96 protein-coding genes and 3 pseudogenes (2 of these 99 cut by a window edge) are annotated in these 115,343 nt (G+C 73.6%); 44 read left to right on the forward strand and 55 right to left on the reverse strand.

Translation table 11 applies throughout. The features are described from left to right. Positions 1-38, forward strand: partial view of a DUF3159 domain-containing protein gene (locus BM242_RS07500; protein WP_093837914.1) — the 3' portion only. The gene continues 751 nt to the left of window position 1, outside the view; only the last 38 of its 789 coding nucleotides appear in the window; the start codon falls outside the window, past its left edge; the stop codon is at positions 36-38. On the opposite strand, the gene BM242_RS07505 is transcribed toward BM242_RS07500, so the two are convergent. Beyond that, positions 35-715: a potassium channel family protein gene (locus tag BM242_RS07505; RefSeq protein ID WP_093837915.1), complete on the reverse strand. Its 681-nt coding sequence runs from the start codon at positions 713-715 to the stop codon at positions 35-37. The two genes, BM242_RS07500 and BM242_RS07505, sit on opposite strands and share 4 nt — an antisense overlap. After that, the gene (locus tag BM242_RS07510; protein ID WP_093837916.1) at positions 712-1,383 is read right to left on the reverse strand and encodes a potassium channel family protein; all 672 of its coding nucleotides are present in this window, start codon (positions 1,381-1,383) and stop codon (positions 712-714) included. Before BM242_RS07510 ends, BM242_RS07505 begins: the two co-directional genes overlap by 4 nt. Positions 1,384-1,670: 287 nt before the next feature. Between BM242_RS07510 and BM242_RS07515 the strand changes: the two genes are divergently transcribed. The 5 genes from BM242_RS07515 (at position 1,671) to mmuM (ending at position 9,168) form a co-directional block, all read left to right on the forward strand. Then, a complete protein-coding gene (locus BM242_RS07515) occupies positions 1,671-3,047 on the forward strand; it encodes a class I SAM-dependent RNA methyltransferase (protein WP_093837917.1) in 1,377 nt (458 codons plus the stop codon). A 404-nt stretch (positions 3,048-3,451) separates the two neighbouring features. Then, positions 3,452-5,641 (forward strand): AfsR/SARP family transcriptional regulator, encoded by a 2,190-nt coding sequence (locus BM242_RS07520; RefSeq protein WP_139238287.1) that lies wholly within the window; start codon positions 3,452-3,454, stop codon positions 5,639-5,641. A 107-nt stretch (positions 5,642-5,748) separates the two neighbouring features. Beyond that, positions 5,749-6,801: an AraC-like ligand-binding domain-containing protein gene (locus BM242_RS29260; RefSeq protein WP_107365096.1), complete on the forward strand. Its 1,053-nt coding sequence runs from the start codon at positions 5,749-5,751 to the stop codon at positions 6,799-6,801. Between the two features lie 376 nt (positions 6,802-7,177). After that, positions 7,178-8,101 carry an LLM class F420-dependent oxidoreductase gene (locus BM242_RS07535; RefSeq protein ID WP_093837919.1) on the forward strand — a complete coding sequence of 308 codons (924 nt, stop codon included), beginning with the start codon at positions 7,178-7,180 and terminating at the stop codon, positions 8,099-8,101. A gap of 122 nt (positions 8,102-8,223) precedes the next feature. Continuing rightward, entirely contained in the window at positions 8,224-9,168 is a 945-nt protein-coding gene (gene mmuM, locus BM242_RS07540) for a homocysteine S-methyltransferase (RefSeq protein ID WP_093837920.1), read from the forward strand. A 513-nt stretch (positions 9,169-9,681) separates the two neighbouring features. Here the strand turns inward: mmuM and chrA are convergent. The 14 genes from chrA to BM242_RS07605 form a co-directional block, all read right to left on the reverse strand. Next, a complete protein-coding gene (chrA, locus tag BM242_RS07545) occupies positions 9,682-10,932 on the reverse strand; it encodes a chromate efflux transporter (protein WP_245833897.1) in 1,251 nt (416 codons plus the stop codon). A 143-nt stretch (positions 10,933-11,075) separates the two neighbouring features. Further along, the gene (argF, locus tag BM242_RS07550) at positions 11,076-12,092 is read right to left on the reverse strand and encodes an ornithine carbamoyltransferase (RefSeq protein WP_093837921.1); all 1,017 of its coding nucleotides are present in this window, start codon (positions 12,090-12,092) and stop codon (positions 11,076-11,078) included. Positions 12,093-12,192: 100 nt separating this feature from the next. After that, a complete protein-coding gene (locus tag BM242_RS07555) occupies positions 12,193-13,428 on the reverse strand; it encodes an arginine deiminase (protein WP_093837922.1) in 1,236 nt (411 codons plus the stop codon). A 91-nt stretch (positions 13,429-13,519) separates the two neighbouring features. Further along, positions 13,520-16,177, reverse strand: coding sequence for a polynucleotide kinase-phosphatase (locus tag BM242_RS07560; protein WP_093837923.1), 2,658 nt, complete (start codon positions 16,175-16,177; stop codon positions 13,520-13,522). Beyond that, the gene (locus BM242_RS07565) at positions 16,174-17,808 is read right to left on the reverse strand and encodes a 3' terminal RNA ribose 2'-O-methyltransferase Hen1 (protein ID WP_093837924.1); all 1,635 of its coding nucleotides are present in this window, start codon (positions 17,806-17,808) and stop codon (positions 16,174-16,176) included. The genes BM242_RS07560 and BM242_RS07565 overlap by 4 nt, the downstream gene beginning before the upstream one ends. 247 nt (positions 17,809-18,055) lie before the next feature. Beyond that, on the reverse strand, positions 18,056-20,506 hold the full coding sequence (locus BM242_RS07570) for a phosphoketolase family protein (RefSeq protein ID WP_093837925.1): 2,451 nt from the start codon (positions 20,504-20,506) through the stop codon (positions 18,056-18,058). 219 nt (positions 20,507-20,725) lie between these two features. After that, complete coding sequence (locus BM242_RS07575) at positions 20,726-21,337, reverse strand: hemerythrin domain-containing protein (RefSeq protein ID WP_093837926.1); 612 nt, start codon at positions 21,335-21,337, stop codon at positions 20,726-20,728. A gap of 53 nt (positions 21,338-21,390) precedes the next feature. Beyond that, a complete protein-coding gene (locus BM242_RS07580; RefSeq protein ID WP_093837927.1) occupies positions 21,391-22,593 on the reverse strand; it encodes a hypothetical protein in 1,203 nt (400 codons plus the stop codon). A gap of 697 nt (positions 22,594-23,290) precedes the next feature. Then, entirely contained in the window at positions 23,291-23,824 is a 534-nt protein-coding gene (locus BM242_RS30075; RefSeq protein ID WP_245833898.1) for a hypothetical protein, read from the reverse strand. Beyond that, positions 23,821-24,501 (reverse strand): hypothetical protein, encoded by a 681-nt coding sequence (locus BM242_RS30080; protein ID WP_245833899.1) that lies wholly within the window; start codon positions 24,499-24,501, stop codon positions 23,821-23,823. The genes BM242_RS30075 and BM242_RS30080 overlap by 4 nt, the downstream gene beginning before the upstream one ends. Before the next feature lie 79 nt (positions 24,502-24,580). Beyond that, complete coding sequence (locus BM242_RS07595; RefSeq protein WP_093837928.1) at positions 24,581-24,841, reverse strand: hypothetical protein; 261 nt, start codon at positions 24,839-24,841, stop codon at positions 24,581-24,583. Continuing rightward, the gene (locus BM242_RS30085) at positions 24,838-25,560 is read right to left on the reverse strand and encodes a formylglycine-generating enzyme family protein (protein WP_245833900.1); all 723 of its coding nucleotides are present in this window, start codon (positions 25,558-25,560) and stop codon (positions 24,838-24,840) included. The genes BM242_RS07595 and BM242_RS30085 overlap by 4 nt, the downstream gene beginning before the upstream one ends. After that, positions 25,548-27,461, reverse strand: coding sequence for an NACHT domain-containing protein (locus BM242_RS07600; RefSeq protein ID WP_245833901.1), 1,914 nt, complete (start codon positions 27,459-27,461; stop codon positions 25,548-25,550). The genes BM242_RS30085 and BM242_RS07600 overlap by 13 nt, the downstream gene beginning before the upstream one ends. Further along, positions 27,458-28,252: a class I SAM-dependent methyltransferase gene (locus BM242_RS07605; RefSeq protein WP_093837929.1), complete on the reverse strand. Its 795-nt coding sequence runs from the start codon at positions 28,250-28,252 to the stop codon at positions 27,458-27,460. The genes BM242_RS07600 and BM242_RS07605 overlap by 4 nt, the downstream gene beginning before the upstream one ends. Positions 28,253-28,733: 481 nt before the next feature. On the opposite strand from BM242_RS07605, the pseudogene BM242_RS30090 reads away from it, so the two are divergent. The 7 genes and pseudogenes from BM242_RS30090 to BM242_RS07640 all read left to right on the forward strand — a co-directional run. Further along, positions 28,734-28,838 (forward strand): annotated as a pseudogene (locus BM242_RS30090) (RICIN domain-containing protein); the annotation flags it as partial. Position 28,839: 1 nt separating this feature from the next. Further along, the gene (locus tag BM242_RS07610; RefSeq protein ID WP_175541306.1) at positions 28,840-29,211 is read left to right on the forward strand and encodes an alpha/beta hydrolase; all 372 of its coding nucleotides are present in this window, start codon (positions 28,840-28,842) and stop codon (positions 29,209-29,211) included. Positions 29,212-29,950: 739 nt separating this feature from the next. Continuing rightward, positions 29,951-31,117: a glycosyltransferase gene (locus BM242_RS07615; RefSeq protein ID WP_093837930.1), complete on the forward strand. Its 1,167-nt coding sequence runs from the start codon at positions 29,951-29,953 to the stop codon at positions 31,115-31,117. Further along, the gene (locus BM242_RS07620; protein WP_217652399.1) at positions 31,114-32,460 is read left to right on the forward strand and encodes an aromatic ring-hydroxylating oxygenase subunit alpha; all 1,347 of its coding nucleotides are present in this window, start codon (positions 31,114-31,116) and stop codon (positions 32,458-32,460) included. The genes BM242_RS07615 and BM242_RS07620 overlap by 4 nt, the downstream gene beginning before the upstream one ends. Then, entirely contained in the window at positions 32,457-32,969 is a 513-nt protein-coding gene (locus BM242_RS07625) for an aromatic-ring-hydroxylating dioxygenase subunit beta (protein WP_093837932.1), read from the forward strand. Before BM242_RS07620 ends, BM242_RS07625 begins: the two co-directional genes overlap by 4 nt. 479 nt (positions 32,970-33,448) lie before the next feature. After that, the gene (locus BM242_RS07635; RefSeq protein ID WP_093837934.1) at positions 33,449-33,844 is read left to right on the forward strand and encodes a carboxymuconolactone decarboxylase family protein; all 396 of its coding nucleotides are present in this window, start codon (positions 33,449-33,451) and stop codon (positions 33,842-33,844) included. After that, positions 33,834-34,370: a hypothetical protein gene (locus BM242_RS07640; protein ID WP_093837935.1), complete on the forward strand. Its 537-nt coding sequence runs from the start codon at positions 33,834-33,836 to the stop codon at positions 34,368-34,370. Before BM242_RS07635 ends, BM242_RS07640 begins: the two co-directional genes overlap by 11 nt. On the opposite strand, the gene BM242_RS07645 is transcribed toward BM242_RS07640, so the two are convergent. Next, entirely contained in the window at positions 34,313-34,969 is a 657-nt protein-coding gene (locus BM242_RS07645; RefSeq protein WP_093837936.1) for a flavodoxin family protein, read from the reverse strand. The two genes, BM242_RS07640 and BM242_RS07645, sit on opposite strands and share 58 nt — an antisense overlap. A gap of 283 nt (positions 34,970-35,252) precedes the next feature. Between BM242_RS07645 and BM242_RS07650 the strand changes: the two genes are divergently transcribed. Continuing rightward, the gene (locus tag BM242_RS07650) at positions 35,253-36,578 is read left to right on the forward strand and encodes a PP2C family protein-serine/threonine phosphatase (RefSeq protein ID WP_093837937.1); all 1,326 of its coding nucleotides are present in this window, start codon (positions 35,253-35,255) and stop codon (positions 36,576-36,578) included. A 47-nt stretch (positions 36,579-36,625) separates the two neighbouring features. On the opposite strand, the gene BM242_RS07655 is transcribed toward BM242_RS07650, so the two are convergent. After that, positions 36,626-37,666, reverse strand: coding sequence for a baeRF2 domain-containing protein (locus tag BM242_RS07655; RefSeq protein ID WP_245833902.1), 1,041 nt, complete (start codon positions 37,664-37,666; stop codon positions 36,626-36,628). A gap of 390 nt (positions 37,667-38,056) precedes the next feature. Between BM242_RS07655 and BM242_RS29265 the strand changes: the two genes are divergently transcribed. Continuing rightward, positions 38,057-38,209, forward strand: coding sequence for a hypothetical protein (locus tag BM242_RS29265; protein WP_175541307.1), 153 nt, complete (start codon positions 38,057-38,059; stop codon positions 38,207-38,209). Between the two features lie 16 nt (positions 38,210-38,225). Here BM242_RS29265 and BM242_RS07660 read toward each other — a convergent pair. Both BM242_RS07660 and BM242_RS07665 read right to left on the reverse strand, forming a co-directional pair. Next, positions 38,226-38,408, reverse strand: a pseudogene (locus BM242_RS07660) (IS256 family transposase); the annotation flags it as partial. Between the two features lie 122 nt (positions 38,409-38,530). Further along, entirely contained in the window at positions 38,531-40,060 is a 1,530-nt protein-coding gene (locus tag BM242_RS07665; protein WP_093837939.1) for a UDP-N-acetylglucosamine 1-carboxyvinyltransferase, read from the reverse strand. Positions 40,061-40,244: 184 nt separating this feature from the next. Between BM242_RS07665 and BM242_RS07670 the strand changes: the two genes are divergently transcribed. The 11 genes from BM242_RS07670 to dxs all read left to right on the forward strand — a co-directional run bounded on the left by BM242_RS07670 (position 40,245) and on the right by dxs (position 55,970). Further along, entirely contained in the window at positions 40,245-41,288 is a 1,044-nt protein-coding gene (locus BM242_RS07670; RefSeq protein WP_093837940.1) for a DUF1648 domain-containing protein, read from the forward strand. Beyond that, entirely contained in the window at positions 41,288-41,686 is a 399-nt protein-coding gene (locus tag BM242_RS07675; RefSeq protein ID WP_093837941.1) for a GntR family transcriptional regulator, read from the forward strand. Before BM242_RS07670 ends, BM242_RS07675 begins: the two co-directional genes overlap by 1 nt. Positions 41,687-41,906: 220 nt before the next feature. Further along, on the forward strand, positions 41,907-44,642 hold the full coding sequence (gene acnA / locus BM242_RS07680; protein ID WP_093837942.1) for an aconitate hydratase AcnA: 2,736 nt from the start codon (positions 41,907-41,909) through the stop codon (positions 44,640-44,642). Between the two features lie 369 nt (positions 44,643-45,011). After that, positions 45,012-46,442, forward strand: a complete 1,431-nt coding sequence (gene ngcE / locus BM242_RS07685) for an N-acetylglucosamine/diacetylchitobiose ABC transporter substrate-binding protein (RefSeq protein WP_093837943.1) — start codon at positions 45,012-45,014, stop codon at positions 46,440-46,442. A gap of 162 nt (positions 46,443-46,604) precedes the next feature. Continuing rightward, positions 46,605-47,666, forward strand: a complete 1,062-nt coding sequence (locus BM242_RS07690) for a carbohydrate ABC transporter permease (protein ID WP_093837944.1) — start codon at positions 46,605-46,607, stop codon at positions 47,664-47,666. A gap of 45 nt (positions 47,667-47,711) precedes the next feature. Next, entirely contained in the window at positions 47,712-48,641 is a 930-nt protein-coding gene (locus BM242_RS07695) for a carbohydrate ABC transporter permease (protein ID WP_093837945.1), read from the forward strand. 194 nt (positions 48,642-48,835) lie between these two features. Next, the gene (locus BM242_RS07700) at positions 48,836-50,026 is read left to right on the forward strand and encodes an ROK family transcriptional regulator (protein ID WP_093838245.1); all 1,191 of its coding nucleotides are present in this window, start codon (positions 48,836-48,838) and stop codon (positions 50,024-50,026) included. A gap of 359 nt (positions 50,027-50,385) precedes the next feature. Next, positions 50,386-51,504, forward strand: a complete 1,119-nt coding sequence (locus tag BM242_RS07705; RefSeq protein ID WP_245833903.1) for an ABC transporter substrate-binding protein — start codon at positions 50,386-50,388, stop codon at positions 51,502-51,504. A gap of 158 nt (positions 51,505-51,662) precedes the next feature. Continuing rightward, the gene (locus BM242_RS07710) at positions 51,663-52,487 is read left to right on the forward strand and encodes an ATP-binding cassette domain-containing protein (RefSeq protein WP_093837946.1); all 825 of its coding nucleotides are present in this window, start codon (positions 51,663-51,665) and stop codon (positions 52,485-52,487) included. Next, positions 52,484-53,791, forward strand: a complete 1,308-nt coding sequence (locus BM242_RS07715) for a sugar ABC transporter permease (RefSeq protein ID WP_093837947.1) — start codon at positions 52,484-52,486, stop codon at positions 53,789-53,791. The genes BM242_RS07710 and BM242_RS07715 overlap by 4 nt, the downstream gene beginning before the upstream one ends. Before the next feature lie 271 nt (positions 53,792-54,062). Further along, positions 54,063-55,970 (forward strand): 1-deoxy-D-xylulose-5-phosphate synthase, encoded by a 1,908-nt coding sequence (gene dxs, locus BM242_RS07720; protein WP_093837948.1) that lies wholly within the window; start codon positions 54,063-54,065, stop codon positions 55,968-55,970. A 45-nt stretch (positions 55,971-56,015) separates the two neighbouring features. On the opposite strand, the gene BM242_RS07725 is transcribed toward dxs, so the two are convergent. The 10 genes from BM242_RS07725 to BM242_RS07770 form a co-directional block, all read right to left on the reverse strand. Further along, positions 56,016-57,017 carry a serine hydrolase domain-containing protein gene (locus tag BM242_RS07725; protein ID WP_093837949.1) on the reverse strand — a complete coding sequence of 334 codons (1,002 nt, stop codon included), beginning with the start codon at positions 57,015-57,017 and terminating at the stop codon, positions 56,016-56,018. Then, complete coding sequence (locus BM242_RS07730) at positions 57,014-57,943, reverse strand: DUF6895 family protein (protein ID WP_093837950.1); 930 nt, start codon at positions 57,941-57,943, stop codon at positions 57,014-57,016. The genes BM242_RS07725 and BM242_RS07730 overlap by 4 nt, the downstream gene beginning before the upstream one ends. Then, the gene (locus BM242_RS07735) at positions 57,940-58,623 is read right to left on the reverse strand and encodes a hypothetical protein (RefSeq protein WP_245833904.1); all 684 of its coding nucleotides are present in this window, start codon (positions 58,621-58,623) and stop codon (positions 57,940-57,942) included. Before BM242_RS07735 ends, BM242_RS07730 begins: the two co-directional genes overlap by 4 nt. Before the next feature lie 143 nt (positions 58,624-58,766). After that, entirely contained in the window at positions 58,767-58,952 is a 186-nt protein-coding gene (locus BM242_RS07740) for a hypothetical protein (protein WP_093837951.1), read from the reverse strand. A 100-nt stretch (positions 58,953-59,052) separates the two neighbouring features. Further along, the gene (locus BM242_RS07745; protein ID WP_093837952.1) at positions 59,053-59,973 is read right to left on the reverse strand and encodes an LCP family protein; all 921 of its coding nucleotides are present in this window, start codon (positions 59,971-59,973) and stop codon (positions 59,053-59,055) included. A gap of 263 nt (positions 59,974-60,236) precedes the next feature. After that, positions 60,237-62,369 carry a 3-hydroxyacyl-CoA dehydrogenase NAD-binding domain-containing protein gene (locus tag BM242_RS07750; RefSeq protein ID WP_093837953.1) on the reverse strand — a complete coding sequence of 711 codons (2,133 nt, stop codon included), beginning with the start codon at positions 62,367-62,369 and terminating at the stop codon, positions 60,237-60,239. Beyond that, complete coding sequence (locus BM242_RS07755) at positions 62,366-63,580, reverse strand: thiolase family protein (RefSeq protein ID WP_093837954.1); 1,215 nt, start codon at positions 63,578-63,580, stop codon at positions 62,366-62,368. Before BM242_RS07755 ends, BM242_RS07750 begins: the two co-directional genes overlap by 4 nt. Before the next feature lie 285 nt (positions 63,581-63,865). Beyond that, on the reverse strand, positions 63,866-65,128 hold the full coding sequence (locus BM242_RS07760; RefSeq protein ID WP_245833905.1) for a ribonuclease D: 1,263 nt from the start codon (positions 65,126-65,128) through the stop codon (positions 63,866-63,868). A 209-nt stretch (positions 65,129-65,337) separates the two neighbouring features. Further along, entirely contained in the window at positions 65,338-65,997 is a 660-nt protein-coding gene (locus BM242_RS07765) for a response regulator transcription factor (protein WP_093837955.1), read from the reverse strand. A gap of 305 nt (positions 65,998-66,302) precedes the next feature. Continuing rightward, positions 66,303-66,932 carry a DUF3000 domain-containing protein gene (locus BM242_RS07770; RefSeq protein ID WP_093837956.1) on the reverse strand — a complete coding sequence of 210 codons (630 nt, stop codon included), beginning with the start codon at positions 66,930-66,932 and terminating at the stop codon, positions 66,303-66,305. A 152-nt stretch (positions 66,933-67,084) separates the two neighbouring features. Here BM242_RS07770 and hemE point away from each other — a divergent pair, with 152 nt between their 5' ends. Further along, positions 67,085-68,146, forward strand: a complete 1,062-nt coding sequence (hemE, locus tag BM242_RS07775; protein WP_093837957.1) for a uroporphyrinogen decarboxylase — start codon at positions 67,085-67,087, stop codon at positions 68,144-68,146. Positions 68,147-68,224: 78 nt separating this feature from the next. On the opposite strand, the gene BM242_RS07780 is transcribed toward hemE, so the two are convergent. Then, the gene (locus BM242_RS07780; RefSeq protein WP_093837958.1) at positions 68,225-69,349 is read right to left on the reverse strand and encodes a DUF4349 domain-containing protein; all 1,125 of its coding nucleotides are present in this window, start codon (positions 69,347-69,349) and stop codon (positions 68,225-68,227) included. A 281-nt stretch (positions 69,350-69,630) separates the two neighbouring features. Between BM242_RS07780 and BM242_RS07785 the strand changes: the two genes are divergently transcribed. The 3 genes from BM242_RS07785 to hemQ are packed head-to-tail and all read left to right on the forward strand — an operon-like array spanning position 69,631 to position 72,725. Next, positions 69,631-70,485 (forward strand): MHYT domain-containing protein, encoded by an 855-nt coding sequence (locus BM242_RS07785; protein WP_093837959.1) that lies wholly within the window; start codon positions 69,631-69,633, stop codon positions 70,483-70,485. Positions 70,486-70,545: 60 nt separating this feature from the next. Continuing rightward, the gene (gene hemG, locus BM242_RS07790; protein ID WP_093837960.1) at positions 70,546-72,012 is read left to right on the forward strand and encodes a protoporphyrinogen oxidase; all 1,467 of its coding nucleotides are present in this window, start codon (positions 70,546-70,548) and stop codon (positions 72,010-72,012) included. Further along, positions 72,009-72,725: a hydrogen peroxide-dependent heme synthase gene (hemQ, locus tag BM242_RS07795; protein ID WP_093838249.1), complete on the forward strand. Its 717-nt coding sequence runs from the start codon at positions 72,009-72,011 to the stop codon at positions 72,723-72,725. Before hemG ends, hemQ begins: the two co-directional genes overlap by 4 nt. 21 nt (positions 72,726-72,746) lie before the next feature. Here hemQ and BM242_RS07800 read toward each other — a convergent pair whose 3' ends face one another. The 4 genes and pseudogenes from BM242_RS07800 to zapE form a co-directional block, all read right to left on the reverse strand. Beyond that, positions 72,747-74,390 (reverse strand): alpha/beta hydrolase, encoded by a 1,644-nt coding sequence (locus BM242_RS07800; protein ID WP_093838250.1) that lies wholly within the window; start codon positions 74,388-74,390, stop codon positions 72,747-72,749. 291 nt (positions 74,391-74,681) lie between these two features. Continuing rightward, entirely contained in the window at positions 74,682-75,557 is an 876-nt protein-coding gene (locus BM242_RS07805) for a TIGR04222 domain-containing membrane protein (RefSeq protein ID WP_093837961.1), read from the reverse strand. Positions 75,558-75,560: 3 nt separating this feature from the next. Further along, positions 75,561-76,969 (reverse strand): annotated as a pseudogene (locus BM242_RS07810) (MbnB/TglH/ChrH family RiPP precursor modification enzyme). A gap of 153 nt (positions 76,970-77,122) precedes the next feature. Next, entirely contained in the window at positions 77,123-78,232 is a 1,110-nt protein-coding gene (zapE, locus tag BM242_RS07815) for a cell division protein ZapE (RefSeq protein ID WP_093837962.1), read from the reverse strand. Positions 78,233-78,385: 153 nt separating this feature from the next. On the opposite strand from zapE, the gene BM242_RS07820 reads away from it, so the two are divergent. From BM242_RS07820 to msrB, 4 genes are all read left to right on the forward strand, one after another. Then, a complete protein-coding gene (locus BM242_RS07820) occupies positions 78,386-79,168 on the forward strand; it encodes a pyrimidine reductase family protein (RefSeq protein WP_093837963.1) in 783 nt (260 codons plus the stop codon). A gap of 135 nt (positions 79,169-79,303) precedes the next feature. Next, positions 79,304-79,774: an indole-3-glycerol phosphate synthase gene (locus BM242_RS07825; protein WP_093837964.1), complete on the forward strand. Its 471-nt coding sequence runs from the start codon at positions 79,304-79,306 to the stop codon at positions 79,772-79,774. Between the two features lie 67 nt (positions 79,775-79,841). Next, a complete protein-coding gene (gene murC / locus BM242_RS07830) occupies positions 79,842-81,290 on the forward strand; it encodes a UDP-N-acetylmuramate--L-alanine ligase (protein ID WP_093837965.1) in 1,449 nt (482 codons plus the stop codon). Positions 81,291-81,297: 7 nt separating this feature from the next. Beyond that, positions 81,298-81,705: a peptide-methionine (R)-S-oxide reductase MsrB gene (gene msrB, locus BM242_RS07835; RefSeq protein WP_093837966.1), complete on the forward strand. Its 408-nt coding sequence runs from the start codon at positions 81,298-81,300 to the stop codon at positions 81,703-81,705. Positions 81,706-81,734: 29 nt separating this feature from the next. Here the strand turns inward: msrB and treZ are convergent, their stop codons facing one another. After that, a complete protein-coding gene (gene treZ, locus BM242_RS07840; protein ID WP_093838251.1) occupies positions 81,735-83,501 on the reverse strand; it encodes a malto-oligosyltrehalose trehalohydrolase in 1,767 nt (588 codons plus the stop codon). A 236-nt stretch (positions 83,502-83,737) separates the two neighbouring features. Between treZ and BM242_RS07845 the strand changes: the two genes are divergently transcribed. Further along, on the forward strand, positions 83,738-84,280 hold the full coding sequence (locus BM242_RS07845; RefSeq protein WP_093837967.1) for an FHA domain-containing protein: 543 nt from the start codon (positions 83,738-83,740) through the stop codon (positions 84,278-84,280). A 209-nt stretch (positions 84,281-84,489) separates the two neighbouring features. Here BM242_RS07845 and BM242_RS07850 read toward each other — a convergent pair whose 3' ends face one another. Further along, positions 84,490-85,701: a lytic polysaccharide monooxygenase gene (locus BM242_RS07850; RefSeq protein ID WP_093837968.1), complete on the reverse strand. Its 1,212-nt coding sequence runs from the start codon at positions 85,699-85,701 to the stop codon at positions 84,490-84,492. 217 nt (positions 85,702-85,918) lie between these two features. Continuing rightward, the gene (gene treY / locus BM242_RS07855; protein WP_139238288.1) at positions 85,919-88,573 is read right to left on the reverse strand and encodes a malto-oligosyltrehalose synthase; all 2,655 of its coding nucleotides are present in this window, start codon (positions 88,571-88,573) and stop codon (positions 85,919-85,921) included. A 134-nt stretch (positions 88,574-88,707) separates the two neighbouring features. Here treY and BM242_RS07860 point away from each other — a divergent pair, with 134 nt between their 5' ends. The 3 genes from BM242_RS07860 to BM242_RS07870 all read left to right on the forward strand — a co-directional run bounded on the left by BM242_RS07860 (position 88,708) and on the right by BM242_RS07870 (position 91,865). Beyond that, a complete protein-coding gene (locus BM242_RS07860; RefSeq protein WP_175541308.1) occupies positions 88,708-89,946 on the forward strand; it encodes an SAV2148 family HEPN domain-containing protein in 1,239 nt (412 codons plus the stop codon). Between the two features lie 199 nt (positions 89,947-90,145). Continuing rightward, a complete protein-coding gene (locus BM242_RS07865) occupies positions 90,146-91,225 on the forward strand; it encodes a CDP-alcohol phosphatidyltransferase family protein (protein ID WP_093837969.1) in 1,080 nt (359 codons plus the stop codon). A 43-nt stretch (positions 91,226-91,268) separates the two neighbouring features. Next, positions 91,269-91,865, forward strand: a complete 597-nt coding sequence (locus BM242_RS07870; protein WP_093837970.1) for a DUF1697 domain-containing protein — start codon at positions 91,269-91,271, stop codon at positions 91,863-91,865. A 62-nt stretch (positions 91,866-91,927) separates the two neighbouring features. Here the strand turns inward: BM242_RS07870 and BM242_RS07875 are convergent, their stop codons facing one another. The 15 genes from BM242_RS07875 to BM242_RS07940 form a co-directional block, all read right to left on the reverse strand. Further along, the gene (locus tag BM242_RS07875; protein WP_093837971.1) at positions 91,928-92,605 is read right to left on the reverse strand and encodes a response regulator; all 678 of its coding nucleotides are present in this window, start codon (positions 92,603-92,605) and stop codon (positions 91,928-91,930) included. Next, a complete protein-coding gene (locus BM242_RS07880) occupies positions 92,602-93,813 on the reverse strand; it encodes a sensor histidine kinase (RefSeq protein ID WP_093838254.1) in 1,212 nt (403 codons plus the stop codon). The genes BM242_RS07875 and BM242_RS07880 overlap by 4 nt, the downstream gene beginning before the upstream one ends. A gap of 107 nt (positions 93,814-93,920) precedes the next feature. Beyond that, complete coding sequence (locus BM242_RS07885; RefSeq protein ID WP_093837972.1) at positions 93,921-94,421, reverse strand: hypothetical protein; 501 nt, start codon at positions 94,419-94,421, stop codon at positions 93,921-93,923. 69 nt (positions 94,422-94,490) lie between these two features. Next, positions 94,491-95,288 (reverse strand): sirohydrochlorin chelatase, encoded by a 798-nt coding sequence (locus tag BM242_RS07890; protein WP_093837973.1) that lies wholly within the window; start codon positions 95,286-95,288, stop codon positions 94,491-94,493. Then, a complete protein-coding gene (locus BM242_RS07895; protein ID WP_093837974.1) occupies positions 95,285-96,232 on the reverse strand; it encodes an ABC transporter permease in 948 nt (315 codons plus the stop codon). The genes BM242_RS07890 and BM242_RS07895 overlap by 4 nt, the downstream gene beginning before the upstream one ends. Beyond that, positions 96,219-97,046: an ABC transporter ATP-binding protein gene (locus tag BM242_RS07900; protein WP_093837975.1), complete on the reverse strand. Its 828-nt coding sequence runs from the start codon at positions 97,044-97,046 to the stop codon at positions 96,219-96,221. Before BM242_RS07900 ends, BM242_RS07895 begins: the two co-directional genes overlap by 14 nt. Before the next feature lies 1 nt (position 97,047). Then, positions 97,048-98,436: a sulfate adenylyltransferase subunit 1 gene (locus BM242_RS07905; protein WP_093837976.1), complete on the reverse strand. Its 1,389-nt coding sequence runs from the start codon at positions 98,434-98,436 to the stop codon at positions 97,048-97,050. Then, positions 98,436-99,425, reverse strand: a complete 990-nt coding sequence (gene cysD / locus BM242_RS07910) for a sulfate adenylyltransferase subunit CysD (RefSeq protein ID WP_093837977.1) — start codon at positions 99,423-99,425, stop codon at positions 98,436-98,438. Before cysD ends, BM242_RS07905 begins: the two co-directional genes overlap by 1 nt. 64 nt (positions 99,426-99,489) lie before the next feature. Beyond that, positions 99,490-100,203, reverse strand: a complete 714-nt coding sequence (locus tag BM242_RS07915; RefSeq protein WP_093837978.1) for a phosphoadenylyl-sulfate reductase — start codon at positions 100,201-100,203, stop codon at positions 99,490-99,492. Next, the gene (locus BM242_RS07920; RefSeq protein ID WP_093837979.1) at positions 100,200-100,406 is read right to left on the reverse strand and encodes a hypothetical protein; all 207 of its coding nucleotides are present in this window, start codon (positions 100,404-100,406) and stop codon (positions 100,200-100,202) included. Before BM242_RS07920 ends, BM242_RS07915 begins: the two co-directional genes overlap by 4 nt. Beyond that, a complete protein-coding gene (locus BM242_RS07925; protein WP_093837980.1) occupies positions 100,403-102,097 on the reverse strand; it encodes a nitrite/sulfite reductase in 1,695 nt (564 codons plus the stop codon). Before BM242_RS07925 ends, BM242_RS07920 begins: the two co-directional genes overlap by 4 nt. A gap of 143 nt (positions 102,098-102,240) precedes the next feature. Beyond that, on the reverse strand, positions 102,241-102,324 hold the full coding sequence (locus BM242_RS31120; protein WP_425443826.1) for a putative leader peptide: 84 nt from the start codon (positions 102,322-102,324) through the stop codon (positions 102,241-102,243). 92 nt (positions 102,325-102,416) lie between these two features. Beyond that, complete coding sequence (locus BM242_RS07930) at positions 102,417-102,983, reverse strand: GNAT family N-acetyltransferase (protein WP_093838255.1); 567 nt, start codon at positions 102,981-102,983, stop codon at positions 102,417-102,419. Positions 102,984-103,155: 172 nt separating this feature from the next. Beyond that, positions 103,156-103,533, reverse strand: a complete 378-nt coding sequence (locus BM242_RS07935) for a YtxH domain-containing protein (protein ID WP_093837981.1) — start codon at positions 103,531-103,533, stop codon at positions 103,156-103,158. Beyond that, positions 103,530-104,270 carry a hypothetical protein gene (locus BM242_RS07940; protein ID WP_093837982.1) on the reverse strand — a complete coding sequence of 247 codons (741 nt, stop codon included), beginning with the start codon at positions 104,268-104,270 and terminating at the stop codon, positions 103,530-103,532. Before BM242_RS07940 ends, BM242_RS07935 begins: the two co-directional genes overlap by 4 nt. Before the next feature lie 409 nt (positions 104,271-104,679). On the opposite strand from BM242_RS07940, the gene adhE reads away from it, so the two are divergent. The 3 genes from adhE (at position 104,680) to pflA (ending at position 110,681) form a co-directional block, all read left to right on the forward strand. Then, complete coding sequence (adhE, locus tag BM242_RS07945; RefSeq protein WP_093837983.1) at positions 104,680-107,385, forward strand: bifunctional acetaldehyde-CoA/alcohol dehydrogenase; 2,706 nt, start codon at positions 104,680-104,682, stop codon at positions 107,383-107,385. Between the two features lie 100 nt (positions 107,386-107,485). Beyond that, positions 107,486-109,744, forward strand: coding sequence for a formate C-acetyltransferase (gene pflB, locus BM242_RS07950; RefSeq protein ID WP_093837984.1), 2,259 nt, complete (start codon positions 107,486-107,488; stop codon positions 109,742-109,744). A gap of 79 nt (positions 109,745-109,823) precedes the next feature. Beyond that, on the forward strand, positions 109,824-110,681 hold the full coding sequence (gene pflA, locus BM242_RS07955; RefSeq protein ID WP_093837985.1) for a pyruvate formate-lyase-activating protein: 858 nt from the start codon (positions 109,824-109,826) through the stop codon (positions 110,679-110,681). 62 nt (positions 110,682-110,743) lie between these two features. On the opposite strand, the gene BM242_RS07960 is transcribed toward pflA, so the two are convergent. Next, positions 110,744-111,679 carry a LysR family transcriptional regulator gene (locus tag BM242_RS07960; protein ID WP_093837986.1) on the reverse strand — a complete coding sequence of 312 codons (936 nt, stop codon included), beginning with the start codon at positions 111,677-111,679 and terminating at the stop codon, positions 110,744-110,746. Between the two features lie 71 nt (positions 111,680-111,750). On the opposite strand from BM242_RS07960, the gene BM242_RS07965 reads away from it, so the two are divergent. Continuing rightward, a complete protein-coding gene (locus tag BM242_RS07965) occupies positions 111,751-112,785 on the forward strand; it encodes a dihydrodipicolinate synthase family protein (protein WP_093837987.1) in 1,035 nt (344 codons plus the stop codon). Positions 112,786-112,820: 35 nt separating this feature from the next. Continuing rightward, entirely contained in the window at positions 112,821-113,135 is a 315-nt protein-coding gene (locus tag BM242_RS07970; RefSeq protein WP_139238289.1) for a hypothetical protein, read from the forward strand. Between the two features lie 45 nt (positions 113,136-113,180). Here BM242_RS07970 and BM242_RS07975 read toward each other — a convergent pair whose 3' ends face one another. Further along, positions 113,181-114,875: an acyl-CoA dehydrogenase family protein gene (locus tag BM242_RS07975; RefSeq protein ID WP_093837989.1), complete on the reverse strand. Its 1,695-nt coding sequence runs from the start codon at positions 114,873-114,875 to the stop codon at positions 113,181-113,183. A gap of 17 nt (positions 114,876-114,892) precedes the next feature. On the opposite strand from BM242_RS07975, the gene BM242_RS07980 reads away from it, so the two are divergent. Then, positions 114,893-115,343 carry the 5' portion of a YihY/virulence factor BrkB family protein gene (locus BM242_RS07980; protein ID WP_425443819.1) on the forward strand. 842 nt of this gene lie beyond the right edge of the window, so the window shows 451 of its 1,293 coding nt (coding positions 1-451); the start codon lies at positions 114,893-114,895; the stop codon falls past the right edge of the window.

Raw genomic sequence — 115,343 nt, forward strand, 5'->3', positions numbered from 1 at the left:
GGCCGTCCGCCGTCCCCCGGGGCGAATCCGCCGGCTAGCGGCTGCCGGAGCCATTGGTCCGGGGGCTGAGCAGCTCCTGGAGCTGCGGTTCCCGCTCCGGAGCGGCCACGAACAGCAGTTCGTCGCCGCCGCTCAGCACATGGTCCGGGTCCGGGATCAGCACCCGCGAGCCCCGGATGATGGTCACCAGCGCGGTGTTCGGCGGCCAGGCCACGTCCCCGACCCGGGTGCCCACCAGGGTGGCCTCCTCCGGCATGGTCAGCTCCACCAGGCTGGCCTCGCCATGGCTGAAGCGCAGCAGCCGCACCAGGTCGCCGACGCTCACCGCCTCCTCCACCAGCGCCGACATCAGCCGCGGCGTGGACACCGCGACATCCACGCCCCAGGACTCGTTGAACAGCCATTCGTTCTTCGGATGGTTCACCCGGGCCACCACCCGGGGCACCCCGAACTCCGTCTTGGCCAGCAGCGACACCACCAGATTGACCTTGTCGTCGCCGCTGGCGGCGATCACCACCTGGCAGCGCTCCAGCGCCGCCTCGTCCAGGGTGGTGATCTCGCAGGCGTCGGCGAGCAGCCATTCGGCCTCCGGCACCCGTCGCACCGACACCGCGTGCGGCGACTTGTCGATCAGCAGCACCTCGTGACCGTTCTCCAGCAGCTCCCGCGCCACGGAACGGCCCACCGCGCCCGCGCCGACGATGACGACCCTCATCCGCGCATCTCCTCGTCCGGGCCCAGCATGCAGGCCGCCTCCACCTCGCCGACCTGGTCCGTCCGCATGATCACATGCACCAGATCGCCCTCCTGGAGAACGGTGGCGGAAGTGGGCAGCAGGGCTTCGCCCATCCGGGTGAGAAAGGCGACCCGGACGCCGGTGCGCTCCTGGAGCCGGCTCACCCGGTGACCGGTCCAGGAGGAGGCCACGTGCACCTCGGAGAGCTGGACCGCGCCGGTGGGGTCGCGCCACAGCGGTTCGGCGCCGGCCGGCAGCAGCCGGCGCAGCATCTGGTCGGCGGTCCAGCGCACGGTCGCCACCGTCGGGATGCCCAGCCGCTCGTAGACCTCCGCCCGGCGCGGGTCGTAGATCCGGGCCGCCACATTGCGCACCCCGTAGACCTCGCGGGCCGTCCGGGCGGCGATGATGTTGGAGTTGTCGCCGCTGCTGACCGCGGCGAAGGCGCCCGCTTCCGCGATGCCGGCCTCCTCCAGGGTGTCCCGGTCGAAGCCGACACCGGTGACCCGGCGCCCGCCGAACCGCGAGCCGAGGCGGCGGAACGCGGTCGGCTCCTGGTCGATCACGGCGATGGAGTGGCCGCGTTTCTCCAGGGTCTGCGCCAGGGCGGCGCCCACCCGCCCGCAGCCCATGATCACGATGTGCATGGCACCTTCCTCGCCGCACGGACGGAGCACGGGCGACAGCCCAGGGCCACCGCCGTCCATTCTGACCCGCGTCGCCCCGGCGGCCACCGGGGAACGCCGCAGACCGCCACGGTAACCGCTCCCCGCACCCGTCTCGCGCGCCGCCCCCGTACCGGGCCGCCGCGCCGCCGCGCGGGCCGCCGCCGGGCGGCCCGCACGGCGCGGCACGGCGGCGCCTAGACTGGGCCGCTGCTGGTGCGGCCCGGCCGGGCGCACCGGAACCCCCTACCCCCGGGAGCCGCTCCGCCATGTCCACTGACGCCTCCGCCGGTGCCGCGCCGTCCGGTTCCCTGACGGGCGAGGAGTACGAGGTCGAGGTGGGCCCGGTGGCGCACGGCGGACACTGCGTGGCCCGCACCCCCACCGGGCAGGTGGTCTTCGTCCGCCACACCCTGCCCGGCGAACGGGTGATCGTCCGGATCACCGAGGGACACACCGGCTCCCGGCTGCTGCGCGGCGACGCCGTCCGGATCCTGGAGCCCGCCAAGGACCGCATCGAAGCGCCCTGTCCCTTCTCCGGGCCGGGCAAGTGCGGCGGCTGTGACTGGCAGCACGCCAAGCCCGGCGCGCAGCGCCGGCTCAAGGCCGAGGTGCTGACCGAGCAGCTGCGCCGGCTGGCCGGGATGAGCCCGGAGGAGGCCGGCTGGGACGGCACCGTGGAGCCCGCTCCGGGGGACAAGGTGCCGGCCGGACAGGTGCCCGCCTGGCGCACCCGGGTGCAGTACGCGGTGGACCAGGAGGGCCGGGCCGGACTGCGCCGCCACCGCTCGCACGAGGTGCAGCCCGTGGACCACTGTCCGATCGCCGCCGAGGGCGTCAGCGAACTCGGTATCGAGCGGCGCCGCTGGCCGGGGCTGGCCGGTATCGAGGCGATCGCGGCCACCGGATCCGGCGACCGCCAGGTGGTGCTCACCCCGCGCCCCGGCGAGCGGCTGCCGCTGGTGGAACTGGACCGCCCGGTGTCCGTGCTGCGGGTCGCCGAGGACGGCGGGGTGCACCGGGTGCACGGCCGCCCCTTTGTGCGCGAACGCGCCGACAAGCGGACCTGGCGGGTCGGCGGCGGGGGATTCTGGCAGGTGCACCGGGAGGCCGCCGATCTGCTGGTGGACGCCGTGATGCGGGGCCTGCTGCCGCGCCATGGCGAGACGGCGCTCGACCTCTACTGCGGCGCCGGCCTGTTCGCCGGGGCGCTGGCGGACCGGATCGGGGAGAGCGGCGCGGTGCTGGGCATCGAGTCCTCCCGGCGGGCGGCCGAGGACGCCCGGCGCAATCTCGCGGACTTCCCCCGGGTGCGGATCGAACACGGCACGGTGGAGCGGGTGCTGCCCCGCACCGGCATCACCGAGGCCGACCTGGTCGTGCTGGACCCGCCCCGGGCCGGTGCCGGACGCCGCACCGTGGAGCAGGTGGCCGCCCTGGGGCCGCGCCGCATCGCCTATGTGGCCTGCGATCCGGCCGCGCTCGCCCGCGACCTCGGGCACTTCCGCGAGCTGGGTTATGTGCCGCGCTTCCTGCGCGCCTTCGATCTGTTCCCGATGACCCACCACATGGAGTGCCTCGCCGTCCTGCACCCGGCGCAGCGGGGCGCACAGGGCGGCCGGGGTCCGGAGCCGGGCGGGGAATAGCCCTTCCCCCGCCCGGGCGGGCGGCGGGCACGTCCCGGTCCACGGCGTCCCCGCCGGCGGGCCCGTGGCCGCCGGCTCCCGGTGCGGCGGTTCACCTTTCACCGTCCGCTTCCGTGTCCACCGCGCACGGCCTGCGGGAAACCGGCTCCGCGCGGCGCGGCCGGCCCGTACCGGACGGGGCACCTGACAGCGCTTCGGCTCGCGCCTATGCTGGACCGGGGGCGCGGCTGGCAAGTGCGAGGTGCAAGCGAGGGTTTCCGTCGCACCTGTGGTCCCGCCACTCATGGGTGGATTGCGCGTGATAGCCGGTTCACGGCATGTGTTTTGAGGTGGGCGAAGGTCCGTGCGAGGATCGCGGGCCTGAACAAACGGCCGCCGCTGACAATTCGGTTGGGAGTTCCCTTTTGGACATCCGGCTGCTGGGACCGCTCGAACTGCTGGACAAGGGCGTCCGGCTTCCCCTGGCCGGGCCGACGCAGCGCCTGGCCCTGGCCGGGCTGGCCCTGTGCGCGGGACAGACGGTGTCCAGCGACGAGCTGGCGCGTCTGCTGTGCAGCCCCCGCACCGCCGTGCACAGCGCGATGGCACGGCTGCGCCGCGCCCTGCCCGAGGGGGCGGTGGAGACGGTGCCCGGCGGCGGCTACCGGCTGCGGTCCGGCCGCACGGCCGTGGACCTGGCCCGTTTCGAGGACGCGCTGGACCGGTCCCGCGCCCTGGCCGCGGAGCCGGCCGGCCGTGCGGAAGCGGCGGCGGTGCTGGCCCAGGCCCTCACCCTGTGGCGCGGCACCCCGCTGGCCGGGCTGCCGGACGACTCCCCTCTGGTCCGCCGGGAGCGGCCCCGGCTGGTGGATCTGGAGCTCACCGCGCGGGAGGAGTGGTTCGGGCTGAGGCTGGCCCTGGGCGAGCACTCCGTGGTGCTGGACGAACTGACCGACGCGGTACGGCTGCACCCGCTGCGGGAGCGGTTCGCCGTGCATCTGGTGCTGGCGCTGTTCCGCTGCGGGCGGGCCAAGGAGGCGTTGCAGACCGCCCGGGAGGCGCGTCACCGGCTGGGCAGGCCGGCGCGCGAGCTGCGGGAGCTGGCGCGCGCCGTGCGGCACGACGACCCCCGGCTGCTGCTTCCCGGGCCGGACCCGGCCGACGGTGCCGCCGCCGCTGCCGTCCCGCCCGCGTCCCCGCCGCCGGCCGCGCCCGTGCCGGCGCCCGTGCCGGCACCCGCGGCGGACCCCGCACCGCGGGAGCTGCGGTGGCCGCCGCCGGAAGGGGCCGGGGTGCTGCCGCTGCTGGGGATCGCCGATGTGCGCACCTACAGCTCCAGCTCCACCGCGGCGGTGGCCGGCTGCGCTCCCTCGCACGCCTCCCGGGCGCTGGAGCAGCTGGCCGCCGCCGGCGTGACCTCGGTCCGCGGGCCGGGCGTCTTCACCCTCACCGACGCCGGCCGGGAGGCCGCGGTGCGGGAGGCCGCGAAGCTGCCGCCCGAGCAGCACCGCCGCCATCTGGCCGGGCTGGCCTGCTGGTACCTGGGCTCGCTCTACCGGATCAACGTGCCGCTGGCGGTGCCCGGCAACTACCGGGTCCGCTACCACGACGGTGCCGACCGCTTCCCGCAGGGCCGCCTGTTCACCAGCGTGGACGAGGCGCTGCCGTGGGCCGACGCGGTACTGGAGGACGTGCTGTCCCTGGCCGTCCAGCTCTGCGTGCCCGAGTACGACGACGGAACGGAGCTGGCCGGTCGCCCGCTGTCGTCCTTCGCCCTGGAGGCGGTCCGCGCCCTGGAGAGCTATCTGGCCATCCGGCTGCGCTGGCGGGTCCAGCGGCGGCTGAACGAGCTGGTGCTGGCCGTGGCCGAACGCCGGGACGACGTCTTCGCCCGCGCGGTGGCCCTGGGCCAGCTGGGCAAGGTGCACGCGCTGCGCGGCGAGGGCGAGGAGGGCATGGAGCTGCTGCGCCGCAGCGAGGAGCTGTTCCGCTCCGCCGGGCAGCGGCAGGAGGCCGTGGTGGCGCTCTCCAACATGGTGCCCTGCCTGGGGAACAGCGGCCGGATCGCCGAGGCCGCGGAGATGGCCCGCCGGGCCCTGGCGGAGGCCGGGAAGCTGGGCATGGACGACCTCCAGGTCACCATCCAGACCAATCTGGGCCGCTGCCATCTGCATCTGGGCAACCATGCCGAGGCGCGCGGACTGATCACCGAGAGCTATGCCGCGGCCAAGCTGCCCTACGGCCGTACCCACGCGGCCGGGGTGCTGGCCGAGTACCACCTGGCCACCGGGGAGTTCACCGAGGCCGCCCGGTGGGCCGGGCGGGCGCTGGGGCACGCCGCCGAGCAGCCCTTCGACCCCTATCTGGTGGCCAAGCAGCGCACCTGGCTGGCCGCCGCGCTGCGCGGCATGGGCCGGGAGGCGCAGGCCCGGGTGGAGGAGATGCAGGCCGAGGCGCTGCTGGAGGACCTCAACACCCGCGAGCACAGCAGGGTGCGGCCGCTGCCGCCCGGGGTGTCGCTGCGCGGGACGGACGGGGCGGGCGTGCCCGGCGGGGCGGTGCTGGAGGGATTGCACAAGCAGGTGACACCGGCGGCCACGGACGGCGGTTCCTGAGGCCGGCGGGGCGGTGCGGTGCCGTGCCGCGGACCGGCCCCGTGCGGGCGGCCGTCGGCCGTCGTCCGGCGGGCGGCGGGCGGTGCCGGGAGGGGCGAGAGCGCGCAATGGTGGAGACGCTGATCGAGAGCCGGTCCGTGCCGCGGCCGGGCCGGTTCTCCTGGTGGTGCGAGATCACGGGCAATGAGCTGATGCCCACCCGGATCACCAGCGAGGCCGGGGACGACTTCCACGGCACGCTGCGCATCCGGCAGTTCGGCGCGGTCCGGCTCACCTGGCTGCATGTGGGCCAGCTCACCTCGACCCGGACCCCGCGCACCATCCGGCAGGGCGACCCGGAGGAGTTCCCGGTGGTGCTGGCCGTGCGCGGCCGGCAGGGCATCAGCCAGGCCCGCCGGGAGGCGGAGATCCGGCCGGGCGAGCTGATGGTCTTCGACACCTCCCGGCCGTTCGCAAGCTGGGTGGGGCCGGCGGCCGGCAGCCGCACCGGTCTGGTCATCGCGCATATCCCCAAGGCGCTGCTGCCGCTGCCCGCGGACCGGATCGGCCCGCTGGTGGCCGCGCCCCGGCCGCCCGGCGGCGGTCTGCACGCCCTGCTGTCCGACACCCTCGCCCGGCTCGCCCTGGGCCCGTCGGGCGACGACGCCCCGCCCGCCTCCCGGGGCGGCCCGGGGACCGACGGGCCGGCGGCCACGGAGTGGCGGGCGGCGGACGCGGCCCGGCTGGGGAACATCGTGCTGGATCTCACCGCCGCCTGGCTGGCCCACGAGGTGGAGTCGGAGGCGGCGGTGCCGGCCGCGTCGCACCAGGAGGTACTGCTGCTGCGCATCCGCGGCTTCATCCAGCGGCATCTGGGCGACCCCGGGCTGGGCCCGGACATGATCGCCGGTGCCCATCACATCTCCACCCGCTATCTGCACCGGCTGTTCGAGGGGCAGGAGACCACGGTGACCGCGCTGATCCGGCAGGAACGGCTCCGCCGCTGCCGCCGTGACCTGGCGGATCCCGCGCTGCGCGACTCCACCGTGGCGGCGCTGGCCGCCCGCTGGGGCTTTGCGCACGCCGCCGATTTCAGCCGGTCCTTCCGTGCCGCCTACGGCATGCCGCCCTCCGCCTACCGGCGGGCCGCGCTCAGGTCCGGGCCGGACACCGGGCGTTAAGCGCTGTGCGCCGTGCGCCAAGCGCGCGGTGCGCCGAGCGGGCAGAGTGAGGCCACGGTGCCGCCCGTGCCCGAATCGGCGTGGGGATACGGGCGGCCCTTCCGGCCACGGCGGCCGGCGGTGCACGGCGCGCGCGGGGAATCCCTCCGGGGAGCGGGCACGGTGCCGGGGTGCCGCCGCCCGGCCGGAGCTCTTGGGCGCGGGGCCGGCGGGGCCGCCCGGCGCCCGCTGCGGGGCGGGAGGGATGCGGCGGGCTGAGGCCGTATCCCTCCCGCCGGCCGCCGCGCAGCGCGGGCGGGTGGCGCGAGGTGCGGTGGGGCGGCCGTGGTGCGGCCCGCCGTACGGCACCGGCGGGGGAACCGAGCACAATGGCCCCATGGATCTCCGCATTTTCACCGAGCCCCAGCAGGGCGCCGGCTACGACACCCTGCTCGCCGTCGCCAAGGCCACCGAGGAGCTGGGATTCGACGGCTTCTTCCGCTCCGACCACTATCTGCGGATGGGGCCGGGCGATCCCTCCCCGGGCCCCACCGACGCCTGGATCACCCTGGCCGGCATCGCGCGCGAGACCCGCCGGATCCGGCTGGGAACGCTGATGACGGCCGCGACCTTCCGGCTGCCGGGGGTGCTGGCGATCTCCGTGGCACAGGTGGACGCCATGTCCGGCGGGCGGGTGGAACTCGGCCTGGGCGCGGGCTGGTTCGAGGCCGAGCACACCGCCTGGGGCATCCCGTTCCCGGCGGACCGCTTCGCCCGGCTGGAGGAGCAGCTGGCGATCGTCACCGGGCTGTGGGAGACCGGGCCGGGGGAGACCTTCTCCTTCGCCGGTGAGCACTACCGGCTGGACGGCTGCCCCGCGCTGCCGCGGCCGGTGCAGGAGCGGCTGCCGCTGATCATCGGCGGCAAGGGCGCCCGGCGCACGCCCCGGCTGGCGGGACGTTACGCGGACGAGTTCAACATCCCCTTCGAGTCGGCGGAGTTCAGCCGGGAGCAGTTCGGCCGGGTACGGGCGGCGGCCGAGGCCCAGGGGCGGGACCCGGACTCACTGGTGTACTCCAACGCCCTGGTGCTGTGCGCGGGCCGGAACGATGCCGAGGTGGCCCGGCGGGCGGAGGCCATCGGCCGGGAGGTCCCGGAACTGAAGGCCAATGGACTGGCCGGCGGCCCGGACGAGATCGCCGACCGCATCGGCCGCTATGCCGAGGCCGGCTGCGACCGGATCTACCTCCAGGTTCTGGATCTGCACGATCTGGACCACCTGGAGCTGGTGGCCGGCCGGGTCCTGCCGCAGCTTCCCTGACCGCATCCGGCGACGGCCGGGAACGGCCGGGCGACGGCCGGGCGGCGGGAGGCTGGCGGGAAGATGGCGGGAGGACGGCGGGGACAGGGGGACAGGAGCCGGGCGGCGGAAGGAGGCGGGCGATGGCCGAGGGCTTCGGCGAGGCGCTGCGGGAGAGGGTGCTGGTGCTCGACGGCGGGCTGTCCAACCAGCTTCGGGCGCAGGGCTGCGACCTGTCCGGCGAGCTGTGGTCGGCCCGGCTGCTGGCCGATGATCCCGGGCAGATCCGGGCCGCGCACGCGGCCTATCTGCGGGCCGGCGCGCAGGTGCTGATCAGCGCCTCGTACCAGGCGTCCCGCCGGGGCTTCGCCGGGCGCGGGCTCGGTGCCGCCGAGGCGGACCGGCTGGCCGGGCGCAGTGTCGCCCTGGCCCGGGAGGCGGCCGAGCGGGCCGGCCGGCCCGGCCGCCGGGTATGGGTGGCCGGTTCGGTCGGCCCCTACGGCGCGGTGCTCGCCGACGGCAGCGAGTACCGCGGCCGTTACGGCCTGGGCATGGGCGAGCTCATCGCCTTCCACCGCCCCCGGATCGAGGCACTGGCCGCCGCCGGCCCGGATGTGCTGGCCCTGGAGACGGTGCCGGACACCGTCGAGGCCGAGGCGCTGCTGCGCGCCGCCGAGGGCTGCGGGGTGCCGGTCTGGCTCTGCTACACCGTGGCGGGCGGCCGGACCCGGGCCGGACAGCCGCTGGCGGAGGCCTTCGCGGTGGCCGCCGGGAACGACCAGGTGGTCGCGGTGGGGGTCAACTGCTGCGACCCCCGCGAGGTCACCGGGGCGGTGCGCCGGGCGGTGGCGGCCACCGGCAAGCCCGCCGTCGCCTATCCCAACAGCGGGGAGGACTGGGACCGGGTCGCCCTCCGCTGGCGCGGTCCGTCCCGGTTCGCCGCCGCGGCCGGTGCCCGGGCCGGTGAGTGGGCAGCCGCCGGGGCCCGGCTGATCGGCGGCTGCTGCCGGGTCGGTCCGGAGGACATCGCGGCACTGGCCGCCGGGCCGGGCCCCGCACCGGGTGGCAAGCGCTTCCCGAACTGCTGAATTCCGGCCGTGTTCGGCACCTCCTGTTCGATTCCTCGGCCGCTCGTCCGAGCGGACGGTCGGTGTATCACGCATTGCAGTTGTCCAGGTGGGCTGCGTGAACAGAAGTGATCAGGGGATATACGCAATGTAGTTTGTTTAATACTCAACGTAACAAGAGGCGACCGAATCGATGCCCCTCGGACTGGCATCCGTCCGCCGTTCCCCGCAGACTCACACCCGCGAACAGCCGGGTTCTCCGGAAGTGCCGCGACGGGACGGCACTTCCGGTCCCTTCCGCCGCCGCGCCCGAGCGGCGCGCGGCGGCGGAGGAACCGCCGGCCGCCGCCCGTGTCTCCGCGTCAGCGCAGGGCGGAGGCCCGGTACGGCACCCGGCACGCCGTGGCGCGAGGGGGCGCCGCGACAGGGCCGCGCACCGGTGCATGCTTCCCCGCCACCCGCCGGTGCGCGGCTTCCCGCCCTCCCGTCCGGTCCGCTCCCGCCGGCCCGGACGGGAGCCCGCGGGGAACGGGCTCAGCCGGGCGGAAGTCCGAGCAGGGCGGCGAGCACGCCCAGCGCCGCGGCGCCCAGCAGGGCGCTCACCACACCGCGGCGCAGCGCCAGCAGCCAGCCCACGGCCGCCGCCAGCACCCCGTACTGCCAGGCGTGTTCCAGCGACAGGGCCAGGGAGACCGCGGAGCCGCCGATGGCGCCGATCACGGCCGGGCCCGCGCCATGGAAGAAGGCCTGCACGGCGGGCAGCGAGCGCAGCCGGTCGAAGGACCGGCCGCCCAGGATCACCAGCAGGAAGGACGGCCCGAAGGCGACCAGCGCGGCCAGCAGCCCGCCCGCCGCGCCGCCCGCCGCGAACCCGACCACCGCCACCGTCTGCACCACCGGGCCCGGGGTCACCTGGCCCAGGGCGACGGCGTTGAGGAACTCGGCGTCCGTCATCCAGCCGTAGCGGTCCACCGCGTCGTTGTGCATCAGCGGGATGATCACGAAGCCGCCCCCGTAGGACAGCGCCCCCACCTTGTACGCCACCCAGGTCAGCGCCGACAGCCCGGCGGCGGCCGTGGCCACCGGGACGGCGGCCAGCAGCGACCACAGCCGCCAGTCGCGCCCGCCGCGGCCCGGCGCCCCGGCGGCGCCCCGCCGGTGCCCGTCCCGTATCCGGGCCGCGCGCCGGATCCGGGTGATCAGCACCTCCAGCAGCCCGGCCGCGATCAGCACCACCACCAGCCAGGGCCCGAGCAGCACCGTGGCCAGCCCGCCGGCCAGCAGATAGCCGTACCAGCGCAGCCGGGCCGGCCGCCCGGAGGCCCGGCGCCGGGAGTCCGGCGCCAGGCCCCAGGCCGCATGCACGGCCACCGCCGCGACCGCCGCTCCGGCTCCGGCCGCCGCGCCGCTCACCCAGCGCGGCGGATCCCCGGCCAGGAAGAGCGCGGCCAGGGCCAGGATCAGCAGCAGGCCCGGCACGATGAAGCAGACGCCGCCGACCAGTGCGCCGGGCACCCCGCGCAGCCGCCAGGCGGTGAAGATGGCGAGCTGGGTGGAGGCCGGGCCGGGCAGCAGATTGGTGGCCGCGATGCCGTCCTCGAAGTCGTCCGCGCTGAGCCAGCGCCGCCGCCGCACGCACAGCTCGCGCAGCAGCGTGATGTGCGCGGGCGGACCGCCGAAGCCGATCACCCCGATCCGGCCCCATTCCCGGGCGATGACGGCCAGCGGGACCGGGCCGGACGGCTCGCCCCCGGAGGTCTCCTCGTCCATCGGCTCGGGCTGCATACGGTCCCCCATGCGGTCGCTCGGCCCCGAGCGGCGGTCGGCTGCCGCTCCGGCGGGCCGCCGCGGGGCCGGGCAGGGACGGTTCCCCGGGCGGCGGGCCGAGACTATCCGGCCCCGGTGACATCCGGGCGACGGCCCGGCGCTCAGGCCGAGGCGGGAGTGGCCAGGGTGGCGACCAGCAGGGCCTTGATGGTGTGCATCCGGTTCTCCGCCTCGTCGAAGACGACCGAATGCGGGGACTCGAAGACCTCGTCGGTGACCTCCAGCGACTCCCGCCCGAACCGCTCGTGGATCTCCCGGCCCACGGCCGTGCCCAGATCGTGGAAGGCGGGCAGGCAGTGCAGGAACTTCACCTCCGGATTGCCGGTGGCGCGCAGCACGTCCATGGTCACCGCGTAGCGGCCCAGGGCGCTGATCCGCTCCTCCCACACCTCCTTGGGCTCGCCCATGGACACCCACACGTCGGTGGTCACGAAGTGCGCGCCGTGCACCCCCTCGCCGACGTCCTCGGTGAGGGTGATCCGGGCGCCGCTGTCCGCGGCCAGTTGCCGGGCCCGGGCCACCACCCGCGCGTCGGGCCAGTAGTCCTCGGGCGCCACGATCCGCACATCCATGCCGAGCAGCGCGCCGGTCACCAGATAGGAATTGCCCATGTTGAAGCGGGCGTCGCCCAGATAGGCGAAGGCGGTCTCGGCCTGTGGCCGGCCGCCGCCGTGTTCGTCCATGGTGAGCACATCGGCCAGCATCTGGGTCGGGTGCCAGTCGTCGGTGAGGCCGTTGTAGACCGGGACCCCGGCGTGGGCGGCCAGTTCCTCCACGGTGTCCTGTCCGGCCCCCCGGTACTCGATGGCGTCGAACATCCGGCCGAGCACCCGTGCGGTGTCCTTGACCGACTCCTTGTGCCCGATCTGCGAACCGGACGGGTCCAGATATGTGGTGGCGGCGCCCTGGTCGGCGGCGGCGACCTCGAAGGCGCAGCGGGTCCGGGTGGAGGTCTTCTCGAAGATCAGGGCGATGTTCCGGCCGGTGAGCCGGCGTTCCTCGGTACCCGCCCGCCGGTCCGCCTTGAGCCGTCCGGCCAGCTCGATCAGCGAGCGGAACTCGTCGGCGGTGAAGTCCAGTTCCTTCAGGAAGTGGCGGCCCGTGAGGTCTGCGGCCATGACGGCTCCTCGGTCGGTGGTACGGCAGAAGACTGTAACTATATACGAACTTTGGAATCTCTATGCAGTGCGGTTCCCCGCCGCACCGATGCCCCGGGGGTCAGAACACCGGATCGCGCTCGACGGGGCAGCTCATGCAGCGCGGCCCGCCCCGCCCCCGGCCCAGCTCGCCGCCCGGTACCTCCAGCACCTCCACCCCGCTGTCCCGCAGATGGCTGTTGGTGGTGACATTGCGGTCATAGGTGATCACCACCCCAGGCTCCACCGCCAGCACATTGCAGCCGTCGTCCCACTGCTCGCGGGCCGCCGAGTGCACATCCTGCACCGGTGTCAGCACCCGGATGGCGGGCAGGTCCAGTGCCGCCGCGATCGCCCGGTGCATGTCCTGCGGCGGATGGTCGGTCACCCGCAGCGGCAGCGCCCCGCCGCCCGGCTCGATGGTGTAGGAGCGGAGCATGCCCAGCCCGGCGTACTGGGTGAAGGTCTGCCCGTCCACCATGGTCAGCACGGTGTCCAGATGCATGAACGCCCGCCGCTTGGGCATGTCCAGGGCCACGATGGTGCGCGCCGAACCCGCCGCGAACAGGCCCCGGGCCAGCATCTCCACGGCCTGCGGCGTGGTCCGCTCACTCATCCCGATCAGCACCGCGCCGCCGCCCGGCACCAGCACGTCCCCGCCCTCGATGGTGGACGGATAGGCGGCCTGACCCTCGGACCAGATCCGGAACGTCCCGGCCTGCGGGCCGGTGAACAGCGGGTGATGGCGGTAGACCGCCTCGAAGTGCACGGTCTCCCGCTGCCGGGCCGGCCAGCGCATGGCGTTGATCGACACCCCGTCGTACACCCAGCAGGAGGTGTCCCGGGTGAACAGATGGTTGGGCAGCGGCTGGAGCAGGAAGTCGTCCAGATCCATCACATGGAACCGCACCGAGGACGGCTCGGCGTGCCCGGCCAGGAACTCCCGCTTGGTCATGCCGCCGATCAGCGCCTCGGCCAGACTCTCCGGCGGCATCTCCTCGAAGACCTGGCGCAGCCGGCCGGTGGCCAGCGGACCGTACTCGTGCTCGTCGAAGACCCGGTCCAGCACCAGCTTCTTCGCCTCCGGAACGGCCAGGGTCTCGGTCAGCAGCTCGCCGAAGAGATGCACCGTGACGCCGCGCCGGCGCAGCAGCGCGCACAGGGCGTCGTGCTCCTGCTGGGCACGGCGCACCCACAGCACGTCGTCGAAGAGCAGGTCGTCCTTGTTGGTCGGGGTGAGCCGCTTCAGCTCCAGCCCGGGTCGGTGCAGGACGACCCGGCGGAGCCGGCCGGTCTCGGAAGCCACGCGGAATGCCATGCGCCCATCCTTGCCGAGCCGGCCCGGCCGCGCAGCGGCGGCGGCCCGGCCCGGCAGCCCCGCGCCCCGCCGGGCCGGCGCGGGGCGCCGCCTACAGGCGCGGATCGACCGGCTCGGACTCCAGGGCCAGGACGGCGAAGACGGCCTCGTGCACCCGCCACAGCGGCTCGTCCGCGGCCAGCCGGTCCAGCGCCTCCAGCCCCAGCGCATGCTCGCGCAGCGCCAGCGACCGCTTGTGGCCGAGGTGGCGCTCGCGCAGCCGGGCGAGGTTCTCCGGGCGGGTGTACTCCGGGCCGTAGACGATCCGCAGATACTCCCGGCCCCGGCACTTGACGCCCGGCTGCACCTGCCGGCCGTCCCCGTCCCTGACCTGCGCGGCGAGCGGCTTGACCACCATGCCCTCGCCGCCGGCCGCGGTCAGCTCCAGCCACCACTCCGTACCGGCCGCCACCGACGCCTCGTCGGCGGTGTCCACCACCAGCCGCCCGGTCGGCGCCAGCAGCCCGGTGCCCCCGCCGGCCCCGGGCTCGGCGGCGATCATCCGGTCGATCAGCGCGAGCTGCCGGTCGTGGGCCAGCCCGGCCAGCGACCGGCCCTCGGCGGCCAGCAGCCCGAACGGCGCCAGCCGCACCCCCGCGGGCACGCCGTCGCCCCCGTCGCCGCCGGCGGGCCAGCAGTAGCGGCGGTAGGCGTCGGTGAACGCTGCCGCGTCCGCAGCCCGTTCCCGCTGCCGCTCCAGCAGGCCGCCGTCCAGCGCCACGCCCCGGGCGCGCGCCGCCTCCAGCGCGGCCAGTGCCTCGGGGAACGCGGCCCGGGCCGCCGCGCCCACCGCCGCGTACTGGCCGCGCAGCAGCCCGCCCGCCTTCAGCGACCAGGGCATCAGCTCGGCGTCCAGCAGCAGCCAGCCGGTCTCCAGTTCCTCCCACAGCCCCGCGCCGCCGATCGCCGCCGACAGCCGCTCCAGCAGCCCCGCGGCCGTCGCCGCGTCGTCGAAGAACGCCCGGCCGGTGCGGGTCCAGACGGCTCCCGGGGCGCCGGGCGCCACCCCGAACCGCTCGCCGATCACCCGCGGATCGCGGGCCACCAGCACCACCGCCCGCGAGCCCATGTGCTTCTCCTCGCAGATCACCTCGCGGACCCCGGCCGCCCGGTAGGCGGCGAACGCCTCCGCCGGGTGCTCCAGATATCCCTCCGCCGCCGAGGTGGCGCAGGGCGCCATGGTGGGCGGCAGATAGAGCAGCAGCCGGGGATCGACGGCGAACCGGCTCATCACCTCCAGCGCCGCCGCGGCGTTCTCCTCACGGACGGACAGCCGTCCGGCGTGCCGGGTGGTGACCACGCGCCGGCCCTGCACATCGGCCACATCCAGCGGGCGGCCGGTACCGCCGCCGGGGGCCTCGGCGGCCAGGGGGCGCACCGGCTCGTACCACACCCGCTCGGCGGGGGTGTCCGCCAACTCCCGTTCCGGCCAGCGCAGGGCGGTCAGCCGGCCGCCGAAGACCGCGCCGGTGTCCAGACAGATGGTGTTGTTGAGCCAGGAGGCGCGGGGCACCGGGGTGTGGCCGTAGACCACCGCCGCCCGGCCGCGGTAGTCCTCCGCCCAGGGGTAGCGCACCGGCAGGCCGAACTCGTCGGTCTCGCCGGTGGTCTCGCCGAAGAGCGCGTGCGCCCGCACCCGGCCGGAGGTGCGGCCGTGGTACTTCTCCGGCAGGCCCGCGTGCGCGACCACCAGCCGGCCGCCGTCCAGCACATAGTGGCTGACCAGACCGTCGAGAAAGGCCCGCACCCGCGCCCGGAAGCCGCCGCCCTCCGGCTGCCGCTCCTGCCGCTCCTTCTCCTCGTTCTTCTTCTTCTCCTCCTCCTCCTCCTCGACGCGCTCCAGCTGCTCGATGGTCTCGGCCAGGCCGTGTGCCACCCGGACCTTGCGGCCGGCCAGCCAGCGGCCCAGCTTCTGCTCGTGATTGCCCGGCACGCACAGCGCCGTGCCCTGCTCCACCATGCCCATCACCAGCCGCAGCACGCCCGGGGAGTCCGGGCCGCGGTCCACCAGATCCCCGACGAAGACCGCGGTACGGCCCTCCGGGTGCCGGGCACCGACCGGGCGGCCCCGGCCGTCCCGCTCGATGACATAACCCAGCTTCCCGCCCAGCAGGGTCTCCAGCTCCGAGCGGCAGCCGTGCACATCGCCGATGATGTCGAACGGCCCGGTGAGGTGGCGCAGATCGTTGAAGCGCGGGCGCAGCGCGACCCGGGCGGCGGCCACCTCCGCCTCGCCGCGCAGCACATGGACGTGCCGGAAGCCCTCCCGCTGCAAAGCGCCGAGCGAGCGGCGCAGCTCGCGGCGCTGGCGCGGCAGCACGTGCGGGGGCAGGCCGGCCCGGTCCGGACGGGCGGCGTTGCGCTCCCGGCAGACCGGCTCGGGCACATCCAGCACCACCGCCACCGGCAGCACATCGTGCTCCCTGGCCAGCGCCACGAGCCGGGCGCGGGCCTCGCGCTGCACATTGGTGGCGTCCACCACGGTCAGCCGGCCGCCGGCCAGCCGCTTCCCGGTGATGTAGTGCAGCAGGTCGAACGCCTCCGGGGTGGCGCTCTGGTCGTTCTCGTCGTCGGCCACCAGACCGCGGCAGACGTCCGAGGACACCACCTGGGTGGGCCGGAAGTGCCGCCGGGCAAAGGTGGACTTGCCCGATCCGGTGGTGCCGATCAGCACCACCAAGGACAGATCGGGTATCGCCAGCTCCGTCATGCCCCCGCCTCCCGCTTGTCGTCCCGGTCCCGGTTCTGGTCCTGCTCCGTGCCGGTGCGGAACAGGGCGAGCTGGGTGGGTGCGCCCACCTCCGGGTCGTCCGGGCCGACCGGCCGGACGGAGACCCGGTAGCCGTACCGGCGGGCCGTCGCATCCGCCCACTCCCGGAACCGGGCCCGGTCCCACTCGAACCGGTGGTCCGGGTGACGGAACGCTCCGGCGGGCAGCGTCTCCCAGCGCACGTTGTACTCGGCGTTCGGGGTGGTCACCAGCACGGCCCCGGGCCGGGCATGGCCGAACACCGCGTACTCCAGGGCGGGCAGCCGCGGCGGGTCGACATGCTCGACGACCTCGCAGAGCACCGCCGCGTCATAGCCCTTCAGCCGGCTGTCGGTGTAGGTCAGCGCGGACTGGAAGAGCCGCACCCGCTCCCGCTGCCGCTCCGGCAACCTCTCCAGCCGCAGCCGGCGGGCGGCGAACTGGAGGGCCCGTACCGATACATCGACCCCGGCCACCTCACGGAACCGGCCGTCTTGCAGCAGAAGCTGGATCAGATGCCCGGCGCCGCAGCCCAGATCCAGCACCCGCTCGGCGCCGAGCTCGGCCAGCGCGGCCAGGATCGCCTCCCGCCGCCGCTGCGCGAGCGGCACCTGCCGCTCCTCCTCCGCCGTCCCGGCCGTCCCGGCCGTCCCGGCCGTCCCGGCCGTCCCGGCCGTCCCGGCCGTCCCGGCCGTCCCGGCCGTCCCGGCCGTCCCGGCCGTCCCGGCCGTCCCGGCCGTCCCGGGCGTCTCCTCCGTCTCCTCCGGGACGGCGTTGTCCAGCTCCTCCGGCTCGGCGTCGTCCGCCTCGGCCAGCCGGGCCAGCTCCAGGCGCTGCATCGCCTCCCGGGTGAGCGCCGCCCGCCGATGCAGATAGCGCCCGGTGATCAGCCGGTGCTCGGGGTGGTACGGCAGCCAGCCCTCGCCGGCCCGCAGCAGCTTGTCCACCTCTTCCGGCGTCACCCAGTAGTGCTTGGCACCGTCCAGCACCGGCAGCAGCACATAGATCTGGCGCAGCGCCTCGGCCAGCGGGACACCGTCGCCCTCCAGCGCCAGCCGCACATAGCGGGACTCGCCCCACTGAGGGAAGTGTTCGTCCAGCGGCACCGGATCGGCCGTCACCCGCCAGCCGAGCGGTTCGAACATCCGGCGCACCAGCTCGGGGCCGCCGTAAGCGGGCAGCGCGGGCACGGTGATGCGCAGCGGCAGCGGCCGCCCGGCCAGCTCCGGGCGGGCCCGGCACTCGCCGCGCAGCGCGGTGCGGAACACCTGGCCCAGCGCCACCGCCAGCAGCGAGGAGGCGGCATAGGGGCGGTCGTTGACGTACTGCGCCAGCGCCCCCGCCTGGTGGCCGGGGGCCGGCCGGGCACCCCGGCGCCCGCCCCGGCCGGCGGCACGCACCAGCCCCACCGAATCGATCTCCAGCAGCAGCGCGGCGGTGCAGCGCCGCTCGTCCGCCTCCGGATAGAAGACGTGCGCCGTCCCGGCCGTCACCGAGAAGCTCTGATGCCGCTCGGGGTGCTTGTGCAGCAGATGGCCGAGATCCGTGGCCGGCCGCCCGGCATCGCCCGTGGTCGCAATGGTCACCAACACCCGCCCGAGTATTGCCCGCCGCGCCACCCGACGACCATTGCTTTTCCCCGCCCGGGGCGGAGCGCTCCCCGCGACCGGCCGGCCCACCGCGCCGGGTCACCGGACGATGGGCCTCACGCCGGCGGCGGCCACGAACCGACGGTGTTCACGCCGGCGAACCGCGGTGTCGCCGGGCCGCCCCGGCCGCGTCCGGACGGCGATGAGCAATCGCCAATCCGCACCGTGCCCTTGTGGGGGCGTCCGGAACTCAGGGCTGCCACGTCCAGTCGGTGATTTCCGGGGGATCGGTTCCGGTGCGGCGGATCCCGGCGCGGATCTCGTCCCGGCGCCCGGCGTAGCGGCCGGCCAGATCGGCCAGATCGGCCAGATCGGCCAGATCGGCCAGAACTGCCGGATCGGCCGGGCCGCCGGGGCCGGCCGATGGCCGGCCGGGCAGGTGGCGCAGCGCGGCGACGGCCAGGTCGTGCCGCGAGGTCCCGTTGCGGATCAGCAGGTCGTACGGGGTGGTCGTGGTGCCTTCCTCCACATAGCCGCGGACATGGAAGCGGCCCGGCCGGGGGCGGCCGTGCAGCAGTTCGTGGACGGCCGCCGGATAGCCGTGGAAGTCCAGGACGACCGGGAGGTCCTCGCCGAACAGGGCGGTGAAGCGTTCCTCGGACATGCCGTGCGGGTGGCGGCGCGGCGGGGCGAGCGCGCACAGGTCGACGATGTTGACCACCCGGATCCGGGCCCGGGGCAGGTCGTGGCGCAGCATGCCGGCCGCCGCCAGGGTCTCCACGGTGGGGATGCCGCCGGCGCAGGCGAGCACCAGTTCCGGCTCCCCGCCGCCGGGCGTGCCGGCCCACTCCCACACCGAGGCGCCGGCCGTGCAGTGCCGGCGGGCCTCGTCCAGGTCCAGCCACTGGGCGGCGGGCTGCTTGCCGGCCACCACCGCGTTCACCCGGCCGGTCTCGGCCAGCAGCCGTTCCATCACCACCAGCAGGGTGTTGGCGTCCGGCGGCAGATAGACGCCGGTGACCGCGCTGTTCTTGGTGAGCAGATTGTCGATGAAGCCCGGCCCCTGGTGGCTGTACCCGTTGTGCTCCTGCCGCCAGCCCTCGCTGGTCAGCAGGTAGGTGAGGCTGCTGACCGGGGCCCGCCACGGCACCTCGCGGCTCATCTTCTGCCACTTGGCGTACTGGTTGAGCATGCTGTCCACGATCGCGGCGAACGCCTCGTAGGTGGGGAACAGCCCGTGCCGTCCGGTCAGCAGATAGCCCTGGAGCCAGCCCTGGCAGGTGTGCTCGGAGAGGATCTCCATCACCCGGCCGTCCGGGGAGACGTCCTCGGCGTACTCCCCGGGCGGCCCGGTGAAGGCCCGCCCGGTGGCGGCCAGCACCCCGTCCAGCCGGTTGGAGGCCAGCTCGTCGGGGGAGACGATGCGGAAGTCCCGGCGCTCCTCGCTGCGGCGCATCACCTCGGTGAGCCAGCCGGCCAGGGCCCGGTTCGGGGAGGCGGTGGCGCTGCCGGGGCCGTCGGGGAGCCGCACCGCGTGCGGGTGCAGCGGCGGCAGCGCGAGCGGCCGGCGCAGCAGGCCGCCGTTGCCGGCCGGCTGCGCGCCGAGGCGCCGGGGGCCGGACGGACAGCGGGCCAGCACCTCGGCGGCCGGGCGGCCGTCCGCGTCGAAGAGTTCCCACGGCCGGTAGGAGCGCAGCCAGCCCTCCAGCTCGGCGAGCCGGCCGGGGTCCTCCCGGGCGTCCTCCAGCGGGATCTGGTGGGCGTGGAAGGTGCCCTCCAGCGGCCGGCCGCCGGCCCGGGCGGGCGCGCCCTGCCCCTTGAGACTGCGCAGCACGATCATCGGCCAGCGGGGCCGCTCCGGCTGCTGCCGCCGCCGCTGCCGGCCGCCGCCGTCCCCGCGGGCCGTGTCCTGGATCGCCCGGATGGTGTCGTGCGCCGCCCGGACCGCGTCGGCCACCGGATCGCTGCCCGCCGGCCGGTCGCGGACGTCCACGATCCGCGGGTCCCAGCCGTAGCCGCGGAACAGCGCGGTCAGCTCCTCCTCGGACATGGCCGCGAACACGGTCGGCGAGGAGATCTTGTGACCGTTGAGGTGCAGCACGGGCAGCACCGCGCCGCAGGTGACCGGGTCCAGGAACTTGGCGGAGTGCCAGGCGGCGGCGGTCGGCCCGGTCTCGGCCTCGCCGTCGCCGACGATGCAGGCCACCAGGCGGGCGGGTGCGTCCAGCGCCGCGCCGAAGGCGGTGGCCAGCGCATAGCCCAGCTCGCCGCCCTCGTGGAGGGTGCCCGGCAGGGCGGGGGAGAGGTGGCTGGGGAAGCCGTCCGGCGCGCAGAACCGCCGGGCCAGCTCCGTCAGCCCGCTCTCGTCGCGGGTCAGTGCCGGGTCGTACTCCTGGTGCGTGCCCTCCAGCCAGAGGCAGGCGTGGTTGGCCGCCGCGCCGTGCCCGGTGCCGGTGACCAGCAGCACCTCCGGGCCGCGCTCGGTGACCAGCACGTTCAGCGCCTCGTAGACCATGGTGATGCCGGGGCAGGAGCCCCAGTGGCCGAGCAGCCGGGGCTTGAGATGGCCGGGCCGCAGCGGCTCGCGCAGCAGCACGTTCTCCCGGAGGTAGATCAGCGCGGCGGCGATGTAGTCGGCGGCGCGGCGGAACGCCGAGCCGGAGGGGCGGTGATGCCGGTGCGCGGGCGGCGTGTCTGTCATGCACGGTCCCTGTTCCGTCGACGGCCGCCCGGGTACCCGCGGGCCGCCTCCTCTCTCATCCGGTCGCTGTGCCCGGATTGTGCATGTTCCGCAAGGCAGTGTGCGGGACCGCCGCCCGCGGTCCGGGCCGGGTACGTGCCGGTACGCGGCCCCCGCGGCGGGGGCGGCGGTCCCGCACCGTCCCGGGCGGGGCGGGGAGCCGCACCCCGCCCGGGAGCGTCAGGACCCGCTTTTCATGGCGCGGCGGGCGGCGTCGCGGGCGCGGTCCATGACGGCGGCGAGGGGTCCGGCGGCCAGATTGGCGGCCGCGGACTCGACGCCGGGGTGGGGGTGGGTGGGCGCGGTGGTCTCGGCGGCGCGGACCGCCTTGGCCAGGGCGGCGAGCTTCCCCGGCTCGGCGGCGCGGCGCAGATGGGTGAACTCGTAACGTTCCTCGGCGCGGGCGTGCTCCATCACGGCGGTGCGCAGCTCCAGCAGCTGCGGCAGGAAGGCGGGATCGTCGGTGTCCATGCCGTCCAGGCGGGCGAGCATCTCCTTGGCCTGGCGTTCCTCCTCCAGGCGGTCGGCGACCACCCCCTCGCCGCCCGCGGTGGCGCGGCGGGCATAGGGATGGACGATCTCCTCCTCGGCGGTCTCATGGACGGCCAGCAGCCGTACCAGGCGGCCGAACGCCTCCCGGCGGGCGTCGCCCTCGGCCTGCTCCACCTCGTCGAAGAGATTGCGGATGTCGCCGTGCTGGCGCATCAGCAGCGCGACCACGTCCTCCTGCGCGCCGGCGCTGGTCCGGCCGCTGTCGCGCACCGGGTTCTGACCGGGCTCGGTCTGGGTCATCTGGTTCTCCTGGGCCGTTGTGCCGTGGCGGATCGGTGGCGGTCGGTGATGGATCAGTACTGCTCGCGCAGCTCGGGCACGGGGTGCGCGCCCTCGCTCTCGATGCGGTACTCGCGGTTGAACAGCTCCTGGTGCTGGGCGATCACGCGCTCGCTGGGCGGGCCGCCGTCGCTGTTGAGCCGCTGCTGCATGGCCTCGAACCGCTCGTGCGCCTCGCGCACATATCCGGCGCCCAGGGTGGTCAGGTCGAGCTGTTCGGCGATCAGCGTGCGGATGTACTCCTTGTTGGGCTCGAAGGTGAGCACATTGGGCAGTTCGGGGGCCAGGATCTCCTCCGGCTCCCGCCCGTCGTGGCGGCGCATCAGGTCGCAGGCGATCCGCAGGTGCTCCAGCTCCATGTTCAGGTGCAGCTCCCAGATGGCCTTCACCTTGGGGTCGCTCTCCTGCTCCATGAAGGAGTGGTAGAGGTAGCACTCGTTGTACTCGTGGTTGACCAACTGCTCCCACCAGGTCTCGCCTGGGTCCACCAGGGACTCGTAGTGGGTGACGTGCTCCTCCTCGATCAGCCCGATCTCCTGGTACAGCTCCCGGGCGATCGGCTCCATGTAGGTGGGGCCGACATTCATGTAGAAGTTCATGGTCTGCTGCTCGGCCGACATGATGGTCAGCGCGTGCAGCTTGGACAGCGGGTCGGTGCGGCTGCGGTCGTACGGATCGCGCACATTGTCCGCCGGGTGGCGGTGGTGCGCCTTGGTGGGGCGGCCGGGCATGACCTCGGTGAGCTGATCGACGATGGCCTCCGCCTTGCGGTGCTCGATCATCTCGTAGAGGTTGGCGTACCGGTACAGATGGTCGAAGTCCTCCAGCACCCCGAACTGGTAGGCCTGCTTGAGATAAGGGTCGGGCTCCATCCGGGCGACCCAGGCGGTCAGGTCCACCGCCACCTGTTCATAGGCGATGGTGGTCTCCAGCACCGAGGACACCCCGGGCAGCAGCCAGTTGACCGCCTTCTGCTGCTGCGCCTCGGTGTAGCGGACCTCGGCGAGCTGCCGCTTGACCTCCGCGTCGGGGCAGTGCCGGGCCATGTGGTGGCTGAACATGACCGCCTCGACCTCGATGCCGTTCATGGTGATGATCCGGCAGCGGGTGTAGGGATCGATGTGGTCGGGGTCGATGGGGGTGACGGCCAGCTCCCGCCAGTTCCGCACCTGGCGGTCCAGGGGGATGCCCCGCTGCTGCAGAGGGTTGAACGTCATGGGCGATTGCTCCCGTTGGGTGGGGGTTTCGTGGCATCTCCCACTGTGCGTCACCACGCCCGTCTCACCCGCACGGAGCGCCGGACGTGGTCCGGATGGCGCACCACAACCACGACACCGGTCCAGCCCCTGAGGCGGCCCCGACCCGCCCCAGGCGAGCACACCAAGGGCGCTCTCCGTCCGTTGCTGGACGGGGATGCATCCCGTGGAGAATCGCTTCCCGGGACGCGTGCCACGCAGCAGAGCAAGGTCGGCGGCTACCCGGGGTGGCCCCAGCGGCCTGACTGGCCGGATTGCGAGGGCCGCGGCACCCGCATGGAGCACCTGCTCAGCATCACCGCCACGGAACCGGGCATGGGGCGCTGGCTTCCTCAGGAGGACCGGGATCCCCGCGAGTACGGGGCCGACGTGCCGTCCTGGCTGGCCAAGGCAGACCCTGCCGCCCTTGACACGTTGGGCATGGCATGGACATGGGCGACCTCGGAGGCAGGTACTTCATCGTCTGCCGCACCTGCCCGGACACCCCCTGCACCCATCGCTACGACTGCTGGTCCCGGTCCGTTCGGCTCGCGGGGCCGATGTCAGTGGCAAGGGCCTTGAGACCCGCAGCCCGCTTCGGATGGCGCCCGGGACCTGGGACGCACCGCAGACGCCGATCTCCGCCAGGGCTTCACCGCCGTCTTCGTCCGGGTGCCGGTCAGGGAGTGGGAGGACCGGGCGGCGGGGGCGGGGCAGGGCTCTCGCGCAGGGAGGCCAGGACCAGGCGTCCGTACGGGGTGGCCAGGGCCGCCGCCGTGGCGGCGAAGGCGGCGCCGAGGCCGGCGGCGAGGTGCCAGGGGGAGTCCGTGCCGAGGGCCTGCACGACGCCCAGCGCGGTCCCCAGCGGCAGGCCGAGGATGGTGAGGATGCCCAGTGCTCCGCTGATCTGCTGGTTCTGGCGGGTCTGGACCCATTGCCCGAAGTCGGCGGCCTGGGCCGTGACGTCCGCGAACCGCTCCGGCAGCCGGTACTGCTCCTGAAAGGCCACCAGCAGGTCGTTCGCCGGGCCGTGGGCGGTCAGGTGCTGCTGCCAGTAGACACTGCGGAAGCGGGCCAGTTGCCCTTCCAGGGCGGCGACCCGCCGGGCCAGCCCCGGCCCGTCGAAGACATCGGACAGGCTGTCCGCGATCTCGTCGATGTGGTCCCGCTGGATGCTGCCCAGCAGCAGGGCGTCCAGATAGACGGTCCTCATGTGCTGCGCCGCGAAGCCGAAGAAGTCGTCTTCTCCCCGTCGGCGCGGTGGCCGAGGAAGGCTGCGCCGTGCCGCAGGATGAGGGCGCTCCAGTCGGCGGAGATGCGCAGTGCCCGCTCCCGGATACGGGGCAGTTCCTCAGGCGGCAGCGGGTAGTCGGAGCTGTTGGACCGGGAGGCGAGCTGCCACAACCACATGTCGGCTGCCTCGGGCAACGGGCCGTCCGCCGGATCGCGCAGCGCGGGTGTGTGTTCGGTCCGCGGAGTGAGAAAAGCGAGCGTGTACGGGCGGGCAAGCGCGAACGGCCGGGCCTGCGGGCGGGTTCCGGCGATGTCTCGCAGCAGGCGTTCGGGTGCCAGCGGACCGTGCAGCGGGCTGGGCGGCGCGCCGTAGCGGCCGCCGAGGGCGCGCAGCGTGTCCAGCAGGCGCGGGCCGCGCACGGTGAGATGCAGTATGGCGAGGGCGGATGCCGGCTGGCGCACGGTTGCCGTGCTCAGCAGCTCGATGCCGTCGAGAGTGACCGGGCCGTGGCCGAGGTCCGTGATGCGGTGCCAGCGGCAGGGCCGCTCCGGCGTCCCGTACAGCGCCCGTCCGGCGGCGGGCGTGAAGTACGTCTGCCGCAGCGCGAGATCCGTCCCCCGCCCGCCGAGGGAGAAGGGCAGCGGCCTTCGTCCCACGGGGGAGTGGCGCGCAGGGCCACGGGCAGCACCACAGTGATCAACTGCCGTACGCCCTCGGCAGCCGCGAGCTCCGGACTCATGCGTAGAAGTCCTCCGGATCCGGCTGGTCCAGCCGGATCACGAAACCGGCCCGCCACGCGCCGGGGTGGGGCAGGTGGAACCGCACTCGTTCGCCGGTCCGGATCGTGCGGAAACCGTCCGAGACGATGTCGGTGTAGTCAAAGGTGTAGTGGTGCCCGTCGTCCTCGTCCTCCACGACATACAGCCCCAGCTTGCCGTCGTGCCCGCCGCCGCTTGGCCTGCGGTCCACGACCCTTCCGTACCGCGCCTCGGTCATGACGTCTCCTCCGCCGGAAGCTCCGTGACGCAGCGGAAGCCCACGGCGTTGCTGCCGCCGCGCTTCCGGAAGACGCCCTTGCTGCCGGTCCGCACCGCCCGCAGCGGATTGTCGTAGCTGCCGCCGCAGATCACGGCCTCTCCCGGGTCCTTCAGCACGGTGGAGGTCCACTCCCACACCTGTCCCGCCATGTCCACGATGCCGAAGGGGGAGCGGTTGGCGGGCCGGTCGTCGACCGGGGTGGTCCAGGCCCGGCGGATGGCGTCCTGAGCAAACCCCTCCCGCCATGCCTGGTGGGTGACCACCGGCCGCCCGACCCAGGTGTCGGCGCAGTTCAGGGGGGCGGCGTCCGGGTCGTCGCCCCAGGGGAACAGGCGGCCGTCGGCGCCGCGTGCGGCGGCCTCCCACTCCAGTGAGGTCGGCAGCCGTTTGCCCTCGAACGCCGCGAACGCATACGCGCTCCACCAGTTGACGCAGACGGCCGGATGGTTGTCGAAGCGCGGGTCGGTGAAGTACGCGGGGTCCTTGAGCCTGGCCGTCCACGGGGTGTGCTCGACGTGGTCCGGCTGCTGCGGGTGGTTCCACTCCGAGGTGCCGTCTTCCCGCAGCGCCTCCAGGAAACGCCGGTAGCGGGCAACGGTCACCGGATACCGGTCGAAGCGGACCGGGCGCTCCACCCGGCGCAGCAGCAGCCGCTCGGCCGGCCCTACCAGATACACCCGGCCGGCAGCACGCAGTCGTCCGATTCCTCCCGCGCCTGCGGCAGCCCGGCGAGGAAGGCCCGGACCTGCTCGGTGAGGAACGCTCCGCCCGGCAGCGCCGCCGCGATCTCCCGTCCGGCCGCCGTCGCCAGGAAACGTGCCGCCAGCAGCTCCTGGAAGGCGGTGTGGGCGAAGGCGACGCGATCGGGCCCGTCCGGGCGCAGCACGGGGGCCAGCGCGCAGGTCTCCAGCTCCGGCCGGCCGCCGGTGAACGCCTGCGGTCCCAGCATCCGGACCAGGTCCAGCAGCGAGAACACCGTCCGGCCCTCCAGGAAGGCCCGGCCGAGGGTGCCGGGCAGCGCGGCCTCCAGCTCCGGCCGGTTCCGCTCCGCCAGCACCTGGGATATCCGGGCGCCGAGCAGTGCCCCGAGCGGCTGCCCGCCCGGCCCGGTGTGCAGCAGGCCGCCGAGACGGCGTTCCAGCGGGGTGGCACCGGGGCCGGTGAGCCGCACCACGTGGCAGTGCGGCAGCCGCTCCGGGTCCACCCCGTGCACATACAGCTGCTCCACCAGCTGTTCGGAGCGGGCGGCTCCATGGTCCAGGAGCTGGCGGATCTGCGGGGAGTCGGCGAGGAACGACACCCGGGAGCTCATCACCACGGCGGACTCGGCGGAGAGCACCGCGGCGAGCTCGGCGAAGAGCTGGACGAAGCCGGCGGCGCTGGGCTCCGCCACGCCCTCGTCCACCGCATCCAGCACGCACAGGGCCTTGCCGGAGCGGATCAGATACAGGAACAGGTCGTAGGCGCGGGCCCGGTCGGCCGGCATGCAGGGGGCCAGCAGCCGGGAGACGTATTCGGCGAAAGACTCATCCGGCGGCTTGAGACTGAGATCGAAGCAGAAGCGGAAGCGGCGGGTCTCCTCCGTGGCCACCAGGCGGCGCAGCAGCGTGCTCTTGCCGCTGCCGGGTCTGCCGACGACGAGGACATTCGCCCGGCCGCCGGCGAGCCGGGCGAGCAGCGCGGCGGCGTCCGCCTCCTCCGCGATCTGCGGCTGACCGGTGCGCGGGTCGGCGGCGAGCACCGCCGCCGTGATGGGCTCCGGCCGCTCCACGGGCGGGAGGGGCGGCAGATGGGCGTCGAAGTCGAGAAGCGTGGAGACGAAGCCGTCGTAGCGGATGATGCGGAACCCGTCGCCCAGCAGCTCCCGCACGGCGTCGTGCGCCTGGTCCAGGACGACGAACCGGGTGAGCTTGGGCAGGCGGGTGCGCAGCAGCTCGCCGCCCGTGGTGGTCAGCACATGGTGCAGGTCCTCGGCGTCCCGGGACAGCAGCAGCTCCACATACTCCAGCCGGGCCCCGGATTCCCGGCAGAAGAGCTGGTAGACGGTGTCGGAGGTGAGCACGAACCGCTTGGCGCTGCGATAACCGAGGGTCAGGTACAGACCCGCCAGGAACTCGGCCCGCTCCGCGACCTCCCGCACCAGCGTCGGCTCGTCGCCCAGCAGAGCGGCGCTGCCGGTGCTGGTGAACCAGGCCAGGACATCGACGAGGCGCCGGATGGCGGTCAGGCCGTCCTCCGTGGCGATGGGCGCCCCGCCGTCGTGCCCGGCCCGGTTGCGCAGCCGCCGGATGTCCTCCAGTGCCTCCAGCACCGCCACCGAACGGATATGCGGACGGCAGCGTTTGATGAGGTCGTTCAGGGCCCGGGCGGACGGATCGCCCTCGATGGCGTGGTGCCGCCAGAGCTGTTTGAGCAGACGCTCGCAGAGCGTGCCGATGAGGGCGACGGTGGTCTCGGGATAGCCGTCGTCCAGGGCCCGTAACGGCCGCTCCAGGTCCAGACCGAGGCGGACGGCGAGCCGGGCATGGTCGTCAAGCTCCGCACGCAGCCGCTGAAGACGGGAATCGACCGCGCTCACCCGGCGTCCCCGTTCCGCCGGGCCAGGATGAACGCGAAGCGGTCCGGGAACACCAGCACCTCCTCCGGGTGCGCGGTGCGCATCCAGTCCAGCCCGCCCTCCAGCTCGGCATCGCCGAAGGTGGAGAGCACCGACATGTAACGGGACCGGACCATGGCGAAGTAGCGCTCCCGCTCGATGCGCAATTCGTGCTCGACATGGCTGAGTTCCACCGCCAGCCCGGCGGAGGACAGAGCCTCGGCGAGGCGGGCGGGGTCCGGCTGAAGCTCTTCGTAGCGCCGCAGCGCGGCCGGGAAGAGTGGATAGGCGATCGTGGCCGGCAGCATGACCACCAGCAGCCGCCCCTGCGGGGCGAGCAGGCCGGTGAGGCCGGTGAGGGTGGCCGCCGGGTCCTCGAAGTGGTGCACGGCCTCCTTCAGCCAGACGGCGTCGAGCGGCCGGTGGGAGGGCGGAAGCGCCACGTCACCCCGTACGAGCTCCTCCGCCGAGGCACGGAGGGTGCGCAGCCCCGGCACGGAGGTGTCGATCCGGTCGAGCATCGCCGCGGACGGGTCGACACACAGGATGCCCGCATCCGGGCGGACGGCCCTGGCCACCTCGCGGGCGAACAGGCCCGTTCCGCAGCCGATGTCGCCGATCCGGTCACCGGCCGTGAGGCCGAGCGCGGAGGCGATCCGGCCGGACATCCACGGGACGTAGTCCTCGGAGTAGACCCACAGCTCGTCGTAGCTCTCGGCGAGCGCCTCGTAATGCTTCTCCGCGTCGGCCCGGTGCACCCATCGCCCCCTCATGGCAACCCGTTGTGCCCACCAGGCTACCGGCCGGCGCAGGAGGATCAACCGGGACAGCGGCCACCGGAGAACCGGCGAACAAGGTCGTCACTCAAGCCCTGGCGGCTCGCACACCGCGCGACGGGAGGCGCCGCGATGGGCCGGGCTCCGTGGGTTCATGTGTCGGTCCCCGGGCCGATGGGCCGCCAGGGGAGCCCTGTCGTCGGGTGGGCGGGGCTGGGTTCCGCAGTGGCCGGCGAGGGCGTCGACGAGCGACGGGCCGCGCTTGCCGGCACCGAGTTCATTGGGATCGGGAGCTACGGGCGGGCGGATGGTCTGCCCCGGTCAGGCGGCTTTGCCTGCTGGTGGCGCTGCATGGCCGTGGCGCTGATCGCCGGAAATGTCATGACCATGGCGGACTCGCAACCGGGACCACGCCCTCAGCCGGGGCATGTGCCTACGACGCGGTGCTCGACGTCCTGAACGACGGTGAACCGACGGCATCGACACCGGCGCCTGGTACGTGCTGGTGAACCGCAACAGCGGCAAGGCGACGGACGTGTACAACCTGGCCACCCATGACGGCGCGGACATCGTGCAGTGGTCGGGTGGTCCCCGCCCGCGTCTTTCCCACCACCTCCAGCGGCACCCAGCGCAACATCCAGGACGTCCACAACGGCAACCAGTCCATGGACGTCTCCGAAGGCCTCACCCGCACCCTCGCCCTCAACACGACGCCGGGCGACCCCTTCGCCGGCCGTCTCGACACCTCGGCCGGCGTCGGTGTCGCCGGGCATTCCCTCGGGGGCATGACCACCCACGGGCTGCTCACCGCCTGGCCGGACGACCGGATCACCGCCGCCGTCCCGTTCGCGACCCTGGACATGGGCGATCCGGCGAGCCAGGTGGCGGCGAATGTCCTGTTCGTCCACGGTGGACTGGCTGCGCTGGAGCCTGTACGGCGACACCGCCGCCCGTGACCGCCCGGCCTCCGACGCCACCTCCGGCACCACCACCGCCTGGGAGTCGTCCTTCACTCTGCCGCCGCCGTCCGGCTCGGTGGTCAGTCTCCGCTCCCGCGCCAGCGACCGGTATGTCTGCGCGGAGAACGCGGGGGCGGATCCGCTGGCCGCCAAGCGCACCGCCGTCGGACTGTGGGAGTCGTGCGACCTGGCCGGTGCCCGAGCGCTCCCGGGGCGCCGGGGACCTGCCGGTCCGGCGAACCCTCCCGGACATATACCGAAAGGGTGGAGGCAGGTAATTCGCCCCCGCGCACGGCCATTCGGCGCAATACGGCGGCCGGTCCGCTCGGGCCGGCCGGCATTTTCCACCATCGCTGTAGCTCTGCGCCATAACCGCGAAATCCAGACCGGCCGCTCCAACTGCTCAGCTCGCCCGAAATGGTCACATGACAACTTTGTCGGGGCCGGCCGAAGTCTGTGTCCGGCGCAGCGGTAATGGCCGACAGTTGCGGGGCGTTGACATCGATTGCACATCCCGGCAGGCTTTGCGGAGCGGCCCGGGACAGATGGTGAATCCGGTTGTTCCAGGCTGCTTTGCCCAGCGTCGATCGAGGTTTCCCCGCCGCCACGGCGGGGAAATGCGCTGAGCCTCGTAGCACTACCCGGACATCGACGGTCCCTTTCGCCTGCCGGGCATTCCCGCCCGTCCGGGGCGGGGTTCCGACTCGTTTCCGAAGGCAGGGGGACCGGAGAACCGATGCGCGTCGCGCTTGTCACCACGACTCAGCATGGGCACCTGAACCCGTATGTTCCGGTGGTCAACGCGCTCCGGGCCGCCGGCAGCGAGGTGGCGCTGCTGCTGCTGTCCGCGGACGGCGGCGCGCTCGACGAGCGGCGCCGCCGGGCCCTGGGCAGGGCCGAGGTCCATACGATCGGGCAGGTCGAGATGGCACCGTGGAGCGGCGACCCGGCGAAGATCGGCCCGATGCTCCGGTCCTCGCCGGTGGCGGACCGGACGGCCGAGGCGCTCCGCGCGACGGCGGCGGATTTCGCGCTCGTCGATTCGCTGCCGGTCACCGCGTCTGCCATGGCCGGCGCACAGGCGTCCGGGGTGCCCTACGGGATGATCTGGGCCAATCTGGGCGGTGTATGCCCGAGGGAGCACCGCCGGGGCCGCTGGCCGTACGACGAGCAGGTCGGCGACTATCTGACCGGGCACGGGGTGCTGTGGTCGGCCCGGACGCATTCCGCGCGTTCGCCGATCCTCAATCTGATGCCGGCGATCCCCGCCCTCCTCGGGAACGACGCGGTCACCGACAACGGTGTGCAACTGGTCGGGCTGCCGGGCGCGCCGGGGCCCCGCGGTGACGAGGTCGCCTTCCCGGACCTGGACCGGACCGACCCCGGACGCCCGGTGGTGTACGTCTCCTTCGGCACCATCTTCTACCGGCGGCCGGACCTGCTGCGCACGGTGATCACCGGGGCGGCGGCGACCGGCGCGCAGGTGATCGCCTCGGTGGGAGATCTCGCCGGGGAGCTGGCGCTGCCCGACGAGGTGCTCACCGCCCCCTATCTGCCGCAACGTGAGGTGCTTCGGCGCGCCGACGTGTTCATCACCCACGGCGGATACAACTCCGTGGCGGAGTCGATCCGGGCGGAGACGCCGATGCTGGTGATCCCGCTGGCCGTGGACCAGCCTGTCCAGGCGCATTTCGTGGCCGGCGCGGGCTTCGGGACGGCGCTGGAGCCGGCCGGCGTCACCGAGCAGGCGGTCGCCGACGCCGTCGCCGGTCTGCTCGATCCCGCCCGGGACTACCGGGACCGGCTGCGCGCCGCGCAGCCGGAGTGCGGCGATTCCGCCGTACGCACGGCCGAGCTGGTCATCGGCACGGTCGGGACGCTACAGCGAAAGGGGGAGCAGTGACGACCGGACTGCAGCGGCCGGCGGGCGATCCGATCGTGGTCGACGATCCCGGGCGCCTCACCTTCCGGGTGGACCGCCGCGCCTACACCGACGACGATCTGGCCGCCCAGGAGATGACCAGGATCTTCGATCGCTGCTGGCTGTACGTCGGGCACGAGTCGGAGGTGCCCGGGCCCGGCTGCTATGTGGCACGCGATGTCGGCGGGCGCCCGGTGGTCATGGCGCGCGGCTCCGACGGGGTGATCCGGGTGTTCGCCAACAGCTGCACGCACCGCGGCGCCCTGATCTGCTCGCAGCCGGCCGGGCAGGCCCGGTCGTTCCGCTGCCCCTATCACGACTGGACATTCTCCAACCAGGGCGAACTGGTCGGGGTCCCGATCCCCGACGGGTACGGGCCGGGTTTCCGGAAGGCGGACTTCGGCCTGGCGCGGCACCGCAGTGACAGCTACCGCGGTTTCGTGTTCGTCACCTTCGATCCGCAGCAGCCGCGCACCCTGACCGAGTATCTGGCGGGTGCCACGGAGTACCTCGATCTCATCGACGACCAGTCCGAGGCCGGGATGGAGGTGATCCGCGGAGCGCAGCTCCACGGGGCGCGGGCCAACTGGAAGCTGATGATGGAGAACAGCGTCGACATCTACCATTTCCGGGCCCTGCACAAGCGTTATGTCGGCTACATGGAGTCGCTGGGCTCGGTGCCACCACGACGCCGAGGCGGCTTCGGCCGCGCCCTGGGACTGGGACATGCGGCCAACGAGCTGCCCCCGGCGGCGGCCCGCCCGCTCGCCCACTGGACGCCGATGTTCGGCGCCGAGTTCCGGCCGCGGATCGAGGCGACGGCCGCACGGTTCGCCGAACGGTTCGGCGCCGAACGCGCGGAACGGATCACCCGCACCAACCGTGCGCTGCTGATCTTCCCCAACCTGATGATCATCGACGCGATCGCGATCACGATCCGCAAGATCGACCCGGCCGGCGCCGGCCGGATGGCCATCACCTCGGTCGCCCTGGCCCCCAAGGACGAGGACCCGGACATCCGGGAACTCCGCAAGAGCCACTACCTGACCTTCCTCGGCCCGGCCGGCTTTGCCACCCCCGACGACATCGAGATCGTCGAGTCGTGCCAGCGGGGCTGTCTCAACCGCACGGTCCGCTACTCGGATCTGTCGCGCGGAATGAACAAGGAGGTCCCGGAGACCACGGACGAGCTTCCCGCCCGCGAGTTCTGGCGGCAGTGGGACCGGCTGATGCAGGGCGACGGCGGTCGCTTCGAGGTCCCGCACCGGGCGGCCGGGACGCCGGCCGGGATACCGGCCGGGACACCGGGGGCGGAAGCACGATGACCACCGAGCCGACGGCCGACGAGGCGGCCCGGGTGCGGCTGTGGCACCGGGTGAGCCAGTTCCTGTTCACCGAGGCACGGCTGCTCGACGAGTGGCGCCTGCTCGAATGGTACGAGGAGATGCTGACCGACGACATCCGCTACTCGGTGCCGGCCACCGACGTCCGCGGCGAGCCGGCCGATGCCCTCGGGCTCATCGACGACGATGCCGCCCGGCTGCGCCAGCGCATCGGACAACTCCTCAACGGCGAGGTGTGGTGCGAGAATCCCCGGTCGCGGACGAACCGGATGATCGGCAATGTGGAGATCCTGGCCGATCGGGGCACGCACCTGGAGGTGGCGGCGAATGTCGTCGTGCACCGGTTCGGGCAGGGGCGCTCCGACGCCTACGTCGGAAAATGCCGGTGGGAGCTGGTCGTCGAGGGGGAGTCGTTCCGGGCCCGCAGACGGGTCGTGGTGCTCGACCACGAAACGCTGTACGAGCACGGCAAGCTCAGCATCATCCTGTGACCGGACAGTGACGGCGGCAGCCGGCCCCCGCGGGGCCCCGCACCGGCCGCGACGTGCTGCGGCCGCCGGTCCTGCCGCGCGACCGGCGCTCTGCGGTGGCCCGCCTCGCGGCGCCGGCGCAGGGCTGCGTCGCCGTGTTCGGGCTGCGCGGCGGGCCGGTCCCCACGGCGGCGGTGGCCCGGCGGCATGACGTGACGTGGGCCGGGTGGGCGTTCACGGTATCCGCCGTCGTCCGGGCGCTGCTGGTCATGCCGGTCGGCCGGCCGGATGGCCGACCGGGCCCGCAGCGGTGCCGCCGTCTTCTCGATGTGCACCGACGCCGGCGCCGTGGCCGGACCGGTCGGCGCCGGGCTCGTCGCCGAGCGGGCGGGTGTGGCCGCCGCCTCGGAGGGAACGCCGGCGGCGCCACGCTGCCGGCCGTCGCCGGTGTGGCGTCGTGGACGCTGACACCTTTTCCGCCGACAAGAAGGAGTTGACCGATGCATCAGCCGTCTGCCCGGCATGAGCGGGGCAAGGCCATGTTCCAGCAGGTCTTCGGCCGCCCACCGCGCCCGGGTTCCCACCCGGAGTTCCTGGAGCTCACCGTCGACCACTTGTTCGGCGAGATCTGGACCCGCCCGCATCTGAGCGTCGAGGAGCGGGAACTGGTCGCGCTGACCGCGGTCACGCTGGCGCGGACCGACTGGGAGCTGCGCGGCCATATCGGCGCGGCCCTGCATCTCGGGATGGAGCGGGAGAAGATCGTCGAAGTCATCATTCAGCTCGCCTACTACGGCGGCTGGCCGGTCGCCAACAACGGGCTGCGCGTCGCCCAGGAGGTCTTCGCCGAGCTGGACGGCGCCGGGGGAGGAAGCGAGGCGGACCATGACCGGTGAACCGGCTCCCCTCGGCCCGGACGAGAAGGCCGACCTGTGGCGCCAGCGGTTCTTCGAGGCCCAGGCGGCGGCAGAGGAGTTCATCCTGAACGAGCACGGCGAAGCAGGCATGGCCGCGTGGATCCGGGCGAACTCCCGCATCACCGCGGAGTTACTGCGGGCGCAGCGGCCCGCCGGCATGTCCGCCACCGATCACTTCATGACCCGGCTGCGTCGTCAGCTGCTGCTGTACGACTCGGCGGTGACCAGTGAGCGCCGGCCCCCGGGCACCGTCCTGCGCAACGCCGACTGCGGGATCCTCCGGTACCGCAAACGGGCCGCCCGGGCCGGCGTCGTACTGACGTTCTCCTCGCCCTGCCCGTACTGCCAGGAACTCAACACCGCCATCGCCGCCCGCTATCTGGAACCGGACGTCAGGGTGTCGTGCGAACAGGCGGGGAACGGGTGCGTCTGGCGCGCGGAGTCTCCTCACTCTCCAGGAGAGGACGCGGCCGGGCCGCCGCACCGCGGCCGGGCCGGTGACTGAACCAACGGCAGTGCCGTGCGGTCGCCGCCCGGCGACCGCACGGCGTCGAGCGTCATGCCGAGCTGCCGGCCCACGGCCGCGCACAGGTCGGGCGCCGCGGTGCGGGCCAGGTCCTGATGCGCGTTCTGGGTGAAGCACGCCGACGCCACGTTCTTGTTCCGCAGGCGCAGGTACCACGGGAACAACGAGGCCAGCGCGGGCTCGGTCAGCATCGTGCGGGCGTGCACGATCGTGCCCACCAGCAGGTTGCCCAGCGGGCGCTGACCGGCGTTCATAAAACTCTTCAGGCGTTCCTGGAAGATCTTCAGCACCGCGGGTACGTTTCCCGCGTACACCGGCATGGCGAGCAGCATCGCCTGCGCACCCTCGGCCAGCTCGACGACATGCGGGAAGTCGTCGTCGAGGGTGCACCGCCCCACCTCGGGATCAAGGCAGGTGTCCTCGCCCTCGCACATCGCGATGCGGTGGTCGATCAGCCGGATCCGCTGGATCTCCGCGTCACCGACCTCCCGGAGCAGGCCGGTGACCGCCGCGTCGAGCAGTGCGTCGGTCAGCGACGGGAGCCGCTTCTGCGTGCAGGACAACGCAACGATCTTCATCCGCAGGGCCTCTCCTGTCCGCTCGGCGCCACCGGGGACCGGCCGCCTGACGGAGCCCCCGTGGCCGCACCCCGGTCGGTGCAGCCCCAACCTACCCACTGGTGAGCACCGCCGAATCGGGCGGTGAAAGGCTCCCCGTGAGGCCGGCCCGGGGACCGGTTACCGCGATCGGCCCCGCGGGCGGGGCGTGTGCGCCCGGCCGCGCGACGGCGTCGCGCGTAGCGTTGGCGGAGATGAACGAGGCGGCGCTGTGAACCCCGGGAAGGACCCGGCCCGGTCACCGATGGAGAGTGACCCGCCGGGGCTCCGGCAGAATCTCAACGAGCAACTGGAAGGCATCGCCGAGCAGCTGCGTGCTCTGGCGCAGGCGAGGGACCGGCTGCGCGGGCTGCTGTCGGCGGTGCTGGCGATCGGCGGGGACCTGGAGCTGCCGGCGGTGCTGCACCGCATCGTCACCACCGCCATGGAACTGGTCGACGCCCGCTACGGCGCACTCGGAGTGCTCGCCCCCTCCGGCGATCACCTGGAGCAGTTCCTCACCGCCGGCCTCACCGACGAGGAGCGCGCCGCGCTGGGGGGAATCGACTTTCCCCACGGCCGGGGGGTGCTGGGCCACCTGATCCGCCACCCCGAGCCGCTGCGGGTGGACGACATCCCCTCCCACCCGTCCTCGGTGGGTTTTCCGCCCGGCCACCCGCCGATGCGCACGCTCCTGGGCGTGGCGGTCACCGTCCGCGGAGAGATCTACGGCGATCTGTATCTGTCCGAGCGCCGGGACGGCCGGCCGTTCGACGAGGACGACGAGGAGGTGGTGCGCGCCCTCGCGGGCGCGGCCGGCGTGGCCATCGAGAACGCGCGCTTGTTCGGCTATGTGCGGGAGAGCGCCGAGCAGTTCCAGCGCCTGCTGCTGCCCACACTGCCGGACCTGTCCCCGTTCTGTGGCGCCGCGGTCTACCGCACCGCCGCCGAACCGGCCGGCGTGGGCGGCGACTGGTACGACGCCGCCGTCCTGCCCGACCGGGCCTGCGCGGCCGTCATCGGCGACGTCGTCGGGCACGACCTGCACGCCGCCGCGGCCATGGCCCAGGCCCGCAACATGCTGCGCGCCCTGCTCTACGACCGCCGGACCCCGCCCGGCGCCGTGCTGACCCAGCTCGACCGCACCGTCCACGCCATCACCGACCTGCCCGTCACCACGGCGTGCCTGGCCCGGATCGAACCCGCCGCCGAGGGCTCCACCCTGCGCTGGAGCACCGCCGGCCATCTGCCACCGCTCGTCCTCACCCCGGACGGGGGCGCCCGGTACCTGCATGCGGAGCCCGGCATCCCCCTCGGCGTCGACCCCGGCATCCACCGTCCCGACCACAGCGTGTTCCTGCCCGGCGGCGCCATCGTCCTGCTGTTCACCGACGGGCTCGTCGAACACCCCGGCCACCCCATCGACGACCGCCTGGACGCTCTGCTCGGCCTCGCCGCCGCCCACGCCCGCCTGCCCCTGGACGGCCTGGTCCGCACCCTGGCCGACCACCACCCCAGCGACGGCCACGACGACCTGGCCGTTCTCGCCATCCGCACCCCCGCCGAAAACCGGCCCGCCCGGCACCTGTAGGCGCGGCGGCCGGCGGCGGCCGGCGGACTCGTCCGCCGTGAGTCCCTTCAGTACCGCAGCAGGGCGGCGACGCCGTCCGTGGCACGGGCGGGAGGCAGGATTTCGGTGAAGGCGGCGCCGCCCAGAGCCGCCGCGCGCAGCAGCAGTGGTGCCGCCGGTGCGCGGAACGCCGTGGGGTCGTCTGCCAGGGCCGCCGGATCGGTACCCAGCACCCGTGGATCGCGGCGCGACGCGTAGAGATCCGGGTCACCGGAGCGGTCCGCGGCGAGCAGCAGGGTGTCCACCCGGCCCTGTGCCAGCGCCTCCTTCACCGCGGGGATTCCCTGGAGGGCCCGTCCGCCGGCCAGCTCGTCCTCCATGGCGTCCAGTACATGACGGTGACGGGCTGTCATGGCATCACGCATCGCCATGTCCACGCTCGCCCGCAGACCCGCGCGGGCCGACGCGTCGGTACGGCCCCCGTCCACATAGACCACGTCACCGACCGGCGGCTGGGCCGTCAGGTGCTCGCGCAGCAGCCCGACCGCCTTGGGGTCCCCGGCGACCAGGATCACCGCGGCATCCACGCCGGCCGCGGCTTCCCGCACGTCGGCCGCCGCCTGCCGGGTGTTCTCCGCCCATACATTGACCGCGCGACGGTGGAAGGACGCCTGTGCCTCGGCGCCCGCCCGCACCCGGCTGATGTGGAGCGTGCTGCCGTGGAAGGACCGCTGCAGGGAGGGCTCCAGCGCAGCGGCAGGGTAGGCATCGACGTCGCCGCCTTCCCGGTCGACGGCGACGACGACGTGCGGAAGCTGATGATCCCGGTCGATCACCAGGCCCAGCGGGTCGGGTACCGGCAGGACCCGCGCACTGCCGGCCGCGGGCGGCTCCGTGAGGGTGAAGGCTCCCAGCAGCTTCCCCGCCGATGCGAACAGTGCCTCGCCCTGCGGCCCCGGCACCTCGGCGACCCCTCCGACCACCTGATCCAGCGCCGCCAGCGTCTCCTCATCCGCCCCCTGGCCGGCCAGGGACCGGCGCGCCGCGCGCCAGCGCAGCTCGATCTGCTTGTCGGCATCGTGCGCAGAACGCGACGTGTCCAGATGCACCGATACGACCGGGCCCTCGCCCTGGTACAGGGGCTGCAGAAAATCAAGATCCATAACGCTCGGGCCCGGCGGCCCTACCGCCTTCCCATGAATGGACAACGAACGGCACCGTAGTCTTCTATACCGCGAATTCTCTCTTATGTCCCGCTTCGCAGGTTATGCCCTGACTGGTTTGCTGCCGTTGCCCGGGCCGGGTACGGGCGGATCCCCCAGCCGCGGTGCCGGTGAGGGCCGGGCCGAAAGGGCCGTGGCGCCGTGAACTCCGAGCCGTCCTGCGGGCCCGCAAAGCGGGCGGCCGTTCCTTGACAGGCCAGGCGGACTGGACTGGAGTGGGGAGCGTCGGAACCCGGAATTGCCTGTCGGACTACGTGAGTTGACTGCCAGGGAGGCATGGTGTGGGGGGAACTGGCGGCGGCGGACCCGGAGGCGGTCGGGCCGTATCGCCTGGTGCGGCGGCTCGGCGCGGGCGGCATGGGACCTCTCCGCGCGGGCGGAGGTGAGTCGACCCCGACGTTCCACGACCGGGTCAAACGAGTGGTGTAACTGGGTTGGTTGGGGGTTACTGACGGGCTGCGGTGAGGCGGCCGTCGAAGGTGATGTCGAAGGCGTTCGGCGCGGTCTTCCAACGGCTGGTCCAGCGCTTGCGGCCGGTGCCTGTGGGATCCAGGGACATGATGGCCATGTAGACGCACTTCAGGGCGGCTTGCTCGTTGGGGAAGTGGCCGCGGGCCTTGACCGCGCGTCAGAGGGCTCGCCGTGGCCCGGCTTCCGGCGCGAAGTCCCGGAGAGGTCCCACACATGCCTCCGCACCCCCTGCCGGCCTGTAGGTGTGCAGGCCGGAGGGGGTGCGGCGGTGTTGTGGGCTCAGATGTCGCGGAAGGTTTCGATCTGGGCGCCGACGGAGTTGAGGCGGGCGGCGAGGTCTTCGTAGCCGCGGTTGATGACATAGACGTTGCGCAGCACCGAGGTGCCCTCGGCGGCCATCATGGCCAGCAGCACGACGACGGCCGGGCGCAGGGCCGGCGGGCACATCATCTCGGCGGCGCGCCACCGGGTGGGGCCCTCCACCAGCACCCGGTGCGGGTCCAGCAACTGGAGCCGGCCGCCGAGGCGGTTGAGGTCGGTGAGGTAGATGGCCCGGTTGTCGTAGACCCAGTCGTGGATCAGGGTCTTGCCGTGCGCCGAGGCGGCGATGGCCGCGAAGAACGGCACATTGTCGATATTGAGGCCCGGGAAGGGCATCGGGTGGATCTTGTCGATGGGGGCTTCGAGCTTCGAGGGGCGGACGGTGAGGTCGGCGAGCCGGGTGCGGCCGTTGTCGGCCGTGTACTCCGGGCTCAGGTCGTAGTCCAGGCCCATGCCCTCCAGCACGGCCAGCTCGATCTCCAGGAACTCCACCGGCGCCCGCCGGATGGTCAGCTCCGAGGAGGTGACGACCGCGGCGGCGATCAGGCTCATCGCCTCCACCGGGTCCTCGGAGGGGGAGTAGTCCACGTCCCGGTCGATATCGGTGCGGCCGTGCACGGTCAGTGTGGTGGTGCCGATGCCCTCCACCTGGACGCCGAGCTGCTCCAGGAAGAAGCAGAGGTCCTGGACCATGTAGTTGGACGAGGCGTTGCGGATGACCGTCACACCGTCGTGGCGGGCCGCGGCCATCAGGGCGTTCTCGGTGACGGTGTCGCCGCGCTCGGTCAGCACGATGGCGCGTTCCGGGCGCACCGAGGAGTCGACCTCGGCGTGGTACCAGCCCTCGGTGGCGGTGATGTCCAGGCCGAACCTGCGCAGCGCGGTCAGGTGCGGTTCCACCGTCCGGGTGCCCAGATCGCAGCCGCCGGCGTACGGGATCCTGAAGCGGTCCAGCCGGTGCAGCACCGGGCCCAGGAACATGATGATGGAGCGGGTCCGGCGGGCGGCGTCCACATCGATGGAGTCCAGCGTCAGCTCGGCCGACGGGACGATCTCCAGGTCCGCGCCGTCGTTGATCCAGCGGGTCCGGACCCCGATGGAGCTGAGGACCTCCAGGATCCGGTAGACCTCCTCGATCCGCGCCACCCGGCGCAGCACCGTGCGGCCGGAGTTCAGCAGGGACGCGCACAGCAGCGCCACGCAGGCGTTCTTGCTGGTCTTGACATCGATGGCGCCGGACAGCCGGCGGCCGCCGACGACTCGCAGATGCATCGGGCCGGAGTAGCCCAGGGAGACGATCTCGCTGTCCAGCGCCTCGCCGATGCGGGCGATCATCTCCAGGCTGATGTTCTGGTTACCGCGTTCGATGCGGTTGATGGCGCTCTGGCTGGTGTTCAGTGCCTCGGCCAGCTGGAGCTGGGTCCATCCCCGGTGCTGGCGCGCGTCCCGGATCAGTTTGCCGATGCGGGCGAGGTAGTCGTCGGTCATGATCCAGAGCCTATCTCACATATGAGATGCCTACTCACACTGATGCCGTCCGAGTGAGTCGCGGGACGGTACCGGTCCTGTCATGGTGCCGTCACCGCCCGCTTGACTTGTTCTAGTCTTATGCGAACAATCGTGCTCACCTGGCCGAACGCGTCCGGGATGCAGCGTAGGGGAGGCAGGGGCAATGCGGGTGCTCGATCGCGGGGCCATGGTGGTGGCGGGGGCGTACGGGCTGGCCCTGGCGGTGACGGCCGGCACCTTCGGGGCCGGTTACCGGTGGCTGCCCGATCCGATGGCCACGCACTTCCGGCCCGGCGGGCAGGCCGACGGCTATCTTGCCCGCCCGGCCGCGCTGCTGGTCAGCGTGGGGCTGCTGCTGGCCCTGGGGGTCCTCTTCACCCTGCTCGCCCGGCCGGCCGCCGGGCCGGGCCCGGGCCGCCGGGCGGTGATCTCCGGCGGCAGCGGCACGGCGGGCCTGCTCGGCTGGCTGCTCACCGCGGTCACCGTGGTCAACTGGGACCTGGCCCGGGGGGCCGATGCCGTGCTGCCGCCCTGGCAGCTCGCCGTGGGCGCGGCCGTGGGGCTGGCCGTCGCCGGGGCCGCCTGGCTGCTGGCCGGGCCGCCCACGGCAGCGGAACGGGCGGAGACGGAGACGGCGCAAGCGGGGGAGCGGCCGGCCGGACTGCCGCTGGAGCCCGGCGAGGCGGCCGTGTGGAGCCGCACGATCGGCTCCCGTCCACTGCGCTGGGCGGCGCTGTCCTCGGCGCCGGCCGCGGCCGGCTGTTCCGTCGCCGCCTTCTCCCGGCCCGGCCTGTGGCCGGCCGCCGTCCTGCTGCTGCTCACCGCCCTGCTGCTGGCCGCGGCCACCACGGTCCGGGTCGTGGTGGACCGTGACGGCCTGCGGGTCCGCCCCCTGCCGCTGCCGCATCCGCGGATCTCCGTGCCGCTGGCCCGGATCAGCGGCGCGAGCGTGCGCCGGGTGGAGGCGCTGCGCGAGTTCGGCGGCTGGGGATACCGGTTGCGGGCCGGGGCGACCGGGCTGGTGCTGCGCTCCGGCGAGGCGCTCTCCCTGCGGCTGGTGACCGGCCGGGAGTTCGTGGTCACCGTGGACGACGCCGCCACGGCCGCGGCCCTGCTCAACGGGCTGCTGGAGCGGGGCGGCGCCGGGCGGCCCGGACTGCCCGCCGCCGGGCCGGACCGGCCACCGGGCGCGGAGGGCCGGGACTGATGCTGTTCCGGGTGGACCCCGCCTCGCCCGTGCCGCTCGGGGACCAGATCGCCGCCTGTGTGCGCGGCGCCGTGGCCGAGGGCACGGCCGGTCCCGGCGACCGGCTGCCGCCGGCCCGGGAACTCGCCGGATCGCTGGGCGTCAATATGCACACCGTGCTGCGCGGCTACCAGAAGCTCCGTGAGGAGGGGCTGATCGAGCTGCGCCGGGGCCGTGGCGCGGCGGTGGCGGGCGGTGCCTCCCCGGGCCGCGCCCGGCTGGCCCGGGCCGCGCGCCAGGTGGCCGAGGAGGGGCGGGCCCTGGGCATGGCCGACGAGGCGATCCTCGGCCTGGTGCGCGCCGCGCTCGCCGCCAAGGGCCCGCCGCCGCTTCCCGGCCCCGGCGACGGGCGCCCCTGAACGCCGCCGTCCGCGGCCGGCGGGGCGGGGGGACACCCGGTGGGGGACGGATGCCGGGCGGGCGGTCATGTACTAGGGTGGTATCTCGACATCGAGATATCTTGTCGAGGGGCGCTGCCCCGCTGCTCCCGTGGACCGCCGTACCCCGGCCCGGGCGTGCCGGAAGGAAGCCGGCGGCAGCAGGCGGCAGCGGCACGCGAATGCACTGAAGGAGACTGTCGTGTCGGCGAACAGCTTCGGCGCCCGCAGCACACTGCAGGTGGGCGACAAGTCGTACGAGATCTTCCGGCTGGACAAGGTGGAGGGTGCGGCCCGCCTCCCCTACAGCCTGAAGGTGCTGCTGGAGAACCTCCTGCGCACCGAGGACGGGGCCAACATCACCGCGGACCACATCCGGGCCCTCGGCGGCTGGGACGCCACCGCCCGGCCCAGCCAGGAGATCCAGTTCACCCCCGCCCGGGTGATCATGCAGGACTTCACCGGCGTTCCCTGCGTGGTGGACCTGGCCACCATGCGCGAGGCCGTCCGCGAGCTGGGCGGCGACCCGGCCCGCATCAATCCGCTCGCCCCCGCCGAGCTGGTGATCGACCACTCCGTGATCGCCGACCGCTTCGGCACCCCGGACGCCTTCCAGCAGAACGTCGAGCTGGAGTACGGCCGCAACCGGGAGCGCTACCAGTTCCTGCGCTGGGGCCAGACCGCGTTCGACGAGTTCAAGGTGGTCCCGCCCGGCACCGGCATCGTCCACCAGGTCAACATCGAGCATCTGGCCCGGGTGGTGATGGTCCGCGACGGCAAGGCGTACCCCGACACCCTGGTCGGCACCGACTCGCACACCACCATGGTCAACGGCCTGGGCGTGCTCGGCTGGGGCGTGGGCGGCATCGAGGCCGAGGCCGCCATGCTCGGCCAGCCGGTGTCCATGCTCATCCCCCGGGTGGTCGGCTTCAAGCTCACCGGCGAGCTGCCCACCGGCACCACCGCCACCGACCTGGTGCTGACCATCACCGAGATGCTGCGCAGGCACGGCGTGGTCGGCAAGTTCGTCGAGTTCTACGGCGAGGGCGTGTCCGCGGTGCCGCTGGCCAACCGCGCCACCATCGGCAACATGTCCCCGGAGTTCGGCTCCACCGCCGCGATCTTCCCGATCGACGCCGAGACCATCGCCTATCTGCGGATGACCGGCCGCACCGACGAGCAGCTCGCCCTGGTCGAGGCCTACGCCAAGGAACAGGGCCTGTGGCTGGACCCGGCCGCCGAGCCGGACTACTCCGAGCACATGGAGCTGGACCTGTCCACCGTGGTGCCGTCCATCGCCGGGCCCAAGCGCCCGCAGGACCGCATCGCGCTCTCCGACGCCGCCGGCCAGTTCGCCCAGGATGTGCGGGCCTATGTCAGCGAGGCCGACCTGGACGAGGCGGGCAAGGAGTCCTTCCCGGCCTCCGACTCCCCGGCCGTCTCCAACGGCACGCCCAGCAAGCCGGTCACCGTCACCGCGCCGGACGGCTCCAGCTACACCCTCGACCACGGCGCCGTCACCATCGCCGCCATCACCTCCTGCACCAACACCTCCAACCCCTATGTGATGGTGGGCGCGGCACTGGTGGCCAAGAAGGCGGTGGAGCGCGGCCTGACCCGCAAGCCGTGGGTGAAGACCACCCTGGCCCCCGGCTCCAAGGTGGTCATGGACTACTACGACCGGGCCGGCCTGACCCCCTACCTGGACAAGCTCGGCTTCAACCTGGTCGGCTACGGCTGCACCACCTGCATCGGCAACTCCGGCCCGCTGCCGGACGAGGTCTCCCGGGCGGTCAACGAGAACGACCTGGCCGTGGTCTCCGTCCTCTCCGGCAACCGCAACTTCGAGGGCCGGATCAACCCGGACGTCAAGATGAACTACCTGGCGTCCCCGCCGCTGGTGGTGGCCTACGCCATCGCCGGCTCCATGAAGACCGACATCACCACCGAGCCGCTGGGCCTGGACAGCGAAGGCAAGGCCGTCTACCTGGCCGACATCTGGCCCTCGGAACAGGAGGTCGAGGAGGTGGTGGCCTCCGCGATCGGCCAGGAGATGTTCGGCTCCTCCTACTCCGACGTCTTCGCCGGCGACGCCCAATGGCAGGCGCTGCCGGTGCCCACCGGCTCCACCTTCGAGTGGGACCCGGAGTCCACCTATGTCCGCAAGCCCCCGTACTTCGACGGCATGACCATGGACCCGGCGCCGGTGCTGGACATCACCGGCGCCCGGGTGCTCGCCAAGCTGGGCGACTCGGTCACCACCGACCACATCTCCCCGGCCGGCGCCATCAAGGCCGACACCCCGGCCGGCCAGTACCTGCTGGAGCACGGCGTGCAGCGCCGCGACTTCAACAGCTACGGCTCCCGGCGCGGCAACCACGAGGTGATGATCCGCGGCACCTTCGCCAACATCCGGCTGCGCAACCAGATCGCGCCCGGCACCGAGGGCGGCTACACCCGCGACTTCACCCGGCCGCCCGGGGAGGACGGGAAGGCTCCGGTCTCCTTCATCTACGACGCCGCCATGAACTACCAGGACGCCGGCATCCCGCTGGTGGTGCTGGCCGGCAAGGAGTACGGCTCCGGCTCCTCCCGCGACTGGGCCGCCAAGGGCACCGCGCTGCTCGGTGTCAAGGCCGTCATCGCCGAGTCCTACGAGCGCATCCACCGCTCCAATCTGATCGGCATGGGGGTGCTGCCGCTCCAGTTCCCGGCCGGCCACAGCGCCGAGACCCTCGGGCTGACCGGCGAGGAGACCTTCTCCCTCACCGGCATCACGGCGCTGAACGACGCGACCGTGCCGCCCACCGTCAAGGTCACCACCGACACCGGTGTGGAGTTCGACGCCACCGTCCGGATCGACACCCCGGGCGAGGCCGACTACTACCGCAACGGCGGCATCATGCAGTACGTGCTGCGGTCGCTGATCCGCAGGTAGAGACCGGCGGACGAGGGCCGCATTCCCGCACCGCGGGGATGCGGCCCTCGCCGCGTTCCGGGGGCGGCGCGGCGGCGGCTTCCGTTCAGGTCTCAACTCGGAAACGCCTGCCGGGCAAGGTGTCGCCCGATCTTGTCGCACCCCGCCGAGTGGCCTATACCTGTCCGCAGGCGGAAAGCATTCGCCACAACCGGGAGACCTCCCGCCCCCGCCGCCGCCGAACAGGCGCTTTCTCCTCACGCATCCGCAGTCCCCCGCACACGACACGCCGTCCGCAACCGGACCACACCGCGCTCGGCTGAAAGAAACTGACCGCGGCCCAGGCCGGCACCCCAGCCCAGCAGTCCCTGTGAGAAGGCGAGATCCCGCATGACGTCGAGTCCGCACCTGCACCGCCGCACCCTGATCCGCAGATCCGCCGCGGCCGGTCTGACCGCGCTGCCCGCCATGGCCGCGCTCTCCGCCTGCGCCAGCGGCGGGGGCGGGAGCGGCGGGGGCGGCAAGCAGCAGAACGCACCCGGAGAGGTCACCGAGCGCAATCCGTTCGGGCTGACCGCGGACTCCGGCGTCGAGGTCCTCATCTTCAATGGCGGCTTCGAGGACCAGTACGCCCGGGACGTCGGCGCCGTCTTCGAGGAGCACTACGGCAGCGTCGAGCACAACGCCACCGAGGAGATCAGCGCCCGGGTGCAGGCCCGGATGGTCTCCGGCAACCCGCCCGACATGATCAACAACTCCGGCGCCGACATGATGCCGCTGCCCGCCCTGCTGAAGGAGGGCCAGGTCGCCGATCTGCGACCGCTGTTCGACGCGCCGAGCTGGGACGACCCCGCGGTGAAGGTGCGCGACACCCTGCTGCCGGGCACCGTGGAGTCCGGCCAGTACGGCGGCCAGGAGGTCTATGTCCTCAACTACGCCTTCACCGTCTACGGCACCTGGTACTCCCGCAAGCTGCTGCACGACACCCTGGAGGAGGAGTATCCGCAGACCTGGGACCAGATGCTGGCGGTCTGCGAGAAGGCGAAGAAGCAGGGCATCGCCGGCTGGACCTATGCCGGGCACCACGCCCGCTATCTCTCCTTCACCATGATGCCGATGATGGCCAAGGTCGGCGGCCCGGAGGTGTTCGACGCCATCGACCGGCTGGAGCCGGGCGCCTGGAAGCAGGACGCCGTGGTCGCGGTCTTCGAGGCGTACGAGGAGATCGCCGCCAAGGGCTATCTGCTGCCCGGCACCCCCGGCATCAACCACACCGAGTCGCAGACCGAGTGGGCCAAGAACAAGGCGCTGTTCCTGCCCTGCGGCACCTGGCTGGAGAACGAGTCCAAGGCCGACATCGCGCCGGACGCCGAGATCGCGGTCGGCGCCGCCACCGGCCTGGACTCCTCGGACGCGCTGCCCTTCGGCACCCTCTACGCCACCGCCGGCGAGCCCTTCATCGTGCCCGCGGACGCCGCCGCCCCGCGGGCCGGCATGGAGTTTCTGCGGATCATGCTCGGCCGGGACGCCGCCCGCAACTTCACCGAGAAGGTCTCCTCCCTCACCTCGGTGGCGGGCGCCGCCGACGGGCTGGCCCTGCCTCCCGGCCTGACCTCGGCCCAGGAGGCGGTCGCCGCGGCCGGCGAGAACATCGTCGCCCCGCGGTTCCGCGAGTGGTATCCGGTCTTCTTCTCCGATGTCATGGGCGTGGCCATGGGCGAGATGATGGCCGGCGACCTCACCGCCGCCGAGGCGCTGGACCGGATCCAGGCCGGGGCCGACGCGGTGGCCGCCGACGACTCCGTCGAGAAGTACCTCTGAGCCGAGCCGGTGGCACCGGCCGGCCGCCGGTGTGTGCTCCGGCGGCCGGCCCGTCCGGTCCGCTTAGCCTGACCACCCGTATATCTGCGGATCGGGACATCCGCCCATCCGCTCATCGGTACATCAGCTCACCAGAAGATCGAGCAAGGGACGGAGAGCGGCATGGACACCCAGGTCAGCCCGGTGGTCGACCCGCCGACCCCGGCGTCGCGCGGGGGCCCGGGGGCCCGGCCGCCGGCCGTCTCGCGGGTGGCCCTGGCCGCGGCCCTGCTGCTGCCGCCCCGCCTGACCCCCGAGTCCGTCCGCTACGACCGCCGCTACCGCACCGTGGACCGGTACCGCTTCGTCTGCTGGTTCCTGGCCCCGCCGCTGCTGATCTACACCGTGCTGGTGATCTGGCCGTTCCTCCAGGCGTTCTTCTACGCCATGACCGACTGGACCGGCTTCGGCGGCGAGTTCTCCATGGTCTGGTCCGGCAACTTCTCCCGCATGTGGCGGGACGACGCCTTCTGGGACGCCCTGGCCAACAGCCTGGTCCTGCTGGTGCTGGCACCGGTGATCACCCTGGCGCTGGGCCTGTTCTTCGCCTACATGCTGAACGCGGGCGGCCGGCACCGGCGCAGCGAGTCGGTCGGCGGGGTGCGCGGGGCCGCGTTCTACAAGATCGTCTACTTTCTTCCCCAGGTGCTCTCGGTGGCCATCATCGCCATTGTCTGGGCCCGGGTGTTCAGCCCGCGCAGCGGTCTGGTCAACACCGGCCTGGAGGCCGTGGGCCTCGGCTCGCTGGCCCAGGACAACTGGCTCGGCGGCTCCTGGGCACGCTGGGTGATCCTGCTGGTGCTGTGCTGGTCCTTCGTGGGCTTCTATGTGGTGCTGTTCTCCGCCGCCATGGCCGCGGTCCCCCGGGACATCTACGAGGCCGCGCTGCTGGACGGGGCCGGCCGCGCGGCCACCTTCTTCCGGGTCACCTTCCCGCTGACCTGGGACACCGTCCGCACCGGCTGGATCTATATGGGCATCCAGGCGCTCGACGCCTTCGCCCTGGTCATCGTGATGGTGCCGCGCGGCGGCTTCGACGTGCTGCCCACCTATCTCTATCTGAAGGCCTTCCGGGAGGGGCAGGCCGGCTATGCCACCGCCGTGGGCGTGGTGCTGTTCCTGATCACCCTGGTGTTCACCCTGGTCATGATGCGGGTGGGCCGCCGCGACCGGATCGAGTTCTGAGCCCGCCCCCGTCTGCCGTCCGTCCGAGAGCCAGAGGAGCCGACCATGACCGCCACCGCGTCGCCCGGCACGGCCGACGGCCCCCGCCCCGCGCCCCAGGGCCCCGCCCCGCGCCACCGGCCCGGCGCGGGCGGCGGCCGGTCCGAGGGCGGGGTGCTCAATGTCTTCGCCCACTCGTTCCTGATCATCTGGGTGGTGATGGCGGTCGGGCCGGTGCTGTGGATCGTGCTGTCCAGCCTCAAGCCCACCGGGGACATCACCGGCAGCCCCTTCGGTCTGCCCACCGGTGTCGAGTGGGAGAACTTCACCACCGCCTGGACCGAGGCCAGCGTCGGCCGCTACGCGCTGAACTCGGTGATCGTCCTGGCCTTCTCGCTCACCGGCACCATGCTGCTGGGCGCCATGGCCGCCTATGTGATCGCCCGCTACGAGTTCTTCGGCAACCGCGCGGTGCACTATCTCTTCATCGGCGGGCTGATGTTCCCCGTCTTCCTGGCCCTGGTGCCGCTGTACTTCGTGATGGACAACCTGGGCCTGCTCAACACCCGGCCCGGCCTGGTGCTGGTCTACATCGGCTATTCACTGCCCTTCACCATCTTCTTCCTGACCGCCTTCTTCCGTACCCTGCCGGGCGCGGTGCACGAGGCGGCCACCATCGACGGCGCCTCGCACACCCGGATCTTCTTCCAGATCATGCTGCCCATGGCCAAGCCCGGGCTGGTGTCCATCGGGATCTTCAATTTCCTCGGCCACTGGAACCAGTTCGTGCTGCCCCGGGTGCTGAACAACGCCGATGAGGAGAACTTCGTGCTGCCCCAGGGACTGGCCTCGCTCATGGTGCAGCAGGGCTCCTACGACGCCAACTGGGGCGCCCTGTACGCCGGTCTGACCATCGCCATGCTGCCGATCCTGGTGGTCTATCTGTCCTTCCAGCGTCAGGTGCAGGCCGGGCTGACCGCCGGCGCCCTGAAATAGTCCGCCTCCGGCGCGGTGCGTGTTCCCGTCCGGGAAGCGATCCGGTGACGATCCGGGGCCTCGGGTTCATTCACCGTTATCCACAGTCGTGCCTTCGGTTCATATAGTGGCAGCGGCGCCGTCTCCCGCCAGGCGGGGCGGCCGGCGGGGACGCAGCCGCGCCCGCCCGGGGAGACAGAGTGGAGTAAGCCGTGGTGGAGACTCCGGGGTCGCAGTCTTCGCTGCACCGGGCCAACCTGGAGCGCGTGGTGCGCGCGGTGCGGGCGGCGGGATCGCTGACACAGGCGGAGATCGCCAGAACCACCGGACTGTCCGCCGCGACCGTGTCCAATATCGTTCGCGAACTGAAGGAACTGGGCACCGTCGATGTCCGCACCACCTCGGCGGGGGGACGGCGGGCCCGCAGTGTGTCGCTGTCCAGCGACGCCGGGATCGTGGTGGGCGTGGACTTCGGCCATTCGCATCTGCGGGTGGCGGTCGGGAATCTGGCGCAGCAGGTGCTGGCCGAGGAGGCCGAGCCGTTCGATGTGGACGCCTCCGCCGACCAGGGCTTCGACCGGGCGGAGAAGCTGGTCACCCGGCTGGTGGGGATGGCCGGGGTGGACCGGGGCAAGATCGTCGGCATCGGGCTGGGCGTGCCCGGCCCGATCGACGTGGAGACCGGCATCCTGGGCTCGACCGCCATTCTGCCGGGCTGGCGGGGCACCAATCCGCGCGAGGAACTGTCCGGCCGGATGGGCGTGCCGGTGCATGTGGACAACGACGCCAACCTGGGCGCCCTGGGTGAGCTGGTGTGGGGCGCCGGCCGGGGCGTTGCCAGCCTGGCCTACATCAAGGTGGCCAGCGGGGTGGGCGCCGGCCTGGTGATCAACGGGCAGATCTACCGCGGGCCGGGCGGCACCGCGGGGGAGATCGGCCACATCACCCTGGACGAGTCGGGGCCGGTGTGCCGCTGCGGCAACCGCGGCTGCCTGGAGACCTTTGCCGCCGCCCGGCATGTGCTGCCGCTGCTCGCGGTCAGCCATGGCACGGACCTGACCATGCTCCGGGTGGTGCAGCTCGCCCGGGAGGGCGATCCGGGCTGCCGCCGGGTGATCGCCGATGTGGCCCGGCACATCGGCAACGGGGTGGCGCATCTGTGCAATCTGCTCAACCCCAGCCGGGTGGTGCTCGGCGGTGATCTGGCCGAGGCCGGGGAACTGGCGCTGGCCCCGATCCGGGACTCGGTGGGCCGGTACGCCATTCCCAGCGCGGCCCGCGATCTGACCCTGGTGCCGGGCGCGCTGGGCGGCCGGGCCGAGGTGCTGGGCGCGCTGGCCCTGGTGCTGCGGGAGATGGGCGACCGGGTGCTGCTGGGGCCGGTGAACGGCACCGACCGCACCTGAAGCACCGCATGCGGTCACCTCGGCCGCAGCAACCGCTTGCCGAGCGGGCGCGGAACCGGCCTGCGCCGGTCCGGTCCGCTCCGAAAGCTGTTCTCAACATCCCCCGGAATGGCCCGTCTTGGCAATTCCGGGGGATTTGTTCATGCGCAATATTAATTCATGACTGGAGCAAAACGGACTTATCTGGCGTAAAGCTGGAAGCAAGCGTGTGCTGTCTGGAGCAATGGATGCGGGCAATCAATCGAACAGTCTCGATTTGATAGCTGGTTGTTTCATGTGTTGACTGCAAGAGCATGGCGGAGTTAGCTCCTCCCTACCCGGCCGCAACGTGGCGGCCCCTGCGGAGAAGGCGAGCAACCATGCGGATGCATCTGCGCCGTGCGCTCATCGGCACAGCGGCCATCGCCATGGCGGCCACCCTGGCGGCCTGCGGTGAGGCGGGTGACGGAGACGACGGCGGCAACGGCGGCAACGGCGGCGGTGACGGCGGTGACGGCAAGGGCACCATCGGCATTCTGCTGCCCGACGACTGGACCACCCGCTACGAGGCGTTCGACCGCCCGGTCATGGAACAGACCATCAAGAAGCTGTGCCCGGACTGCGAGATCGAGTACGGCAACGCCGCGGGCGACACCTCCCGGCAGAAGCAGCAGTTCGACGCCATGCTCACCCAGGGCGTCGATGTGATCATCCTGGACCCGTTCGACGCCGGCGCCACCGCCGGCTGGGTGGAGGAGGCCAAGGCCGAGGGCGTGTCCGTGGTGGCCTACGACCGGCTGGCCGAGGGCGACATCGACGCCTATGTCTCCTACGACAACTACCGGGTCGGCCAGCTCCAGGGACAGGCCGTGCTGGACAGCCTGGGCGAGAACGCCGACGGCGCCCGGGTCGTGATGATCAACGGTTCCCCCACCGACCCCAACGCCGCGATGTTCAAGGAGGGCGCCCACGACGTGCTGGACGGCACCGTGGAGATCGTCTACGAGGACGACATCGACGGCTGGGACCCGGCGCTGGCCAACCAGTCCATGACCGCCGCCATCCAGTCCCTGGGCAATGACGGCTTCGACGCCGTCTATTCGGCCAACGACGGCATGGCGGGCGGCATCGTCACCGCCCTGGAGGGCGAGGGCATCACCGGCGTCCCGGTCGGCGGCCAGGACGCCGAACTGGCCGCGCTGCAGCGCATCGTCAGCGGCCAGCAGACCTTCACCATCTACAAGGCGCTGGTGCCGGAGGCCGAGGTGACCGCCGAGATCGCGGTCCGGCTGCTGAACGGCGAGGACTTCGACGACCTGGCGCCGGAGAGCGTGGACAGCCCCACCACCGAGGGCATCCCGTCCGCGCTGCTCACCCCGGTCCAGGTGACCAAGGACAACATCAAGGACACCATCATCGCCGACGAGTTCTACACCGTGGACGAGATCTGCACCGAGAACTTCGCCGACGCGTGCGCCGAGGCCGGTCTGACCGGCTGACCCCGGCGGCGACGCGCACCGTCCGGCGCCCCCCGGGGCGCCGGACGGTGCGCGCGGCTCCCGCCGGCTCCCCGCCGCCCCCCCTCCCCGGCAACCCCGCCCGCAACGACCCTTACCCGCCGCGCCGTTCCGGGCGCGGCGAAGGAGCTGACCGCACCATGACCGCCGCCGCACCAACCCTGCTGGCGCTGCGCGGAGTCTCCAAACGCTTCGGTGCCGTGCAGGCACTGAGCGATGTGGACCTGGAACTCCGCTCCGGCGTTGTCACCGCCCTGGTGGGTGACAACGGCGCCGGGAAATCCACCCTGATCAAGACCATCGCCGGCGTCCACGCCGCGGACACCGGCGTCTTCGAGTGGAAGGGCAGGCCGGTCCGGATCAACCGGCCGCACGACGCCCAGGACCTCGGCATCGCCACCGTCTACCAGGACCTCGCGCTCTGCGACAACCTGGACGTGGTGGCCAACCTCTTCCTCGGCCGGGAGACCGTGCACGGCGTGGCGCTGGACGAGGTGGAGATGGAACGCCGTTCCCGGGAGCTGCTGGACACCCTCTCCATCCGCATCCCCAGCGTGCGCATCCCGGTGGCCTCGCTCTCCGGCGGCCAGCGCCAGGTGGTGGCCATCGCCCGGGCGCTGATCGGCGACCCCGACCTGGTGATCCTGGACGAGCCCACCGCCGCGCTGGGCGTGGAACAGACCGCCCAGGTGCTGGACCTGGTGGAACGGCTCCGCGAGCGCGGCCACGGGGTCATCCTGATCAGCCACAACATGGCGGATGTGCAGGCGGTCGCCGACGAGGTGGCGGTGCTGCGGCTGGGCCGCAACAACGGCCTGTTCGACATGGAGACCACCTCGCAGGAGAAGATCGTCTCCGCCATCACCGGTGCCACCGACAACGCCGTCAGCCGCCGCCGGCACCGCCGGCACCACGGCACCGGGCGGCCGGCCGGCGGCGCGAGCGGAACGGAGGACGCCCGATGAGCAGCCCCACCCCCGGCGCCCCGTCCCACCAGGCCGGCCAGGCCCCGGTGGAGTCGGACGCGCCCATGACCCCGGCGGCCGAGGTGCCCGCCCCCGACCCGCGGCTGCTGGTGCGCGAGCGCGGCCTGATGGGATACACGGAGGAGTTCCGGCGCAAGATCCGCGGCGGTGAGCTGGGCTCCGTCCCGGTGGTGCTCGGCCTGATCGTGATCGCGGTCGTCTTCCAGTCGCTGACCGGCAACTTCCTCACCCCGCGCAATCTCAGCAATCTCACCGTCTACATCGCCGGACCGGGCATCATGGCGGTCGGCATCGTGCTGGTGCTGCTGCTGGGCGAGATCGATCTGTCGGTCGGTTCGGTGGCCGGGCTCAGTGCCGCACTGTGGGCGGCGCTGTCGGTCACCAACGGCGTCAACGATCTGGTGTCCATCGCCGCCGCGATCGCGGCCGGGGCGGCCGTCGGCGCGGTGCACGGCTTCTTCTTCGCCAAGGTGGGGGTGCCGGCCTTTGTGGTCACCCTGGCCGGCTTCCTGGGCTGGAGCGGCCTCCAGATCTGGGTGATGGGCGAGGAGGGCACCATCAACATCCCGCGCGACAGCCTGGTGCGGGATCTGTACGGCCACTACTTCAGCGACCGGGCCTTCGCCTGGGGCATGGCCCTGCTGCTGACCGCGGGGTATGCGGCGGCGCTGGTGCTCTCCGAGCGCCGCCGGGCCAGGGCCGGGCTGCCGGTGCGCCCGCGCGGCGAGATCGTGCTGCGGGTGCTGCTGGTGGCCGCCGCCGCCTTCGCCGTGGCCTACATGCTGAACGAGCACCGGGGACTGCCGCTGGCGCTGGTGATCTTCCTGGTGATCCTGATCCTGGTCGACTTCGTGGTCCGCCGTACCCGGTACGGCCGGCAGATCTTCGCGGTCGGCGGCAACGCCGAGGCGGCCCGCCGGGCCGGCATCAATGTGGAGCGGGTGCGGCTGACGGTGTTCTCCCTGGCCGGCGGGCTGGCCGCGGTCGGCGGGTTCTTCATCGCGGCCCAGTCCGGCGGCGCCACCAAGAGCCTGGGCTCCGGCAATCTGCTGATGAATGTGATCGCGGCGGCGGTGATCGGCGGCACCTCGCTGTTCGGCGGGCGCGGCTGGGTGTGGTCGGCGCTGCTGGGCACCCTGGTCATCCAGTCCATCACCATCGGCCTGGACCTGCTGGGCATGCAGAGCGCCATCCAGTTCATGATCACCGGCGCGGTGCTGCTGATCGCGGTCACGGTGGACTCGGTGTCCCGCCGCACCCAGCGCACCGCCGGACGGACCTGAGCCGGTGCCCGGTCCGACAAGTCGGGCGAACATGGCACTCAACGTTCAAATCTGGTCAAAAAAATGATCGAAAGTTCCGGGCTGCCGAAGCAGCCCGGAACTTTCCATGCAGCTGGCGATACGAACAGGTGAGCTATCTCGCATCCTGAGACGTTCCCCGAGTGCCGTGGAAGATTAGACTCGACGGATTGACCCGCCGGACCACCCCGGTCCGCACGGACGACTCTGGGCTGCACGGCGGCGGCCCGCGGTGGAAGCAAGGAGGCAACGGGTGGCGCTGCTGACCCGCATCACGGGACCGCGCGATCTCGACGGACTCAACCACGAGCAGCTCGACCAGCTCGCACAGGAAATCCGGACCTTCCTCATCACCTCGGTCGCGAAGACCGGCGGCCATCTCGGCCCGAATCTGGGCGTGGTGGAACTGACCATCGCCCTGCACCGGGTGTTCGACTCACCGGCCGACCGCATCCTGTGGGACACCGGCCACCAGTCCTATGTGCACAAACTCCTCACCGGCCGCCAGGACTTCAGCCGGCTGCGCGCCCGCGGCGGACTGGCCGGCTACCCCTCGCAGACCGAGTCCGAGCACGATGTCATCGAGAACAGCCACGCCTCCACGGTGCTCGGCTGGGCCGACGGCCTGGCCAAGGCCAACCAGCTCATGGGCCGGGACAACCATGTGGTGGCGGTCACCGGCGACGGCGCCCTGACCGGCGGCATGGCCTGGGAGGCGATGAACAACATCGCCGCCGCCCAGGACCGCCCGCTGGTGATCGTGGTCAACGACAACGAGCGGTCCTACTCGCCCACCATCGGCGGCCTGGCCGACCATCTGGCCACCCTGCGGATGACCGACGGCTACGAGCGCTTCCTCACCCGCGGCAAGGAACTCCTCAACCGCACCCCGGTGGTGGGCAAGCCGCTGCACGACGCGCTGCACGGCGCCAAGAAGGGCCTGAAGGACATCATCGCCCCGCAGGGCATGTTCGAGGACCTCGGCCTGAAGTACGTCGGCCCCATCGACGGCCATGACCTCCCGGCCCTGGAATCCGCCCTGCTGCGCGCCAAGCGGTTCGGCGGCCCGGTGATCGTGCACTGCCTGACCGAGAAGGGCCGCGGCTACCAGCCCGCCCGGGACGACGAGGCCGACCAGTTCCACGCCGTCGGCGTGATCCACCCCGACACCGGCCTGCCGGTCTCGGTCGGCGGCGCCGACTGGACCTCGGTGTTCGAGGACGAGATCGTGCGGATCGGCCGCGAGCGGGAGGACATCGTCGCCATCACCGCGGCCATGCTCCGGCCGGTGGGCCTGAAGAAGTTCGCCGACGAGTTCCCGCACCGGGTCTACGACGTCGGCATCGCCGAACAGCACGGCGCGGTCTCCGCCGCCGGCCTGGCCTTCGGCGGCCTGCATCCGGTCTTCGCCGTCTACGCGACCTTCCTCAACCGCGCCTTCGACCAGTTGCTGATGGACGTCGCCCTGCACCGGCTCGGCGTCACCTTCGTGCTGGACCGGGCCGGCATCACCGGGCCGGACGGCCCCTCGCACCACGGCATGTGGGACATGTCCCTGCTCCAGGTGGTCCCCGGGCTGCGGCTGGCCGCGCCGCGCGACGCCGAACAGCTCCGGCTCCAGCTGCGCGAGGCGGTCCAGGTGCGCGACGCGCCCACCGTGGTCCGCTACTCCAAGGGCGCGGTCGGCCCCGCGGTCCCCGCCGTCGGCGCCGTCGGCGGCATGGACGTGCTGCGCGGCCCCGCCGAGGGGGAGGAGCGGCCGGACGTGCTGCTGCTCTCCATCGGCGCCCTGGCCCCGGTCTGTCTGGAGGCGGCGGAACTCCTCGGCCAGCAGGGCATCACCACCACGGTGGTCGACCCCCGCTGGGTCAAGCCGGTCGATCCGGCGCTGCCCGGGCTGGCCGCCCGGCACCGGGTGGTGGTCACCGTCGAGGACAACTGCCGGGCCGGCGGCGTCGGCGCCGCGGTCGCCCAGGCGCTGCGCGACGCCGAGGTGGACATCCCGGTGCGCAACTTCGGCATCCCGCCGCAGTTCCAGGAGCACGCCTCCCGCGGCGAGCTGCTGAGCTCCCTCGGCCTCACCGGCCCGGACATCGCCCGCCAGGTCACCGGCCTGGTCGCCCGGCTGGAGAACCCGCTCAACGCGACCCCGACCGCCTGACCGGGCGGGCCGTGCCCCGCCGCCGGCGGCCCGGGACGGCGGCGGTCACGGGCCGCCGCGGGCGAGGGCCAGAAAGGCGCCGTAGGCGGTCCGGAGGAAGCGGGCGGCCGGGCCGGGCGAGGTGTTGGTGAAGGCGGCCAGCCCGGTGCCGCGCTCCGGGGAGAAGGCAAGGAAGGCGGTGCACCCCCGGGTGGCCCCGCTGTGATGCAGATGCGGCGGCGGCCCGGGGCGCCGGTTCCACACCAGGCAGAGCTGGTGCCCGCCGCGGGGCAGTACCAGCCGGGGCCGCTGCACCTCGGCCAGGGCGGTGCGCAGCACCGCGCCGGGCGCCAGGGCCGGGTCCAGCAGCAGCGTCAGCGAGCGCAGGGCGTCGGCGGCGGTCAGCCGCAGCGCGCCGGCGGCCGGCAGGCCCGGGATCAGCCAGCGCGGGCGGGGCCGGCCGTGCCAGTGCCCGGTGATCTGCGGGCGGTCCGGCGAGCAGTCGCTGCCGGTCAGACCCAGCGGGCCGAGAACGCGCCGGTGCAGGGCCTCCTCGTAGGGCCTGCCGGTGACCTGGGCCAGCGCCCGGCCGAGCAGGGCCACGCCGAAGTTGGAGTAGTGGACCCGGGTGCCGGGCCGGTGGCGCGGCCGGACCCGGGCCAGGGCCCGCTCCAGATCGCCGGCCGAGAAGCGGGCATAGGGGTTGCTGAACCACAGCGGTGCCGCCCGGCGCGGCAGCCCCGGCGGCAGCCGCGGCAGGCCGGAGGTGTGGGTGGCCAGGTGCAGCAGGGTGACCGGCGGGGAGGTCTCCGGGACGCCGGGCAGATGGCGGGCCAGCGGGTCGGTGAGCCGTACCCGCCCCTCGGCGGCGAGCACGGCCAGCAGCAGCGCGGTGTAGGTCTTGGTCAGCGATCCCGCCTCGAAGCGGGTGCGGCGGCCGGCCGGACCGGCGCAGGCGGTGAACCGCCGCCCGTGGTGGACGGCGGCGACGGCCACCGTGCGTCCCGGGGCGGCGCCGGCGGTGGCCAGCAGCGGGCGGAGCGCCTCCCCGGGCGGGGCGGCGCTCATGGCCCGGCGCGTCCGGCCAGGGCGGTGCCCGCCACCGTGACCACCGCCACCGTGTGCTGGTGGTCGTGGAAGCGCTGCTCCGGGTCGTCGGTCACCGGCTCGCCGTCGCGCGGCACCAGGCCGTCCGGCCGCTGGATCCCGGCCAGGGCCTCCCAGTGGCCGGGATCGCAGTACGGCTCGGGCAGGCAGGCTCCGACGATCAGCAGCTCGGCCAGCAGATCCCACTGGGCGACTTCGCGCCAGATGTCGGTCCACACCGGCAGCCAGTCGTGCAGATAGGCGGCCAGCGGCGCGGGCAGGCCCTCCGGGCGGGCCGACCAGTCGGTGAGATGGAAGACGGTGTGCGTCATGTGGTAGGCCGTCATCCAGTCCACCGCCCACGGCTCGGGCTCCGCTCCCAGCCAGGTGGCGCGGGCCAGCGCCGCCCAGTCGTCCTCGCGCAGCGGCGCCAGGCCCACCACCCGGGCGGCGTTGGCCACCGCCAGCCGCCGGTTGGGGACCACCTCGACGGCCCGCAGCGAACGCAGCCGGGAGTGATGGGCCAGCAGCCGGTCCAGCTCGGCATGCCGGTACCCGGCCCGGGCGAAGTGCGAGTACGTCTCCATCGGATCGGTCATCAGGGTGTGCCGGAGCTGGCGCTCGTAGAGCAGGTCGCCCGCGCGGAACTGCTCCCAGAGGTAGTCCAGCAGATTCTGCGCGGCGGCCCGGCGTCCGGCGCCGGAGTGCGGGTCGCGCAGCACCAGGGAGGCGGCCAGCGCGCTCTCGCCCAGCGGCTTGTAGGTGCTGTCCGGATCGTCCAGGGTCTCGGTGGTGCCCGGCGGCAGGGCGCCGAACCGTCGGTTGGCGTGCAGCCAGGACAGCGCCCGGTCGGCCAGCAGCCGTGCCGTGTCCCGGACCGGCCCGGGGACCGCGGGGGCCGCCGTCACCGGACCGGCTCCCGCAGCAGGCGGGCGATGGCCAGGTCGAGCGCGGTGCGCGGCCCGGCGACGCCGTGCAGGTCGAGATGGTCCAGCGCGGCGAGCGGGTCCAGCGGCAGCGGACCGGGCAGCAGGCAGAGCCAGCGCACCAGCCGGGCGGCCGTGGGGTGGTCGCGGCGCAGCATGGCGCGGGTCAGTCCCCGGGCGAGCGCGCGGCCGGAGCGGCGGGCGAGTTCGTGCACGGGACTGTCCAGGACCGGCAGCGCCAGCGGGGCGAGCCGGGCCAGCGCGTCGGACAGCCCGCGCCAGTCCTCCCCGGAGCCGGGCCGCTGCGCGGGGGGCGGCAGCGCGGGATGGCGCGGGTTGTGCAGGCTGAGCAGCCGGGCGGTGGCCCAGTCCCGCCAAGCCACGTACGGGTCCGAGGGTGCTCCGTCGCCGGCCCGGAAGGCGGTCAGGGCCTGGGAGACGGCCGCGGTGTCCTGGGGCCGGAGCGGTGCCCCGGCCAGCAGATGCGGGGCGAAGGAGTCGCTGCCGACAATCCGCAGGGCGGCCAGGCAGGACAGCGGATCGGGGGTGTCCGCCACGTATTCGGCCACGAAGACCGCGTCCCCGGGACCCCGGAGGGCGCCGAGAACGCGGAGAGCCAGTCGGTCGGCCGCGACACCGAAGGTCTCGCGTGGTGCGCTCACCGCAGAGGGCATGGGCTGCTCACTCTCCCGGGCCGCGGCACCGCACGACGCGGGATCACGGCTCCGCCACTACCGGCTGCTGTTGCTGCTTCCGATGTGCGTTTCCGAGGTGCGGTCCGCCGGTACCGCTGCCGGTACCGGTGCTACTTCTCCTTCGCGGGCTTGGGCTCCTTCGGGGACAGCAGCAGTCCCAGCAGCAGAGCCCCCGCGCCCTCCGGGGCGGGCAGCGGCGCGTCGCTCACGGCCGCCTCGGGCGCGGCCATCAGTTCCTCGGCGGCCTCCGCCTGGGCGGTTGTGGCGGTGAGCCGGACGGTTTCCTGGGCAAGCATGGAATCTCCCCGTGGGTGTCGATTTGTCCTTATGTCGACATTAATTCGTGACCACGGGGGCTGTCCTGGCGGGACGGGAACCGGATGGATGATTCAACCGTCAACCGGTGCGCAGGGCCTGCCAGACGGCCGCGCCCTGTGCCGGATCGGCGGGCAGTGCCAGGGTGTTCATCCGCTCGGTGCCGCCGGTGCCGAGTTCCCGCACAAAGGCCAGCAGTCCGGTGAGGGAGGCCAGTTCGGCGTCGGTGGTGAGCGCGCCGGCCGCCGCGTCGGCGACCCGGTAGAGCTTCGCCGGGCTGGACAGCACGCCCTGCCGCTGCACTTCGCCCAGCAGCCGCAGCAACTCCCGCTGCTGCGGCTCCAGCTCGGCGGCCGGCCCGCCTCCGCCGCCGTCCGGCGGCGAGGCCGGGACGTCCAGGGCGGCGGCCAGTTCGCCGATCCCGGCGAAGTCCACCTCGATGTAGTGGTCCATGCGGATGCCGGACAGCTCCTCCACGGCCCGCACCAGGCAGCTCGGCCCGCCCTCGCCGTGCAGCGCGGCCAGCGGAGCCGTCCGGGGCTCCGCGTCGCCGCCGGAGTCCGCCCCGCCGCCGGCGCAGGGCGGGGCGGCCACCCGCAGCGCGGGCGGGAGATTGACCGCCGTGGGCGGCGTTCCGTCCTCCGGCAGGCGCAGCACCATGGTGGAGAACGCGTCCTGCTCCGGCTCGGGCCGCGGCTCCGTATCCGGCTCCGGACGCCCGTCGTTCTCCGCGTCCGCCGGACCGGGGGCGGCGCGTGAGTCGGTGCCCACCACCAGCAGGGTGCTGGCCTTGCCGGGCTCCGGCTCCGGCCGGGCGGTGCCCAGCTCCGCCTCGATGTCCACGCTGTCCAGGCTGGCGTCCAGCCGGTGGTAGAGCCAGCTGCCCAGCCCGGCCGTGAACAGCACCACCCCGGCCACGGTCCACAGCACGATCCGGCGGATGCGGCGGGCGCGGCCGGCGCGGCCGAGGGGACGCAGCGGCGGGCGCTCGCGATGCGGCATCGGTTCCGGCTCCCTTGGGCAGATGATCATGTTCAGCGGAACAGCGAGAACAGCAGGAACAGCAAGAAGGAGTGAGAACCGATGGTATGTCCGTAATGGCCGAGGTGTCAGTGCGCCACGGCTGTGACGGGCGTTACGGCGCGCACGGAGCCCCCGGAAGGTCGCCGGAAGATCCCCGGGTACCAGTGCCGCGGAGCACGGAAACGGGGCCCGTCCGCCGCTGTCGCGGCGGACGGGCCCGTGAGCGGGTCCTGTCCGCGGGATCAGGACCCGGGAACGCTCGCCACACCCCGGGGCAGGAAGCGGGCGCCGACCGCCCGCTCGGAGATTCCCTCCCGGTCCAGATACGGCGTGATGCCGCCCAGGTGGAACGGCCATCCCGCGCCGGTGATCAGGCACAGGTCGATGTCCTGCGCCTCGGCCACCACGCCCTCGCGCAGCATCAGCCCGATCTCCTCGGCGATCGCGGTCAGCGCCCGGTCCCGCACCTGCTCCTCGCTGAGCACCGTGTCGCCGGTCTCGAACAGGGCCGCGACCTCCGGGTCCAGCTCGGGCTTGCCCGAGTCGTGCACATAGAAGGCCTTCTTGCCCGCCTTGACCACCCGGTCCAGGTTCGCGGAGACCGCGAACCGCTCCGGGAAGGCGGCGTGCAGGGTGCCGCCGACATGATGCGCCACGGCCGGGCCGACCAGTTCGAGCAGCTCGATCGGGGTCATCGGCAGGCCCAGCGGCGCCAGCGCCCGGTCCGCCACCTCCACCGGCGTGCCCTCGTCGATGGAGCGCAGCACCTCGCCCATGAAGCGGGTCAGGATGCGGTTGACCACGAACGCCGGGGCGTCCTTGACCAGCACCGCGGTCTTCTTCAGCTGCTTGGCCACGGCGAAGGCGGTGGCCAGCGAGGCGTCGTCGGTGCGCTCCGCCCGCACCACCTCCAGCAGCGGCAGGACCGCGACCGGGTTGAAGAAGTGGAAGCCCACCACCCGCTCCGGGTGGCGCAGCTTCGAGGCCATCTCGGTGACCGACAGCGAGGAGGTGTTGGTCGCCAGAATGGCGTGCTCCGGCACCACCGCCTCCAGCTCGGCGAACACCTGCTGCTTGACGCCCATCTCCTCGAACACCGCCTCGATCACGAAGTCGGCGTCCGAGAACGCGGCGGCCTTGTCCAGCTCACCGGTGACCAGGCCCTTGAGCCGGTTCGCCTGATCCTGCTTGATCCGGCCCTTGAGCAGCAGAAAGTCGATCTGCTCGTGCACCCAGGACACGCCGGAGTCCACGCGCTCCTGGTCGATGTCGGTGAGCACCACCGGCACCTGGAGGCGGCGCGCGAACAGCAGCGCGAGCTGCGAGGCCATCAGCCCGGCGCCGACCACACCCACCTTGGTCACCGGCCGGGCCAGCGACTTGTCCGGTGCGCCGGCCGGCCGCTTGGCCCGCTTCTGCACCAGGTTGAAGGCGTAGATGCCGCTGCGCAGCTCCTCGCCCATGACCAGATCGGCCAGCGCCCGGTCCTCGGCGTCGAAGGCGTCCCGCAGGTCGCCGTTCTTGGCCTGGGCGATGATGTCCAGCGCCCGGTAGGCGGCCGGGGCCGCGCCGTGCACCTTGGAGTCGGCGAACGCCCGGCCGCGCTCCACCGCCAGATCCCAGGCCTCGCCGCGGTCCGGCTCCGGCCGGGCCACCTCGATCTCGCCGCGCAGCACGGCCGAGGTCCAGCTCAGCGACTGCTCCAGGAAGTCGGCCGCGTCGAAGACGGCGTCCGCGATGCCCAGCTCGTACACCTGCGGGCCCTTGAGCATCCGGTTCTGGCTGAGCGCGTTCTCCACGATCACCTGTACGGCGCGGTCGGCACCGATCAGATTGGGCAGCAGCGCGCAGCCGCCCCAGCCGGGGACCAGGCCCAGGAAGACCTCGGGCAGGGCGAAGGCCGGAAGCTGCCGGGCGACGGTCCGGTAGGTGCAGTGCAGACCGGCCTCGACGCCGCCGCCCATGGCAGCGCCGTTGTAGTAGGCGAAGGTCGGCACGCCCAGATTGGCCAGCCGCCGGAAGACGTCGTGCCCGCCCCTGCCGATGGCCAGCGCCTGGTCCCGGGTCTTCAGCAGCGCCATGCCCTTGAGGTCGGCGCCCACCACGAAGACGAACGGCTTGCCGGTCAGGCCCACGCCGGTGATCTCACCGGCCTCGGCCTCGGCCGCCACCTGGTCCAGGGCCCGGTCCAGATTGGCCAGCGACTGCGGGCCGAAGGTGGTCGGCTTGGTGTGGTCCAGGCCGTTGTCCAGGGTGATCAGGGCGAACCGTCCGCCGCCCTGCGGCAGCTCCAGATGACGGACGTGCGCGGTGGTGACCACCTCGTCGGGGAACAGCTCGGCCGCCCCCTTGAGAAGCTCTGCGGTGCTGCTCACTTGCCCTCCCAGTGCGGGTTCTCCCAGATGACGGTCCCGCCCATGCCGAAGCCCACGCACATGGTGGTCAGGCCGTAGCGGACGTGCGGCTGCTCCTCGAACTGGCGGGCGAGCTGGGTCATCAGCCGCACGCCGGAGGAGGCCAGCGGATGCCCGAAGGCGATGGCACCGCCGTACTGGTTGACCCTGGGGTCGTCGTCGGCGATGCCGTAGTGGTCCAGCAGGGAGAGCACCTGGACGGCGAACGCCTCGTTGATCTCCAGCAGACCGATGTCCTCCATGGCCAGCCCGGCCTGGGCCAGGGCCTTCTCGGTGGACGGGATCGGGCCGACGCCCATCACCTCCGGCTCCACCCCCGCGAAGGCGTAGGCGACCAGCCGCATCTTCACCGGCAGGCCCAGCTCGCGGGCGGTCTCCTCGGCGGCGATGACCGAGGCGGTGGCGCCGTCGTTCAGGCCCGCCGCGTTGCCCGCGGTCACCCGGCCATGGGTGCGGAACGGGGTCTTCAGCCCGGCGAGCTGTGCCACGGTGGTGCCCGGCCGCATCGGCTCGTCCGCGGTGGCCAGCCCCCAGCCGGTCTCGCCGCCCTCCTCCGAGGTGCGGCGGACGGCGATCGGCACCAGATCCGGCTGGATCTTGTGGTCCGCGTACGCCTTGGCGGCCTTCTCCTGGCTGCGCGCCGCGTACTCGTCGGCACGCGCCCGGGTGAGCCGCGGGAAGCGGTCGTGCAGGTTCTCCGCGGTCATGCCCATGAACATGGCCGACTCGTCGACCAGCTTCTCGGAGACGAAGCGCGGATTGGGGTCCACGCCCTCGCCCATCGGGTGGCGGCCCATGTGCTCCACACCGCCCGCCACGGCGATGTCGGCGGAGCCGAAGGCGATGGCACCGGCGGTGGTGGTCACGGCGGTCATGGCGCCGGCGCACATCCGGTCGATGGCGTAGCCGGGCGTGGTGGCGGGCAGCCCTGCCAGCAGGGCGGCGGTGCGGCCGATGGTCAGTCCCTGGTCGCCGATCTGGGTGGTGGCGGCGATCGCCACCTCCTCGACCCGCTCGGGCGGCAGGCCCGGATTGCGGCGCAGCAGCTCGCGGATGCACTTGACGACCAGGTCGTCGGCGCGGGTTTCGTGGTACATGCCCTTCGGGCCCGCTTTTCCGAACGGGGTGCGGACGCCGTCCACGAAGACGACGTCCCTGACGGTACGAGGCACGATGGCTCTCCTCCAGATGCGCGGCGTTGCGCCGGATGGTGCGCTGGTCCCTGCGATGCTCCGGGCGCCGGGAAGCGGTCCGGCCCACTCTCATGCTACTAGTGAGTAACACGCTGGCAAGGGCGGCCCCCGCACGATGCGGCGCGGGTCACACGGGGGGCCGCCCGGGCCGCAGCGCTCCGGCCGTCCCGGCCGTTCCGTCTCCGCGGTGCGGGCGGACGGCGGCGCACCGAGGGGCTGCCCGCGGGGCACGGGGACGAAACCGGCGGTCCGGGCGAAGCGATGTCAGGCGGCGGTGGCCAGGGCGTGGGCCAGCAGCGGCACGGTCTGCTCGATCTGCCACTCCCGGGCCCCCAGGCGGCGCAGCGCGCGGGTGACGGCCTCCTCGGTCGGCTCGGCCGGCGGCTCCCAGCACAGCCGGCGCACGGTGTCCGGCGTCAGCAGATTCTCCTGCGGCAGATTCAGCCGCTCGGCGTGGGCGGTCACCGCCGCCCGGGCCGCCGAGAGCCGGGCCGCGGCCACCGGGTCCTTGTCCGCCCAGGAGCGGGGCGGGGGCGGGCCGGAGGAGTTCTGCCCCGGCTGCGGCAGCTCGGACTCCGGCAGCCGCCGGGCCCGGTCCACCGCGGACAGCCACTGCATCAGCTGGCGGCGGCTCATCCGGTGCCCGAAACCGGGCAGCCCGGCCAGCGCCCGGACGTCCACCGGCATGGCCTGGGCGGCGGCCACGATCGCCGCGTCCGGCAGCACCTTGCCGGGGGACAGATCGCGGCGGCGGGCGATCTCGTCCCGCACCTGCCACAGCTCGCGCACCGCGGCGATCTGCCGGCGGCGGCGCACCTTGTGCATGCCCGAGGTGCGCCGCCAGGGGTCCTTGCGGGGCTCGGGCGGCGGGGCGGCGACGATGGCCGCGAACTCCTGCCGGGCCCAGTCCAGCTTGCCCTGCCGGCCGAGCTCCCGCTCCAGCGCGTCCCGCAGGTCGATCAGCAGTTCCACATCGAGCGCGGCATAGCGCAGCCAGGGCTCGGGCAGCGGGCGGGTGGACCAGTCCACCGCCGAGTGGCCCTTTTCCAGCGCGTAACCCAGCAGGGTCTCCACCATGACGCCGAGCCCCACCCGGGAGAAACCGGCCAGCCGGGCGGCCAGTTCGGTGTCGAACAGCCGGGTCGGAACCATGCCTATGTCCCGCAGGCAGGGCAGATCCTGGGTGGCGGCGTGCAGCACCCACTCGGTGCCGGCCAGTACCCGGCCCAGCGCGGAAAGATCGGGACAGCCCACCGGGTCGATCAGGGCGGTGCCGGCGCCCGCGCGGCGGAGCTGGACCAGGTAGGCCCGCTGGCCGTACCGGTAGCCGGAGGCCCGCTCGGCGTCCACCGCCACCGGGCCGGAACCGGCGGTGAAGGCGGCGACCAGCTCGCCGAGCGCCGTGTCGTCGGCGGTGACCGCGGGCATCGGCTCGCGCGGCGCGAGCAGCGGGACGGGAGCCGGGCCGGTGGACTGCGCAGCGGTGGTCGACGGGGAGGCGGCGGCGGTCTGCTGGGCGTCGGTCACCCGTCAAGGGTAACTGTGTGCGCAGGGTGTATACGGCGCATGGCGGATTGTCGACGATTCCCCCTACAGGGAGTGTCCCGTGCGGTGCGCCTCGCGCACCGCACGGGACACTCCCTGGCGCCGGCCGTGCCGGCGGAACCCGGCGGACAACGGTGAATGTCGGTGAATGTCAGTGGATCTCAGTGAAGCTCGGTGAAGCTCGGTGAAGCTCAGTGGATGATGCCGGTGCGCAGGGCGACGGCCACCATGCCCGCCCGGTCGCCGGTGCCCAGCTTGCGGGCGATCCGGGCCAGGTGGCTCTTCACCGTCAGCGCGGACAGCCCCATGGAGACGCCGATCGCCTTGTTCGACTGGCCCTCCGCCACCAGCCGCAGCACCTCCACCTCCCGCCCGGAGAGCTCCCGGTATCCCTGGTGCCCCTGCTGCCCGGGGTGGCGGCGGTGCAGCCGGGCCGCCGCGGACCCCATCGCCGCGGCGCCGTGCCGGGTGGGCGGGCCCAGGTTGGTGCGGGTGCCGGTGACCACATAGCCCTTGACGCCGCCCGCCAGGGCGTTGCGCACGGCGCCGATGTCGTCCGCGGCGGACAGGGCCAGGCCGTTCGGCCAGCCCGCGGCACGGGTCTCGGACAGCAGGCTCAGCCCCGAGCCGTCGGGCAGATGGACTTCGGCGACGCAGATGTCACGGGGGCTGGCGACTCGGGGACGGGCCTCCGCGACCGAGGACGCCTCGATCACGTCACGCACACCGAGGGCCCACAGGTGGCGGGTCACGCTGGAACGGACCCGGGGGTCGGCGACGACCACCATGGCCGTGGGCTTGCTCGGGCGGTAGGCCACCAGGCTTGTTGGGTGCTCAAGAAGAACAGACACCGGGCCTCCCGGGGGTGGGGGTGGGGACGGAAGCGACTCCTCAGCAGGAGTCGGTGCGTTCCGGATGAACCGGATGCATGGGTCATAGAGTCCTTCGGCAGGAACCCCGGGCGGCTTTAGGGAAAGATCACGAACCGGTGATGTCCCTTCTGCGGTGCGACGGCCGCCGCGCGCCGTCCGGGGGCGTGCTTTCGGCGCATTGCGGCACGTGGGGGCGCGTATGACATCTTCTTTCGCGCCCCCGGTGCGCTCCCCGGTCCCCGCCTCGCATCACCCGAACAGGCCGCGGCGTGGCGTCGGGAAGGTCAGGCTCCCGGGCCGCGCCGGTGCGGGAAGACGGCCACCCCCGGGGCGCCGCCGTTCTCCGGCGGCAGCCCCGCACACTGCGCCAGCAGCCCGCACCAGGCCAGCAGATGGCCGCCGAGCTCCGGCGCCTCCCGCGGGGTCCAGGAGGCCCGCAGTTCCACCTCGGTGCGCGGCGGCCGCTGCGCCAGCGCCCCGAAGGACTGCGAACTGGCCCGGGTCACCGTGCCGCCGGCCGCCGCCCAGCCCAGCCCGCGGTGCTCCAGCGCCTCCGCCAGCCAGGACCAGGCGACCTCGGGCAGCAGCGGGTCGGCCGCCACCTCGGCCTCCAGCGCCGCCCGGGCCAGCGTCACCAGCCGGAACTCCCCGCCGCCCCAGCCGTGATCGCTCTCCGGGTTGTGCAGCAGCACGAACCGGCCGTCCGCCAGCTCCTCGTCCTCCTCCTCGTCCCCGGGACCGCCGCCCGCGGCCGGACCGGGTGCGACCGTGGCATGCAGGGCGAACGCGTACGGGGCCAGCCTCCGCGGCGCAGGGGTGGTGCTGAGCACCACCTCGCCGCGGGGACGCACCGAGGTCAGCGCGGCGACCGCCGCCCGGAAGGCGAACGGGACGCCGTCGCCGGGGTGTCTCATGGGCTCCGGACCCTCCGCCCTGGGTACGTGCGCGGTTGCCATGGCCGGAACCCTAGGTGGCCGGACAGCCGATCAGGCGGAGCCGCGCCGGGCCTTGGCGGGAGCGCTCTCCCCGTGCCGCCGCGGTCCCCGGCGCGTGGCAGACTGCCGGGGTGAGCGATCTCCGTGACAGCAGGCCCCGCACCGCCGTGACCGACTCCCCGTTCCTGCGGGCGTGCCGCCGGGAGCCCGTGCCGCACACCCCGGTCTGGTTCATGCGGCAGGCCGGCCGCTCGCTCCCGGAGTACCGGCGGGTGCGGCAGGGCACCGGCATGCTGGAGTCCTGCATGCGGCCCGACCTGGTCACCGAGATCACCCTCCAGCCGGTGCGCCGGCACGGCGTGGACGCGGCGATCTACTTCAGCGACATCGTGGTCCCGCTCAAGGCCATCGGCGTCGACCTGGACATCCGGCCCGGGGTGGGGCCGGTGGTGGAGCGGCCCTTCCGCTCCCGCGCCGATCTGGACCGGCTGCGCCCGCTGGACCCGGACGACGTCAAGTACGTCACCGAGGCCATCGGCATGCTCACCGCGGAACTCGGCGCCACGCCGCTGATCGGCTTCGCGGGCGCGCCCTTCACCCTGGCCAGCTATCTGGTCGAGGGCGGGCCGTCCAGGAACCACGAGCACACCAAGGCGCTGATGTACGGCGACCCGGAGCTGTGGGAGGCGCTGCTGGACCGGCTGGCCGTGCTCACCGCGGGCTTCCTGACCGTGCAGATCGAGGCCGGTGCCTCGGCCGTGCAGCTCTTCGACTCCTGGGTCGGCGCGCTCTCCCCGGCGGACTACCGGGACCGGGTGCTGCCCGCCTCCGCCAAGGTCTTCCGGGCGGTGGCGCAGTACGGAGTGCCGCGCATCCACTTCGGGGTGGGCACCGGGGAACTGCTCGGGCTGCTCGGCGAGGCCGGGGCCGATGTGGTGGGGGTGGACTGGCGGGTGCCGCTGGACGAGGCGGCCCGCCGGGTCGGACCGGGCAAGGCGCTCCAGGGCAACCTCGACCCGGCCGTGCTGTTCGCTCCGCGCGAGGCGGTGGAGGCCCAGGCGGGGCGGGTGCTGGCGGCGGCCGGGGAGCTGCCCGGCCACATCTTCAACCTGGGCCACGGAGTCCTTCCCGAGACCGACCCCGAGGCGCTCACCCGCCTCGTCGCCTACGTCCACGAGAACACCGCCCGCTGAACGCCGGAACGCCCCCGGGCCGGGCAGCGGCACCGCCGCCCGGCCCGGCGGCCTTCCCGATCAGTCCCGTCAGTCCCGTCAGTCCCGGTCAGCCCCGGCCGCCGGGGCGCCGTCGCCGGAGACGGGCGCGGGCGCCGGTGCGGCGGGCGGGGGCGGCGGTGCCGCCCGGCCGGGGCGCGGACGCGCCGGCAGCCGCTTGCGCAGCCACCGCCCGAACAGGACGACCACCACCACCGTCACCACAAAGGGCAGCGCGGCGCCGATCACCACCGCGATCCACAGCAGCGTGGTCAGGAAGGCGTCCCAGCCGCCGCGCAGCGCGTCGGGCAGCGAAGGACCGGCGTCCTCCGCCTCCTCCGGCTCGATCTCCTCGGCCTCCGGCTCCCGCAGCTCCAGCGTGATGGTGGCCATCCCGGTCTGCTCGGACAGCGACTTCTGCTGTGCCTTCAGCGCCTCCAGATCCGCCTGACGGCGGCTCAGCTCCGATTCCAGGGTCACCACATCGGTGAGCGTGGTGGCGTCCTCCATCAGCGCCCGGACCCGGGCCACGCTCTCCTCCTGGGAGGCGATCCGGCTCTCCACGTCCACCACCTCCCGGGTCACGTCCTCGGTGGTGACCTCCCGGTGGGCCAGCCTGCCCAGTCCGGCCAGCTCCTGGAGCAGCGAGCCGTACTCCTCCGGGGGCACCCGCAGGGTGATCCGGGAGCGCCGGTAGCCCGCGGAATCCTCGTCGGTCTGCTCCTCGCTGACATAGCCGCCCGCCCGCTCGGCCAGCCGCACCGCCTCCCGGTAGCTCCCGGGCACGTCCTCGGTGAGCACCGAGAGATGGGCGGTGCGGATCAGATGCAGGGTGGAGGGCAGCTCCGGCGCACCGGCGAAGCCGCCGGCCGCGTCGTCCCGCCCGGCCTCGCCGGCGCCGTCCGCTCCCGCGCCGGGCTCCCCGGCCGCCTCGGCCTCCTCCGGTGCCGCCGCCCTTCCCTCGTCGGCGAGCCCGCCCCCGGTGCCCTCCTCGGGTGCTGCGGCGGCCCGGTCCGCGGCGGCACCGCTGCCGTCGGCGCCGTCCGTGCCGGAACAGGCGGTCAGGGCCAGCAGCGCGGCCAGCAGCAGCGCGCCCGGCAGCGCGCCGCGGCGGCGCCGGCGGCCCCGGTCGCGCGCCCGGCGCGGGTGTCTTCCCGTGGTCTCCCGGTCAGTTGTCCGGCTCATCGGTCCCCCCTCGCGGGAGCGAAAGCGGCGTCCCGCATGCGGTGGTGGTCAACTCGTCGGGATTTGGACGGAGCCGCGGGGAGCCGGGTTTCCCGGTCCGGTACCGATGAGGTCACGGTCGGAACTCGCGCCGGTCTCCGAAGCGCTGATCACGAATCGCTCTCGATCGCTCACTGCGGAGAAATGGGGTCCCGGCGGATGCATAACATCAGGCATCGGCTTCAGCGCGGGCCCCATGGAGCGGACCGCGTCCCGGACGACGAGAACGGCACGGGTGGCACATGGTGGTCACGGCAGCATCCGCGGTACCGGTGGAGGGATTCGCCTACGGGCCGCTGACGCCCGTCCTGGGGTTTGCGATGGCCGTCCTGGGCAGCGCCCTGGGCCTGCGCTGCACGGTGCGCGCCCTGGCCACCCGGGGCGGGACCCGGGCCGGCTGGCTCGGGCTGGGTGCGGTCGCCATCGGCACCGGCATCTTCACCATGCACTTCATCGCGATGATGGGCTTCGCGGCCGGCTCCCTGCGCATCGGCTACGACATGCCGCTGACCTACGCCAGCCTGCTGACGGCGATCCTGGTGGTGGGCGTCGGGGTGTTCCTGGTCGGCTACGGCCGGGGCGCCACCGGCTTCCTGCTCTGCGGCGGACTGGCCGGCGGCCTGGGCGTGGCCGCCATGCACTACATGGGCATGGCCAGCATGCGCATGGACGGCGAACTCTCCTACAGCGCGCTGTCCGTCGCCGCCTCGGTGGCGGTGGCGGTGGTGGCCGCCACCACCGCGCTGTGGTTCGCGGTCAGCATCAGCGGGCTGCGGGCCGCGCTGGGCGCCAGCGTGATCATGGGCGTCGCGGTGACCGGCATGCACTACACCGGAATGACCGGGATCTCCGTGCACAGCGATTCCCCGGGCGCGCACCCGGTGAGCGGTTCGCCGGTGGAGGTGCTGCTGCCGGTGCTCATCATCCCGGTGCTGCTGCTCGTCTTCACCAGTCTGTTCGTCGGCCTGGACCCGATGACCACCGAGGACATCCAGCGCGCCCGCCGGGACGGGGCGGACGGCGGCCCGCCGCCGCCGGACCCGCCCGGCGGCCCCGGCGGCGGCGCCTCCCGCGGTATCGCCGCCACCGCCCGCTGACCGGCCCCGGCCGGCGCCGCCCGGCTCGGGACCGGCTCCGCGGTCTGCGAGAGTGGGACCATGCACACGATCGTGATCGGTGGGGGAATCTCCGGGCTGGCCGCGGCTCACCGGCTGCTCACCGCCGGAGTGCGGGTGACGCTGGTGGAGGCTTCCGCCCGGTTCGGCGGCAAGCTCTGGTCCGGCGAGATCGCGGGGCTGCGCACCGACTTCGGCGCCGAGTCCATGCTGGCGCGGCGGCCGGAAGGACTGGACCTGGCCCGGGCCGTGGGTCTGGGCGGAGAGCTGGCCGCCCCGTCCGCGGCCGGTGCCGCGGTGTGGACCCGCGGCGCGCTGCGGCCCATGCCCCGCGGTCATGTGATGGGCGTGCCCGGCACCGCCGCCGCGCTGGCCGGGGTGGTCTCCGACGCCGGGCTGGCCCGGATCGCCCGGGACGCCGAACTGCCGCCCACCGAACTGGGCGAGGACCAGGCGATCGGCCGCTATGTCGCCGCCCGGATGGGCGAGGAGGTGGTGGACCGGCTGGTCGAGCCGCTGCTCGGCGGCGTCTACGCGGGGGACGCCTACCGGATCTCGATGCGCTCCGCCGTGCCCGACCTGTGGGAGGCCGCCCGCCGGGAGCCCTCCCTGCTCGCCGCCTCGCGCACCGTGCAGGAGCGCGCGGCCGGCCGGGGGGACGCGCCCGCCCCTGCCGCCGCCGGCTCCGCCGCCCCGGCCGCGCCGTTCACCGGTCTGGCCGGCGGCCTGGGCCGGCTCCCCGAGGCGGTCGCCGCCGCCTGCCGGGCCGGCGGCGCCACTCTGATCGCCGCAGCCCCGGCCACCGGCCTGCGCCGCAGCGAGCCGCTGGGCTGGACGGTCACCCTGGCGGACGGCCGGGAGGTGCACGCCGGCGCCGTGCTGCTGGCCGTGCCGGCCGGCCCGGCCGCCACCCTGCTGGCCGGTGTCGCCCCCGCCGCCGCGCGGGAGCTGCGCACCGTGGAGTACGCCTCCATGGCGCTGGTCGGCATGGCCTTCCGCCGCGCCGATCTGGCCCGGCTGCCGCGCGGCAGCGGCTTCCTGGTGCCCGCCGTGGACGGCCGGACGGTCAAGGCGGTCACCTTCAGCAGCGGAAAGTGGGGCTGGGCCGCGGCCCAGGACCCGGAGCTGTTCGTGATGCGCGCCTCGATCGGGCGGTTCCGCGACACCGCGGTGCTGGAGCGGGAGGACGCCGACCTGGTCAAGGCGGCGCTGGGCGATCTGCGGGACGCCATCGGCCTGACCGCCGAGCCGGTGGACACGGTGGTCATCCGCTGGCCGGAAGGGCTGCCGCAGTACACCGTGGGCCACCATGCCCGGGTGGCCCGGATCCGGGCCGGGGTGGCCGCGCTGCCCGGGCTGCGGGTCTGCGGCGCGGCCTTTGGCGGGGTGGGCATCCCCGCCTGCCTGGCGGACGCCCAGCGGGCGGTGCACGAGCTGCTGTCCACCGTGCCGCCGGTGGCCGCCCCCGGCCGGGGCGGCGGTGCGGCGGGGGCAGAATGGGGGTCATGAGCACTGCGCCGGAGAGAATCCCCAACGCCGGGAAGAAGGCCAAGGACCTCAACGAGGTCATCCGCTACACCCTCTGGTCGGTCTTCCGGCTCCGCGACGGGCTGCCCGAGGACCGCACCCCGCTGGCCGACGAGGTGACCGCGCTGTTCGCGCAGCTCGCCGCCAAGGACGTGGTGGTGCGCGGCACCTATGACGTCTCCGGGCTCCGGGCGGACGCCGATGTGATGGTCTGGTGGCACGCCGAGACCCCCGACGCCCTTCAGGAGGCGTACAACCGCTTCCGGCGCACCCGGCTGGGCCGGGCACTGGAGCCGGTCTGGTCCAATATGGCGCTGCACCGGCCCGCCGAGTTCAACCGTTCGCACGTCCCGGCCTTCCTGGCCGAGGAGCAGCCGCGGGCCTATGTCAGCGTCTACCCGTTCGTGCGCTCCTACGAGTGGTATCTGCTGCCGGACGACGAGCGGCGCAAGCTGCTCGCCGAGCACGGCCGGATGGCCCGTGGCTACCCCGATGTGCGGGCCAACACCGTGGCCTCCTTCTCGCTGGGCGACTACGAGTGGATTCTGGCCTTCGAGGCGGACGAACTGCACCGGATCGTCGATCTGATGCGCCATCTGCGCGCCTCCGGGGCGCGGCGCCATGTCCGCGAGGAGGTGCCGTTCTTCACCGGCCGCCGCAGGGAGGTCGCCGAGCTGCTGGCCGGCCTCGCCTGACCGGGCGGGCGACGGCCCGGGTCAGCGCGGCGGGAGCAGGGCACGGTGGCCGAACCGGGTGGCGAGCCGGACGCCGGACGCGGTGGCGTCCGCCGCGCCGGACACCGGCGTGGACGCGGCGCCCGAAACGGCCGTGCCGGACGGCTCGGGCAGCGGGCGGCCCGGGCAGCGGGTCTGCTCCCCGGGCGTCCTGCCGTCCAGCAGATAGCCGGTGAGCAGCGCGTCCACGCAGTCGTTGCCGCCCGCGACCCCGTGCTCCCCGGAGTTCTCCTCGACCACCAGCGATGAGCCGGGCAGCCGCCGCCGGGCCTCCAGCGCGCCCGCGTACGGGGTGGCCGCGTCCTCGGTGGACTGCAGCAGCAGCACCGGTGCCAGCTCACCGGGCCGGGCCCGGACGTCCACCGGCCGGCCGAAGGGCACCGGCCAGTAGGCGCACGGCAGATTGAGCCAGCCGTTCTCCCAGGTCTCGAAGGGGGCGATGAGCGCCATGGCGGTGTGGTCGGCGTCCCAGCGCCCCCACTCCCGCGGCCAGGGCGCGTCATTGCACTCCACCGCCGTGTACACCGCGTTGCCGTTCTCGGCCTCGGCCGCGGCCGGCCCGGTGGCCGGCCGGGCCCGCCGGTACAGCGGGCCGGTGTCGCCCGTCCGGTAGGCGGCCAGGGTCTCGGCGAGGGCGGGCCACAGCCGCTGGGTGTAGGCGGCGGCGAGAAAGGTGTTGTGCAGCTCCTTGGGGCCGACGGTGCCGCCCAGCGGCTCCCGGCCCAGTGCCGCCCGGGCGTCGTCGAAGGCCCGCTGCACCTGATCGGCGTCCTCGCCCAGCCCGTACACCTCGTGGTGGCCGGCCACCCACTCCTTCCAGTCCTGCCAGCGGAACTCGAACGCCCGGGACTGGAGCAGATTGCTGCGGTACCAGATCAGCGCCGGGTCCGGGTTGACCACGCTGTCCAGCACCATCCGGCGGACCGACCCGGGGAACAGGGTGGCGTAGACGGCGCCCAGATAGGTGCCGTAGGAGACGCCGAAGTAGGTCAGCCGCTCCTCGCCGAGCGCGGCCCGGATGACATGCAGATCGCGGGCGGCGGCCGGGGTCGAGAAGTGCGCCAGGTCCTCGCCCCGGTGGTCGTGGCAGCCGGCCGCGTACGCCGCCGCCCGGTCGTTCATCTTCCGCTTGAACCCGAAGGACGGCACGGCCGGCGCGGGGTTCGGACCGCGGGTGAACTCCTCCGGGTCCTGGCAGGACAGCGGTGCCGAGGGGGCGACGCCGCGCGGTGCGAAGCCCACGAAGTCGTACGCCTGGCTGAGGTCCTGCCAGAGCGGGTCGTCCAGGGCCAGCGGGTAGAGCGGGAAGACCATGCCGTTGCCGCCCGGGCCGCCGGGGTTGTAGACCAGCGAGCCCTGCCGCTCCTCGGCCGGTCCGGCGGCCGGCAGCCGGCTGAGATGCAGCTCGATGGTCTCGCCCGCCGGATCGGCGTAGTCCAGCGGGACGGTGACGGTGCCGCACTCCACGGGCCGCGGCAGACGCTCCTCCTCCGGGCAGGGCCGCCAGTCCACGCCTGCCGTGGCCGCCCGCGCCGCGGCCGTCTCGACCCCCCGCCGGGCCGCCGCCGTCTCGCCCGCCGCGGGGGCGGCGGCCACCGGGGGAGCCGCGGCCAGCAGCGGGACCATGGCCGTGCCGCACACCGCGGCCAGTACCGTCGCCTTCTTCGCCGACACCGGCGACCCCTTCCTCCGTACCCGTACGCCAGGACACCCGTCCGGGCCATCCAAGCGGCCGGGCGGCTGCCTGGATCGTCCCGGCACCGGCGGCCGGCGTCCGGACCTGCGGAGGGTGTCGCCTGCCATACACCCGGACGTGTGACGTGCACCGGGCCCGAGGAGCAAGCCCTCTTCCGGGCGGTAACGCGCCGGGGCGCCTCGCGGTGTGCGAGGCGCCCCGGTGGCCGCGGCCACGGCGGCTCATCCGCCGCCGCAGCCTCCCCCGCAGCCTCCCCCGCCGCCGCAGCTGCTGCCCCCGCCGCAGCTGCTTCCCCCGCTTCCCCCGCTGTCCCCGCTGTCCCCGCCGTACCCGGCGGAGCCCCCGTCGGTCCCGCCGGAGCCGCCCGGCCGGGAGTCGTCCGGCATCTGCGTGAACTCGGCGCGCAGTTGCTCGTCGGCGATCATCATCGGTCCCGCGAGCGCGACCATGGTGTACTGCCCCTCCCGCCCCCAGGAGGGCCGGTCCCGCCGGGCCCGGGCCACCGCGATCGCCCCCGGCCGGGTGAGCGGCCGGCGCGGCGACCGCAGCGCCGCCCCCACCAGCAGCGCCGCGGCCGAGGTCCACACCAGCGGCAGGCCCGGCCCGGGCAGATCGGTCCCCGACACCCCGACCCAGACCACCGCGCCCAGCAGCACCACCGCACAGGCCGTGACATGCACCCGGGTCGCGCGGCGCCAGCGGGCGTACGACCGCTCCAGATAGGCCAGCCCCCGGCCGGCCAGCTCCTGGGCGATCCGGTGCACCGCCACCGAGTCGGCCAGTTCGCGCCGCAGCCGCCGCAGCGGCACCTCCCACTGCGGCCCGCACGCGGTCAGCAGCGCCCGCTCGACGTCGTCGTCGGCCGTCGGGTCCACCGCCAGCACCTGGCCGCCGTCGATCATGATGCGCTCCTTGCCGTGCATGGCCACCAGCGCGGTATCGGCCACCCGGGTCCGGCCCCCGGTCAGAAAGGCGGCCTCGTAGACGCTCAGCGGCACATTGTCCGGCAGCCGCCGGTGCACGCCGTTGATCACCCGGTGCACCGCCAGGTTGACCGTGGTGGCGGCCAGCACGAGGAAGGCCACGGCAGCGAGCATGACTCAGCCCTCCCCGCGCAGCAGGTGCCTGAGGCGACGCCGGGTGCGCCGGTCGCCGGCCGGGCCCTCGTCGAGCAGATGGCGCGTGAACCGGGCCGCGTCCTGCCGGTAGCCGCCGGTCAGCGGGTGGCTGCGGACATAGGCCAGGGCCCGCGGACGGAATGTGTCACCGAGCAGCCCGGGCAGCTCGGGCGCCACCCTGGCCAGCACCGAGACCCGCTTGGCGGCCAGCGCGGCACGCTGCGCCCGCAGCCGGGCCCGGTCGAAGCCCTCCGGTGCCGGAGTGCCGGTCACCAGAGCGGACAGCAGCGCCGTCTGGGCGACGGCGAGCCGCTGCCGGGCCGCCTCCACCGCCGGGTCGCGGGCCGGGACCCGCTTCCCGGTGACGGTCGGTCGGTCCATCATGATCCCCCTTGATCCCCTTGATCCCCTTGTACCCCTGCCTCGGCCGGTCGCCGCAGCTCCCCGGCCCGCTTCTCCTGTACACGTCATCACCGTGCGGCGCCCGGCGGAACCCGTTCCGGCCGGGTTCAGAGCATAAGTTGAGGTTTCCGCCCCGGCCGGCCGTCCGCCGCCGCGCCCCGGGCGGTCGCCGTGACCGCCCGGATCCGGGCCAGCTCGGCGGCGAGTTCCGGGCCGGCCGGGAAGTCGTCGTCCCGCTCCAGCAGCACGCCGGGCGGCTCGGTGCGGTCGCACAGCAGCTCCAGCACCCTCAGCACCTCCGGCGGCACCGGATGGGCGTGGCTGTCGTGCCACAGCCCGTTGCGCTCCACGCCGCCCGCCACATGCACATAGGCCAGCGCCTCCAGCGGCAGGGCGGCCAGCGCCGCGGCCGGGTCCTCGCCGCGGTTCACATGGTTGGTGTGCAGATTGGCGACGTCGATCAGCAGCCGGACCCCGGTGCGCTCCACCAGCTCGGTGAGGAACTGCGCCTCGGTCAGTTCCTCGCCCGGCCAGCGGAACAGCGCCGCGATGTTCTCCAGCGCCAGCGGCACCGGCAGCGCGTCCTGGGCGATGCGGACGTTCTCGCAGAGCACGGCCAGCGCGTCCCGGGTGCGCGGCACCGGCAGCAGATGCCCGGCCTCCAGCGGGGGAGTGCCGGTCAGCGGCCCGCCCGCGCGGACGAACGCGATGTGCTCGCTCACCAGCGGCGCGTCCAGGGTCTGTGCCACATGGGCCAGCGCGGCGAGCCGGCCGGGCGCCGGCCGGTCGGCGCCGCCCAGCCCGAGACCCACCCCGTGCGGCACCACCGGCAGGCCGCGCCGCCGCAGCTTCTCCAGCGCCCGCGGCAGATGATCCGGACAGATGTTCTCCGCCACCACCTCGACCCAGTCGAGCCCCGGGCCGTCGGCAAGCCGTTCGATCTCGGCGGCGATCTCGGGCCGCCATCCGATACCCGTTCCCAGTCGCATCCGCGCTCCCTCCCCCGGGCCTGCGGAACCGCTCCGCTACCCAGAGGACCATCCCGGGGGCGGTTGCGGAAGCGGGGACGCCCGCTTTCAGAGCAAGACTTGAGCTTCCGGGCCGCAGACGCGGGCCGGGTGGCGGTGCGGCGGACGGAGCGGCTACCGCCGCCGGCCGGTCAGCGCCGCGCCGTCGCGGGCCAGCGCGGTCAGCCGGGAGATGGCCCGGAAGTACTTCTTGCGGTAGCCGCCGGCCAGCATCTCGGGTCCGAACAGCCGGTCCAGCGGGATGCCCGAGGCCAGTACCGGGATCTCCCGGTCGTAGAGCCGGTCGGCCAGCACCACCAGGCGCAGCGCGGTGGACTGGTCCGGCACCGGGCGAACCCCCGTCAGGCAGACGGCGGTCAGGCCGTCGCAGAGGGCGCCGTAGCGGCTGGGGTGGACCTGCGCCAGATGCTCCAGCAGGGCGGAGAAGTCGTCCAGGGCCGCGCCGGGGACGGTGTGGGCGGCCCGGGTGACCGTCTCCTCGGGGTGCGGGCTCGGGGCCTGCGGCAGGCCGCGGTGGCGGTAGTCCTCGCCGTCGATCCGCAGGGTCTGGAACCGGGCGGCCAGGCCCTGGATCTCGCGCAGGAAGTCGTCGGCGGCGAACCGGCCCTCGCCCAGCCGGCCGGGCAGGGTGTTGGAGGTGGCGGCCAGCGCCACACCCTGCTCCACCAGGCGGGTGAGCAGGGTGGAGACCAGCACGGTGTCGCCGGGGTCGTCCAGTTCGAATTCGTCGATGCACAGCAGCTGGTGGCCGGAGAGCGCGCCCACCGTCTGCTGGAAGCCCAGCGCGCCGACCAGATGGGTCAGCTCCACAAAGGTGCCGAACGCCTTGAGCGCGGGCGGCGCCGGGGCGGCGTGCCAGAGGGAGGCGAGCAGATGCGTCTTGCCCACGCCGTAGCCGCCGTCCAGATACACGCCGCGCGGGCCGTCGGCCACGGCGGGCCGGCGCGGGCGCCGCCAGGGCAGCAGACCGCCGGCGCGGCCGCGGCCGGAGGCGTGGGCGCCGCCGAGCTGCCCGGCGAAGGCGCTGAGCCGGGCCACCGCCTCCCGCTGGCTGGGCTGCGCCGGGTCGGGGATATAGGTGGCGAACCGGACGCCGTCGAACCGCGGCGGCGGCACCAGCTCGGCCACCAGCCGTTCCACGGGCACCCGCGGCGACCGCGCGCTCAGCGCGATGGGCGCGCCGGTCTGCGACGATATCGGGCTGCGGGACTGCGACTGCGACACATGCCCACTCTACGCGGCGGCCGGGCACCGCTCGCGCCCCGTCTTCCAGGACCGGGCTGCGGTGCGCCGGGGGAGCGGACGGGGAGGGATCTCCCTTGATCTCCCGCGATCTCCCGCGATCTCCCTTGATGCCGGTGTGCAATGATTTCCGGCATGAGGCGTCTGTTCCCCGTTCCCGCGGCGGGCCGGGAGGCGGCGGACCGCAGGTGGCCGCTCGCCGAGCTGGCGGACGCCTACGCGTATCCCGCGTCGTCGGACGGCACCCCCTGGCTGCGGGCCAACATGGTCTCCTCGCTGGACGGGGCGGCGCATCACAAGGGGCGCTCGGCCGGTCTGTCCGGCGCCGCCGACATGCGGGTCTTCGGGGTGCTGCGGGCGCTCGCCGACGCCGTCGTGGTGGGTGCCGAGACCGCGCGGGTGGAGGAGTACGGCCCGGCCCGCGCCCGGGAGTCCTTCGCCGCCCGGCGGGCCGCGGCCGGGCAGCGGCCCGCCCCGGCCATCGTGGTGGTCAGCCTCGGCCTGGAGCTGGATTTCTCCCTTCCGCTGTTCACCCAGGCCCTGGTGCCGACCCTGGTGGTGACGGGGGCCGGTGCTCCGGCCGAGGCGCTGCGGGCCGCCCGCAAGGCCGGCGTGGAGGTGATCGTGGCGGGGGAGGGCAGCGGCGGCGACCCGGCCAGGATCAAGGCGGAGCTCGCCGGACGGGGATACACCCGGCTGCTCACCGAGGGCGGTCCGCGGATGCTGGGCCAGTTCGCGGCGGCCGGTGTGCTGGACGAACTGTGCCTGACGCTTTCCCCGCGGGTGGTGGCCGGGGCCGCCCCCCGGGTCATCAGCGGACCCGAGCTGCCCGTCACGGACGAGCTCGAACTGGCCGGTCTGCTGGAGGAGCAGGGCTTCCTGTTCGCCCGTTACCGGTGGGGCACCGGGCGGCCCTAGCCGACCTGCGGAAGGCGGCGTTCCGCTTATGCTGATGTGGGCAGACTGAAGGCGCAGCACCCGTGCGCCTGCCGAGCAGGATGGTTTCTGCTCGAGCGCTCGCGGGCCAGGACTCGTCGAGGAAGGGCGCTTGCCGTGATCACGACCGTTCTGATGATCGAGAAACCCCTGGTGCCCACCGATGTCGAGCTGGTCACCACGCTGCACGGTCCCGCCGAGGAGGTCTCCTTCATCGTGCTGATGCAGCCGCGCGGCGACCAGGACCGGCTGCTGCGCGCCCTGGACGACGTGGCCCTCGGCGAGTTCGGCGAGGCCGTGCGGGAGGCGGACGTGCCCGAGGGCGAGCAGGCCCAGGGGCCCGCCGAGCGCGGCCTGGCGCTCTCCCTGCGGGCGCTGCGCGAGGCCGGTTCCCAGGCCGTCGGCCGGATCGTCCCCGACCGCCCGCTTCAGGTGCTCTCCTCGGTGGTGGAGGAGACCAACGCCGACGAGGTGATCGTGCTCACCGCCCCGCACTACGTCGAGGAACTGTTCCACCGCGACTGGACCTCCCGGGCCCGCAAGCGGGTGGGTGTCCCGGTGCTGAAACTCTTCGCCCACGCCGAGTAGGGCCGGTCACGGCCGGGCGCGGTGCGACAATCGACGGGCACCGCTCGACGAGGGAGAAAGACGACACATGGCCGCCACCCCGCCACCTCCGCCCGCCGTCCCCGCGATGAACTCCCCGCACTTCATCGGCATCGGCGGCGCGGGCATGTCGGGCATCGCCAAGATCCTCACCCAGCGCGGCGCCCGGGTGGCCGGCAGCGACGCCAGGGAGTCCGGCACCGTGCAGGCGCTGCGCGCGCTGGGTGCCACCGTGCACATCGGCCACGACGCCGGGCATCTGGCGGACGACGCCGACTGCGTGGTGGTCTCCAGCGCCATCCGGGAGGACAATCCCGAGCTGGCCGCGGCCCGCGCCCGCGGTGTCCCGGTGGTGCACCGCTCCGACGCCCTGGCCGCGCTGATGGCGGACCGCCGGGCGATCGCGGTGGCCGGCACGCACGGCAAGACCACCACCACCTCGATGCTGGCGGTGGCGCTGCGCGCGCTGGGCCTGGAGCCCGGCTATGCCATCGGCGGCGATCTGGACGTGCCCGGCAGCAACGCCGAACACGGCGGCGGCCCGTGGTTCGTGGCCGAGGCGGACGAGAGCGACCGCAGCTTCCACGCCTACGCCCCCGAGGTGGCGGTGATCCTCAACGCGGAGCTGGACCACCACGCCAACTACGCCTCGCTGGAGGAGATCTACCAGTCCTTCGAGGTGTTCACCGGGCGCATCCGGCCCGGCGGCACCCTGGTGATCAACGCCGACCACGAGGGCACCCGGGAGCTGACCGCCCGGCTGCGCCGGGCCGCCCGCCCGGACCCGGCGATCGTCACCTACGGCGCGGACCCGGCCGCCGACGTCCGGGTGGTGTCGGTGGTGCCCAAGGGGCTGACCAGCGAGGTCAGCGTGGCGATGGCGGACCGGGAGCTGACCTTCACGGTCAGTGTGCCGGGCCGGCACTACGCGCACAACGCCGCCGCCGCGCTGGCCGCCGGCGTGGCCGCCGGGGTGCCCGCGGAGAAGCTGGCGTCCGCGCTGGCCGCCTACACCGGGGTGGCCCGGCGGCTCCAGCCCAAGGGCGAGGCGGCCGGGGTCCGGGTGATCGACTCCTATGCCCACCACCCCACCGAGATGACCGCCGATCTGGAGGCCGTCCGCGACTGCGCGCCCGGCGGCGGCCGGGTGCTGGTGGTCTTCCAGCCCCATCTCTACTCCCGCACCCGGGAGCTCGGCGCCGAGATGGGGCGGTCGCTGGCGCTGGCCGACGCCTCGGTGGTGCTGGACATCTACCCGGCGCGGGAGGACCCGCTGCCCGGCGTGACCAGCGCGCTGATCACCGACGCGGCCCGGCGGGCGGGCGCCGACGTCCGGCCGGAGCCGGACCGGGACGCGGTGCCGGAGCTGGTCGCCGGAATGGCCGCGCCGGGCGATCTGGTTCTCACCATGGGGGCCGGTGACGTGACCGAGCTGGGACCGCGCATCCTGGAGCGGCTGGCCGGCGTCCCGGCCCGGACCACCGGAAGTGAGGAGTGACCACGCCATGGCCTACCAGGTGCAGAAGTCCGAGGAGCAGTGGCGGGCGGAGCTGACGCCCGAGGAGTACCGGGTGCTGCGGCAGGCCGGCACCGAGGCGCCGTTCACCGGCGAGTACACGGACACCAAGACGGTGGGGGTCTACACCTGCCGGGCCTGCGGGGCCGAGCTGTTCCGCTCCGACACGAAGTTCGAGAGCCACTGCGGCTGGCCGTCCTTCTACGACCCGGCGGACAGCGACGCGGTGGAGCTGCTGCCGGACCACTCGCTGCCCGGCCGGCCGCGCACCGAGGTGCGCTGCGCGCGCTGCGGCTCGCACCTCGGGCACGTCTTCGAGGGCGAGGGCTATCCGACCCCGACCGACCAGCGGTACTGCATCAACTCGATCTCGGTGAAGCTGGTGCCGGAGAAGTAACGCCGCGGGCGGGCGGCGCCCCTGCCCGCTCAGCCGCCGGAACCGGACAGCAGGACGGCGGCGGTCCGGGCGGGCAGCCGGAGGGTGCCGTCCGGGTCCGGACCGGGCGCGTCCTCCCGGCCGGCGGCCAGCAGGCGGTGCGGGCCCGGCGGCAGCGGAACGGTGGCGGGCTCCCGCCCCACATTGACCGCCACGGTGAGCGGCGGATTGCCCAGCACCAGCCACCGCCCGGCCCGCCCGTCGGCGTAGTCGGCCGACACCGCGGCCAGCGGCCGGTCCGCGGCCGGCAGATGGGTGCGGCGCAGTTCGATCAGCCGGCGGTGCCAGCGCCACAGCCGGGAGCCGGTCAGCTGCTCCGGCTCCGGCCAGTCCAGGCAGGACCGGTCCCGGGTGGCCGGGTCCTGCGGGTCGGGAATGTCCCGCTCCGCCCAGCCGTGCGCGGCGAACTCCCGCCGCCGCCCGCGCCGCACCGCCTCGGCCAGCTTTGGGTCGGGGTGGTCGGTGAAGTACTGCCAGGGCGTGGTGGCGCCCCACTCCTCGCCCATGAACAGCATCGGGGTGAACGGCCCGCACAGCACCAGGGCGGCGGCACAGGCCAGCAGCGGCCCGGGCACGGTCGCGGCCAGCCGGTCGCCCTGGGCGCGGTTGCCGATCTGGTCGTGCGTCTGGGCGTAGCCGATCAGCCGGTGGGCCGGGAACACGGCCCGGTCCAGCGGGGCGCCGTGGTGCCGGCCGCGGAACGACGACCAGCCGCCGTCGTGGAAGAAGCCGCCGGTCAGGGTGCGGGCCAGGGCGGCCATGGGGGCGGCGGCGAAATCCGCGTAGTAGCCCTGGGCCTCACCGGTCAGCACGGTGTGCAGGGCGTGGTGGAAGTCGTCGTTCCACTGGGCGTGCAGGCCCAGGCCGAAGGACTCGCGGGCGGCGGTGGTGCGCGGATCGTTGCGGTCGGACTCGGCGATCAGGAACAGCGGCCGGTCCAGCTCCTCGGCCAGGTTGTCCACCGCCTCGGAGAGCTCGGCCAGGAAATGCCGGGCCCGGGTGTCGGCCAGGGCGTGCACCGCGTCCAGCCGCAGCCCGTCCAGCCGGTAGTCGCGCAGAAAGGCCAGGGCGCTGCCGGTGAAATAGTCGCGCACCTCGTCCGAGCCGGGCCCGTCCAGATTGACCGCCGAACCCCAGGGGGTGCGGTAGCGGTCGGTGAAGTACGGGCCGAGCGCGGGCAGCGGATTGCCCCACGGGCCGAGGTGGTTGTGGACCACGTCCAGCACCACGCCCAGCCCGTGGCCGTGCGCCGCGTCCACGAAGCGCAGCAGGCCCCGCGGACCGCCGTAGGGCTCGTGCACCGCCCAGGGCGCCACCCCGTCGTAGCCCCAGCCGTGCCGGCCGGGGAACGGGCACAGCGGCATCAGTTGCACATGGCTGATGCCCAGCTCGGCCAGGAGTGGCAGCTTGCGGGCCGCGGCCTCGAAGGTGCCCTCGGGGGTGAAGGTGCCGATATGCAGCTCGTACAGCACCGCGCCGGGCAGCCCGCGGCCCGGCCAGGGATGGCGCCAGGGGTACGCGGCCGGGTCGGTGACGGCGCCGGGCCGGCCGGGCCCGTCCGGCAGCCGGCGGGCGCGCGGATCGGGCACCGGCGGTCCGCCGTCCACCGCGAAGGCGTAGCGGTCGCCGGGGCCGGCCGGGGCCTCGGCCGTCCACCAGCCGCCGGGCCTCTCCGGAGCGGCGGCCATCGGCCGCCGCTCCGCACCGAGGAGCAGGTCCACCTTCCGGGCGTTCGGCGCCCACAGCTCGAACCGCATGCCTGCCATGATCGGCCGCACCGCGGCCACCGCGCCACACCGCACCGCACCGCGCCGCACCGCGCTCACCGAACGGCCCACGCGCTCCGGGCGGGCCCGGGGCGGGGGCCCGGCCGGCCGGTTCCCTGCGGGGCGCCCGGGGCTCATCGGCGGTGCGGTGACGGGCAGTTCACAGGCGTGTGCCGAAGCCGTCCGGATCTGGACAGGCATCTGGCTGACCGGGACAATTACCGGTCATGACCTCTCTCGAACCGAGCGCCTATCCACCGCGGATATCGGATGCGGACCGGGAACGCGCGCTGGCCGTGCTCCGGGAGAGTTTCGCCGAGGGAAGGGTTTCCCAGGACACCTTCCAGCGCCGGATGGAGGTGGTGTACGGCGCGCGCCGGCCGGACGAACTCACCGCCGTGCTGCTGGATCTGCCGTACCGGGACCGGCGCAGCCGGGTGGTGCGCGCGGTCGCCCGGGCCGCGGCCTTCCGGCGCTCGGTGGGCCGGGCCTGGCGCGCGGAGCGGCTGCCGCAGCTCATGCTGCCCGGCCCCGGACCGCATCCGATGTCCATCGGCCGGGCCCCCGGCCAGATGCTGCGGCTCACCGATGTCAGTGTCTCCCGCCATCACGCCCAGCTCACCAGCAGCGCCGCGGGCTGGCTGCTGCGCGATCTGGGCTCGGCCAACGGCACCTGGGTGAACGGTGTGCGGGTGACCGGTTCGGTGCCGGTCCGGCCCGGGGACCAGGTGCGGTTCGGAGACGTGGAATACCGGCTCGCCGCGCGCTGACGGGGCGCGCGGGAGCCGGATGAGCCGGCCCGCCGTCCCCGTGCGGGGGCGTGATGTGGTGGGGAACGGCAGGCCGGAGCAGTGCTGGACCCGGCGGCCGGCCGGGGCCGGCCGCCGGATCACGGGTGGTGCTGGTTCCGCCGGATCACTTGTGGATCACTCGGCTGCGGTGTCCGCCGGCCGGCCGCGGTCGGCCGGCCGGCCGCCGACTAGGAGGTCGAGCAGGACACCGACAGGCCGGCGCCGGGCGGGCTGCCGCTGCCGATGTAGCCGAAGGTGGTCGAGGCGCCGGGCGCCAGCGAGCCGTTCCAGCCCGCGTTGTCCACCCAGACATGCTCACCGCTGGTCCGCAGCGAACCGCTCCAGAGCTGGCCGATGCTGCCGCCCGAGGGCAGCATCCAGTGCGCGGTCCAGCCGCTGATGGAGCTGGAGCCGCTGTTGGTCACGGTCACCGAGCCCTGGTAGCCGCCGCTCCAGCTGTTGGTCACGGAGTGGCTGGCGGTGCACTCGCCGCCGGTGCCGCCGGTGGTGCCGCCGTTCGTGGTGGTGCCGCCGTTCGTGGTGGTGCCACCGTTGGTGGTGGTGCCGCCGTTGGTGGTGGTGCCGCCGTCCGTGGTGCCACCGGTCGTGGTCGTGCCGCCGTTGGTGGTGGTGCCACCCGTGGTGGTGGTGCCGCCGGTGGTGCCGGTGCCGCCCGGCACGACGACCTCGCCGTTGCCGCCGTCGAACATCACGTCCGAGCAGCCGTAGAAGGTCTCGGCGCTGTCCGACCGCTCCCACACCGTGTAGATGATGTGCTTGCCGGACTTGCCCGAGGGCAGGGTGGCGTTCCAGTAGTAGTGGCCCTCGTCCGAGCCGACGCTGCCCCGCTGCGGCGGGTTGGTCACCCGGCTGAACGGCGTGGACTCAAGGTCCGCCCAGGTCAGCGGCTGGTTCGGGTTGTAGCTGTCCCTGGTGATGTACATCCGGAACTCACCGGGGTGGTGCGCCCAGTTGTTGTACCGGATCTCGACGTTCGCGCCCGAGGTCAGGCGGGTGTAGGGCCAGTCGTTGCGGGCCAGGTCGAACCCGGAGAAGTCGTAGACCCGGGCATCGCCGCTGCACAGCTTGCCGTCCGGGATGAAGCCCTGCTGACGGCCGGCGCCGTCCGAGCGCAGCACCGCGAACCAGTTGTAGAAGGGCGTGGAACCGCCCTGCTGGAGCGCGGCCAGACAGGCCGGGTTGGTGGGGGCGATGGCACCGCCCGCGTCCTGGCTGTACTTGTAGCACAGGTATGTGCGGCTGCCCGGCATCACCGGCGCGCCGTGCGCGTTCGCGGTGTTCGCGGTGGTCCAGACCATGAGCAGCGCCGGCAGCGAGGCGAACAGCGCTATCAGGGCAGGCCATTTCCAGCGCGCCCGGAGGGCGGCTCTGTTACTCATCCGTGGCGTCCCTTCGCGAGATGAGATGTGTGGGGGGTGTTTGGAAACCCGCATTGGGAGCGCTCCCATTGGGGCGAAAATAACCTCCGGTCATGAACCTGTAAAGGGATCAGGAAGCCGAAAGACACATCAGAAACCGTCCGTCATACGGACGCAGGACTGGACCACCGGACCGCCCCACCCGCCGTCAGCAGGGCTTCCCCGGCTCCGGCGGCCGTCAGGCACCGTCCCCGGGACGGACCAGAAGCGCCACCGGGAAGTCGGCGAAAAGTGCTTCCGCCGCCGCCCGGCCGCGGTGCGCGCGTCCGGTGAGCAGATCCCGCCAGCCGCCCGCCGGCAGCGGCAGCCCGGTGTCCCGCCAGCCGCCGTCCTCCGCCAGCCGCCCGGGCAGCCGGGTGACCGCGGTGATCACCCGGCCGCCGCGGACGAAGGCCAGACAGTGCCCGGCGGCCGGGCCCTCGGCGGTGAGCGGCCGGTACTCCCCCTCGGCCCCGAACCACTCCGGCCGGGCCCGGCGCAGCCGCAGCGCGGCGGCGGTCAGCCGCAGCTTCTCGTCCCCGGTGCCCGCCGCCGCCGCTCCCTCGTCCAGCGCCGCCAGCCGTTCCGCGGGCAGTTGCGGCAGCGCCCGGTTGTCCGGGTCGACCAGGGCCAGATATTCCGTCTCGGTGCCCTGGTACAGCTCCGGCACCCCGGGCATGGTGAGATGCAGCAGCGTCCCGGCCAGCGCATTGACCCGGGCCCGCGGGGCCAGCGCGGCGGCCCGGGCGGCCAGTTCCGCCCGGGCCGCGCCGCACGGGCCGGCCAGCACGAACCGCTCCACCGCCGCCTCGTACGCCGGATCGGGCACCAGCCAGCTCGTGTGCAGCCCGGCCTCCCGCACCGACTTCAGCACCGCGGCCAGCAGCCGGTCCCGGCCGGGGGCGCCGCCCATGCCCAGCGCGAGCTGCCAGACCGACCAGGCGGCATGCGGATCGGGCGCCCGGCAGCCGCCGTCCGCCGCGGTCAGCTCGGTCAGCACGGCCAGCGTCTCCATCCAGGCCCGCGGGCTCTCGGTGAGCGCCGCGATCCGGGCCCGGACATCCGCGCTGCGCTTGGTGTCATGGGTGGACAGCACCGTTCCGGTGTACGGCCAGTCCCGCTGGAGACGGGCGCAGAAGGCGTGGAACACCTCGGGCGACAGCGCGGGCCGGGACGGATCGCCGCCCACCTCGCAGGCGGAGAGCAGGGGGGTGTAGCGGTAGAAGGCGGCGTCCTCCACGGACTTGGCCCGCACCGCCGCGGCCACCTGGGCGAACCGCACCCGGAAGTCGTCGGCGTCCGGGCCGCCGCCGAGCCGGCCGAGCGCCAGCTCCCGCACCGTGCGCACCGCCTCGGCCTCCTGGTCCACGGCGAACGCCGCCGTGGCGGTCTCGGCCGCCGACGCCAGCACGGCCTCGTCGGCGGGCGAGGGCGGGCCGCCGGCCGGCACATACGGGCGGTACACCGGCAGCCCGGCCAGCAGTTCGACGACGGCGGTGCGCAGCGCCCAGCGGGCGTGGTCGCGCAGCCGGAGCTCCGGCTGCTCCCGGCACAGCCGCTCCGCGGTACGCACCAGCCGGCCGCACTCCGCCGCCAGATCGTGGGTGATCACGTGATAGGCGGCGCGCCGCACGGTGGCCGCCCAGTCGCCGCCCAGATCGGGCGGGGCGCCGGTGAACGCCCGGTAGTGCTCGGTGAGTTCGGCCGCGCCGCGGGAACTGGTCAGCACCCCGTCCACATGGCGCAGGGCGTCGTAGCCGGTGGTGCCGGCCACCCGCCAGTCGTCGGGCAGCCGCTCGCCGGCGCCCAGGATCTTCTCGGCCACCGTCCACACCGCGCCGGTGCGCTCGCTCAGCCTGGTGAAGTAGCCCGCCGGGTCGGCCAGCCCGTCCGGGTGATCCACCCGCAGACCGGTCACCACCCCTTCCCGGACCAGCCGCACCACCGTGGTGTGGGTGGCCTCGAACACCTCCGGATGCTCGGTGCGCAGCCCGATCAGCTCCGGGATGGTGAAGAACCGGCGGTAGTTGAGGTCGGAGCGGGCCAGCCGCCACCAGGCCAGCCGGTAGTGCTGGGCGTCCAGCAGGCCGGGCAGCCCGTCCTGCGGCACCTCCGCCGGGTCCGCCCGCCCGTCCGGGGGGAGAGCGGGCGCGGCGGGCGCGGCCCGCAGCGGGAAACGCTGCTCGCCGTAGTGCAGCGCGCCGTTCTCCCGGTCCACGGTCAGGCGCTGCATCTCCTCGCCCAGCGGGCCGCCCAGGAAGGGCATCAGCAGCCGTCCGCCGCCGGCCTGCCAGTCGATGTCGAACCAGTGCGCGTACTCCGACTCCGGGCCGTGCCGCAGCACGTCCCACAGCGGGCGGTTCAGCTCCGCCGGGACCGGCACCGCCATATGGTTCGGCACGATGTCCAGCACCAGCCCCAGACCGTGGGCGCGGGCCGTCTCCGCCAGCGCCCGCAGCCCGGCCTCGCCGCCGAGCTCCTCCCGCACCCGGCCGTGGTCGGTGACGTCGTAGCCGTGCGCCGAGCCGGGCACCGCCTCCAGCACCGGGGAGAGATGCAGATGCGACACCCCGAGCCGGGCCAGGTACGGGACCGCCGCCGCCACCGCGGCGAACGGGAACTCCGGCCGCACCTGGAACCGGTAGGTGGCGGTCGGCACCCCGCGCGGGCCGGTGCGGGCATCGCGCGCCTGCCGTGCGCCGGGCGCGTCCGCCGGGGCGCGGACCTGCTGCCCGCCCCCGGCCGGCGGGGCGTTGTCCCAGGTGGGCGCGGGAGGCGCGGTCGGGCTGGGGGCGGTGCCGGCCGGCGGGTGCGGGCGGTCCGGCGGCGACGGCGGTCGGTGGGCGGACGTCATGACTGGCCTCTGCCCCGACCGGCGTGCGGACAAGCCCAGTTGGTGCGCCGGCTGACCCCGGCGGCGGGCTGCGGCGGCCGCCGCCCGCGCAGTAGGCTTCCTTGATCCTTGAACGGCGGAAGGTGGTGCGTCCGGTGAGCTCTTCCGGTCTTGAGCTCCCCTCGGGGAACGGGGGCGAGACCGCCGAGGCGGCTCAGGCCGGCGCGGTGTCCGTTCCGCGGCCGGTGGAGATCGGGGCCGACCTCTCGTGGGGCCCCGAGGACTGGGCCGAGGTGCGCACCAGGGTGGAGCGCGCCGGGCGGGCGTACGTCTGGCTCAATCTGGTCGAGCAGCGGCTGCGCTCGGTGGTCGGCGTGGTGCTGCGCCCCGTCTACGAGCCGGTGCACGGCGAGGAGTGGGAGGTGGCCGCGGCCGGTCCCACCGGCCAGGAGTGGGTGCAGCGGGCGGCGGCGCTGCGCGAGGTCAGCCGCCGCAAGGGACATGTGCTGGACCCGGCCGACGACTCGGTGCTGGCCTTTCTCACCCTGCCGCAGCTGCGCGAGCTGATGGTGCAGCACTGGCCGTGCTTCGCTCCCTACCTGGAGAACCGGCGGGAGCTGGAGCTGACCCTGGACGAACTGGAGGTGGCGCGGAGCGCGGTGATCCGCAACCGCGGGCTGAACCGGGCGGTGCTGGACCAGGCCGAGCGCGGCTGCGCCCGGCTGCTGCGGATGCTGGACGGCGCCGAGGCCGGCGCGGCGGCCGGCCCGCTGCCCGCGGACGCGGTGGAGCATCTGGTCGGCGACCGCTTCACCGATGTGGCCGGGGTGCATCCGGACCGGGTGCGGCTGCAGCGGGAACTGCCGCCGGAGCTGCTGTTCGGCGAGGCCCGGCGGCTGGACGCGATGGGGGTGGCACTGGGCCTGCTGGTGCAGAACTACCCGGGCCGGCGGCTGGTCCGGCTGGCCGACGAGGGCTGCCGGATACGGCTGCTGTTCCTCAACCCGGCCAGCGGCGCCATGCGCCGCCGGGAACGTGAGCTGGGCCTGCGCCGCGGCGAACTGGCGCGGTCCGTGGAAACGGCGATCCTGCATGTACGCAGGGTACGCAGCCGGGTACGCGACCCGGAGGCATTCCAGATCCACGTGTTCGACGAGGTTCCGCGCTTCTCCGCCTATTTCGTGAACGACGACGGTCCCGACGGCATCGCCGTGGTCCAGCACTATCTGCGGCGCAGCCGGGGCGTGGAGACCCCGGCGATGGTGCTGCGCCGGGCCGGGCGCGAGGTGGTGGGGCCGGACGGGCCCGGCAGGGGGGCGGGTGATCTGAGTCTCTTCGACGCCTACCGGGAAGAGTTCGAGACCGAGTGGAACGAGTCCCGTCCGGTGTCCTGACGGCGGCGGTTGAGGCACATCCGCCCGGCCGTGCCCGGCCGTGCACCCGTTGCCGGGCCGCCACCGTCCCGACGACGGCCGTTCACCTCCGCTGGGCGGTGTCATATGATCCACCTCTGACCCATGTCAGCCGCAGTTGTCCGACGGCGGCACCCTTCGTAGCGTCGTGCGTCGCCATACCGCCGCTTGGAAGCAGAGAATGCGCCGAGAAATTCCCCCGTTGAGGGACGTCAAGGAGATCACCCAGAAAAAGCGCGACGCGTGGTGGACGGTGCTGCTGGTCGACCCCGTGGCCACCCCCCTGGTCCGGTGGACCGCGATCTGGACCCGGATCACCCCCAACCAGATCACCTGGTTCGCGCTCTTCCTGGGGCTGGGCGCCGCCGCCTGCTTCACCCGCGGCAGCTGGGGCTGGCTGCTGGCCGGTGCCCTGCTCTACCACCTGAGCTTCGTGCTGGACTGCATGGACGGCAAGCTCGCCCGGCTGACCGGCACCGGCTCCATCTTCGGCGGCTGGCTGGACTACGTCTTCGACCGGATCCGGGTGCTGTGCTGCGCCGTCGCCCTGATGGGCGGCCAGTACCAGCGCACCGGCGACCCGGTCTATCTCTGGCTCGCGGTGGCCGTGGTCTTCCTGGACATGATCCGCTATGTGGACGCGCTCCAGATCTTCAAGATGCGGCACGACATGCGCCGCTCGCTCAAGGCCCGCATCCAGCAGGCCCGCGCCGAGGGCAACACCATGGAGCTGGCCTTCATGGAGGACCTGCTCCGGAAGAACCCGGAGGCGGACGTCGAGAGCGACCGCGCGGAACGGGAACGCCGCCGGTCCGCTGCCGTCGCCCCGCTGCCCGGCGCGGCGGTCACGGTGCCCGCCCAGCGCACCGCGGGGACGGCCGACCCGGAGGTGCGTGCCGAGGACGCCGCCCGGGTGGTCGACCTCCAGCGCGAGTTCCGCAGCCGTTTTCCCTGGTACCTCAACATCCGCACGCTGCTGCTGCGCCGCCGTGTCCGGCCCCATCTGATCAGCGGCATCGAGTTCCAGATGGGTGTGTTCATCGTGGCGCCGGTGCTGAACGCGGTGGTGCCGGTGACCATCGTCTCGGGGGCGCTGCTGCTGCTCTTCGAGCTGGCGATCATCTACAAGCTCCAGCTCTCCACCCGGGACTTCGAGCGGACGCTGCGCGACTTCGACGCCCGCGGGAAGGCCCCGGCCGGGGAGCGCGAGCGGCCGGAGCAGACCACGCCGCTGACCCGCGCCGAGGCCGCCGCCGGATAGGCCCGGCCCGCCCGCTGTCGGTGGCGGCCCCTACGCTGGCCCCATGACGAGCCGGGAGAGCGAGGGCGGCGGCGGCCGGGTGGCCCATGTGGCGCTGCTGCGCGGAATCAATGTCGGCGGCAGCCGCAAGGTGCCCATGGCCGCACTGCGGGAGGTCCTCGCCGGGCTGGGGCACGGCGCGGTGCGCACCTATGTGCAGAGCGGCAACGCGGTGTTCACCGCCCCGCCCGCCGAGCCGGGGGGACTGGCCCGGGCTCTGGAGCGGGCCGTCCGGCAGCGCTTCGGCTTCGCCGTGGACGCCCTGGTGCTCCCCGGCGCGGAACTCCGGGCCGTTGCGGCGCGCTGCCCCTTTCCGGCCGCCGGCCTGGACCCGGCCCGGCTGGCCGTGCTGTTGCTGGACGTCCCGGCCGCCGGGCTGCCGCTGGCCGCGGCCGATCCCGCCTCCTTCGCACCGGACGAGTTCCGGATCGGCGAGCGGGAGGTCTTCGCCTGGTTCCCCGGCGGCATGGGCCGCAGCAAGCTGGGAGAGGTGCTGTCCAGGCCGCCCGCGGGGGCCGTGGGCACCGTGCGCAACTGGCGCACCGTGACCCGGCTGCTGGAGATGGCCGCCGAACTGGAGGGCACCGGGCCGCCCGGCTGACCGGCCGGGCCGGCCCGGCCCGCAACGGCGGTCCGGCGCGGGGCCCTGCCGGGGCGGGGGCGTCAGGGTGCGGGGCGGGTGCCGGGGACGGCCAGGCCGGATTCGTAGGCGAACACCACGAGCTGGGCGCGGTCCCGGGCGGCCAGCTTGGTCATGGCATGGCTGACATGGGTCTTCACCGTGGTGGGGGAGATCACCATGCGGGCGGCGATCTCGTCGTTGGACAGCCCCCGGGCGACCTGGGCGACCACCTCGCGCTCCCGGTTGGTCAGCATCCGCAGCCCGTCGGTGCCGGCCGAGCCCGTCACCGGCGGCCGGGAGACATATTCGCCGATCAGCCGCCGGGTGATCGCCGGGGACAGCAGGGCGTCGCCGCGTGCCGCGGTGCGCACCCCGTGCAGCAGATCGGCCGGCTCGATGTCCTTCACCAGAAAGCCGCAGGCCCCGGCCCGCAGCGCGTTGAACACGTACTCGTCCAGCCCGAAGTTGGTCAGGATCACCACATGCACCCCGGTCAGGCCCGGGTCGGCGGCGATCCTGCGGGTCATCTCGATGCCGTCGGAGACCGGCATCTGGATGTCCACCAGGGCCACATCGGGCCGGTGCCGGCGGGCCAGCTCCAGCCCATCCTGGCCGTCGGCCGCCTCGGCCACCACCTCGATGTCGTCCTCGGCCTCCAGCAGGGCGCGGAAGCCGCCGCGGATCAGGTGCTGGTCGTCGGCGAGCAGAACACTGATCATCGCGCCCCCCGCTTGCCGCCGGTCATGGCCGGGACCGGGGCGAGGGGCAGCCGGGCGCGGACGGCGAAGCCGCCCTCCGGCCGCGGCCGGGCGTCCAGCGTTCCGCCGAGCGCCGCCACCCGCTCCCGCATCCCCAGCAGCCCGGTGCCCGGCACCGGCGGCTGGTCCGCGGTGGCCCGTCCGTCGTCCTCGATCTCCACCGCCAGCTCCCCGGGCCGGTAGTCCACCCTTACCCGGGCCGGTGCGGCCGGCCCGGCATGGCGGGTGATGTTGGTCAGGGCCTCCTGCACGATCCGGTACGCGGCCCGGTCGGTCTCCTCCGGCAGCGGCCGGCGCCCGCCGGTGATCTCCAGGCGCACCGGCAGCCCGGTGGAGCGCGCCCGTTCCACCAACTGCGGCAGCCGGTCCAGCCCGCTGGCCGGGCCCGCCCCGTCCGCGTCCTCCTCGGCCTGCGGAGTGCGCAGCACCTCCAGCGTGGCGCGCAGCTCGCGCAGTGCGTCGCCGCTGGCCTCCTGGATGGCCAGCAGCGTCGGCGGCACCTCCTCGCCCCGCTTGCGGGCCAGATGGACCGCCACCCCGGCCTGCACCTTGATCACCGAGATGGAGTGGGTGAGCGAGTCGTGCAGCTCCCGGGCGATGCGCAGCCGTTCCTCGCCCGCCCGGCGCCGGGCCATCTCCTCCCGGGTCCGCTCCGCCTCGGCCGCCCGCTCCTCCACCTGCCGGATATAGGCCGAGCGCTGCCGGGAGACCTCGCCGAACACGGCCGCCGCCACCAGCCAGCCCAGCAGCAGAAAGGTCTCCCGGGAGCCGTTGTCGGCGGGCGTGCCGCCCAGCCCGCCCGCGTCCTTGACGATCGCCACCACCATGGCCAGCGCCGGCACCACCGCCAGTCTGCGGTGGCCGAACCGGACCGCCGTGTACAGCGCGACCAGCAGCGGGATCACCCCGGCGTTCCCGGGGAAGTCGCGCAGATGGTAGACGAGCATGCAGCCGGTGGAGATCAGCAGCACCGGCACCGGCCAGCGGGTCCGCACCGCCAGCGCCAGCGCGCCGGTCAGCATCAGCAGATAGGCGACCTGGTCCAGATGGGTGCCGGCGGGCGGAGCGAGCAGGGCGCCCGTCACCGCCGCCGCGGCCACGCAGACCGCCAGCACCCCGTCACGCCAGGGGGAGCGGCGGGGGCAGCGTTCGCTGCGACGCAGGTGCATGACGGGAGCGTAGCCCGCCCGGACCATCCGCCACCTGCGCCGGGAGAAGGAGATCGCGCCTACTCCCGGGGGAGGAGACGCACCCGGCGCCGCCCCGGGCCGCACGGTCAGCCGGTGGCGGCCGGCCGGGGGTAACCCTCCTCGGGGGCGATGACGCAGGAGGTCCGCCCGCCGTGCCGCCAGTTGGCCGGAGCGTCCTGGAGCCGGACGGCGAGTTCCTGCTCGGTGAGCCCTTCCTGGGGCGAGCCGGGCAGTGGCGAGCCGGCCAGCGCCGCCAGATAGTCCTGGGCCTCCCAGGCGTTCTCGAACTCCCAGCGGTCCCCCGGCTGTACGGCCAGATCGGGGCCGACCCGGGTCTGGCCGGCGCCCTCGAACTCCAGCGCCGCCCAGTTGCCGTCGAATCCGCACCGGGCGTCACCGGCCTGCCCGCCGGGCAGGTACACCCAGTCACCGGCCGACCGCGGGGCACCGGTGCCGCCGCTGCCGCCGCTGCCGAGAGGCGTGCCGAACAGAATCCAGGTCGCCATGGAGATCAGCAGGGACACGGCGATGCCCCGGGGCGGTCGCCAGCCGCCTCCGCGCTCGGTCTCCGACGGATCCTCCGGCACCCTTGCAGGCTATCCGGCGTCCGCGGTTTCCGGGGCCCGGGGGCCTGCCCGGCCGCTTCCGGGGCCGCTTCAGCCGGCCAGCGCCCGGCCCGCGGCGGCCGGCGGGCGGGCCGCGGCCACGGCGCGGTCGTAGCGATGCGCCAGCAGGGCGGCCAGCTCGGGCGCGTCACCCAGCACCGGGGCCAGCAGATCGGCGCCCGCCTCCCGGGCGCCCGCGGCGATCCGGTCCGGCAGAAAGCCGGGGGCGATGACATGGGGCGCCACCACCACCCGGCGGACGCCCTCGGCGCGCAGCGCGCGGACGGCGTCCGCCGTGCGGGGCGGGCACGCGGAGGCGAACGCGGGCCGCACGGCGCACCAGCCAGCGGTGCGCCGCCACTCCCGCGCGGTCTGTGCGATCACCGCGATCGCCTCCGGGTCCGAGGAGCCCGCCGAGGCCAGCACCACACCGGTGGCGGCGCGCTCGGCGGCGCTCGCGGTCCGCAGCCCGGCCTCGGCCAGCCGCCGGGTGAGGGCGGCGGTCAGCAGCGGGTGCGGACCGAGCACTTCGGCCTGGCGGACGGCCAGGCCGGGCAGCCGCGCGGTCTCCTCGCCCAGCACACCGGGAATGTCGTGCTTGGCGTGGAACGCGCGGGTGAGCAGCAGCGGCAGGGCGACCACCCGCCGCACCCCGTCGCCGTGCAGCCGGGTCAGTGCCTGCCGCACGGTGGGGAGGTTGAAGTCCAGGTGGCACAGCTCCACGCGGATGCCGGGGCGCAGTGCCCGTACCCGTTCGGTGAGCGCCGCGACCGTGGCCGCGTGCCGGGCGTCGCGGCTGCCGTGCGCCACCACCAGGAGCGAGGGCAGCGAGGGAAGAAGACGGGTCATGGGATGGTGAGTCCCCGGTTGGTGAGCAGGCGGCGTTCCAGCGGCTGGAAGAGGGCGGACTCGACCAGCACGCCGACGGCGAGGATGAGCAGCACCGAGGCCAGCACCAGGCTCATGGAGTTGCTCTCCTTGCCCTCGGCCAGCATCTGGCCGATGCCCGGCAGCGGGGTGGCGGTGATCAGCTCGGCGGTCATCAGCGCCCGCCAGCCGAAGGTCCAGCCCTGGCGCAGCGCCGAGAGGAAGCCCGGGAGCGCTGCCGGCACCACCACCAGCGCGGTGCCGCGCAGCCCGGTGGCGCCCATCGAGCGGCCGGCCCGCAGCAGCAGCGGCGGCAGCTGTTCGACGGTGGCGATCACCGTCACCGCGATCGAGGGCACCGCGCCCAGCAGCACCGTCGCGTAGACCGCGCCCTCGGAGTTGCCCAGGGCGATGATCGCCACCGGTACCAGGGCGGCGGCCGGCAGGGACTGGATGGCGGTCAGGGTCGGCCGCAGCACGGTGCGCAGCGGCGCCACCCGGGTCAGCAGCAGCCCCAGCGGCAGTCCGATGGCCGCGGCCAGGCCGAAGCCGAAGACGCAGCGCAGGGTGGAGTGCCAGATCGCGGGCAGCAGGGTGCCGTCCGACCAGGCGTCGCCCAGCTCGCCGAAGACGGCCGAGGGGGCGGGCAGCACCTGCGACCAGTTGAGCAGGTAGGCGGTCTGCCACAGGGCCAGGACCAGGGCGGCGGCCAGCAGCGGCGGGGTGGCCTTGGCCAGCAGCCGCTGGGCACCGGACCCTTTCTGCTCGGCGCGGGTCTCCAGGGCGTCCAGCCCGGAGGCCATGGACTGGGCGTCGTCGGCCGCGTGTGCCGTGCCGTGGTCCGTGCCGGGTTCTGTGCCGTGCGCCGCCGCGGGGTCCGGCACGGAGGCGGCGGCCGGTGCGGCGCCGGGCTCAGGTGCGGGCATGGCGGACGATCTCCTGATGCAGATGGCCGGTGATCTCGGTGGCCAGCGAGGCCACCCCGCCGTCCTCGATCCGGCGCGGGCAGGGCAGTTCCACCCGCCACTCGCGGGCGATCCGCCCGGGCCGGGAGGACAGCAGCACCACCCGCTGCCCGAGCCGCACCGCCTCCCGCACGTTGTGGGTGACGAACAGCACGGTGAACTGCCGCTCCTGCCAGAGCCTGGTCAGCTCCTCGTGCAGCAGGTCGCGGGTGATCGCGTCCAGCGCGGCGAACGGCTCGTCCATCAGCAGCACATCGCTGCCCTGGGCCAGCGAGCGGGCCAGCGCCACCCGCTGCCGCATGCCTCCGGAGAGCTGGTGCACCCGCTTGCCGTAGGCGCCGGGCAGATGGACCAGCTCCAGCAGTTCCTCGGCGCGCTCCCGGCGGCCGGACCTGGGCACCCCGGCCAGCCGCAGTGCCAGCTCGATGTTGCGGCCCGCGCTCAGCCAGGGGAACAGGGCATGGTCCTGGAACATCAGTGCCGGCCGCCCGGCCGCCACCCGGACCTGCCCGGCGCTGGGCCGGTCCAGCCCGGCGACCAGGTTCAGCAGCGTGGACTTGCCGCAGCCGGAGGCGCCGAGCAGGCAGACGAACTCGCCGGGCGCCACGTCGAGGCTGATCTCGTCCAGCACCAGGTTGCGGGCGCCGGCCGGGCCGTATGCCTTGGAGACCGCCTCCAGCCGGACGGCGGGGCCGGTACCGGGCAGGGTGCCGGTCCCGGCGGCGGTGCGGGAGGTGCCGGTGGTGGTGCGGGGTGCGGCGAGTCCGGTGCTCATCTCAGAAATCCCATCCCTCGTCGTCCGTCGGGCCGGCGGCCTCGCCGGCCGCGCCGCGGGCGGCGCCGGCGAAGGCGTCGCCGGCCATGCCGGCGGTGAGCGTGGTGCCGTCCGCCGGGTCGATCAGCAGGAAGGAGCCGGTGCGGCGGGAGTCCGCGTAGTCGTCCACGGCCAGCGGCTCGGCGGTGCGCAGCACCACCCGGCCGATGTCGTTGGCGGCCAGCGCGCCCGGTGCGGGCTGCTGGGAGAGGTCGGCCAGCGACAGCCGGGAGGGGATCTCCTTGACGATCGCCTTGACCGTGCGGGTGGTGTGCTTCAGCAGCACCCGGGCGCCCGGGGTGAGCGGGCGGTCGTGCAGATGGCAGACGGTGGCGGTCAGGTCCTGGACGGGCTCGGCCCCGGTGCCCTCGGGGACGATCAGATCGCCGCGCGAGACGTCCAGGTCGTCGGTGAGCCGCACGGTGACGGACTGCGGCGCCCAGGCCACGTCCACCGGCTCGCCCAGCAGGTCGATCCCGGCGATGGTGCTGGAGCGCCCGGAGGGCAGCACGGTGACCCGCCGGCCGGTGCGCAGCACGCCGGAGGCGATCTGGCCCGCGTAGCCGCGGTAGTCGGGGTGCTCGGCGGTCTGCGGCCGGATCACGTACTGCACCGGGAAGCGGGCCGGCTCGGCCGACGGGTCGTGGCCGACCGGCACCGTCTCCAGGTACTCCAGCACGGTGGGGCCGCCGTACCAGTCCATGGTGGCGGAGGGGGTGACCACGTTGTCCCCGGCCAGCGCGGAGATCGGGATGGCCTTGACGTCCGGCACGCCCAGCGAGGCGGCGTACTCGGTGAACTCCGCGGCGATGGCGGCGAAGACGTCCTCGGCGTAGCCCACCAGGTCCATCTTGTTGACCGCCAGCACCACATGCGGCACGCGCAGCAGGGCGGCCACCGCGGCGTGCCGCCGGGTCTGCTCCACCACGCCGTTGCGGGCGTCCACCAGCACCAGGGCCAGCTCGGCGGTGGAGGCCCCGGTGACCATGTTGCGGGTGTACTGCACATGGCCGGGGGTGTCGGCCAGGATGAAGCGGCGCCGCGGGGTGGCGAAGTAGCGGTAGGCCACGTCGATGGTGATGCCCTGCTCGCGCTCGGCGCGCAGGCCGTCGGTCAGCAGCGCCAGGTCGGGCGCCTCCTGGCCGCGGCTGCGGGAGGCGTGCTCGACCGCCTCCAGCTGGTCGGCCAGTACCGACTTGGAGTCGTGCAGCAGTCGTCCGACCAGGGTGGACTTGCCGTCGTCCACCGAGCCGGCGGTGGCGAACCGCAGCAGTGCGGTGGCTCCGGTGTCCGCGGGGACGTCCGGGGCGGCGGGACTGCCGGCGGGGGAGCCGGGGGTCGGGGGCGTCATCAGAAGTACCCTTCGCGCTTGCGGTCTTCCATGGCGGCCTCGGAGAGCTTGTCGTCGGCCCGGGTGGCGCCGCGCTCGGTGAGGCGGGAGGCGGCGATCTCGGCGATGACCTTGTCGATGGTGTCGGCGCCGGAGTCCACCGCGCCGGTGCAGGACATGTCGCCGACCGTGCGGTAGCGCACCCGGCGCTTCTCGGTGCGCTCGCCGTCCCTGGGGCCGCCCCACTCGCCGGGCGCCAGCCACATGCCGCCTCGCCGGAAGACCTCCCGCTCGTGGGCGTAGTAGATGGCGGGCAGCTCGATGTTCTCCCGGGCGATGTACTGCCAGACGTCCAGCTCGGTCCAGTTGGACAGCGGGAAGACCCGGACGTGCTCCCCGGGGGCGTGCCGCCCGTTGTACAGCTGCCACAGCTCGGGGCGCTGGCGGCGCGGGTCCCAGGCGCCGAACTCGTCGCGCAGCGAGAAGACCCGCTCCTTGGCGCGGGCCTTCTCCTCGTCCCGGCGTCCGCCGCCGAAGACCGCGTCGAAGCGGTTGCCGGAGATGGCGTCCAGCAGCGGCACGGTCTGCAGCGGGTTGCGGGTGCCGTCGGGACGCTCGCGCAGCGCGCCGCGGTCGATGTACTCCTGCACCGAGGCCACGTGCAGCCGCAGCCGGTGCGCGGCCACGGTGCGGTCCCGGTAGTCCAGCACCTCGGGGAAGTTGTGCCCGGTGTCCACGTGCAGCAGGGCGAACGGCACGGCGGCCGGGCGGAACGCCTTGAGCGCCAGGTGCAGCATGACGATGGAGTCCTTGCCGCCGGAGAACAGGATCACCGGGCGCTCGAACTCGCCGGCCACCTCCCGGAAGATGTGCACGGCCTCGGACTCCAGCGCGTCCAGGTGGGACAGCGCCCGGGGATTGCCGGACGCCTCGTCCTCCGCGCCGGAGCCCGCGGCCGTGGTGGCAGCGCCGGCACCGGTGGCGGCGGTCGGTCCGGTCACGCTCGTCATGCCAGTCCTCCAACGGTTGCTGTGGTCCATCGGGGCGTCGCCGGGGCGTTCTGCGGCGGGGTCATCAGCCGTGCAGTCCGCACTCGGTCTTGTTGAAACCGGCCCAGCGGCCGGCCCGGGCGTCCTCGCCGGCCGCCGGCTTGCGGGTGCAGGGGGCGCAGCCGATGGAGGTGTAGCCCTCCTGGAGCAGCGGGTTGACCAGCAGGCCGTGCTCGGCGGCGTAGCGCTCCACGTCGTCCTGGGTCCAGCGGGCGATCGGGGAGATCTTGACCTTGCCCCGGGCCGCGTCCCAGCCCACCACCGGGGTGTTCGCCCGGGTCGGGGCCTGGTCGCGGCGCAGTCCGGTGACCCAGGCGTCGTAGCGGGCCAGGCCCCGCTCCAGCGGCTCCACCTTGCGCATGGCGCAGCACCGGTTGGGGTCGCGGGCGTAGAGCTTCTCGCCGTACTGCGCGTCCTGCTCGGCCACGGTGAGCCGGGGGGTGAGGGAGATCAGGCTGACGTCCATCACCGCGGCCACCGCGTCCCGGGTGCCGAGGGTCTCGGGGAAGTGGTAGCCGGTGTCCAGGAACACCACGTCCACGCCGGGGTGCGCCCGGGAGGCCAGATGGGCGACCACGACCTCCTCCATGGAGGAGGTCACGCACCAGTTGTCGCCGAAGGTCCCGGACGCCCAGCGCAGCACCTCCAGCGCGTCGGCGTCCTCCAGTTCGCGGCCGGCCCGTTCGGCGAGCCGCCGCAGTTCCTCGGTGTCACGGGTCTCATGGGCGGTGGTGCTCATCGCGGTGCCTCCCGGTGCGTGTGATCCGGTTCGGTGCGGTGTTCCGGGGTGCGGCGCAGTCCGGCGGCCAGCAGGCCCAGGAAGGCGAGCCGGAAGGCCCGGTTGCAGGCGCCGCATTCCCAGGCGCCGTGGCCCTCCTCGCTGGGGCGCAGGTCCTCGTCGCCGCAGTAGGGGCAGTAGTAGGGGGCGGCCCGCTCGGTCATGACAGGGCCTTGTCGTCGGCGCGGGCGGCCCAGGCGGCGAACCGCTCGCCCTCGGCGCGCTGGTCCAGATAGCGGCGCAGCACCCGCTCGACATAGTCGGGCAGCTCGGCGGCGGTCACCTTCAGGCCGCGCACCTTGCGGCCGAAGCCGGGCTCCAGCCCCAGCGAGCCGCCCAGATGCACCTGGTAGCCCTCCACCTGGTTGCCCTCGGCGTCGGTGACGAGCTGTCCCTTGAGACCGATGTCCGCGATCTGGATACGGGCGCAGGAGTTGGGGCAGCCGTTGATGTTGATGGTGAGCGGCTCGTCGAAGCCGGGCAGCCGGCGCTCCAGCTCCTCGATCAGGCCGGCGCCGCGGGCCTTGGTCTCGACGATGGCCAGCTTGCAGAACTCGATGCCGGTGCAGGCCATGGTGCCGCGCCGGAAGGTGCTGGGGCGGGTGGTCAGGCCGAGTGCCTCCAGGCCCTCGACCATGGCCGGAACCTTCTCCTCCGGAACGTCGAGCATGATCATCTTCTGCTCGACGGTGGTGCGCAGCCGGCCGGAGCCGCCGGCCTCGGCCAGCTCGGCGATCTTGGCCAGGGTGGCGCCGTCCACCCGGCCGACGGTGGGGGCGAAGCCGATGTAGTAGCGGCCGTCGCGCTGGGCGTGCACGCCGATGTGGTCGCGCCAGCGCTGCGCCGGGATCTCGGGGGCCGGGCCGTCGGTCAGCTTCCGCCCGAGGTACTCGTCCTCCAGGACCTGGCGGAACTTCTCCGCGCCCCAGTCGGCGACCAGGAACTTCAGCCGGGCCCGGTTGCGCAGCCGGCGGTAGCCGTAGTCCCGGAAGATGGCGACCACGCCCTCGAAGACGTCGGGCACCTCGGCCAGCGGCACCCAGGCGCCCAGCCGCACGCCGAGCTTCGGGTTGGTGGACAGGCCGCCGCCGACCCACAGGTCGAAGCCGGGGCCCAGTTCCGGGTGGCGCACCCCGACCAGGGAGATGTCGTTGATCTCGTGCGCCACGTCCAGCAGCGGGGAGCCGGAGATGGCGGACTTGAACTTGCGCGGGAGGTTGGAGTACGCCTTGTTGCCCACCACCCGGCGCTGGATCTCCTCCAGCGCCGGGGTGCCGTCGATGATCTCGTCGGCGGCGATGCCGGCCACCGGCGAGCCCAGGATCACCCGGGGGGTGTCGCCGCACGCCTCGGTGGTGGACAGCCCGACCGCCTCCAGCCGGCGCCAGATCTCCGGCACGTCCTCGATGCGGATCCAGTGGTACTGGATGTTCTGCCGGTCGGTGATGTCGGCGGTGCCGCGGGCGAATTCCTGGGAGATCTCGGCGATCACCCGCAACTGCCCGGTGGTCAGCCGGCCGCCGTCGATGCGCACCCGCATCATGAAGTACTCGTCGTCCAGCTCCTCCGGCTCCAGGATGGCCGTCTTCCCGCCGTCGATGCCGGGCCGCCGCTGGGTGTAGAGGCCGTACCAGCGCATCCGTCCCCGCAGGTCGGCGCCGTCGATCGCGTCGAAACCGCGATGGGCGTAAATCGTCTCAATGCGTGTCCGCACATTGAGACCGTCATCGTCCTTCTTGGTCTGCTCATTGGCGTTGAGCGGGGTGAAGTGCCCGGCCGCCCACTGGCCCTCGCCACGGTGGCGTCCGGCCTTGCGGCGGGTCGGGGCGACGCGCTTGCTGGAGGTGTCGGCCATGGCGGTGAGCTGTCCTTAGGTCGGCATCGGGGCGCGGGTCGGCGCTGATCTGCGCTTGAGCAGCGCAAAGGCAGGCCGGAAGGGCGGGGGAGGGGCTGTCCGAGCGGGTGTGCGGCGGGCGTGCGCGGCGGTGCCGGGCTCGTTCAGCGAGCCTGACACATGGCGCTGGACATGCGGCCGAGGTCGACGTGGCGCCGACTCACCAAGGCGATTCCAGCTTCAGACATGACAGGAAGATTCGCACGGCGAGGCCGATGAGTCCACCGTTATCCGCAATGCGGACAAAGAAATCCTGAATAGTGAGACGCTGTGGTGCGGGTCACAGAGTGTCGGCGTTTGGTGGCGGGGTGACCTCGGTGCGGGTGTCACGGAGCCGGAAGCCGCGCCGCAGATAGTTCTCCAGGGCGTGCGGGCCGTCCAGGGAGCAGGTGTGCACCCGGACCCGGCGGGTGGCCGGGCGCTCCGGCCGGCGCAGGGCCAGATCCCAGGCGCGGGCCGTGCCGAAGGAGAGCAGATGGCCGCCGATCCGGCGGCCCCGGAAGGCCGGCAGCAGCCCGAAGTAGGCGATCTCCACCACGCCGTCGTCCTGGCCGGCCAGCTCGATGTATCCGGCCGGGGTCCCGCGTTCATACGCCACCCACATCTCGGTACCCGGACGGCCCAGGGCCCGGGCCCACTCCGCGGGCGTCCAGGACAGCCGGTCGGTCCAGGCCACATCGCCGCCCACCGCGGTGTAGAGAAAGCGGCCGAACTCGGGGCTGGGCACCTCGGCGCGGACGATCCGCACCCCGGCGGGCTCCGGGCCGCGGGCGGGGGAGAGGTCCTCCGGCGCGGTCTGCTCCAGATACCAGGTGGTCACGGCATCGCCGGTACGGGTGGTGCGCATGCGGCCCATCCCACCACACCGTTCCGGGCCCGTGCGCACCGCGTCGTTCCGGCGCTGTCCCGGGGGCTGTCCCGGTGGTTGTCTTTCCCCACCGCGCGCCGCCCCACGCGCGCGCCGCCCGGCCCCGGCGGCGGGGCGCCGCCGGGGCCGGGCGGGCGGCCTGCGGCCGTGGTCAGACCCGGGTCAGCCGCTCCACCGCGGAACGGTAGTGCAGCAGCGCGGTGCGCTGGTGCTCGGTGCCCGGCCGGACACCGCCGCCGTCGCCGTCACCGTCGGTGCCGCCGTGCCACTCGGCGCGCAGCGCGCGCCGCTGCTCGGCCAGCGAGTCCTGGACGCACCGCACGGTCTCCTCCAGCAGTTCGTCGGCGCGGGCCACGGACTCCTCGGGGCTGTCCACAAAGCCCTGCACCGCCTCGTGCAGCCGGCGGCGCAGCTCCTCGGCGCGGTCCGGCGCCACCAGCCGGCCGTTTCCTGCGGGCTCGGCGGGCTCGGCGGGCTCGGCCCCGGCGGGGCCGGTGGTGCGGTACTCCCAGGCGTCCGGGGTGTTCATCGCGGGCCTCCCTCTGTTCCGGCGCCGGTGCCGGTGCGCGGCGCGGGTTCCTGTTCCCGGTCCTGCTTCCTGCGGTGCTGCCTGCCGTCGCGGTGCCAGGGCGCCCGCAGCCGGGCGAGCACCGCGGTGCCCCGGTGGCCGTGGTGGCCGTTGTCGGCGGCCTCCGGGCGGTCGTCCGGGTCCCGGTCCTCCGGCTGCGGTTCCACCAGGTCCTCGAACAGCTCGCGGGCCCCGATCATGGCCTCGCGCAGTTCCTCGGTGCCCATGCCGCCGGCGCCGCCGTGGCCGCGCCCGGCCAGGGCGTGCACCCGGCGGTAGCCGTCGACATGCTCCGGGTGGTGCACCGAGAGCGCCGCGACCTGCTGCTCATGCGCCTCGGCCGGGTAGCCGCGGTCGTGCACCAGCTGCGTCAGCAGATGATCGGCCTCGGCCACGGCCGCGTCCGGCCACTCCACGAAGCGCTGCTGGACCTCGCTCCAGCGCACCTGGTAGCGGCGGCGGTCGGCGGGTGACAGGGGCAGCGGGTGCAGCCGGCCGTGGTGGCGCAGCCGGTCGGCCAGTTCGCGGCGGGCGGCGCCCTCGTCGCCGCCGTGCCGCCGTACCGTCCGGTCGTACTCGGGGCCGAACCGGCGGCGCAGATTTCCGCGGGAGCTCCGCAGCAGTGGCCGGGGCAGCGCGAACGCCAGGACGACGGCGGCCAGGACGGCCAGCACAATGATCCATTCCAGTGCGGACATGACATGCCTTTCGGCGTGATCCGGTTGTGCGGTCTTGGCTGTTCCTCTCCCGAGCGGCTTACCGGCTGCCGGATCGTCAAACATTTATCCGCTTATGTCCGTTTGTCCGGTCCGGTTCGGCTCCGGTGCGCGCCGCCCGCGCGGCCGTGCCCCGGGCCCGCCGGGAAGGGCTCTGCTCCGGGGCTTCACCAGCCGGGGTATGAGGCAGCTCACACTCCCCGGCGGGTCTGCCCAGCGCGAAGTCCGCGCAGGCCGGAGCGGGTTCCGCAGAACGGCCCCGGCCCCGGTGGGGCCTTTCGGCCCCGCACCGGGGCCGTTCGCGGCGCGCGCCCGGCCCCGGCCACGGCGTGCAATGAATGCGACAGGTTCATTCACCTGACGCACACCCGCGACAGCAGAGGTGATCGTGATGGCACAGGCCCCTGCCGGCTCCGCCGCCAAGGCCGTCCGGCCGGGCGAGCCCGCGGCCGGACCGGCGGCGCCGGCGCAGGACCAGGAGACCGCCCGGACCGTGGACGGTCTGGTCACCGGCGCCCTGAAGGCCCTGCACGACTTCGAGTCCTTCACCCAGGAGCAGGTGGATCACATCGTGGCCAAGGCGTCGCTGGCGGCACTTGCCCAGCACGACGAACTGGCCCGGCTGGCCGTGGCGGAGACCGGGCGCGGCGTGTTCGAGGACAAGGCGGTGAAGAACATCTTCGCCTGCGAACACGTCACCCACTCCATGGCCGGGCTCAAGACGGTGGGCATCGTCGCCCGGGACGAGCTGAACGGCATCACCGAGATCGCCGAGCCGGTCGGCGTGGTGGCGGCCCTCACCCCGGTCACCAACCCGACCTCCACGACCGTCTTCAAGGCGCTGATCGCGCTCAAGACCCGCAACCCCGTGATTTTCGCCTTCCACCCCTCCGCCCAGCGGTGCAGCGCCGAAGCCGCCCGCATCGTCCGCGACGCCGCCATCGCCGCCGGCGCCCCCGCCCACTGCGTGCAGTGGATCGAGCACCCCTCCCTGGAGGCCACCGGCCACCTGATGCACCACGACGGCGTCGCCGTCATCCTGGCCACCGGCGGCAACGCCATGGTCAAGGCCGCCTACTCCTGCGGCAAACCCGCGCTGGGGGTGGGCGCCGGCAACGTCCCGGCCTATCTCCACAAGTCCGCCAGTCCGGCCCGCGCGGTCAACGACATCGTGCTCTCCAAGTCCTTCGACAACGGCATGATCTGCGCCTCCGAACAGGCCGTGATCCTGGACCGGGAGGTCTACGGGGAGAGCATGCGGGAGTTCCGCAGGCTCTACTGCCATGTGGTCAACGCCCGGGAGAAGGCCAAGCTGGAGAAGCTGCTGTTCGGCGTGACCGCCGGCGGCACCAACTGCGCCGGGGCGAAGCTCAACCCGGACATCGTGGGCCGCTCCGCGCAGTGGATCGCCGAACAGGCCGGCTTCTCCGTCCCCGAGGACACCACCGTGCTGCTCGCCGAGTGCGCCGAGGCCGGACCGGCCGAGCCGCTCACCCGGGAGAAGCTCTCCCCGGTGCTGGCCGTGCTGCGGGCCCGGGACACCGACCACGGCATCCGGCTGGCCGAGCAGATGGTGGAGTTCGACGGCCTCGGCCACAGCGCGGTCATCCACACCGAGGACGAGGAGCTGGCCGAGGAGTTCGGCAAGCGCGTCAAGGCGGTCCGGATCATCGCCAACGCGCCCAGCTCGCTGGGCGGGGTGGGGGACGTCTACAACGCCTTCCTGCCGTCCATGACCCTGGGCTGCGGCTCCTACGGCCGCAACTCCGTCTCCGACAACGTCACCGCGGTCAACCTGCTCAACATCAAGCGGATCGGACGGCGCAACACCAACATGCAGTGGTTCAAGGTCCCGCCCCGGATCTACTTCGAGCGCAACTCCCTGAAGTACCTGGGCACCATGGCCGGGCTGCACAGGGTCACCATCGTGACCGACCGGACCATGGACCGCCTCGGCGTGCTGGACAAGGTCAAGGACATCCTGCGGTCCCGCCCGGAGCCCGTGCATCTCCAGATCATCGACGACGTCGAGCCCAACCCGGAACTGGCCACCGTCGAACGCGGCGCGGCGAGGATGCGGGAGTTCGGCCCGGACACCATCGTGGCCCTCGGCGGCGGCTCCCCGATCGACGCCGCCAAGGTGATGTGGCTGATGTACGAGCACCCCGAGGTGGCCTTCGCGGACACCAAGGAGAAGTTCTTCGACATCCGCAAGCGGGCCTTCACGTTCCCCCCGCTGGGCGAGAAAGCCAGGCTGGTCGCCGTTCCCACCACCTCCGGGACCGGCGCCGAGGTCACCCCCTTCGCGGTCATCTCCGACCCGGAGGCGGCCAAGAAGTACCCGCTGGCGGACTACGCGCTGACCCCGGACGTGGCCATCGTCGACCCGGTGCTGGCCATGACCCTGCCTCCGGTGGTCACCGCGGACTCCGGCTTCGACGCCCTCACCCACGCCACCGAGGCGTATGTCTCGGTCTACGCCAACGACTACACCGACGGCCTCTGCCTCCAGGCCATCAAGCTGATCTTCGGGAACCTGGAGCGCTGCGTCACCCACGGCGGCGAGGACCCGGTGGCGCGGGAGAAGATGCACAACGCCTCCACGGTGGCCGGCATGGCCTTCGCCAACGCCTTCCTCGGGCTGGTGCACGCCATGGCCCACACCCTGGGCAACACCTTCCACGTGGCGCACGGCCGCACCAACGCGCTGCTGCTGCCGCATGTGATCCGGTACAACGGCCGCATCCCGCGCAAGCTCACCGGCTGGCCGAAGTACGAGACCTACCGGGCGCACGAGCGTTACCAGCAGATCGCGGCCATGCTCGGGCTGCCCGCCGCCACCCCCGAGGAGGGCGTGGAATCCTACGCCCGCGCCGTGGAGGACCTGCGCGCCCGCTGCGGCATCCCCGGCTCCTTCCGGGCCGCCGGCATCGACGAGCAGGAGTTCCTCGACGCCCTGCCGCAGCAGGCCCGCAACGCCTACTCCGACCAGTGCGCACCCGCCAACCCCCGGATGCCGGTGCTCGCCGACATGGAGCGGCTGATGCGCCACGCCTACTACGGACACGCCGGCAGCGCCGCCGGCGCCGGCGGATGACCCCGGCGGCCGGCCACAGCCGGAGCCGACCGCACACCGAGCCGACCGCACACCGAGCCGACCGGCCACAAGCCGGCGGCGGCAACAGGAGACCTCAGCCATGACCACACAGCCCACCGAGGTGGCCCGCGACCGCGGAGCCTGGGACCGCTTCCGGGGCGGACTGTGGCGGGACGCCATCGACGTCCGCGACTTCATCCAGCAGAACTACACCCCCTACACCGGTGACGCCTCCTTCCTGACCGGCCCCACCGAGCGCACCGAGGCGGTGTGGCGGCGGCTGTCCGCCCTCTTCCCCGAGGAGCGCCAGTACGGCGTCTACGACGTGGACGTGTCCACCCCCTCCGCCATCACCGCCTTCCCGCCCGGCTACATCGACAAGGAGAAGGAGCTGATCGTCGGCCTGCAGACCGATGTGCCGCTGAAGCGGGCCATCATGCCGGGCGGCGGCTGGCGGATGGTGGAGGCCGCGCTCCGGGCGTACCACTACCGGCCGGACGAGCGGATCAAGGAGATCTACACCAAGTACCGCAAGACCCACAACGACGGGGTCTTCGACGCCTACACCCCCGAAATCCGGGCCTGCCGCTCGGCCGGGCTGATCACCGGCCTGCCCGACGCCTACGGCCGCGGCCGGATCATCGGCGACTACCGCCGGGTCGCGCTCTACGGCGTGGACCGGCTGATCGCCGACAAGCAGCAGGACAAGGAACACCTCAACAGCCAGTGGGCCACCGACGAGGTGATCCGGGACCGCGAGGAGACCGCCGAGCAGATCCGGGCGCTGCGCGAGCTCAGGGAGATGGCGGCCGGCTACGGATACGACATCGCCGGCCCGGCCGTCACCGCCCGCGAGGCCGTGCAGTGGCTGTACTTCGGCTATCTGGCGGCGGTGAAGGAGCAGAACGGCGCGGCCATGTCCATCGGCCGCATCGACGCCTTCCTGGACATCTACCTCCAGCGGGACCTGGACCGCGGCCTGCTCACCGAGACCGGGGCCCAGGAACTGATCGACGACTTCGTGATCAAGCTGCGGATCGTGCGTTTCCTGCGCACCCCGGAGTACAACGAGCTCTACTCCGGCGACCCCACCTGGGTCACCTGGTCCCTGGCCGGCATCGGCGAGGACGGCCGCCCGCTGGTCACCCGCACCGCCTTCCGGGCGCTGCGGACCCTGTACAACCTGGGGCCGGCCCCCGAGCCCAACCTCACCGTGTTCTGGTCCCCGCGGCTGCCGGAGGGCTTCAAGTCCTTCGCCGCCAAGGTGGCCATCGACACCAGCGCCCTGCAGTTCGAGTCCGACGAGCTGATGCGGCCCAAGTACGGCGACGACACCGCCATCGCCTGCTGCGTCTCGGCCATGGCCATGGGCAGGCAGATGCAGTTCTTCGGCGCCCGGGTCAATGTCGCCAAGGCCCTGCTCTACGCCGTCAACGGCGGGCGGGACGAGAACACCGGCGAGCTGGTGGTGCCCGGCTTCCAGCCGCTGACCGGGGAGTACCTGGACTACCAGCAGGTCGCGGCGGCCTACGACGCCATGCTGGAATGGCTGGCCAAGACCTATGTGCACGCGCTCAACGTCATTCACTACATGCACGACAAGTACGCCTACGAGCGCATCGAGATGGCGCTGCACGACCGGGAGGTCCTGCGCACCATGGCCTGCGGCATCGCCGGTCTGTCGGTGGCGGTGGACTCCCTCTCGGCCATCAGGCACGCCCGGGTCAAGGTCATCCGGGACGCCACCGGACTGGCCGTGGACTACGAGGTGCAGGGCGAGTACCCGGCCTTCGGCAACAACGACCAGCGGGCGGACACCCTGGCCGAGCAGCTGGTCCACGGCTTCATGGCCAAGCTGCGCAGGCACCCCGCCTACCGGAACGCGGTGCACACCCAGTCGGTGCTCACCATCACCTCCAACATCGTCTACGGCAAGAAGACCGGCAACACCCCGGACGGGCGGCGGGCGGGCACCCCGTTCGCCCCCGGTGCCAACCCGGTGAACGGCCGCGACCGGCACGGCTACATCGCCTCCTCGCTGTCCGTGGCCAGGATCTCCTACGACGACGCGGAGGACGGCATCTCGCTGACCAACACCATCACCCCGGACGCCCTCGGACGTACCGAGGAGGAACGGATCGGCAACCTCACCGGGGTGCTGGACGGCTACGCCGAGAGCAACGGCTTCCACATGAACGTCAACGTCCTGGACGAGGCCATGCTGCGGGACGCCATGGCACACCCCGAGAACCACCCGCAGCTGACCATCCGGGTCAGCGGCTACGCGGTCAACTTCGTCCGGCTCACCAGGGAACAGCAGCTGGACGTGATCAACCGCACCTTCCACGGCCGGCTGTGACGGCCGGCCGGCACACGGACCGGGCCGGCCCACGGCTCACCGGCACGGGACCGGACCGGAACGGAACGAAAGGACCGTGATGCCACCCACCACCGGGCCCGTCCGCCCCCCGGACCGGGCGCGCCGCCCCGCACACCCCCGGCCCGGCGCCCGCCCGGCCGGGCCGCACCCCGCCGCCACCGCGGCGGGGGCGGCCTCCCGCCGCCCGGTCACCGGGTCCGTCCATTCCTGGGACCTCTCGACCGGAGTGGACGGACCCGGTACCCGCTTCGTGGCCTTTCTGGCCGGCTGCCCGCTGTCCTGCCTGTACTGCCACAACCCCGACACCTGGTCGCTGCGCCGGGGCACCCGGACGGGGGCGGACCAGGTGGTGGCCGAGGCCGCCAAGTACCGCACCTTCATCCGGGCGGCCGGCGGCGGCGCCACCCTCAGCGGCGGCGAGCCGCTGCTCCAGCCGCTGTTCGCCGGGGAACTGCTCTCCCGTTTCAAGCACGGACTCGGCCTGCACACCGCCCTGGACACCTCCGGTTTCGTGGGTGCCCGGGCCCCCGACTCGCTGCTCGCCGACACCGATCTGGTGCTGCTGGACATCAAGTCCTGGGACCGGGACACCTATCGCCGGGTCACCGGCCGGGAACTCGCCCCCACCCTGGCCTTCGCCCGCCGGCTGGCCGATCTGGGCAACGAGGTCTGGGTCCGCTTCGTGCTGGTCCCGGGCCTGACCGACGCCCCGGACAATATCGAGGGCGTCGCCGCCTTCGCCGCCTCCCTCGGCAACGTCTCCCGGGTGGACGTGCTGCCCTTCCACAAGCTGGGCGCCGCCAAGTGGGAGGCCCTGGGCAAGCGCTTCGTGCTGGCCGGCACCCCCTCTCCGGCGCCGGAGCAGGTGGCGGCGGCCCGGGCCCGCTTCGAGGCCCACGGCCTGTACGCGGTCTGACCGTGCCTGTCACCTGTCACCTGTCGGCCCGGAACGGTGCTGCCGCGCCCCCGCCACGGGCCTCAGCCGCCGGCCGTGGCCTCCGGCACGGCCGCGCGGAACGCGGCGACGGCCGCGGAGACCGCGGGATGCCGGGCCGCGCCACCGCGGTGGGCGAGCAGCGTCCGGCGCCGCAGCGGCAGCCCGGTCAGCGTCACCGACGACGGCGGTCCCGCCGCCGCGCCGCCCGCCGCGCCGAGCAGCGGCACCAGGGCGACGCCCTGGCCGGCCGCGACCAGATCCAGCACGGCGGCGAAGTCGTCCACCTGATGCCGGACCCGCGGGGTGAACCCGGCCGCCTGGCAGGCGCGCACGGTCATGGTGTGGCAGAGCGTTCCGGGGGCGGAGGTGATCCAGGGCGCCTCCCGCCGCCGCCCCAGCAGCGCCCCCAGCCGCCCGGCCTCCGCCTCCGTCACCGGTGCTGCCGTCTCGTCCTCCGCCAGGAACATCGGCTCCTCGTACAGCGGCTGCGCCGCCAGCCCCGGTTCCTCCGGCACCGGAACGAAGTCGTACTCATGGACCAGCGCCACATCCAGTTCCCCCGTGCGCAGCGCCCCGCCCACCTCGGCCGGAACGATCTCGCGCACCATCGGTTCGAGCCCTGGGTGACGTTCCGCCAGCCCGGCCAGCGCCGGAAGCACGACCGGCCGGGTCGCGCTCGGGAATGTCCCGATCCGCAGCGGACCGGCCAGGCCGCGGCGGCTGTCGGCCAGTTCGGCCGCCGCCCGCTCCAGGCGTTCCAGCACGGCCTCGGCATGGCGCACCAGATTCCGGCCCGCCGGGGTGAGCACCACCCGGCGGCCGGTGCGCTCCAGCAGCGGAACACCCGCCTCCCGTTCCAGGACGGAGAGCTGCTGGGAGACCGCGGACGGCGTGAACGCCAGGGCCTGGGCGACGGCGGCTATGGTGCCGCGCAGCGACAGCTCCCGCAGCAGGCGCAGACGCCGGACATCAAGCATCGGCTCAGCTTACGCATACCGCCGGAAAAGCGAACTGGACCTGAATGATTCCCCGCCCCCACCCTCGTCCCATGACACCGACGACACCACCGCCCAACGCCCCTCCCGGCAGCGCGGTCAGGCCCGTACTGCCGTCCCCGTCCCGGCGGACCGCCGCCCTGCACGGCGTCCACGTCCCGCTGGTCACGCCCTTCACCGCCGGGGGCGAGCTCGCCACGGACGCCCTGGAGGAGCTGGCCCACTCCGTGCTGGACGCGGGCGCCACCGGAATCGTCGCGCTGGGCACCACCGCCGAGGCCGCCACTCTCGACCCGGCCGAGCGGGCGGCGGTCACGGAGGTCTGCGCCCGGGTCTGCCACGAGCGAGACGTCCCGCTGACCGTCGGCACCGGCGGCAACGACACCCGGGCCACCGAACGCGCCCTGGCGGCACTCGCCGCTCAGGCGCCGCAGGCCACCGCGGCCCTGGTACCGGTGCCGCACTTCACCCGCCCCTCCGCCGCCGGGGTGCTCGCCCACTTCGCCCGCCTGGCCGCCGGCAGCCCGCTGCCGCTGGTCGTCTACCACATCCCCTACCGCACCGGGCAGCCGCTCGATGCCCCCGCGCTGCGTGAACTGGCCACCCTGCCCGGCATCGCCGGCATCAAGCTGGCCCCGGGCCGGATCGACGAACAGACGGTCGCCTTCCTCGGCGAGCTGCCGCCCGGCTTCGCGTTGCTCGCCGGGGACGACGTCCTGCTCTCCCCGCTGCTGGCGCTCGGCGCGACGGGCGGCATCCTGTCCTCCGCGCACCTGGCCACCGGCCGGTTCGCGGAACTGGCCGCCGCCTGGCGCCGCGGCGACCCGGCCCGGGCCCGCCCGCTGGGGCACGCGCTGGCCCGGCTCTCCGCGGCGCTGTTCCGCGAGCCCAACCCGGCCGTGGTCAAGGGGGTCCTGCACGCCCAGGGCCGCATCCCCACCCCCGACGTCCGCCTCCCCCTCCTCCCGGCCTCCCCGGCCGCCGTGACCGCCGCCCTCCGGCACCTCACCCGGCTCGGCCCCACCCACCCGCTCCCGCTCCCCGCCCCGCCCGCCCACCCCGGGTCTCCAGCGGCCCTGACCGGCTAGGCGTCGCGCGCCGCCGGCCGTCCCGGGAACAAGTGGTGGTGGGGTGGGAGGTGGTGGCCGCGCCCGGCCGGCCCGTCGCGCTGATCCACGACCGGCAGAGCGTGCTCACCGAGCAGCGGGTGGCCCGGCTGTGCGGGACCGCCGGAGTGGGCAGCCTGGTGCTGGTGAACTCGCTGGACGATCCCCGGGTGCAGCCGGCGGACTTCCTGGCCGGAGTGGCCAGGAAGATCGCCTCCGACGAGCTCAACGGGCGCGGTGACGCCGTGCTCACCTCGCTGCTGCGCCCCTATGTCGATCCGGGCTCGGTCCGGGGCGACGAGCGGAGCCGGGCGCGGCTCGCTCACCGGTAGAGACCCGCCGGGCTCCGGGGCCGGGCCGCCCGTCCGGCCCCTCGGTCAGCCGGCGGCCGGACGCGCGCGGTCCACCAGGGCGGCCAGGTCGGCGCCGGCCGGCAGGGTGCCGAAGGCGGTGCCCCACTCGCCGCCCAGCCGGGAGGCGCAGAAGGCGTCCGCGACGGCCGCCGGGGCGTGCTGGACCAGCAGGGCCCCTTGCAGCACCAGCGCGAAGCGTTCGGCGAGCAGCCGGGCCCGGCTCTCGATGCCGTCCAGGTCGGAGAGCAGGGCGAGCAGGTCCTTGATGGCCGCGTCCAGCCGGTGGTCGGCGCCGGCCGCCTGCCCGACCTCGGTGAGGTAGGCGTTCAGCGCCGGCGGCTCGTTGCGCAGCGCCCGCAGCAGGTCCAGGGCCTGGACATTGCCCGAGCCCTCCCAGATCGAGTTGAGCGGCGACTCGCGCAGCAGCCGCGGCATGCCGGAGTCCTCGACATAGCCGTTGCCGCCCAGGCACTCCAGCGCCTCGGCCACCAGCGGAGTGCAGCGCTTGGTGACCCAGTACTTGGCGGCCGGCAGCGCCAGGCGGAGCAGATGGCGGTCCTGGGCCCGCCCGGCCGCCGCGCCGTCCCAGGCGGCGGCCAGCCGCAGCATCAGCGCGGTCGCGGCCTCCGACTCCACGGCCAGATCGGCCAGCACATTGCGCATCAGCGGCTGCCGGTCCAGCGGGGCGCCGAAGGCCCGGCGGTGGGTGCAGTGGTGGACGGCCTGGGCCAGGGCCTGGCGCATCACGGCCGCCGAGCCGGTGACGCAGTCCAGCCGGGTGGCGGCCACCATCTCGATGATGGTGGCCACCCCGCGCCCCTCCGGCCCGACCCGGCGGGCCCAGGTGGTGCCGTCGAACTCGATCTCGGCGGAGGCGTTGGACCGGTTGCCCAGCTTGTCCTTGAGCCGCTGGATGCGGAAGGGGTTGCGGCTGCCGTCGTCCAGGACGCGGGGGACCAGGAAGCAGGTCAGGCCGTCCGGGGCCTGGGCCAGCACCAGGAAGAGGTCGCACATCGGGGCCGAGCAGAACCACTTGTGGCCGGTGAGGGCGTAGCCGCCGGGCTCGGCCAGCGGCTCGGCGCGGGTGGTGTTGGCCCGCACGTCCGATCCGCCCTGCTTCTCGGTCATGCCCATCCCGGCCAGAATGCCCGGCTTGGCACCGGCCGGCCGGTCCAGCCCGGGGGAGTAGCTGCGGGAGGCCAGCAGCGGCCGGTAGCGGGCGGCCAGCTCCGGCTCGGCGCGCAGCGCCGGCACCGCGGCGTGCGTCATGGACACCGGGCAGCCGTGCCCGGCCTCGGCCTGGGACCACAGGAAGAATCCGGCGGTGCGCCGCACCTGCCCGTGCGGTCCGGACCCGGCGTCGGTCAGCCCGGCCGAGACCGCCCGGTCCAGCAGCCGGTGCCAGGCCGGGTGGAACTCCGCCTCGTCGATGCGGTGACCGTAGCGGTCGTGGGTGCGCAGCACCGGCGGATGCGCGTTGGCCAGCCGCCCCCATTCCTGGGCCTCGGCGGAGCCGGCCGCCCGGCCCAGCTCGGTGAGCCCGGACAGCACCTCGGCGGCCCCGTGCCCAGCCCCGCCGTTCTCCGGCCCGGTCCCCAGCCAGTGGGCCACGCCCTCGCGCAGGGCGGCGTCGGTGGTGAAGGCGTTGTAGTCGGTCAGGGGCGGGGGCTGATTGGTGACCTGCTGCGTCGCGGCGGAGCGGACCGGGGGGAGAGACATGTCGATACGTTATGCGGGTGCACGCCCATGAGCCATCCCCGGAGCGCACGGGGGACAACAGACCGGACACCGCCCCGGACGCGGCCCCGGACCCGGCCCCGGACCCGGCCCCGTCCGCGGCGGCCGGCGACGGCTCCTCCGGCCGGGCCCTGTACCGCGATCTCCCCAAGCGCCGGCTGGTGTGGCTGCTCACCAAGGACACCGCGCTGTCCTGCGCCGAGCACCGGGTCGTCGGGATGGCCGCCGAGGCCGCCTTCTTCACCCTGCTCTCCCTGCCGCCGCTGCTGCTCGGCCTGGTGGGCCTGGTCAGCAGCCTGGACGCGGTGGCCGGCACCGACATCCTGGACTCCCTCCGCCGGGAGATCCTCGGCGCCTCCGACGCCCTGCTCTCCGACCGGGGCGTGCAGGAGGTGGTGCGCCCGCTGATCGACGACCTGACCCAGGGCCCCCGCCCCGATGTGATGTCCT

The organism is Streptomyces aidingensis, from assembly GCF_900112355.1.
GTDB classification, from domain to species: Bacteria; Actinomycetota; Actinomycetes; order Streptomycetales; family Streptomycetaceae; genus Streptomyces; species Streptomyces aidingensis.

Coding starts and splice junctions, on each gene's coding strand:
- BM242_RS07505 (WP_093837915.1), bottom strand. CDS start 715: ATGAGGGTCGTCATCGTCGGCGCGGGCGCGGTGGGCCGTTCCGTGGCG.
- BM242_RS07510 (WP_093837916.1), bottom strand. CDS start 1,383: ATGCACATCGTGATCATGGGCTGCGGGCGGGTGGGCGCCGCCCTGGCG.
- BM242_RS07515 (WP_093837917.1), top strand. CDS start 1,671: ATGTCCACTGACGCCTCCGCCGGTGCCGCGCCGTCCGGTTCCCTGACG.
- BM242_RS29260 (WP_107365096.1), top strand. CDS start 5,749: ATGGTGGAGACGCTGATCGAGAGCCGGTCCGTGCCGCGGCCGGGCCGG.
- BM242_RS07535 (WP_093837919.1), top strand. CDS start 7,178: ATGGATCTCCGCATTTTCACCGAGCCCCAGCAGGGCGCCGGCTACGAC.
- mmuM (WP_093837920.1), top strand. CDS start 8,224: ATGGCCGAGGGCTTCGGCGAGGCGCTGCGGGAGAGGGTGCTGGTGCTC.
- chrA (WP_245833897.1), bottom strand. CDS start 10,932: ATGCAGCCCGAGCCGATGGACGAGGAGACCTCCGGGGGCGAGCCGTCC.
- argF (WP_093837921.1), bottom strand. CDS start 12,092: ATGGCCGCAGACCTCACGGGCCGCCACTTCCTGAAGGAACTGGACTTC.
- BM242_RS07555 (WP_093837922.1), bottom strand. CDS start 13,428: ATGGCATTCCGCGTGGCTTCCGAGACCGGCCGGCTCCGCCGGGTCGTC.
- BM242_RS07560 (WP_093837923.1), bottom strand. CDS start 16,177: ATGACGGAGCTGGCGATACCCGATCTGTCCTTGGTGGTGCTGATCGGC.
- BM242_RS07570 (WP_093837925.1), bottom strand. CDS start 20,506: ATGACAGACACGCCGCCCGCGCACCGGCATCACCGCCCCTCCGGCTCG.
- BM242_RS07575 (WP_093837926.1), bottom strand. CDS start 21,337: ATGACCCAGACCGAGCCCGGTCAGAACCCGGTGCGCGACAGCGGCCGG.
- BM242_RS07580 (WP_093837927.1), bottom strand. CDS start 22,593: ATGACGTTCAACCCTCTGCAGCAGCGGGGCATCCCCCTGGACCGCCAG.
- BM242_RS30075 (WP_245833898.1), bottom strand. CDS start 23,824: ATGAGGACCGTCTATCTGGACGCCCTGCTGCTGGGCAGCATCCAGCGG.
- BM242_RS07595 (WP_093837928.1), bottom strand. CDS start 24,841: ATGACCGAGGCGCGGTACGGAAGGGTCGTGGACCGCAGGCCAAGCGGC.
- BM242_RS07605 (WP_093837929.1), bottom strand. CDS start 28,252: ATGAGGGGGCGATGGGTGCACCGGGCCGACGCGGAGAAGCATTACGAG.
- BM242_RS07615 (WP_093837930.1), top strand. CDS start 29,951: ATGCGCGTCGCGCTTGTCACCACGACTCAGCATGGGCACCTGAACCCG.
- BM242_RS07625 (WP_093837932.1), top strand. CDS start 32,457: ATGACCACCGAGCCGACGGCCGACGAGGCGGCCCGGGTGCGGCTGTGG.
- BM242_RS07635 (WP_093837934.1), top strand. CDS start 33,449: ATGCATCAGCCGTCTGCCCGGCATGAGCGGGGCAAGGCCATGTTCCAG.
- BM242_RS07640 (WP_093837935.1), top strand. CDS start 33,834: ATGACCGGTGAACCGGCTCCCCTCGGCCCGGACGAGAAGGCCGACCTG.
- BM242_RS07645 (WP_093837936.1), bottom strand. CDS start 34,969: ATGAAGATCGTTGCGTTGTCCTGCACGCAGAAGCGGCTCCCGTCGCTG.
- BM242_RS07650 (WP_093837937.1), top strand. CDS start 35,253: ATGGAGAGTGACCCGCCGGGGCTCCGGCAGAATCTCAACGAGCAACTG.
- BM242_RS29265 (WP_175541307.1), top strand. CDS start 38,057: ATGGTGTGGGGGGAACTGGCGGCGGCGGACCCGGAGGCGGTCGGGCCG.
- BM242_RS07665 (WP_093837939.1), bottom strand. CDS start 40,060: ATGACCGACGACTACCTCGCCCGCATCGGCAAACTGATCCGGGACGCG.
- BM242_RS07670 (WP_093837940.1), top strand. CDS start 40,245: ATGCGGGTGCTCGATCGCGGGGCCATGGTGGTGGCGGGGGCGTACGGG.
- BM242_RS07675 (WP_093837941.1), top strand. CDS start 41,288: ATGCTGTTCCGGGTGGACCCCGCCTCGCCCGTGCCGCTCGGGGACCAG.
- ngcE (WP_093837943.1), top strand. CDS start 45,012: ATGACGTCGAGTCCGCACCTGCACCGCCGCACCCTGATCCGCAGATCC.
- BM242_RS07690 (WP_093837944.1), top strand. CDS start 46,605: ATGGACACCCAGGTCAGCCCGGTGGTCGACCCGCCGACCCCGGCGTCG.
- BM242_RS07695 (WP_093837945.1), top strand. CDS start 47,712: ATGACCGCCACCGCGTCGCCCGGCACGGCCGACGGCCCCCGCCCCGCG.
- BM242_RS07705 (WP_245833903.1), top strand. CDS start 50,386: ATGCGGATGCATCTGCGCCGTGCGCTCATCGGCACAGCGGCCATCGCC.
- BM242_RS07710 (WP_093837946.1), top strand. CDS start 51,663: ATGACCGCCGCCGCACCAACCCTGCTGGCGCTGCGCGGAGTCTCCAAA.
- BM242_RS07715 (WP_093837947.1), top strand. CDS start 52,484: ATGAGCAGCCCCACCCCCGGCGCCCCGTCCCACCAGGCCGGCCAGGCC.
- BM242_RS07725 (WP_093837949.1), bottom strand. CDS start 57,017: ATGAGCGCCGCCCCGCCCGGGGAGGCGCTCCGCCCGCTGCTGGCCACC.
- BM242_RS07740 (WP_093837951.1), bottom strand. CDS start 58,952: ATGCTTGCCCAGGAAACCGTCCGGCTCACCGCCACAACCGCCCAGGCG.
- BM242_RS07745 (WP_093837952.1), bottom strand. CDS start 59,973: ATGCCGCATCGCGAGCGCCCGCCGCTGCGTCCCCTCGGCCGCGCCGGC.
- BM242_RS07770 (WP_093837956.1), bottom strand. CDS start 66,932: ATGAGACACCCCGGCGACGGCGTCCCGTTCGCCTTCCGGGCGGCGGTC.
- BM242_RS07780 (WP_093837958.1), bottom strand. CDS start 69,349: ATGAGCCGGACAACTGACCGGGAGACCACGGGAAGACACCCGCGCCGG.
- BM242_RS07785 (WP_093837959.1), top strand. CDS start 69,631: ATGGTGGTCACGGCAGCATCCGCGGTACCGGTGGAGGGATTCGCCTAC.
- hemG (WP_093837960.1), top strand. CDS start 70,546: ATGCACACGATCGTGATCGGTGGGGGAATCTCCGGGCTGGCCGCGGCT.
- hemQ (WP_093838249.1), top strand. CDS start 72,009: ATGAGCACTGCGCCGGAGAGAATCCCCAACGCCGGGAAGAAGGCCAAG.
- BM242_RS07800 (WP_093838250.1), bottom strand. CDS start 74,390: ATGGTCCCGCTGCTGGCCGCGGCTCCCCCGGTGGCCGCCGCCCCCGCG.
- BM242_RS07805 (WP_093837961.1), bottom strand. CDS start 75,557: ATGCTCGCTGCCGTGGCCTTCCTCGTGCTGGCCGCCACCACGGTCAAC.
- BM242_RS07820 (WP_093837963.1), top strand. CDS start 78,386: ATGAGGCGTCTGTTCCCCGTTCCCGCGGCGGGCCGGGAGGCGGCGGAC.
- murC (WP_093837965.1), top strand. CDS start 79,842: ATGGCCGCCACCCCGCCACCTCCGCCCGCCGTCCCCGCGATGAACTCC.
- msrB (WP_093837966.1), top strand. CDS start 81,298: ATGGCCTACCAGGTGCAGAAGTCCGAGGAGCAGTGGCGGGCGGAGCTG.
- treZ (WP_093838251.1), bottom strand. CDS start 83,501: ATGCGGTTCGAGCTGTGGGCGCCGAACGCCCGGAAGGTGGACCTGCTC.
- BM242_RS07845 (WP_093837967.1), top strand. CDS start 83,738: ATGACCTCTCTCGAACCGAGCGCCTATCCACCGCGGATATCGGATGCG.
- BM242_RS07850 (WP_093837968.1), bottom strand. CDS start 85,701: ATGAGTAACAGAGCCGCCCTCCGGGCGCGCTGGAAATGGCCTGCCCTG.
- treY (WP_139238288.1), bottom strand. CDS start 88,573: ATGACGTCCGCCCACCGACCGCCGTCGCCGCCGGACCGCCCGCACCCG.
- BM242_RS07865 (WP_093837969.1), top strand. CDS start 90,146: ATGCGCCGAGAAATTCCCCCGTTGAGGGACGTCAAGGAGATCACCCAG.
- BM242_RS07870 (WP_093837970.1), top strand. CDS start 91,269: ATGACGAGCCGGGAGAGCGAGGGCGGCGGCGGCCGGGTGGCCCATGTG.
- BM242_RS07875 (WP_093837971.1), bottom strand. CDS start 92,605: ATGATCAGTGTTCTGCTCGCCGACGACCAGCACCTGATCCGCGGCGGC.
- BM242_RS07880 (WP_093838254.1), bottom strand. CDS start 93,813: ATGCACCTGCGTCGCAGCGAACGCTGCCCCCGCCGCTCCCCCTGGCGT.
- BM242_RS07890 (WP_093837973.1), bottom strand. CDS start 95,288: ATGACCCGTCTTCTTCCCTCGCTGCCCTCGCTCCTGGTGGTGGCGCAC.
- BM242_RS07895 (WP_093837974.1), bottom strand. CDS start 96,232: ATGCCCGCACCTGAGCCCGGCGCCGCACCGGCCGCCGCCTCCGTGCCG.
- BM242_RS07900 (WP_093837975.1), bottom strand. CDS start 97,046: ATGAGCACCGGACTCGCCGCACCCCGCACCACCACCGGCACCTCCCGC.
- BM242_RS07905 (WP_093837976.1), bottom strand. CDS start 98,436: ATGACGCCCCCGACCCCCGGCTCCCCCGCCGGCAGTCCCGCCGCCCCG.
- cysD (WP_093837977.1), bottom strand. CDS start 99,425: ATGACGAGCGTGACCGGACCGACCGCCGCCACCGGTGCCGGCGCTGCC.
- BM242_RS07915 (WP_093837978.1), bottom strand. CDS start 100,203: ATGAGCACCACCGCCCATGAGACCCGTGACACCGAGGAACTGCGGCGG.
- BM242_RS07920 (WP_093837979.1), bottom strand. CDS start 100,406: ATGACCGAGCGGGCCGCCCCCTACTACTGCCCCTACTGCGGCGACGAG.
- BM242_RS07925 (WP_093837980.1), bottom strand. CDS start 102,097: ATGGCCGACACCTCCAGCAAGCGCGTCGCCCCGACCCGCCGCAAGGCC.
- BM242_RS31120 (WP_425443826.1), bottom strand. CDS start 102,324: ATGTCTGAAGCTGGAATCGCCTTGGTGAGTCGGCGCCACGTCGACCTC.
- BM242_RS07930 (WP_093838255.1), bottom strand. CDS start 102,983: ATGCGCACCACCCGTACCGGCGATGCCGTGACCACCTGGTATCTGGAG.
- BM242_RS07935 (WP_093837981.1), bottom strand. CDS start 103,533: ATGAACACCCCGGACGCCTGGGAGTACCGCACCACCGGCCCCGCCGGG.
- BM242_RS07940 (WP_093837982.1), bottom strand. CDS start 104,270: ATGTCCGCACTGGAATGGATCATTGTGCTGGCCGTCCTGGCCGCCGTC.
- adhE (WP_093837983.1), top strand. CDS start 104,680: ATGGCACAGGCCCCTGCCGGCTCCGCCGCCAAGGCCGTCCGGCCGGGC.
- pflB (WP_093837984.1), top strand. CDS start 107,486: ATGACCACACAGCCCACCGAGGTGGCCCGCGACCGCGGAGCCTGGGAC.
- pflA (WP_093837985.1), top strand. CDS start 109,824: ATGCCACCCACCACCGGGCCCGTCCGCCCCCCGGACCGGGCGCGCCGC.
- BM242_RS07960 (WP_093837986.1), bottom strand. CDS start 111,679: ATGCTTGATGTCCGGCGTCTGCGCCTGCTGCGGGAGCTGTCGCTGCGC.
- BM242_RS07965 (WP_093837987.1), top strand. CDS start 111,751: ATGACACCGACGACACCACCGCCCAACGCCCCTCCCGGCAGCGCGGTC.
- BM242_RS07975 (WP_093837989.1), bottom strand. CDS start 114,875: ATGTCTCTCCCCCCGGTCCGCTCCGCCGCGACGCAGCAGGTCACCAAT.